Origin of the sequence: Nocardia iowensis (genome assembly GCF_019222765.1) — a bacterium.
GTDB lineage: Bacteria > Actinomycetota > Actinomycetes > Mycobacteriales > Mycobacteriaceae > Nocardia > Nocardia iowensis.
In genome coordinates this window covers 8423138-8538480 of record NZ_CP078145.1, presented here as the reverse complement: position 1 = coordinate 8538480, position 115343 = coordinate 8423138, and the positions used below count along the sequence as shown (strand labels likewise).

The window sequence follows — 115343 nt, the reverse complement described above, 5'->3', positions numbered from 1 at the left end:
AACTCCTGCAACAGTTCCAGGGCATCGGCCCCACCGGCAGCGATATCTACCTGCGCGAAGTCCAAGACATCTGGCCATGGGCCCGTCCGCATTTCGACGAACGCGCCCTGCGCGGCGCCAACCGCATCAAGCTCCCCGCCACCCCGGCCAAGCTCGCCGCCCTCGCCCCGAAAGACCACACCGCCGACCTGGCCGCCGCCCTGGTCCGAATCACCCTGGACGACAAGCTCGCCGAAGAAGTCCTCGACGCCGCCCACTGACCTCGGCTACGGGATGCGTGCGGTGCTGGCCGGGTCGATCAGAATTTTGGCGTGGTGTTCTGGGTTGGCGAGAGTGGTGAAGGCGGTTTCGATGCCGTCGAGGCCTACGGTGCCGGTGATCAAGGGGGTCGGGTCTACCTTGCCGTCGGCGAGCATGTGCAGGGTGTCGCGGAATTCGCCGGGGTCGTAGCCGAGGACGAAGCGGAGTTCGATTTCCTTGTTGATGGCCATGGCCGGATGGATGCGGTCGGCTTCCATGCAGACTCCGACGACGACCACTCGGGACAGTGGGGGCGCTGCGGCGAGGATGTGGTCGAGAATCCCTGGGACGCCGACACATTCGAAGATCACCGGGCCGGACGGGCCCGCGTTCAAGGTGTGCGCGAAGCGAAAGGCGTACCACCAGGGCACCTTCGGGACGCGGCGCAGCAGGTCCATGGTGTCGAAGCCGAGGCTGAGAATGTCGGTGACACCCTTGATCCGGCCGCGCTCGGGCGCGGCGGTCCATGGGGAGTCGATGGCCGGGTCGACCACGACGTCCGCGCCGCACGCGGTCGCGAGTTCCCGACGGCGCGGGGAGAAGTCGCTGGCCACCACGGTGCGCACGCCCGCTGCCTTCAGCATGCAGATCACCGCGAGGCCGATGGGTCCACAGCCGATCACGAATGCGGTCTGCCCCTTGCCGACCCGCCCCTTGCGGACCGCATGCCAGGCCACCGCCATGGGTTCGGTGAGCGCGGCGTGTTCGGCGGACAATCCGTTCGGCACCGGCATGGTCATCGATTCCTGGACCACGACCTGTTCGGCATAGGCGCCCGGCGCCTCGGCCGACAGCCCGGTCAGGTGCGGCTGCTTGCCGTGCCGCACGATCGGCAGCGCCACCACCGGCGTGCCCGGCCGCCAGCGCTTCCGGCACCCCGGCCCGTATTCGACTATCTCACCACTGAATTCGTGTCCGAGCACCACCCGCTGCTCTGCCCGCATGAACGCGTCGTAGCCGGTCGCCACGGCCAAATCCGCGATCTCGTCGGCATGGGTGCGGGCATGTAGATCGGAACCGCAGATGCCGCATCGCGATACGTTGAGCAGCACCTGCCCGCGCCCAGGTACCGGGGTCGGCAGGTCGGCGACCTCGAACTCGGCGTTGGTGACGACGGCAGCCCTCATGGCGAACTCCTCGAATCGACAGTGGTGCGATCAGACGGCCGCGAGTGCGTCTTCGGTGGCGCGGCGGTCGTAAGCGTTGCGGGCCGCGGCGATTTCGTTCTGATGGCCCTCGGTCCAGGTGACCAGTGCCTTGATCGTAGTGTGCAGGCTGGCGCCGAGCGGGGTGAGCGCGTAGTCCACCCGCGGCGGCACCGTCGGGTATACGGTGCGCTCGACCAGTCCGTCGCGTTCGAGGTGGCGCAGCGTGCGGGTGAGCATCCGCTGGCTCACGCCGTCGATCTTGCGTTTCAACTCGGTGAACCGCAGACTCTGCTGATCCAGCAGCGCGATCACCAGTAGCGACCACTTGTCGGCGACGCGATCGAGGATCTGGCGCACCTCGCAGTCGACCCTGGTGTCCCACTGGAGAACGTCGTAGTCAGCGGCGGTATCCCCGCAGTTCCCTGGTGACTTCGAAGTGCCTTCTTCCATGGTGGTCGATTCTGCCCCAGACTTGCCATCGGTATCAAGAGGTAACCGACCCCACTGTGGGGAACCTAGTCTGTTTGGGGAGTCGTGATGGTGAAAACCAGAGCCGCCGAGGTCTTTACGGAAATGTCCGGCCGTGCCTGGGGCGTGCTCGCGGTGTTGTGCGGTGCGATATTCCTGGAGGGCATCGATGTCGCGATGCTCAATGTGGCGCTGCCGTCGATCCGGGCCGAACTCGGCCTGTCAACCGGGATGCTCAGCGGTGTGGTGTCCGCCTATGTGCTCGGCTACGGCGGATTCGTGCTGCTCGGCGGCCGCGCCGCCGACCTGCTCGGCCGCAGGCGGATGTTCCTGTTCTGGCTGACTGTATTCCTTGTCTTCTCCGGCCTCGGCGGATTCGCCACCACCGGGTGGATGCTGTTGACCGCCCGCTTCGTGACCGGGGTGGCCGCGGCCTTCCTCGCGCCCGCCGGGCTCTCCCTGATCACCACGAACTTCGCCGAGGGCCGGGTGCGGGACAAGGCGCTGATGTTCTACGCGGGTGTCGCGGCGGGCGGTTTCTCGCTCGGCATGGTGGTCGGCGGATTGTTGACCGCGTTCGGCTGGCGCTGGGTGTTCTTCGTTCCGGTGCTGGTTTCGGCCGTGCTGTTGGTGGCGGCGTTCGCGCTGGTTCGGGATTCCGGTGTGCCGCAACGTGTTCGGGGCTGCTTCGATCTGCTCGGCGCGCTCGGGGTGACCGGTGCGATGCTGCTGCTCGTCTATGGCGTCGTCCGGCTGGAACATCCCGGTGACGGCCCGGCGCTGACTGTCGCGACCTTCCTCGCGGGTGCGGCGGTGCTCGCACTGTTCATCGCGAACGAGCGTCGCGCCACCGCACCGCTCGTCCGGCTCGGCATCCTGCGGTCGGCTTCGCTGGTGCGCACCAACCTGGTCGCGGTGCTGTTCATCGGCTCGTTCATGGGGTTCCAATTCCTGGCGACGCTGTACTTCCAGGAGTTGCGGGGCTGGAGCACGGTGCAGACCGGCTTGGCGATGGCGGTGCTCGGTCTGGACGCCGTGCTGGCGCCGCTGCTGACGCCATGGTTCGTGCGCAAGTTCGGCAATGTGCGGGTGATCCTCGGTGGCGCGGTGATCGCGGCGCTGGCCTACGCGCTGTTCTTGCCGACCGATCTCGACCGGGCCTACCTCGCGATGCTGCCGACGATGCTGCTGCTCGCGATTGCCTTCGCCCTCGTCTACGGCCCGTTGACGATCGCGGGGACCGACGATATCGCGGCCGAGGAGCACGGCTTGGCCGGTGGATTGCTCTACACCGCAATCCAATTCGGCGCGGCGCTGGGAATTTCGGTGGTGACCGCGGTGAATGTGGCTGCGGTCGATGCGGGCAAGGTCGGGATGGACGGGCTGCGCACCGCGCTGATCGTTCCGGTCGTCGCCGCGGTCCTGGCGGGCGTGATCGCCGCGACCGGCCTGCGCCGCAGTGCGGTTCGAGTCACCGAGGCGGCCCCCGAGCAACTCGTACACACCTGAAAGTCAGCTTGAGCCGAAGGTCGAGATCGAGTCGGGACTTCCCAGCGGAGTCTCCCGGCTCGATGTCGGCATGCACCCGAATCACGGGACAGGTTCGAGGTGAGCCCCGAATCAGAGCAGCACACCAGGATTCAGGATGCCTGCCGGGTCGAGGGCGGACTTGGCCGCCCGCAACGCGAGCGCGAACGGTTCCGGACGCTGCCGGTCGTACCACGGCCGATGGTCCCGGCCCACCGCGTGATGGTGCGTGATCGTGCCACCGGCGGCCGACAGCGCCTCCGAGACAGCAACTTTGATCTCATCCCACTGGGCAACCGTGCTGCCCCACCGCCCTGCGGCGTAGATGCCGAAATAGGGTGCGGGGCCGTCCGGGTAGACGTGGGTGAACCGGCAGGTGACCACGCCGGTCGCACCGACCGCGCGGATCGCCTCGTTCGCCGCGGCGGTCACGGCGGCTTTCAGCGCCTCGAATGTGTCCCAGGTGCAGGCGGTTTCGAAGGTTTCGGTAATCATCGACTGCGCCGCGAGGGCGTCGCGCTGGTAGGGCATGCGCAGGAAGGACGAGCGCCAGGTGTCGGCGGCGGCGCCGCCGGTGCGGGGGGCGGTGCTCGAATCCGAATAACGCACAGGTTCCGGCAGCGCGCCGCCGTGCGCCGCGGCGAGGTCGACGGCGCGCTCCATCCAGGGGCGGGTCGGGTGATCCGCGGATTCGAAGCCGATGACCAGCACCCCACCCGCGGTCGCCGCGCCCGCGTTGAGGAATGCCTCGGCGGGATCGAGCAGTCGGCAGTTGGTCGGGTACAGGCCGGACTGCGCGATGGCGCGGGTGGCGGCGACCGCGTGGCCGTAGTCGTCGAAGTGCACCGAAGCCGTTGCGCGCCAACGCGGCCGGTCTTGCAAGCGCACCCAGGCCTCGGTGATCACGCCGAGTGTTCCCTCGGAGCCGAGGAACATCCGATCGGGTGCGGGGCCGGCGCCGGAGCCGGGTAACCGGCGCGATTCGCTGATGCCCGCCGGGGTCACCACCCGCATCGACTCGACGAGATCGTCGATGTGGGTGTACAGCGTCGCGAAGTGCCCACCGGCCCGCGTGGCCAGCCAGCCGCCGAGTGTGGAGAACTCGAACGATTGCGGAAAATGCCGCAGGGTCAGCTTCGCTTCGCGCAGTTGGTCTTCCAGCGCCGGCCCGAACACGCCGGCCTGAATCCGGGCCGCGCGACTGGTGGTATCGATCTCCAGCACCCGATCGAGCGCCCCCAGATCGAGGCTCACCGCCCCGGCGAAGTCACGGTCGAACCGCGGCTCTATTCCGCCAACCACGGAAGTGCCGCCGCCGAACGGGATTACGGCGACATCGGCGCGACTCGCCCAGTCGAGCACATCGACGATATCGGCTTCGCGTCGTGGCCGGACGACGAGATCGGGCGGAGTGCCCACGTCGCCGAGCAGATTCCGCACCACATCGCGGAACGCTTGCCCGTGCGCGTGCGCCGCACGATCGGCGGGGTCCAGCGAAACCAGCCCGGTCAGCGCGTCCGGCACCGCGATGCGCGGTTCCGGCAGGGCGAGCGAGGCGATGGCAGGTGGCTCGTGCGCGGTCAGATCGGTGCCGGGCAGTATCGCCGCGACCCGCGCCGTCAGCGCCGCCCGCTCCGCCCCGACAACCGCATCCTCGACGTTCCCCCAACCCCACCATGACCGGGTCTTCGCAGACACTGGGCAACTCCTTTCCGTCGGGCTCACACCCGCCGCGCGTGCCATTGCACCACGAGTCGTCGGGCTCGGCCCGGTGCCGAAATCGCAACAGCGAAGATTTGTGCCGGGGTTCGGGAATGATCCGCGCCGGTCAGCCGTTGAGCTATTCGACGACGTTGAGTGTGTCGGACTCAAGTTTGAGTTGACCTCGGAGATAATCGAGGGCAGGATTGAGCCGACCACGCTCAGCGTTGCTGGGACCGTGCTCCGTCAGGTGCTTGGGGCGAGGTCCCGCGGCACAGGGAGACCTGGCCGCAGGGCGACACTCGCCCGGCACCGACACCGATAAGTACGTCAAATAGGAGGAACAACAATGGCTCGTGCGGTCGGAATCGACCTCGGGACCACGAACTCGGTCGTCGCCGTACTCGAAGGCGGAGAACCGGTCGTCGTCGCCAACTCGGAAGGATCGCGCACCACGCCGTCGATCGTCGCCTTCGCGAAGAACGGCGAGGTGCTGGTCGGCCAGCCGGCCAAGAACCAGGCCGTCACCAACGTCGACCGCACCATTCGCTCGGTCAAGCGCCACATCGGCACCGACTGGTCCGTCGAGATCGATGGCAAGAAGTACACCCCGCAGGAAATCAGCGCGCGCACTCTGATGAAGCTGAAGCGCGACGCGGAGGCCTACCTCGGTGAGGAGATCACCGACGCGGTCATCACCGTTCCCGCGTACTTCGAGGACGCCCAGCGGCAGGCAACCAAGGAAGCGGGCCAGATCGCGGGCCTGAACGTGCTGCGCATCGTCAACGAGCCCACCGCGGCCGCGCTGGCGTACGGCCTGGACAAGGGCGACAAGGAACAGACCATCCTGGTCTTCGACCTCGGTGGCGGCACCTTCGACGTCTCGCTGCTGGAAATCGGCGAGGGCGTCGTCGAGGTTCGCGCCACCTCCGGCGACAACCACCTCGGTGGTGACGACTGGGACGAGCGCGTCGTCGCCTGGCTGGTCGACAAGTTCAAGGCCAGTGCCGGCATCGACCTGACCAAGGACAAGATGGCGATGCAGCGGCTGCGTGAGGCCGCCGAGAAGGCGAAGATCGAGCTCAGCTCCTCGCAGAGCACCTCGATCAACCTGCCCTACATCACCGTCGACGCGGACAAGAACCCGTTGTTCCTCGACGAGCAGCTGACCCGCGCCGAGTTCCAGAAGATCACCTCGGACCTGCTCGACCGCACCCGTGCGCCGTTCCAGTCCGTGATCAAGGACGCGGGCATCAACGTCGCCGACATCGACCACGTCGTGCTCGTCGGTGGCTCCACCCGTATGCCCGCCGTTTCCGATCTGGTCAAGGAACTGACCGGTGGTCGTGAGCCGAACAAGGGCGTGAACCCGGACGAGGTCGTCGCCGTCGGCGCCGCGCTGCAGGCCGGTGTGCTCAAGGGTGAGGTCAAGGACGTCCTGCTGCTCGATGTGACCCCGCTGTCGCTGGGCATCGAGACCAAGGGTGGCGTGATGACCAAGCTCATCGAGCGCAACACCACCATCCCGACCAAGCGTTCGGAGACCTTCACCACGGCCGACGACAACCAGCCGTCGGTGCAGATCCAGGTGTTCCAGGGTGAGCGCGAGATCGCCTCGCACAACAAGCTGCTCGGCTCCTTCGAGCTGACCGGCATCCCGCCGGCCCCGCGCGGCGTGCCGCAGATCGAGGTCACCTTCGACATCGACGCCAACGGCATCGTGCACGTGACCGCGAAGGACAAGGGCACCGGCAAGGAGAACACGATCAAGATCCAGGACGGCTCCGGCCTGTCCAAGGAGGAGATCGACCGGATGGTCAAGGACGCCGAGGCGCACGCCGCCGAGGACAAGGCCCGCCGCGAGGAGGCCGAGACCCGCAACCAGGCCGAGTCGCTGGTGCACCAGACCGAGAAGTTCATCAAGGACAACGAGGACAAGGTCCCCTCGGACATCAAGTCCAAGGTCGAGGCGGCCATCGCCGAGGCGAACGAGGCGCTCAAGGGCACCGACATCGCCGCGGTCAAGGCGGCCGTCGAGAAGCTGGCGACCGAGTCGCAGGCGCTTGGCCAGGCCATCTACGAGGCGTCCGCCAACGATGCGGCCGCGTCGAGCAATGGCTCGTCGGCCGCCGACGCCGATGACCAGGTCGTGGATGCCGAAGTTGTGGACGAACCGGTCGACACGGAGAAGAAGTGACCAACGGCAACAATTCGGAGCAGCGCGACTCCGAGCAAGAGCCGATCACCTTCGTCGACAATCGCAGGATTGATCCGGAGGAACGGGACCCGCACAGCGACCAACCGGGTGACGTGCGTGAGCCCGCGGCGGCCGACGGTGCCGCCGCGGGGCCCGAGCCGGACGGCGGGAACGGTGCGGCCGGTGCGGACGTCCTGGCCGACACCATCAGCGGCGAGCTCGCCGAGCGCACCGCCGACCTGCAGCGGCTGACCGCGGAATACGCCAACTACCGGCGCCGGGTCGAACGCGACCGCAAGACCGCGATCGACACCGCCAAGGCGGCCGTGGTCACCGAATTGCTCGGCGTGCTCGACGATCTCGATCGGGCACGGGCGCACGGTGACCTGGACGCCGGACCGCTCAAGTCGGTGGCCGACAAGCTGGCCACCGCGCTGCACAAGCAGGGACTGGAGGAATTCGGTTCGGCGGGTGAGCCTTTCGACCCGACCCTGCACGAGGCCGTACAGCACGAGGGTTCCGGGCACGATCCGGTGATCGGCGTCGTCATGCGCAAGGGCTATCGGTTCGGCGAACGGGTGCTTCGGCACGCGCTCGTCGGGGTAACCGATGGCGTGGCAGATCAGGGTGCGGACGAGCAGCCCGCAGCCGATCAGGCAGAGGCATCGGACGCTGATGCCGACGCGAACAAACACTGAGGTAGCGGCGCGAGCGTCGGGGCCGGCGGTGGTAGCACAGCGTGACCACCAAGGGCCCCGCGAACGCCGCACATCCAACACTGCGAGAGGAGGAGATATCCGGTGAGTCAACGGGAGTGGATCGAAAAGGACTTCTACAAAGAGCTGGGTGTCTCCTCCACTGCCTCGCAGGACGAGATCAAGAAGGCGTACCGCAAGCTCGCTCGCGACCTGCATCCGGACGCCAATCCCGGTGATACCAAAGCCGAGGAGCGGTTCAAGACCGTCAGCGAAGCACACGCGGTGCTGTCGGATCCGGCCAAGCGCAAGGAGTATGACGACACCCGCAAGCTGTTCGCGGGTGGCGGGTATCCGCGCGGCGGGTTCACACCCGGTGCGGGCGGTGGCTTTTCGCAGGACTTCAACATCGGCGACATCTTCGGCGGCGCGAGCGCCGGCGACGGTGGTCTCGGTGACCTGCTCGGCGGCCTGTTCAATCGGGGCGGCACCCGCACCACGAGCCGGCCGCGCCGCGGCGCCGATGTGGAGACCGAGACGACACTCGGTTTCCGGGAAGCCGCGCAGGGCGTCACGGTTCCGCTGCGGATGACAAGTCCGTCGCCGTGTACCACCTGTCACGGCAGCGGCGCCAAGCCGGGCACCAGCCCGCGAGTGTGCCCGCACTGCAACGGAACCGGCGTGGTCAGCCGCAACCAGGGTGCGTTCGGCTTCAGCGAGCCGTGCGATGACTGCCGGGGCACCGGCTCGATCATCGACGACCCGTGCGTCGACTGCCACGGCAGCGGCATCCAGAACCGCACACGCACCATCACGGTGCGGATTCCGCCGGGAGTCAGTGACGGACAACGGATTCGGCTGGCCGGACAGGGCGAGGCGGGTCTGCGCGGGGCGCCTTCGGGTGACCTGTTCGTCAGCGTGCACGTCAGCCAGGACAAGGTCTTCGGCCGCAACGGCGACGATCTGACCCTGGTGCTGCCGGTCAGCTACAGCGAATTGGTGCTCGGCACAACGGTTTCCGTGCCGACACTGGAAGGGCGCGTTGGCGTCAAGGTGCCTCCGGGCACCGCGGACGGCCGTATCCTCCGGGTACGCGGCCGTGGCGTGCCCAAGCGCGGCGGCGGCGCCGGTGACCTGCTGGTCACCGTCAAGGTCGCGGTACCGCAGAAACTGGACGACAATGCGGCCGAGGCGCTCCGGCGCTATGCGGAGGCGGAGAAGGCCAGCGGATTCGATCCACGGGCAGGATGGGCAGGTGCTTGATGTCCAATGATCCGAAGCAGGCGTCCGGCGGGTCGCGTGCCGAGTTCTTCATGATTTCGGTGGCGGCCCAGCTGGCGGGCATGCACGCGCAGACCTTGCGCACCTATGACCGGCTGGGATTGGTTACCCCACAACGCACTTCGGGCGGCGGTCGACGCTACTCGGCCAGGGACGTCGAGCTGTTGCGCGAGGTGCAGCGGCTCTCCCAGGACGAGGGCGTCAATCTGGCGGGCATCAAGCGCATCATCGAACTCACCAACCAGGTCGAGGAATTGCAGCAGCGCGTCGCCGAACTATCGGCCGAGCTGGACCGGCTGCGAGCGGGTTATCGGCCCGATCTTTCGCCGCCGCAACGCAGTACCGCACTGGTGGTGTGGCAACCCCGTAATCGCCGTAATATTTGAGCGCTCAACCTTGGCGCAACAATACTGAATACGGCTGGCAAACAATCGGGCCCGTGGCCTCGGTGCACGCATAGTGAGCCGAGGTCACGGGCCCGAAGCTGGGTCCGGGCAGTGGTTTCCGCAGGGTAGCCGACGGTAAGCCGAGACGTGGTACGCGACAGCGCTACCGGGTGGCCGGTTTCGATGATCGGTGACCCGTCACATTTCACCGCGCCCCTGCGGCGGTGCGGGTGCCGGTTGCTCGGCCGAACCTGTTGGCCGCTCTGGAATGTTGCCGTGCGGTCGCTCCGAAGCTCTTATCGGAGCGAAACTTTCACAGCGAGCCTTGCATATTCAGTGTATCTATGACTGATTTCACCGTTTATTACGGTCTTTCAGTCTGTTTAGTCGGGGTTTTGCGCCGAGTGTCCTCGTTTAACCGGAATTACACGCTTGTTGTTTAAACAGAGGATTCCGTAGCTGGCTAACCTCGCCTACACTCCTTGGCAACGGCTGCTGACGAGTGTCCCGCAGCACCTCACTCGCCGGCTCAGTTTGTGTTCGAGCGCGAAATGGGGTTGTGACACAAATGGATTCGCGGACTGTCGCTTTGATCAGAACTACGTTCAAGGCGGTTGCTGCGGAGGAAGGGGGGCCGGAAAAATTAGCGCGATCGTTCTACGCGATCCTCTTCACCGACTACCCCCAAGTCCGCGATTTCTTCCCGGCAGCCATGGATGCCCAGCGAGATCGCCTTGTCAAGGCCATCGCCTACGCGTTGGATAGGCTCGAGGAGCCCAACAAGTTATTGCCGTTCCTCGCCCAGCTCGGGCGTGATCATCGCAAATACGGTGTGCAACCTGCGCATTACACGGCGGTCGCCGTCTCACTGAAGACCGCGATGCGGGTGTTCGCCGGTACCGAGATGTGGACCGACGAGGTCGACCGGGCGTGGGACGAGGGCCTGAAGATCATCGGCGACACCATGATCGGTGCCGCGGAGAAGGAAACCACCCCGCCGGTTTGGACCGGCACCGTCGTGGAACGCCGCGAAGTGTTGCGCAATCTGACCGTCGTGCGGTTGCAACTGGACCAGCCGATGCAATATGCCGCCGGTCAATACCTGAGCGTGCAGATTCCGTCCCGGCCGCGAATGTGGCGCTATATGTCGCCCGCCGTGCCCGCGAATGCCAACGGGGAGATCGAATTCCACGTGCGCGCCGTGCTCGGCGGCTGGGTCAGCTCCGCTATCGTCGGCCAGACCGCCCTCGGCGACCAGTGGCTGCTCGGCTCCCCGCTCGGCGGCCTCGGCATCCCGCGCAATACCAAGCGCAAGATGCTGATGGTCGGCTGCGGCACCGGCATCGCGCCGCTGCGAGCCCAACTGATGGCGATGGCGCAGCGGCGGACCAACCCGAAGGTGCACCTGTTCGTCGGCGGGCATCATCCGTGCGATCTCTACGACCTGGACACGCTCAACAGCCTGGCCGTCGCCAACCGCTGGCTGACCGTGACGCCGGTGACCGAACACGACGAAAACCCTTGGTGGTATACCGATTCCGGCGAATTGGCGCCCGCCTACGCGGGCTTGGAGCCGCGGCTGACCGGCCAGATCGGCAAGGTGGTCGCCAGCTTCGGCCCCTGGGCCGACCGGGACGTGCAGATCGTCGGCTCACCCTCGATGGTGCAGACCACCAAGTTCCGGATGATGGCCGCGGGGACGCTCACCAAGAACATCCGCCACGACCCCCTGTTCTGACCGGCCGTCCGGGATTTCGACCCCTCCCGTTATCCCGGACTCCGCCGGAATCCGGTCGCGCCCAGTATCGTGGCCGGATTCCGGCGAGTACGGCGGGCCTATAACCCTTCGAATTGGATTCGCTCCGGCGGAGTTCCGGTGGCGAGCAGCTGATCGACCGTGGCATTGACCATGGCGGGCGAGCCGCACACCAGCACCTGATGATTCTCGAACGCCCCGTGGGAGCCGACGACTTCGGCCAGGGTGCCGTAGAGCATCTCGTCCGGCGGGAAGCCGATGGCGACGCGGCTGCGCTCGTACCACTCGTCTTCCCAGCCGGGATCGTCCGGGCTCTCCACCACGGGAATGACGGTGAGCCAAGGCAATTCACCGGCTAGTAGGTACAGCATGTCCGAGGCGTACAGGTCGCGCGGGGTATGGCCACCGAAGAAGAGGTAGGTGCGCGGCGGTTCCGGCTCGCGCGCCAGGTCCAGAATCTGCGCCCGCATCGGGGCGAGTCCGGTGCCGCCAGCGATCATCACCACTTCGTCACCCGCCGGGTCGACCGCGAAGGTCCCGAGGGGTGCCCGGATCCGCCATTCGTCACCGGGCCGGGTGTCGGCCACGATGGAGCCGCTGCACCAGCCGCCGGGCACGGTGCGCACATGGAATTCGAGCTTGCCGTCCAGCGACGGCGGCAGGGCCGGGGACAATCTGCGTCGCATGCTCGGTTGCTGCGGCACGGTGACCTCGACGGACTGGCCCGCGATGAACGGGACGAATTCGCCGATCAGCCGGATCACCGCGAGATCGTGCCGGATTCGATGGTGCCCGACCACGGTTGCGGTCCACTCGGGCGGCTGATGTGCGCCGTTGCCGAGCGCACTCGGGTCCCGCGGCGTCCTACCCGCCCCACCGACTCCGTCGGCTGCCGTCCCCATCGGGGCCTCCTTCATCACACAGGGTCGGAGCTGATGATGTGCTCCGGAGTACCGACCGCGATCAACGCACGTCGGGTGTCCGCGATCATCTTCGCCGACCCGGCGATCTGGATCTGCCGGTCCGCCCACGCGCCGAAGCTCGCGACCACGGCGCCCAGGTTACCGATCAACCGCCGGTGCATGCCGTATGGCTCTTCCTGTGGTGGATGGGGATACCACCACGGATTGGTCTTTTGCTCGCAGACCGGGACGATGGTGAGCCACGGATTGCTCTGCGAGAGCTGCCACATGTTCTCCACGTCGTAGAGATCGCAGGGGTAGCGGCCGCCGATGAAGAAGTGCACCCGAGGGTTGATGCCGCGCTGGCCCATCTCGATCAACTGAGCGCGCAAGGGCGCGATGCCGGTGCCCGCACCGATCATCAGCACATCGCGACCGCTGTCCCGGTCTACGTGTAAGCCGCCGAGCGGTCCCGCGATCTGCCAGCGGTCACCGACCCTGGTTTCGTTCACGATGGCGGGGCTCACCCAGCCGCCGCGGATCTTGCGGATATGGAACTCGATCTCGCCGTACGGGTTCGCGGGGATGGCCGGGGAGAAGTAGCGCCACATCTTCGGGCGCTGCGGCACCGTGAGGGGCACGTACTGTCCGGCTTGGTAGGGGATCGGACTCTCGGATTGCAGCCGCACGATGGCCAGGTCCTCCAGCACCCGGCGATGGCCGACCACGGTCGCCTCCCAGTACGGCTGGGATTTGTCGGAATTCGCGCCGATCGCCATGGACGCGGAGATCAGGATGGTGATGTCGCGCCAGCCCTCCTCCAGGCCCCGGTGCCAGGCCGCACCGTTGTAGGCGCGGAACGCGGAGAGCAAGGCCCGACCGGCGGCATCGTAGTGCGCCGCGTCGACCCCGTATTTGCGGTGGTCGCGAGCCAGCTGCTCCAGGAACTTCTGCGCCCGTTCCCAGTCCTCCAGATGATCGAGCACGTACTGGATGGCGGTGCAGACCCGCTTGGCCTGCATATCCATCGCAGGCGGGAAGAGTTCACGCAGTTGAGGGTTCTCGGCGAACAAATGACCGTAGAACGCACTGACCAACCGCTCGGGTCCATTCGGTGCCTCGATCACCGAACGGAAGTTGGCGCGGACCAGCGCAGCCGAACGCGCATCCACGACGTGGAGCTTCCTTTCCCTCAGTTCTGCCGGGGACGTACCCGTAACCGGCGGTCCTCCGCCGACCAGTATCCCTGAAAATGCCATGGTCGTGTTGGTTAGGACCTGAAGACCGGGCCAAACGGTAATCGGTCGGCAAACGAGTGGTGTTGCGGCCCTGCCGTCGAGATCACACCTTGCTTCTCGGGTGCCGCGCCGGACACCGAGGCAGGTCGGGAACGGCCTCAGATGGCGAGCACGGTTTTGCCGCGGGCGCCGGTTGCGCCGATGACGGCCGCGCCGTCGGCCAGCGGGACCGTCGCGTCGATCGGGACCACCACGTCACCCTCGGCCACTCGTTCCAGCAGTCGCGCCAATTCCGGTGCGCCGCCGGTGGATTCGATATTGCCGCCGTGCAGCCCATGCTTGCGCAGCAGGTTCTCGTCGGTGGAAAAGATGGTGGAGTAGACGGTGCCGCCTGCGCGCACCAAGCCGGTCAGTTCGGCTAGTGCCGCGGGCGGGCTGACCAGGTCGTAGAGCAGGTCGATGCCCTCGGGATGGGCGGCGGCGACCTGGTCGCGCAGCGAGCCTGCGGTGTAGTCGACCGTCTCCGCGGCGCCGAGCCTGGTCATCTGGTCGGCGACCTCGCCGCGCGCGGTGGCGATGACATGCGCACCCGCGATGTTCGCCAGTTGGACGAGGAACGAGCCGACGCCGCCGGTCGCGCCGACGATCAGCACGGTCTGCCCCGGTTCGATCTTGGTGGCGTCCACGATGTCCTGCGCGGTGACGCCCGCGATGGGTAGCGCGGCGGCCGCGACGGTCGGAACGCCCTCCGGAACGCGCGCCAGGATGCCGGTCTCCGGGATCACCGCGTACTCGGCGAAGCTGCCGTGGCCGACGGGCGGAGTGAGGAACTTGCCGACCACCCGATCACCGACGGCGAACCGGCTGACGCCGGCGCCGACCGTGCCGATGGTGCCCGCGCCGTCCACCCCGAGGATCATCGGAAAGTCATGCGGCAGCTTGCCATCCAGTATTCCGCCGGCCATCTTCGCGTCGAACGGATTGACGCCTGCCGCCTCCATTTGCACCCGCACCATCCCGGGGCCGGGTTCGGGGACCGGCATGTCGGCCAACTCGGGCGTCGCTCCGAACTTCCGTACGACAATCGCGCGCATCCATTCGCTCCTTGATCGGGCTGAAGAGTGATGCATCAACTAACGGCCATGGTCATCGTATGCATCCATACCTCATGGACGCTGTGATTCACGGCATTGGACGGGTGTCGCGGCGTACCGTTCATGGCGCGGCAAAATAACCAAACTTGAGCGGAACAGACTCAACCTTTCCTACGTTGGAGATAAGGAACGGCACGAAGCCGTGCGAAGGTTCGCGCGGATCAGGCTCCGGCGCCGTGACATCGACTAATAGAAAGGTGACTTGTGGACTCGTTCAATCCCACCACCAAGACTCAGGCGGCCCTGACCGCCGCACTGCAGGCGGCCTCCGCCGCGGGCAATCCGGAGATCCGTCCGGCCCACTTGCTGGTGGCGTTGCTGGACCAGACCGACGGCATCGCCGCCCCGCTGCTCAAGGCCGTCGGCGTCGATCCGGCGACGGTGCGACGCGAGGCCCAGGACATCGTGGACCGGCTGCCGCGGGCGACCGGCGCCACCACCACCCCGCAGCTCGGCCGCGAGGCCCTGGCCGCGATCACCGCCGCCCAACACCTGGCCACCGAGCTTGGCGACGAGTACGTCTCCACCGAGCACATCATGGTCGGCCTGGCCAGTGGCGACTCGGACGTGACGATGCTGCTCATCAAGTACGGCGCGAGCGCCGACGCGCTGCGCGAGGCGTTCACCGCCGTGCGCGGCAGCGCCAAGGTCACCAGCCCGGACCCGGAGGGCAGCTATCAGGCGCTGGAGAAGTACTCGACCAACCTCACCGAGGCGGCCCGCGCGGGCAAGCTCGATCCGGTGATCGGCCGGGACACCGAAATCCGGCGCGTTGTCCAGGTTTTGAGCCGCCGCACCAAGAACAACCCGGTGCTCATCGGCGAACCTGGCGTCGGCAAGACCGCGATCGTCGAGGGCCTTGCCCAGCGCATCGTGGCGGGCGACGTGCCGGAATCGTTGCGCGGCAAGTCCGTTGTCGCGCTCGACCTCGGCGCGATGGTGGCCGGCGCCAAGTACCGCGGCGAGTTCGAGGAGCGGCTCAAGGCCGTGCTGGAAGACATCAAAAACAGTGCGGGACAGGTCATCACGTTCATCGATGAGCTGCACACCATCGTCGGCGCCGGGGCGACCGGGGAATCCGCGATGGACGCGGGCAACATGATCAAGCCGATGCTGGCGCGCGGTGAGCTGCGCATGGTCGGTGCCACCACGCTGGAGGAGTACCGCAAGCACATCGAGAAGGACGCCGCGTTGGAGCGCCGCTTCCAGCAGGTGTTCGTCGGCGAGCCGTCGGTGGAGGACACCATCGGCATCCTGCGCGGCATCAAGGAGCGCTACGAGGTGCACCACGGCGTGCGCATCACCGACTCCGCGCTGGTGGCCGCCGCCACCCTCAGCGACCGCTACATCACCTCCCGGTTCCTGCCGGACAAGGCGATCGACCTGGTCGACGAGTCGGCATCCCGGCTGCGGATGGAAATCGACTCGCGCCCAGTGGAAATCGACGAGGTCGAGCGCGCGGTGCGGCGGCTGGAAATCGAAGAGGTCGCGCTGAGCAAGGAGACCGACGAGGCCTCCAAGCAACGACTGGAGAAGCTGCGTCAGGAACTGGCGGACGACCGCGAGAAGCTGAACCAGCTGATGACCCGCTGGCAGAACGAGAAGAGCGCCATCGATCAGGTCCGAGTCCTCAAGGAGGAGTTGGAAACCCTGCGTGGCGAATCCGAGCGAGCCGAGCGCGACGGCGATCTCGGCAAGGCCGCCGAGCTGCGCTACGGCAAGATCCCGGCGCTGGAGAAGCAGCTCACCGAAGCCGAAAAGGTCTCCGGCGCGGCCGCCGACGGCGAAGTGATGCTCAAGGAGGAGGTCGGCCCCGACGATATCGCCGAGGTGGTGGCGTCGTGGACCGGTATCCAGGTGGGCAGGCTGCTCGAGGGCGAAACCCAGAAGCTGCTACGGATGGAACAGGAGCTCGGCAAGCGGGTGGTCGGCCAGACCGACGCGGTGCAGGCGGTGTCCGACGCGGTGCGCCGGGCGCGCGCCGGTGTCGCGGACCCGAACCGGCCGACCGGCTCGTTCATGTTCGTCGGGCCGACCGGTGTCGGTAAGACGGAGCTGGCAAAGGCGTTGGCGGACTTCCTGTTCGACGACGAACGCGCCATGGTCCGGATCGACATGAGCGAGTACAGCGAGAAGCACTCGGTGGCGCGCCTGGTCGGTGCCCCGCCCGGCTACGTCGGTTACGACCAGGGCGGTCAGCTGACCGAGGCGGTCCGGCGCAGGCCGTACACGGTGGTGCTGTTCGACGAGATCGAGAAGGCGCACCCGGATGTGTTCGACATCCTGCTCGCCGTGCTCGACGAGGGACGGCTCACCGACGGCCAGGGCCGCACGGTGGACTTCCGCAACACCATCCTCATCCTGACGTCCAACCTGGGTGCGGGCGGCGATCGCGACTTCGTGATGAACGCGGTGCGTTCGGCATTCAAGCCGGAGTTCCTCAACCGTCTCGACGACGTGGTGATGTTCCACCCGCTCGACGAGGAACAGCTGGAACACATCGTCGACATCCAGCTCGACCAGCTGCAGAAGCGGCTGTCGCAGCGCAGGCTGAAGCTGGACGTCAGCGACTCGGCCCGGTTCTGGCTCGCCGTGCGCGGCTACGACCCGGTCTACGGTGCGCGGCCGCTGCGCAGGCTGGTGCAGCAGTCGATCGGTGACACCCTCGCCAAGGAGCTACTGGCGGGTGAGATCGTCGACGGCGACACCGTGCGGGTGAGCACGAGCCCGGACGGCGACGGTCTGGTCGTCGGCAAGTAACCGGAACGGCCGGGAGTGTCCGTGGTGTGTCGACCTGACTGCCGGACGGACGCTCCCGGCCTACCCTGGAGGCCATGACCAACCCGAACGATCCGTGGGGGCAGCGGCCGGAGGACGCACCGACCGAGCAGCACCCGGCGGGCAAATCCGGGTTCGAGCAGCCACAGCACACCACGGAGTACACCGAGGCCTACGGGTCCGGCGCGCCCTCGGCGTATCCGGCGACCGAGCAGTTCGACCCTTGGTCAGCGCCGCCGCCGAACGCCACCCGCGCGTTCCCGCCGCACGACAATCAGTGGGGCGCCTACGAAAGCAGCTACGGTGACCAGTGGTCGGGGGTCGCACCGCCACCGGGCGGTCCGGTCCCGCCCGGCGCGGGCATGCCGCCGCCGGAACAGCCGCCGCGCCGCAATACCGGCTTGTGGATCGCGCTCGGCCTCGGGGTCGTCGCGCTGGTCGCGGTGGCCGGTGTGGTCGGGGGAGTGCTGTTGGGCGGCAAGGATTCCGCGTCGACCAGTGCAGGCAGTACCTCGACTTTCCCGACCGCCAACCGGCCGACCCCGGGGACGCCGCGCTCCGGCCAGCCCGGGCCGAGCGGGATGCCGAGCGTGCCCGGCCTCGGCGGCATCGACGATCTCGGCGCGACCATGGGCACCATCACCACCAACGACGGCGGCACACTCACCGTCAGCACCCTGCTCGGCTCCACGGTCACCGTGCACACCGACGCCAATACCCAGGTGATCTCGGTGTCCGGCAACAAGGTTTCCGATCTGCCCAGCGGAGACATCGTGTTGATCCAGGGGGAAAAGGCTCCGGACGGGTCCATCCAAGCCAAGGTCATCATCAGCACCGCCTTGCCGGGCGGCGTGCGATGAACGACCCGACAGCTCGAGCGGCCGCCGCTCGGCCCGGCGCGGGGCCAATGTCGGGCTCCGTTCGGCTGTGCCCATTAAGCTAGACAGCGATGACGGCAATGTGGTTCGGCTTGGCGGCGATCGCACTCGTGGGTGCGATCGTGCTGCTGTATTTCGATCGGATCCAGCGACAGCGGACCGGTCACGCGCGGCAGGTCTGGGCGAAATCCCAGGGCTACACGTATGTGTCGGTGGAACCCGCGCTGCCATCGACCTGGCGTCGTGGCGCGCTGGCCAAGCTCGGCTACCTCTCCGCGGTCGACGTGGTGTCCGGAATTCGCAAGGGCGAGAAGTTCGTGCTCTTCGACCTGGAAGACTCCGCGACCCTGATCGCGGTGCGCCGCCAGATCGGCTCGGACATCGACGTCGACATGCGGCTCAAGACCGCGTCGCCGCCGAAGGACGCCGATCTCGAACTCCTCGGCGCCATCGGCGACCGAGTGGTCTTCGCGACCAACCCGGAAATCGCCAGGCACGCTGTCGATCAGCGGATGGTCGCGTTCATCGAGACGCTGCCCGACACCGTGCAAATGCTCTGGAGTGAGGGCAACTGGACGCTGGGCATGTTGTCCGTCGGCACCGCATCGCGCGACTGGGAGACCGCGATCGACGCGGTGCTGCGCCTGTCCGGTCTGCTGCACGTGCTGCCGCCGGTCAGCGAGCCGCGCTTCGACAGCGGCGGTCACGATCCCGGCCGCCCGCGCCCACGCGGCCGCCAGCGTCCGGAGGAGCCGGACGACGAGGACCTCGACGGACCCGTCGGCGCCGCCCGGGTCCAGCCGCCGCGGCTGCGCAAGGACGAGGAGTTCGACGAGCCACCGTTCGTCGAGCAGGGCTACGACGAGGAGTTCGACGACGACCGCGCTCCGCTGTCCGCGCCGGACGAACCCGAAGCGCCGCGCCGCCCGTCGCTGGCGGTGGTGCCGGACGCCCGGGCCAGGGTCCGCGACGATCGCAGGACGGCCGGCGAGTGGGCCCCCGAGCAGCGGGACGGCCGGTCGCAGGAACAACGTGACAAGTGGGCGCCGGAGCAGCGCGAAGAATGGTCCCCGGCGCCGCGTAGCGAGCGATCCCCCGCGCCGCGTGCTGAGCGGTCCGCCGACGAGTGGGCAGACGAGCAGCCCGATCACCGCCCGGCGCCGCACGAGGACGACCAGGCGGCCGAGCCGCCCGGTGGCCCGTTCCACCCCGGCTTCCGTCCGTATCAGGGACCTGTGCCGCAGTGATCGGCCGCGTCGGCCCCGTCGCACCCGTCCGATCGATCGAGCGCAGATGACCGAACACCCCGCGGTCGCACGCCTACCCGGCGCGACCCGGCCCGTGGCGTTGATCACCGGGCCCACCTCCGGCATCGGCCACGGCTACGCGATGCGACTCGCCTCGCTCGGCTACGACCTGGTGCTGGTCGCCAGGGACGAGGAGCGGCTCGCCACCATCGCCAGCGTGCTCGAGCACCGCTTCGGCACCCGCTCCGAGCTGCTCGTCGCCGATCTGGCCAGGCGGGAGGCCAGACAGCGGGTGGCGGCCCGGCTGGCCGAAGGCGTCGAATTCCTGGTCAACAACGCGGGATTCGCGCACGGGGCGCAGTTCTGGACGCTCTCGCCCGAGCAGTTGCAGGAACAGGTGGACGTCAACATCACCGCCGTGGTGCAGTTCACCCGCGCCGCTGTGCCGTCTATGATCGCCGCGGCCAAGGGATCGATCGTCAACCTCGCCAGCGTGGCCGGGGTGATCCCTGGCCGTGGATCGACGTATTCGGCGTCCAAGGCCTACGTCGTATCCTTCACGGAAGGGTTGGCTGGTGGACTGGCCGGAACAGGTGTCCGGGTCCAGGCCCTGTGCCCGGGATTCGTGCACACCGAATTCCATGAACGAGCCGGTATCGATACGTCGTCGCTGCCGACAGCGTTATGGCTGAGTGTCGACCAGGTAGTTGCCGGTTCCCTGCGTGATCTGGAGAAGGGCCGGGTGCTCAGTGTGCCCGGTGTGCAGTACAAAGCGCTCACTACCGTCGCCGGAATGATCCCGCGAACCCTGGCGGCCCGACTGAATCGCGGCTTGTTCAACGCACGCGGAAGGACTTAGGAATGATCGACGAGGCAACCAATAATCAAGCGGTCCTCGGTACCGGTTCCGGTGCCGACCGAGACAGATTGGCCGCGCTGGTGCGCGAGCTCGCCGTGGTGCACGGCAGAGTCACCTTGTCCTCGGGCAAGGAGGCCGACTACTACGTAGACCTGCGCCGCGCGACGCTGCACCACAGCGCGGGACCACTGATCGGCAAGCTGCTGCGCGAGCTGGTCGCGGACTGGGACTTCGACGCCGTCGGCGGGCTCACCATGGGTGCGGACCCGGTGGCGCTCGCCGTGATGCACGCGCCGGGCCGGCCGATCGACGCCTTCGTGGTGCGCAAGGCGGCCAAGACCCACGGCATGCAGCGGCAGATCGAGGGACCGAACATCGTCGGCAAGCGGGTGCTCGTCGTCGAGGACACCACGACCACCGGAAACTCGCCGCTCACCGCCGTGCGCGCGCTGCGCGACGCGGGGGCGATCGTGGTCGGAGTGGCCACCGTCGTGGACCGGGAAACCGGTGCCGACCAGGTGATCGCCGCCGAGGGACTGGAGTACCGCTCCATCCTCGGATTGAAGGATTTGGCCCTGGGATAGCCTGGACAGCGGTCTAGTTCTTCAAAGGCGAAGGGTCGTCTCCAGTGGTGAGCATTGCAATCAACAAGAATCGTGACAACGTTGCGATGCTCGGTATCGGTGCGTATCGGCCGCAGCGCGTCGTCAGCAACGACGAGGTGTGCAAGGTCCTCGACTCCACGCCGCAGTGGATTTACGAGCGCACCGGTATCCGCAACCGGCGCTGGATCAGCGGCGACGAGACGCTGCAGTCGATCGCGGCTGCGGCGGGGGAGCGCGCGCTGGTCAACAGCGGCATCGACCGGTCCAAGATCGGCGCGCTGATCCTGGCCACGTCGAGCTGGCTGATGCTGACCCCGCACGGCGCCCCCTCCATCGCCCATGACCTCGGGATCAACGGGATCCCCGCCTTCGACCTGACCTCAGGGTGCGGCGGCTTCGGGTACGGCCTCGGCGTGGCGGCCGATCTGATCCGGGCGGGCTCGGCCGAGTATGTGCTGCTGATCGGCGCCGAGACGATGACCGTCGGACTCGATCCGACCGACCGCGGCACCGCGATGATCTTCGGTGACGGTGCGGGCGCGGTGGTGGTCGGGCCGAGCGAGGAGAACGGCATCTCGCCGACGGTGTGGGGCAGCGACGGCGAGAACGCGGCCGCGATCGCACAGGACGTCAACTTCCTCGACTACATGGAGAAGGCACAGGCGATGCAGGGCACCGACCCGGCCGTCGAGCCGATCGGCCGGATGTCGCTGCGGATGGAAGGCCCCCGCGTCTTCCGGTGGGCCGCGGTCACGCTGCCGCGCGCGCTGTCCACCGCGTTGGAGATGTCCGGGGTGGCGAAGGAGGACATCGAGGTTTTCGTCCCGCACCAGGCCAACGCGCGGATCAACGAGCTGATGAAGAAGAACCTCGGCCTCGCCGACGACATCCCGATGGCCAACGACATCGAGCAGACCGGCAACACCTCCGCCGCGTCCATTCCGCTGGCGATGGAGGAGATGCTGGTGACCGGCAAGGCCAAGGGCGGCCAGCTGGCGCTGCTGCTCGGCTTCGGCGCGGGGCTGAGCTATGCGGGGCAGGTCGTCACGTTGCCGCCCAAGCCGATCGAGCCGAGCTTCTGAACAATGCGGTTGTTCCGAGCCGGGTTCCTCGCCGCGGCCGCTGCCACCGTCTATGCCGCCGTCACGGGCCGCGAGAAGGTGCAGTGGATCGCGAAACCACTGATGATGCCGTTGCTGGCCGCCGACGTGGCCACCGACGAAACCGCCATTGCCCCCACCGATCGCACGTTGCTGCTCGGCTCGCTGGGTGCCGCGACCCTCGGTGACATCCTGCTCATCGACCCCGACGACGACCGCAGACTGATCGCGGGCGCGTCGGCGTTCGCGGTGATGCAGACCGGCTACTCCGCGCTGTGGTTGCGGCAGGGCGCCCGGCCGCGCGCCGCGGTGGCGGTGCCGCGAGTGGCCGCCTGGCTCGGCGCGGCGGGGCTGATGCGGGTGCAGGCGCCGACGGTCGCCGCACCGCTCACCGCCTATGGGGCGACGCTCGGCACGGCGGCGGTACTGGCATCGGACCCGGGACTCGCGCCCGGCGCGAAAAACATTGCGGGCGTTAATGTTCCCAATCGCGATCCGCGTAGTCGGCTCGGCGCCGGTGCGTTGCTGTTCACGGTGTCCGATGGACTCATCGTGCTACGCCGTATCTCCGTGCGCGGGCAGCGAGCCAGGCGGCTGACCGAAGGTGTCATCCTGGCGACCTACGCCGCCGCCCAATTCCTCCTCGCCGACCCGAGGGCGCACGTGAAAGCTGTTGTCCCGGTGGCGGAATAACACGGCATCCAGTTCGTGCCGGTCACAGAACGACAATGATTCGATCGCGATTCGCCGGATCGACGCGGATCGAAATCGTCTCGCCCACCGCGAGCCTCGGCTTGTCCGCCGGGGCGACATCGAAAACGATTGTGCCCCGGTAGCTTTCGGACCCCGGGACGGTCAGCTCCAGATCCAGCTCGGTCAGCTCGGTCTGATGATCGGTTCGCTCCAGTGGATGCACCCCGTGCACCGTCGCCCACCCCTCCAGCCCGTCCCGCCACAACCGCCGATCCGCCTTCGACGGCCGCGATGCCACCATCATCCCGATCCCGAGACATGATCCGAACAGGCCGACCAACGCCAGGATCTGATAGGGCAGCGTCCCAGGCGGCGTGTGCTGGACCACCCACCCCAACCACAGGCCGAGCACAATCAGATACCCGGCGGTCACTCCGACCACCGTGCGCAGGACTCGCCCGTGATCCATTCCAGCCTCCACCCCGACTGTCAGACCTCCAGAATAGGCCCGACGCGGCACTGACGTGCCCGGATCAGAGTGCTACAGCGGCGGGATGGTCGCGGCAGGTCTACCAGGCGTCGGTCAGGTCCGCGTGCTGCCGAATCCATGCGTGCATGGCGATTCCGGCGGCGACACCGGCGTTGATGCTGCGGGTCGAACCGAACTGGGCGATCGAAATGGTCATGGCCGCCGCGTCTTTCGCGTGTGCGGTGACACCGGGGCCCTCCTGCCCGAACAGCAGCAGGCAGCGGCGCGGCAGTTCGGCCGTTTCGAGCGGGATCGAGCCGGGCACATTGTCCACCGCGACGATGGTGAGCTGCTCGCGGGCGGCGAAGTCCAGCAGCTCATCGATGCTCGCGTGATGCTCGATGTGCTGGTAGCGGTCGGTCACCATGGCGCCGCGACGATTCCACCGCTTCCTGCCGACGATGTGCACGGCCGCCGCGGCGAAGGCGTTGGCCGTGCGGACCACGGTGCCGATGTTCGCGTCGTGCCCGAAGTTCTCGATGGCGACGTGGAACGGATGCCTGCGCCGGTCGATGTCGGCGACGATCGCCTCGCGAGTCCAGTACCGATAGGCGTCGACCACGTTGCGGCGGTCACCGTCGGCCAGTAGTTCGGGGTCGAGCCTGGGGTCGTCCGGCGGTGGTTCGTCGTGCTCGGTGGCCCATGGGCCGACGCCGAACGGGTGCTCGCCCCACTCGGTGGGCCCCGGTGGGTCCTGCTCCGCCGCGTCCGGCACTGGGTGATTCACTCCGACGATGCTAATTCCGGCCGCGGCCGCGTCGTCGGGTGGCCGATCAGTAGGTGCTGGTGCTGTCCCAGACCCCGGCGATGCCGAGCACGATGAACAGCCCGACGAACAGGATGCCGAGGATGACCAGCACCGAGGCGATGATCCCGCAGACGTAGCCGACCATCACATTCGACCGGCCGCCGAGTGCGCCGCCGGACGCGTCGATCTCATTGAGCGCCTTCCTGCCCATCACCCAGGCGACCGGACCGATGATCTGGCAGAAGACCAAGCTCAGGATGCCGAGGACCAGGATCATGGTGGCCTGGGGGTGCTCCTGCGGCGGTCCGTAAGCTCCGTAACCTGGATAACCGTACGGCGGCGGCTGCGGCGGGTAGCTCATCAGCAGGATGGTAGTTGGTGTAGCTGGCTACACCACACATCCGGCGGACAGCTCCATCGAAGACCGCCGCCGCCCCGACAACCATGGAAGCCATGACCGAGACACACGCCGAACCCACCCTCGTGCTCGACCCGACGCCCGGAAAAGCCGGACGGTCCGCCGATCAGGTGGCCCGGGCGGTGCTACGCGCTCCGTTCCAGGCGCGCTTCTGGAAAGAGCTCGTCTATGTCTTCACGGTGTTCGTCCTCGGCTGCGTTGCCCTCGCGTACATGTACCTGGGCTGGGGTGGCGGGCTGGCGATCTCCCTCACCATCATCGGACTGCCGATCCTGGCCCTGATCCTGCTCGGCGGACGGACCTGGGCTCGGATCTACCGGGCGCTGGCCAAGGATCTGCTCGGTGCGCGGTTGACGCCGCCGCCGCCGTTCGCGCCCGCGCCGGGCTTGATCGGCTTCCTCAAGAGCGCGTTCACCGATCGGGCCAGTTGGCGGGCGGCGCTGTTCCTGCTCGCGCAGGCGGTGCTCGGTGTCGTGGTCGGCTATTTCGTGCTCGTGTTCACCGCGATGACGGTGTTCACCGCGATCTCGCCGATCCCGTGGCTGGTCTTCCATCCGACCAATGTCGATGCCGAAGGCGTGGAACATCATTCGCTGGCCCAGTTCGGTGACTTCTACATCGAAACCTGGCCGCGGGTGCTCGGTCTCGCCGCGATCGGGGTGATCGGCTGCTTCCTGCTGCCCTGGCTGCTGCGCGCGGTCTGCTGGCTGCACCGGCTGCTGAGCATGGCGTTGCTCACCGCGACCGAGGGTGACCGGCGGATCATCGAACTGCAGCAGGGCAGGCAGGCGGCGGTCGACGACTCGACGGCCACGCTGCGGCGGGTGGAGCGGGATCTGCACGACGGTACCCAGGCCCGGCTGGTCACCATCGCGATGGCGCTCGGCCGGGCGGAGGATCGGCTGGCCGCGGGCGGTGATCCGCGTGATCTGATCGCGGACGCGCACGCCAGCTCCAAGGAGGCGCTGACCGAATTGCGCGAGCTGGTGCGTGGAATCCACCCGCCCGCTCTGGAACTCGGGCTCGGCCCGGCACTGGAGACGCTGGCCGCGCGCAGCTCGGTTCCGGTGGAACTGCGGGTGCATCTGCCCGAGCGCCCGAGTCCGGCGATCGAGGCGATCGCCTACTTTTCGGTCGCCGAGCTGCTCACCAACGTGGTCAAGCATGCCAACGCCACGCGGGCCTGGATCTCGGTGCTGCCGACCGATGCTAGGACCATCTCGGTCACCGTGCGGGACAACGGAATCGGCGGCGTACTGCAACCGGCTGCGGGGGAACTCGCGGTAGGCAGCGGACTTTCGGGTCTGGCGGCCCGGGCCCGCACCGTCGACGGCACGCTCACCGTGCAGAGCCCGACCGGCGGGCCCACCGTGGTCACCATCCTGTTGCCGAAGGACGGCTCGCGGTGAACGAGTCACTGCGGATCGTGATCGCCGAGGACAGCGCGATCCTGCGGGACGGCCTCGCGAGCCTGCTCATCGAGCGCGGCCACGAGGTGGTCGCCATGGTCGGCGACGCGACAACATTGAGCGATGTGGTCGGCGCGCACAATCCCGACGTCGCCGTCGTGGACGTGCGCATGCCGCCCAGCTTCACCGACGAAGGCCTGCTCGCCGCGATCGAGCTGCGTCGCAAATATCCGATGACCGGTGTGCTCGTCTTCTCCCAGTGGGTCGAAACCCGTTATGCCACTGAGCTTCTCGCCGGTGGCGCGAGCGGTGTCGGCTACCTGCTCAAGGATCGGGTTGCCGATGTCCGCGATTTCGTCGACGCACTCCAACGGGTCGCCACCGGCGGCACCGCCCTAGACCCGGAGGTGGTGAGCCAATTGATGGGCGCATCCCGCCAACAGGATTCCCTGGCCCGGCTCACCCCGCGCGAACGCGAGGTGCTCGAACTGATGGCACAGGGCCTGTCCAACAACGCCATCGCCACCGCCCTCACCGTCACCGAACGTGCCGTGGAAAAACACATCGGCAACATCTTCACCAAACTCGATCTTCCCCCGTCCGACGCTCATCATCGCCGCGTGCTGGCGGTACTGCGTCTGAAAGCTTCATGAGGCTGGAAAGCTTCCTGAGCGCAGCCGCGCGGGCAAAAACGAATACACATCGCTTGTGTAACAAATCGGGCGCGTAAAAGCGGGCCGGACTGGCACCATTGACGCATGACCACGCGGAGGGCCGAGGACCCGCAGCACGCGAGACCGCGGTCGCTGGGCGGCCGTTCGCAGGCAGGCAGGGAGGCCGCTGTGACGCCCGCGCTCTGGTCCGAACGTGCCGATATGGCGGAGTCCGCCATCGTTTCCCGGCACCTGCGTGCGTTATGGGCATTGCCAGGAACGGAATTGGCGGTGGTCGGCTGGCCGGCCACCAAGCGGGAACGCGCGTTCGCCTCGTGGCATTACTGGTGGCAGGCTCATCTGATCGACTGTGCGGTCGACGCGGCCAATCGGGTGCCGACTCCGGTGCGCCGCAAGCGGATCGGCGCGATCGCGCGCTCTCACCGCATCCGCAATATCAGCGGTTGGACCAACAAGTACTACGACGACATGGCCTGGCTGGCCATCGCGCTGGAACGCGCGGAGCGGATCGCGGGTGTCACCGAGGCACGCAGCGGGCTGATTGCCTTGGAGAAGCCGCTGTACGACGGCTGGAACCCGGCGGTCGGCGGCGGCCTGCCGTGGCGGATCGGCGCCGACTATTACAACGCGCCCGCCAATGGCCCCGCCGCCATCGCGCTGCTGCGGCTCGGCCGACAAGCGCGCGCCGAGGAAATGGCCGACTGGCTGGACGCGACGCTGCGCGATCCGGAGACCGGCCTGATTCTCGACGGCATTCACCTGCCGTCCGGGGAGATCGAGCGGCCGGTGTACAGCTATTGCCAGGGTGTGGTCCTCGGCGTGGAAACCGAGCTCGCGGTGCACACCGGTGCGCCGAAGCACGTGGAGCGCGTCCATCGACTACTCGGCGCCGTCGAAGAGCATCTGACCACCCGCGGCGTCGTCAACGGTGGTAGTGGCGGCGACGGCGGACTGTTCAACGGCATCCTGGCGCGCTACCTGGCGTTGGTCGCGCTGATGCTGCCCGGCGACGACGCCGCGCGGGAGGCCGACCGGCGGGCCGCGGCCGCGATCGTGCGCGCCTCCGCGACCGCCGCCTGGGCGAACCGGCTCGACGTGGAGGGCGAGCCGCTGTTCGGGCACAACTGGGGCAAACCGGCGACGCTGCCGGGCGGCATCGCCGGTGCGGGCCGGTTCACGCCCGGTGGTTCGGTGACCTCGTCGCGGGTGCCGGAACGCGATCTGTCGGTGCAGCTGTCCGGCTGGATGCTGATGGAGGCCGCATATCAGGTCAGCGCCGCCGGCCTGTGATCAGGACGCCGACTTCGCTTTTCCCGATGTCAACGGCGGCAGGTACTCGCCGACCAGGCTGCGTTGCCACCATGCTCGGTCGCGCAGCAATTCTCGGCGGGTACTGAAGCGGTACTCGTAGAGCCGCGCGCGCACATACTTCGGCGGGGCATCGGGGAACGGATTGCCGCGCAGCAAACGCAGCGTCGCCCGGTCGTTCACCAGCAGTCGCTCGACGAACGGCAGCAGCCAGGGCCGCGCGTAGTAGGGCGAGATGGCCGCGAACCACATCAACCAGTCCAGCCGCAGATGGTAGGGCGCCCACTGGCGCGGTCGCCGCCGCGGATCGCCCGGCTTGCCCTTGAATTCGTACTCCCGCCACACCGTGCGTTCGGAGATGGTCGTGTCGTCGGTGCCTTCGATCACCACTTCCTCGCGGGTCCGGCCGATATTGCCGAACGCTCCGTAGGTGTTGCCCAGGTGAAACGCGTTGAAGGACATGTTCATTCGCTGATCGCGGGAGAGCATGTTGCGCACCGGCCAGTAACTCAGCGCGACCATCAGCACCGTGCAGGCAATAACCGCGCCCGCGAACCACATCGGCGGCCCCGGCACCGCGGGCGCATCGGGCACCGGCAGGATCTTCGCCACCAACGATCCGTCGATCACGGTGAGCGCCAACAGGATTGTCACCCAGTTCAACCAGGCGAAGTTGCCGGAAAGCACCAACCACAGCTGGGTGACGACCACGATCCCGGCGGCCACGCTCGCCACCGGCTGCGGCGCGAAAAGCCCGAAGGGCACGACCAATTGGACAAAGTGATTGGCCGCCACCTCGACTCGGTGCAGCGGTTTGGGTAACCGGTGGAAGAACCAGCTCAGTGGTCCAGGCATCGGTTGGGTCTCGTGGTGGTAGTACAGGCAGGTCAGGTCGCGCCAGCAGGGATCGCCGCGCCACTTGATCAATCCGGCGCCGAATTCCACTCGGAACAGCAGCCACCGGGTCAGCCACAGCACCAGTACCGGCGGCGCCGTCTGGTCGTTACCGAGGAAGATCGCCAGGAACCCGGCCTCCAGCAGCAACGACTCCCAGCCGAACGAGTACCACCGCTGCCCGACATTGACGATCGACAGATACAGCACCCACAGCGCCAGCCACATCGACATCGCCGCCCACAGCGGCACCAAGTCCGCGGCCCCGACGATCATCGCCGCCGACAAGCCGACCCCTGTCCAGGCCACCACGGCGAAGAACCGATCGGAGTAGTGCACCTGGAAAATGCTCGGCGCCGAACGGAACGGCGTCCGTCGCACGAATCGCGGCACCGGCAGCATGCCGCGCTCGCCGATGAGCGCCCGGAACTGCAGGGCCGCGCCGAGGAAGGCGATCAGGTAGATGACCGCCAGCCCGCGCTGGAAGATCAGCCTGCTCAGCCAGTATTCGGGTGCCGTGAACCAGTCCATGCCCGCAGCTCCTCGGACGGCGGGAGTTCGCTCGCATCAGCTGCGTACCCGAGCCCGTTTGCGGGAAACCCAGAGGTCAGTGGTCGGCTTCGGCCACGCCGCTGCTCGCGGTCTCCAGCTCGAACTCCTCCGGCGGCTTCGCCATCTCCTGCCGGTAGTGCCGGATTCCCAGCACGGTTCCCAGGATCAGGCCGACCACCAGCGTGCCGATCACGATGGGCATCAACCACGGCACTCGGTCCAGGAAGTTCCCCGCGTAGTACCCGATGAGCAGCAGCACCGGCGCCCAGATGATCGCGCCGATCGTGCTGGCCACGGTGAACTTGCGGTGATCCATTCCGGCCGCGCCTGCGACCGTCGGGCACAGCGTGCGCACCCACGGAATCCACCTGGCGATCAGCACCGCGACGAACCCGTGCCGCTCCAGCAGCTCGGTGACCCGCTGCAGGTTGCGGGTGTTGATGTAGCGGCCGTTCTTGCGCGCCACCAGCCGATGCCCGGTCCGGTTCCCGATGACGTAGCCGACCTGATTGCCCGCGATGGCCGCGAGCATCGTCCCGAGCGACAGCGCCCACACCTGCGCCTCGCCCGAGGCGTTGGACGCCATCACGATGCCCGCGGTGATCAGCATGGAGTCGCCGGGCAGGAAGAGTCCGAGAATGATCGCGCACTCGATGAAGACAAAGGCCAGCACCACTGTCCAGACGAGCGCCGGACCCGCCGACATCAGCGGATCGAAAGTGCCCACTGCCAGGGGCGAGGACGCCGCGAACACGCGCTTAGCGGGTCGGCTCGTTCGTCGAGGCGGCCAGCTCGGCGTCCGGCCGGGCTACCGGCTCCGCACCACGATTGAGCAGCCGCTTCGCTACCGCGATGATGCCGGGCAGCACCGAGACGAACACGATCAGCAGGAAGATCGCCTCGACGTTGTCCCTGATGAAGGCGACATTGCCGAGGAAGTAGCCGAGTACCGTGACGCCGCCGCCCCACAGGATCGCGCCGACGATGTCGAACGCGACGAACTTGCGGTAGTTCATCTTGGACACACCGGCCAGCACCGGCATGAAGGTGCGCACGATCGGCACGAACCGGGCCAGGATGATGGTCTTGGGACCGTGCTTCTCGAAGAACTCGTGCGTCTCGGTGACGTAGTGCTTCTTGAAGAAGCGGGTGTCTTCCTTGTGGAACAGTGCGGGCCCGATGGCCCGGCCGATCCAATACCCGCTCTGGTCGCCGAGAAAGGCGATGAACGTGACGGCGGGCACCAACACCCAGATCGACACCGGCGGATTCGGCTGCGCGGCCAGCAGGCCACCGGTGAACAGCAGCGAGTCGCCGGGCAGGATCGGGAAGAGCAGGCCGGTCTCGATGAAGACGATCACCAGGATGGCCGGGAGCACCGCATTCTTCAGCCACGTCTCCGTGAGCAGGTGCATCGGGTCGAGCAACTCCGTGAGGGCGATGTTGCTCGTCACCGATTCTGTCGCTGCCAGCAGAATCACGCGGTCTCCTGTTCTGGATACGGCTGGCCTGATCGCTTGCCACCCCATCGGAAGCTGCCAGCGCAATTACCGGCCCCACAGTACCGGGTTCGGCTGAGAAACCCCGTGCTGAGCGCGAAACTACCGGCTGGTCACTCGCCGGTTCCGTGTGGACCACCGGCCGGTAACTTTTCCGGCCTCCCTGGATACCAGGCGAAACACTGCTGTCCTAGGGTGGTGGCTGACAAAATAGGTCTTTGCCGCAACAACACGGAGGTCTTACTGTGCCCATCGCGACTCCGGAGGTCTACGCCGAGATGCTCGGTCGGGCCAAAGCGAACTCCTTTGCCTTTCCCGCCATCAACTGCACGTCGTCGGAGACGATCAACGCGGCCATCAAGGGCTTCGCGGAAGCGGGCAGCGACGGCATCATCCAGTTCTCCACCGGTGGCGCCGAATTCGGCTCCGGCCAGGGCGTGAAGGACATGGTGACCGGTGCGGTCGCGCTGGCCGAGTTCGCGCATGTGATCGCCGCGAAGTACGACGTCACCATCGCGTTGCACACCGACCACTGCCCGAAGGACAAGCTGGACGGTTTCGTCCGGCCGCTGATCGCCATCTCCCAGGAGCGGGTGAAGAACGGGCAGCACCCACTGTTCCAGTCGCACATGTGGGACGGCTCCGCGATCCCGATCGACGAGAACCTGGAAATCGCCAAGGAACTGCTGAAGTCCTGCGCGCAAGCCAACATCATCCTGGAGGTCGAGATCGGCGTCGTCGGCGGTGAAGAGGACGGCGTCGAGGCCGAGATCAACGACAAGCTCTACACCTCGCCCGAGGACTTCCAGAAGACCATCGACGCGCTCGGCGCGGGCGAGAACGGGAAGTACCTGCTCGCCGCGACCTTCGGCAACGTGCACGGCGTCTACAAGCCGGGCAACGTGAAGCTCCGGCCCGAGGTGCTGGCCGAGGGCCAGAAGGTGGCCGCGGCCAAGCTCGGGCTCGGCCAGGACGCGCAGCCGTTCGACTTCGTCTTCCACGGTGGTTCCGGCTCGCTGAAGTCGGAGATCGAGGATTCGCTGCGCTACGGCGTCGTCAAGATGAACGTCGACACCGACACCCAGTACGCCTTCACCCGGCCGATCGTCACCCACATGTTCACCAACTACGACGGTGTGCTGAAGATCGACGGTGAGGTCGGTAACAAGAAGGTCTACGACCCGCGCAGCTACCTCAAGAAGGCCGAAACCTCGATGGCGGCGCGGGTCACCGAGGCATGCAATGATCTGAAGTCCGCGGGAAGGTCGATCAGCGCCTGACCCACCATCAACCCACCGGGGGGCTCGACAGCTCATGTGTCTGGATGTGCGCGTGCTCGGGCCCGTCCGGTTGCTCGTCGGCGGTGAGCCGGTGGCGGTCGGCGGGCCCAAGCCGCGGGCGCTGCTCGCCGCGCTCACCGTGAATCGGCGGCGCGCGGTGTCTTCGGCCGCGCTGGCGGACATGGTGTGGAACGAGGATCCACCCGATTCCTACGCCGCGAGTCTGCAGGTGTTCGTCTCGAACATCCGTAAGGCGCTGCGTAATTCGGGCGTGGATCCGGCGCAGGTGTTGCGCACCGAATCCTCCGGCTATCGGCTCGAGGTGGCCGAGAACGCCTGCGATCTCGGCCGTTTCGAGTCGAGCCGGGAGGCGGGCAACCGGGCGGCCGCGCTCGGCGATCATGCCGGTGCCGCACAGCTTTTCGGTGCCGCGCTGCGCGAATGGAGCGGCCGGGCGCTGGCCGATCTGGCCGGGCTGCAATTCGCCGACGGTTTCGCCACCGCCATGGACGAGGAGCGGCTGGCTGTCGCCTCCGCCCGGATCGATGCCGAAATCGCCTGCGGGCGGGCCTCATCGGTGATCGGCGAGCTGGTCGCGATGACCACCGAGCATCCGCTGCGCGAACCGCTGTGGGGACAGCTGATCACCGCGCTGTACCTGTCCGGCCGCCAGGCCGACGCGCTCGACGCGTGCCGCCGGGTGCGTACCGTGCTCGCCGAGGAACTCGGCATCGATCCGGGGCCAGCGCTGATCGAGCTGGAACAGCGCGTGCTGCGCCAGGAACCGCTCAGCACCGTCGAACTCAGGCAGGTCGAGCGGATGGCCGCGGCGATGACCGAGACCGTCACCGAGGCGCCGAGTACGGTGCGCAGCGGGCAGCTGCGACTACCCGATGGCCGGGTGGTGCCGATCGCGCAGGGCGGCTTGCGAATCGGCCGGATGACCGACAACGATCTGGTGCTCGACGACCCGAAGGCCAGCAGGTACCACGCGCACATCATGCCGAGCCGGGCCGGTCTGCTGATCAAGGACCTGCACTCGGCCAATGGCGTCTACGTCAACGACGAACCGATCGAGAACGGCGCGCTGCTCGCCGACGGTGACGAGATCCGCATCGGCGCAACGATGTTGGTCTTCCAGGCGGCGCAGTGAATCACCACTCGTTGCAGGCGATGCCGTCGCCGTCCTCGTCGAGCAACGGGTTGTACTGCGGCAGCCCGCGGTAAATCGGTCCCGCGTGTTCGGCTTGCGCCTGAATGCAGTTGGTGTACATCTTTCGCTTCTTCTCGCCCTTGCCGTCCCGGTCCGGCTTCTCATGCGATTCTGGACGTGCGATGAAGGCGGCGGTGGAAGTCTCGGCGATGGCGGTCGGCGGCACCAGGGTGAGGGCGCCGACCATGAGACACGCGGCACCGATCGCGGGTGTCACGCGACGGATTACTGAATAACTCACGCCATCCATCGTGCGCCGAAACAGCGCCATCGTGGGGTGCGATTTTCCTGCGCCGCAAATTGTCCGGCGGACCCAGCTCGACCTGCGGTGACTGCGCTCGCGCGGAGCCACGCGTCGCGCAGCCTAGGCCAGCCGAACCTCGGCGATGGCTCGGCCGAACAGCTTTCGGCCCGCCGAGGTGCCGCCGAGCACAACGGTCGCGGTGCGGGTGCTCGGGTCGAGCGCCTTGATCCGGCCGGTGAAATCCACCGTGCTCGCCGCGTCCGCGGCCACCGGGACGAAGCCGGAGAACCGCACGCTGAACTTCTCGATGGCGGTCGGATCGCCGAGCCAGGAGGTCAGATAGCCACCGGCCAAGCCCATGGTCAGCATGCCGTGCGCGACCACCGTGGGCAGGCCGACCAACTGTGCGGCGTGGTCGCTGAAGTGGATCGGGTTGGCATCGCCGGACACCCCCGCGTAGTTGGCCAGGTCGCCGCGGGCCAGCCGGAAGGACCCGGCCGGGAGCTGCTCGCCGACGGACAGTTGGTCGAAGTCGGGCAGGGTGTGCACCGGCGCGATCTCGCGGTCGGCCGCCGGGGCGGGCAGTTCGCCGACGCCAAGCGGGATCAGCGCGGAGTTGTCGTCGGATCCTTTGTCCCCCGTGGGGAATTCGACGACCTGTCCGTGCATCATGATGTTGTCGACCACGTCGGCGAGGTTCGGATCCACCTCAGCGCCGCGCCGTGCCACGATCGTCGTCGAGCCGATCAGCGCGAGCTCGTTGTGCTGGTTGACCAGGGCGGACCGGACGACGACGAAATCGTTGTCGCCGAACTGGCGGATCGACTCGATCAAGATCTCGCTGGTGAGCCGGTCGCCGGCCAGGATGGGCCGGTAGGCCTGGAACACCTGATCGGTCTGCAGGATCTGCGAGAGGTCGTATTCGGTGAGCACCGATTCGAGCAGCGAACGGGTGCCTGACGAGCCGATCACCGAGGCGAAGGTCGGTGGCGCGATGACGCCGTCGTGGCCGAGCTTGTGTGCGTCGGCTTCCTGCTGATGCGCGCCGTGGTGGTTCTGCACCGCCCGCGCGAATTCGCGGATCTTTTCCCGGCCCACTTCATAGTGGTCCCGAACGCGGAACCGCTGCCCGGCCAGCGTCGGAGTCTGCGGTAAGTCATCGGTTTCGAGCGCCATCGTCTGTTCCCTGCCCATGATGCGGCCACGCTACTAATGAACCGGACCCATGACCAGCTGAGTGTGAGCAGGACTACCGCCGATCGATATGGAATTGCTATCGAGTTTGCCTGTTCGTCATTTTCGGGGCTCGTGACGAGGTTTACGGCGCAAGAATCAGCGATGTCCCTTGGCTATCAGACGTATCAGTGGTGCTCGGCTGCCCATGTGGCGGACAGCCGATGCACCGGTTCGAAGCGTGGCGGTGTCGCGAGCTAGGGCGTGCTGGTGGGCGGGTCGCAGACCTTCCAGCCGTTGTCCGTGCGCTGGAGGTCGAAGGTGCGCGCGGAGCGTTTGCTCGGATCGGCCTCGGTATACACGGTGGCCTGGGCGATCGCGGTGTCGTCGGTGATCCGGATGGCATCGACGCCGTCCACTACCGGAATGTTCCTGCGGTCCATCGACAACTGGTGCACGCCGGCGAACTGATCCGCCGGAATGCCCTGATAGAAGTCGTGCAGCGGACCGCAGGTGGTGCCGCGCAGCGCGGTCAGGTCACCGGACTGCAGCGCCTGGGTGTAGTCGGTGATGGCGGCACGGACCTTGGCCTCCGGCGAATTGTTCTTCGAGTTGGCGACCAACGCGACCGTCACCCCGATCAGCACGACCACCAGTACCGCGGCACCGGCCAGGGCGAGCAGCCACTTCTTGGAACGACCTGCTCCGCTCGCCGCGGGTCCGGCGGCCGGTGCCTGCGCGGGCGTAATGCGCTGTGGCTGCGCGATCGGCCGCGGCTGGGGCGGCCGCGGGCCGCCGAGCGTCTGCGCGGGCAGGGTCGGCTGCACATCCGCCGGGGAGGGCGCCGAGGCCATCTGGCGCGGCATGGGCGGACGCGGCGGCGCGGGACGGGTCTCCTCGACCGGTGCGGGCCCGCTCTGCGGCGGGGCCGAAGGGCCTTGCTGGCCAGGCTGTTTGGGTCCGGGAGCGGGGCGCGGCGTGCTCGGCGGCTTGGTGATCGGCACCCGCCCGGCACCCGGCACGACCCGGTCGGTCCCGGCGGGCTTGGGCGCATCGGCGGGTCGCTGGATCGGCAGCGCCACGGTTTGCGCATCGTCCGGCTTGATCACCGGCATCGCCACGGTGACGTCCTCGGAGCCCGGTGGCGGCTGGCGATCGGCGTCCGGCGCGGTCCCGGGAGCCTTCGTCTGCATTTTGACCGTGTCGGCTTCGGGGCCGGTGTTCTCGACCGGCGGTGCGGGCTGCTGTACCCGCATCACCGTGGTGGGCGCGTCACCGTCCACGTCCGCGTCTGTCGGCGGTGTTGGCTTTTCGGACGGTGTCGACACGCCCGGCGCGCTCTTGGCGGTTGCCGCGGCTCCGGGCTGGTGCCGATCGCCTCGTTTGATCGCCTCTGTCGCCGCCTCGGACGCCGCTTGGCCACTGGGAATCGCACCTTCGGCGGCACGCTTCGCCCGAGTGTCGTCGGTCGACGCGTCGGTTTCGGCTTTGGATCCCCCAGTTGGAGCGGCCGCCCCATCCCGGGCAATGTCGGCGGCCGCACCACCGGGAGCGGGCCTACTTTGTTGGGCTGCTGCGGTTTTCGAGCCCGGCTCGACCCGGGATATCCCGGAGTCGGCTGCGCCGGAACGCGATTCGGTGGCCGCGCCGGACCGACCCTCGGTCGGTGCCGGTGCGCTGACCTGGGGGATTGCCCTGGGGTCGGCCGAATCGGGCTGCTGGCCTGTCGCGCGCTCGGCGGCTGTGGGCCGATCAGCAGGCGAGTCGGCTGACACCGAGGGAGACGCCGTACCGGGAGCCGAATTCGCCGGTGTCGCGGTTGCGGACGTAGCGGCTGGCGTCCGACCGGAGGGCGAGTCGGTGGCTGCCGAGGGAGGCGTCGTGTCGGGCGTCTGGCCGGTCGGGGTCGTGGCCCCCGCCGCGGAAGGTGTTGCCACTGCGGCGTTGTCAGGTGTTGCGCCGGAGTCGGGTGCGGTGGAGTCCGGCTGCTGCGAAGCAGATGCGCGTGCGGCGCCCGCAGGAACCGCGTCGCTCGCAGTGCTCTTGGTCGACGCTGTATCGGAAATTGGCGCAGAGTTCTCGGCGCGCGACGCGGCCGAGTCCGTGTGCTGCGAACCGGCGGATGCGGCGGGCGCCGAGGAGGAACTGGCCGGAGTCGCATCGCTCGCGGTGCCGGCCGTCGACGCAGCGGGGTTGTCGCGCGTCGTGCCCGAGTCCTCAGCATTTGATGCGGTCGAGTCCGGGGCAGCCGAAGAGCCGGGTGCGGCGGAGGGTCGGTTCGGCGACGCGTCCGGTGCGGTCGAGCCCGAGTTCGCCGAGGTGCCCGGCGCGGTCGAGTCCGGGTTCGCCGAGGTCGAGTCTGGGTTCGCCGAAGCACGCGGCGGGGTTGAGTCCGGGTTCGCCGAGGTACCCGGCGCGGTAGAGCCAGGTTTTGCCGAACTGTCGGCAGCGGCGGCGGACGGGGACGACGAGTTCGGCGCAGTGCCTGCGCCACCGGACGCGTTCGAGCCCGGCGCTGGGATGGGGCGGGTGGGGGCAGCGGCCAGCGGTTCATCCGGACGGGCACCGCCGCCCGCGACCGTGGTGCGTTCCGTGGTGGCGTCGGGGCGTGCGGTCGCTCCGGCCGGGGTTGCCGGGTCGGCGCTCTCCCGTGCCGGGTTCTTGTCGTCGTTCGGGTCGGACACGCACTACCCCTCGCTCAGGCGGAACATGGAACTCGACGGCCAGCTTAACGGGACCAGTGGGACCAAGCCTGTCTTCAGACCGCGCACGGCGGGAGCGAATGCGGAGGTACGCATCACTGGCAAATCCGCCACCGGTGCAACAATGAACCGCATGACCTCGTTCGGTGATCTGCTCGGCCCGCAACCGGTACTCCTCCCCGAAATCTCCGACGCCGAAGAGGCGTTGCTCGACAAGACCGATCCGGTCCGTGTCGCGGCCGACCATCCGGCGGCCTCGATCGCGTGGGCGTATCTGGCCGAGGCCGCGCTGACCCGGGGCGAAGCCAACGATGAACCGATCAACCACGACATCGTCGCCGCGTACGCGTTCGCCCGCACCGGCTACCACCGTGGCCTCGACCTGCTGCGCCGCAATGGGTGGAAGGGCTTCGGGCCGGTGCCGTGGAGCCACGAACCCAACCGCGGTTTTCTGCGCAGTGTGGGCGCGCTGGCCCGCGCGGCGAAGGTGATCGGCGAGACCGAAGAGTACGCGCGCTGTCTGGATCTGCTGGAGGACTGCGATCCGAGGGCCGCAGCCGAGCTCGGCCTCGACTGAGTCGTAGGGATGCAGGATCGCGAAGCGATTCGATGGTGGGTGGCGGTCGGGTGACAGGTGGGCTTGCTCTGAAGCCCCGCGTGGGAGTTGCCCGGGCGAGCACCATGGATCGGCTGCGCGCCTCGTGGGCGCGGCTGCGCCTGTCCGCGCTGCCGATCATCCAGTGCGCGGTCGGCGCGGCACTGGCCTGGTTCATCGCGCGCGAGATCGTCGGGCACCCGCAGCCGTTCTTCGCACCGACCGCCGCCGTGGTGTCCATCGGCATCTCGTTCGGCGCCCGGCTGCGGCGTTCGGTGGAGTTGGTCGTCGGCGTCGCGGTCGGCATCGGCATCGGTGACCTGTTCATCACCCGCGCGGGCACCGGCGTCTGGCAGATCGCGCTGGTGGTCGCCGTCGCCATGGCCGCGGCGGTGTTCCTCGACGGCGGGTCGATCATCACCATGCAGGCGGCCGGTTCCGCCGTGCTCGTCGCGACGCTGCTGCCGCCCTCGGTGGGCGGCGGCTTCTCCCGGATGATCGACGCACTGGTCGGCGGTCTGGTGGGAGTGGTTGTGGTGGCGTCGATTCCGCTGCACCCGGTGCGCCGCGCCCGGGAGCAGGCCGCGGAAATCCTTGCGGTGATGAGCAAGTCGCTCACCGAATGCGCCGACGGCTTGCTCGAGCAGAACCCGGACAAGGTGCGGACGGCGCTCACCGCGGTGCGCGCGACGCAACCGCAGCTCGACACGTTGCGTGCGACGCTGGAGGGCGGCAAGGAGATCAGCCGGATCTCCCCGCTGTACTGGAATTCTCGCGCCCGCCTCGAACGCATCAAGGCCACCGCCGACCCGCTCGACAACGCGGTCCGCAATACCAGGGTGCTGCTGCGCCGCTCGCTCACCCTGGTCCAGGACGACGAAATTCTCGACCCGCGCCTGATCGATGAGGTCGAAAAGCTCGGCCAGGCAATCGATGTGGTGCGCCGGATGATGCTGGCCGATCCGGGCGAGCAGCCGGATCAGGCCGAGGCCGCGCGGGTGCTGCGCACGGTGGCCAAGGAGGCGCGGCCCGAACTCGTCGAGGGCGCAGGGCTTTCGGCGCATGTCGTGTTCGCCCAGGTGCGGTCGATCGTGGTCGACCTGATGCAGGTGTGTGGCATGAAACGCATCTCCGCGATCGCCCTGCTCCCGCCCACGGTGCCCAAGCCCTTCGTGACCCCCGAAGAATGATCCGACTACTCAGCGAAGTGCCCGGCACTTCTTTCGACTGCGTGTGCGCGGCCGCCGCCTGCGGCCGACCGGAATGATCTTCGGGTAGTCCGCTACTCGTGTTCCGGCAGGCCCGACGCCATAACTTGAGCAAGTGACCGCGATTGAACGAGGGGTGTCGCGGTCGATCACTTCGCAGCCACAGCGACTGCCCCACCGGCCATGTGGTGTGGTGGCCGGGCGGGTAGGGGCAGGTTTCGCGCTGCGGAGGGCGGAGCCGCCCGGCCGGGATGGCCGGGCGGCTCAGCCGCCACTCGCCTACTTGCTGAGCGGGAACATCCTGGCCTGGCCGGGACGCAGCGTGAACCGCCGTCGCTCGAAGTCCCAGAACCGGTAGATCGGCCACTGCACGGTGTGCGTCAGCCAGGCGCCGACGATGACGGCGCGGTGAAACGGCAGCACCTGATATCCCTGGCCGGTGATGGTGCGCAGGCCGCCAAGCTGGAATTGCCACCAGCGGCGGGGATCGGTCCTTCGCCGCCGGGCCGACGTCTGGACCCGCATGTTCTTCAGTTGATCGATGCGCAGCCCGCGTTTGGTCAGGCACAGTGCCAGATCGAGGTCGTCGATCACGTCCGGCCGGGTGACGGTGTCGTCGCGGACGTCGAGCCATGCCGTTCGGCGGATGGCCATGTTCGGGCCGTGCATGTTGCCGACCTGGCCGCCGAGTTGGCCGCGCCGATCCTGAAGGTAGTAACCGAATTTCAGGAAGAAGCCGACCGGCGAGTCGTAGTAGGTGGTGATGCCGGTGACCGCGGCGACCTCGGGGTGTTCGGTGAAGTGCCGCCGGATGGTGGCACCCCAGTCGGGGTCGACCAGGGTGTCGGCGTCGGTCCGGCCGATGAGATCGCCACGCGCCTTGTCGAATCCGGTATTGCGGGCCCGCGCGACGCCGCGCTGTGGTTCCTCGACCAGCTCGATTTTCGGATGCTCGAGCGCGTAGTCGCTGACGATTTCCCGGGTGCCGTCCTGGCTACCGTTGTCGACCACGAGGATTTCATCGATGGTGTCCTGGGCGACGAGGCGGTCCAGGGTTTGCGCGATGCAAGACGCTTCGTTCAGCACGGGGATGACGACGGACAGCACCGTCGCCGCGTCGGGATTGCTCATTCTGTTGTACTGCTCCAAATTCTCGGCCGGGCACGAGAAATCGACAGAAAGGTCTGTTCTCTGCCCGAACAGACACGCGTCAGCGCGTGGCGTGGGTGTGGATCGAGGGGGAACCCACCCGCCGGCGCGGGCGTGAGTTCAGCACACGATCGGTGTGCACGCCGACCGTGATTGCCACCGACGTCGGGTGTCGGTAGCGGCAATGATCATTGGAGTCGACCCTAGTTGCCACGGTCCGAACGCAGAATCCCCAATGCTTGGGGGCAGCAAGTGTATTGGCCGAGCCGGTGGGGGCGCGGCCGTGTTGGTCAGTCGCCGGTCGGGGCGATCCGAGGCGGGGCCGGACGCAGCGTGAACCGCCGTCGATCGAAATCCCAGAAGCGGTAGATCGGCCACTGCACGGTGTGCGTCAGCCAGGCGCCGACAATGACGGCGCGGTGAAACGGCAGCACCTGGTATCCCTGTTCGGTGATGGTGCGCAAGCCTGTCAGCTGGAAACGCCACCAGTCGCGTGGGTTGGTCCTGCGCCGCCGGGCCGAGGTCTGCGCCCGCATATTCTTCAGCTGGTCGATGCGCAGCCCGCGCTTGGTCAGGCACAACGCCAGGTCGAGATCCTCGGCGACGTCCGCTCTGGTGGTGGCGTCCTCGCGGACCGCCAGCCACGCGGACCGGCGAATGGCCATGTTCGGGCCGTGCATGTTGCCGACCGGACCGCCGAGCTTGCCGCGCCGATCCTGAAGGTAGTAGCCGAATTTCAAGAAGAAGCCGACCGGCGAATCGTGATAGGTGGTAATTCCGGTGACGGCGGCGGTGTCGGGATGCTCGGTCAGATGATCGCGGATGACCTCGCCCCAGTCCGGCTCGACCAGGGTGTCGGCATCGGTCCTGGCGAGGAGATCGCCTTGGGCCTTGTCGAATCCGGTCTTCCGTGCGGCCGGGATACCGCGGGTCGATTCCTCGACGAGGGCGACCTTCGGATGGGCGAGCGAATAATCGCTCACGACGCGGCGGGTGTCGTCCTCGCTGCCGTTGTCTACCACGATGATCTCGTCGATCGCGTCCTGGACGACCAGGCGGTCCAGGGTGCGCTCGATGCGAGTCGCTTCGTTCAGTGCGGGGATCACGACGGAGAGCACCGTCGCAGAAGATGTGTTGGTCATGCTGGTGTGGCTCCAACTTGTGCTGAGGTGCAGCGAAAGTGCCGACCGGTAGGCCGGTTTCCGCTGATGCGGGCGCGCGTGGGCGCGGTGTGTGATGGTAGTTGGCCGTCGACGGTGACGCTGGGTACGAAGATGGCAGGCTTGCCACTATCGGGGTGTGCACCAATCGATCTGTGGAGCTACCGATCTCGGGCGTTGACTACCCGATTCCCGCGGAAGTGATCATCGAATTCTGCTCTAAGTCCAGAACCTGGTCAGGTAGCTGCCGTAGCGCGACCAATCGGCCGCGACGCCGGACAGTTCGAACAGCGAGTACACCGCGTCGAAGAAGGCCTGATTGATGGCTGGAGTGAACAGCAGCGCGAACAGGATCAGCATGCCGAACGGCTTGAACTGATCGAGCGAACGCCGAGTCTGGTAACTGAGCGACGGTTCGAGAATCCCGTAGCCGTCGAGTCCCGGCAGCGGGATCAGGTTCAGCAGCGTCGCGGTGATCTGCAGGAAGGCAAGGAAGCTCAGCCCGAACCAGAACGCGGGATGCGAACTCGCACTGCCGAACAGCCGCACGATCAGCAACAGCAGCACCGCGCAGACCGCGTTCACCGCCGGTCCCGCGCCGCTGATGATCCGCTGGGTGCGCGGCGAGAAGTTGTGCGAGTGCACGTATACCGCGCCGCCGGGCAGGCCGATGCCGCCCAGTGCGATGAACACCATCGGCAGCACGATCGACAACAGTGGATGGCTGTACTTCAACGGATTCAGCGTGAGATACCCGCGCAGTTCGACCTCGTGGTCACCGGCCCGCCACGCCGTGAACGCGTGCGCGAATTCGTGCAGGCACAGCGTGATGATCCAGCCGAACACCACCAGCACGAACACGCCGATCTTGGCGCGGGTGGAATCCACTTCGGCATCCCAGGCCAGCACGCCGCCGACGATCGTGATGATGACGACGAGCAGGAAGATCGGACTCGGTCGTATCGCGCGCGAGCGCCGCTCGGTGGGGAACTGGGCGGTCATCGGACCAGCAACCACGGCTCGTGATGCCGATAGAAACTCGATCGCGGCACCGTCCGTTCGGTGTGGATACCGTCCCGGGTCACCTCCGCGCCCGGCGTGCCGAGCTGGGCGGCGCGTCCTTCGAGCCAGCGGCGCTTGCGCATGCCCTTCTGCACGGTGGCCCGCACGCCGGGCTGATGCAGCATCGGCGAAACGAGCATGGCGGTGACCTTGCCGGAGAACAATTGAACGTCGTCCACGTAGGCCTCGCCCTCCAGCTTCTCCGCACCGGCCCCGGTGATCTTGGCGCGGCCGATCAGCACCTGGCCGGTGTCGTCGCGGATCAGCGGTACCTCGGTGGCGCGGCCGTCGATGGCCCGTTTGGCGGCGGCATTGCCGGTCCCCGTCTGATAGGCGCGGGAGCCGTAGGTCTTCTCGACCGGCACGTAGCCGATCTCCACGTGCAGCCGTTCGGTGCGCATCAGGTGGGTCAGCACGGCGGCGAGCGCGGCGTCGTCACCGAGCACGATGAGTCTGGGCAGGCTGTCGGCCGCCAGTACCGGAAGTAGTTCATCGATCTCGGCGGTGTCGGGAATGGCGGCCGTCGAACTGCTCGGCAGCGCCGCGAGGGCGATAGGTACCGGTGCGCCGTCGCAACGGAGAACATGGGTACTCAAACTGCCGTACACCCTCCTCGGTTCGAGCCGACACGAGTCGGACCCTTCGCCAGTTCCGCCGAACCCTGCCCGGTTCCGACGGCTGCAACCATAGCCCTGCCCGGCCATGGCCACATGGTTGTCGAGCCCCGCGGGGTGAGCGTCAAGCCCGGAGGCGGCAGCGCAGCATAACCACGGAGGGCTCGCGAACGCCGCCAATCAGACTACGACGAGATCCGGTCCGACGCCGCCGCCGACGCGTCGACTAGACTGTGCTCCCGGCCACCGCCTCGATACGGCAGGTAGCTGCAACACTGGTGTTTACTCGCCCCGCCGGCTCCGCCGGCTGCCATCTCCCGGGTGTTGCACGTCGAACCGTAGGAGATACGACCATGCCGGCAATCGTCCTGATCGGCGCCCAGTGGGGCGACGAGGGTAAGGGCAAAGCAACCGATCTACTCGGTGGCCGGGTGCAATGGGTGGTCCGATACCAAGGTGGCAACAACGCGGGCCACACCGTGGTGCTGCCCAACGGCGACAATTTCGCGCTGCACCTCATCCCCTCCGGCATTCTCACTCCCGGCGTGACGAACGTCATCGGCAACGGCGTCGTCATCGATCCCGGTGTGCTGCTCGACGAGCTGGCCGGCTTGGAGGAGCGCGGGGTGGACACCTCGGGGCTGCTGCTTTCCGCCGACGCGCACCTGATCATGCCGTACCACGTGGCCATCGATAAGGTCACCGAACGCTTCCTCGGCAACAACAAGATCGGCACCACCGGCCGCGGCATCGGCCCCTGCTACCAGGACAAGGTCGCCCGGGTCGGCGTGCGTGTCGCCGATGTGCTCGACGAGAAGATCCTCACCCAGAAGGTCGAGGCCGCGCTGGAGTTCAAGAACCAGGTGCTGGTGAAGATCTACAACCGCCGCGCGCTCGACCCGCAGCAGGTGGTCGACGAGGTGCTGGCGCAGGCGGAGGGCTTCAAGCACCGCATCGCCGACACCAGGCTGAAGCTGAACGTGGCCCTGGAGAACGGCGAGACCGTGTTGCTCGAGGGTTCACAGGGCACCTTGCTCGACGTGGACCACGGCACCTACCCGTACGTGACGTCGTCCAATCCGACCTCGGGTGGCGCGGCGGTCGGCGCGGGCGTCGGGCCGAACAAGATCAACACGGTGCTCGGCATCCTGAAGTGCTACACCACCCGGGTCGGCTCCGGTCCGTTCCCGACCGAGCTGTTCGACGAGTTCGGCACCTACCTGGCCAAGACCGGCGGCGAGGTCGGCGTCACCACCGGCCGGGCCCGGCGCTGCGGCTGGTTCGACGCGGTCATCGCCCGCTATGCGACCAGGGTCAACGGCATCACCGACTACTTCCTCACCAAGCTGGACGTGCTGTCCAGCCTGGAGACGGTGCCGATCTGCGTCGCCTACGACGTAGACGGCGAGCGGGTCGAGCAGATGCCGACCACGCAGACCGGATTCCATCACGCCAAGCCGATCTACGAAGAGATGCCGGGCTGGTGGGAGGACATCTCCGGGGCCCGCACCTTCGAGGAGCTGCCCGCCAACGCCCAGGCGTACGTGCTGCGGCTGGAGGAACTGTCCGGTGCCCGCATCTCCTGCATCGGCGTCGGGCCCGGTCGCGACCAGACCATCGTCCGGCACGACGTGCTGAGCTGACCGGCACGGTTGCACCCAGCGAAATGGCTTGGCGGCCTAGGCGAGTCTGTGGCGTGTCGACCCGATGGCGGGGCCGCGGGCCGCGCGCCAGGAACGGTGTACGCGGATCGCTTCGATCATGATCGGTGAAGAACTAGAGTAATAGTTATGGCTCGGAACTGGCCGATGATCGAGCGCGTGACCGAGTTCGAGGCGATCCGCGCGGCCCTCACCGGCACGGAACATGTCGGCGCGGTCCTCACCGGCGATGCCGGTGTCGGTAAAACAACGCTGGCCAGACAGGCTACGGCCGCCGTGGGCGGCAATATTCGCTGGGTCGCGGGCACCGAGTCGGCGCGCAGCATCCCGCTCGGGGTCTTCGCGCACATGGTCGGGGTCTATACGGCGCACGATCCGGTGACGTTCATGTCCGCGGCGCGCGAGGCGCTGCTCGCGGACGGGCACACCATCATCGGTGTCGACGACGCGCACCTGCTGGACCAGCTGTCGGCGACACTGCTGTTGCAGCTGGCCATCGACAAGGCGGCGCACATCGTGGCCACCGTGCGCAGCGGGGTACAGGTGCCCGACGCGGTGACCTCGCTGTGGAAAGACGGCCACCTGCTGCGGATCGACCTGAACCCGTTCACTCAGCGGCAGAGCGTCGACCTTGTCGAGTCGATGCTCGGCGGCCAGCTCGAGGGCTTCACCGCCAATCTGATGTGGGAGTCCTCCGGCGGAAACGCGCTGTTCCTACGGCATTTGGTCGAGGGAGCGCTGGAGGCGGGCTCGCTGCGTCAGGTGAACGGCGTCTGGCAGCTGCGCGGGCGGGCCGCGGTGACCTCGGAACTCGCCGCGCTGCTGGAAGATCGGGTCGAGCAGTTGCCCCAGGACGTGCTGCACGTGCTGGAGTTGCTCACCTTCTGCGAGCCGATCGACCTCGACGTGCTGTGCGAATTGGCCGGCGAGGAGGCGGTGGAGTCCGCCGAAACCCGTGGCGTGATCCGCGTTGTCGAGAATTCGCACCAGCTGATCGTGCGGTACAACCATCCGCTGTTCGGTGAGGTGATCCGGCGCAGGCTCGGCATCGCCTCGGCCCGGCGGTTGCGCGGCCGGTTGTACTCCTCGCTCAAGGAGCGGCCGATCAACTCCGCCGCCGACCGGATCCGACTGGCCGAATTGGCTTTGGACAGTGACAAATCCGCCGACCTCGAGTTGTTCGAGGCGGCCGCAGCGGACGCCATCGGGCTGGCGAATCTGCCGCTGGGTGAGCGCTTCGCCAGGGCAGCGGTGGAACGACGCGGTGGCCTGGAAGCCGCCGACCTGCTGGCCAGGGCGCTGCTGTGGCAGGGCCATCGGATCGAGGCCGAACGAACGCTGGCCACCTTCGACCCCGATCAGCTCACCGAGGTGCAACTGGCCCGCTGGGGCAGCACTCGGGTGGCGAACCTGTTGTGGGCCATGGGCGATGCCGATCATGCCGACGAGGTGCTGACGCTGGTCCGGAGCAAAGTCGAGCATCCCAAGATCGTGGCCATCCTGGACGGGCTCGCCTCCGCGACCGCGGTCAACGAGAATCGGATCGACGCCGCGATCACCGAGGCGGAGAAGGCGATGGCGGTGAAAGGCGCACCGCCGTGGGCGATCTGGTGGGCCTCCTTCGGCGGCGGACTCGCCTTGACGCTGATGGGGCGGGGGAATGCCGCCCTGGAGTACGCGGCGCGTGGGCATGAGGTGGAAAGCGAGATCGACGGACTCAACCGTTTCATGTCGACGCACGCCGAGGTGCTCGCGCTGGCCCTGACCGGTGATCTCGAAGAGGCCCGGCGTTGTGCCGCAGCCTATTTCGGATACTCCGCACCCGGCCAGTACCTGGCCTGGGGCATGTCGAAGATCTTGCAGGGCACCGTCGATGTGGCGCAGGGGCATTTCCCGGACGCCATCGAGAACCTGGAGCAGGCACTGGCCGCGCTGGCCGCCGAGGGCGCGGCCGCTTGGATGTTCCCGGCGAGAATCCGGCTGGCCGAGGCATATTCGGCGCTGGGGCGGCCCACCGAAGCGGCCGAGTCGATCGGTGAGGCGACCGCGCGTGGCGGCAGGCACAGCGCCGTCTACGAACCCCAGCTCGAAATCGCCCGCGCTTGGCACGCGGCCGCGGAAGGCACGGTCACCCCGGCCATTCGCCTCGCGATGAGCGCGGCCGACGCGGCCGCCCGGTCGAATCAGCATGCGATCGAGGCGATGGCGCTGCACGCCGCTGCCCGGTTCGGCGACCATTCCGCGGCGGGCAGGCTCGCCGACCTCGCGGCTCGGGTGGACGGCAGGCTCGTCCAGGTCCAAGCCAGGCACGCGGTCGCCCTGGCCGCCCACGACGGGCCCGGATTGGACGCCGCCGCAACCGAATTCGAGCGGATCGGCGCCCTGCTGTCGGCAGCCGACGCGGCCGCTCAAGCGGCTTCCGCGCACGAGCGCGCGGGTGACCGCCGCCGCCTGCTGGAATCGGCCGCCTCCGCCAATCGGCTCGCCGCGGCGTGCGGCGGGGCGAGCACGCCCGCGCTGCGGCAGGCCGCGCAACCGCTGCCGTTGACCGCCCGCGAACGGGAAATCGCCAATCTCGTTGCGGCGGGGCTGTCCAACCGGCAGATCGCCGACCGCCTCACTGTTTCGGTCCGGACCGTCGAGGGGCATCTCTATCGGGCCTGCATCAAGATGGATGTCACCGATCGCGAGTCGCTCGGCGCGCTCATGCGCGGCGAATCATCCTCGAGCTGAACCGAACCGGGTACCGGCGCACCGAGTGCGTGTGACCCGCTCCCGCGCCCTGATCACGGCCTCGACCGACTGGATAGTCACTTTTCAGCTAATGAATGAGTTGCCAGTATTCCGAGCAGAGTACGAAAGTATCCGCTGTAATTCGGACAAATCGTGAGCTACTGCTGCTGGCTGTTGACTATGGCGAAGCCCGCTCCCGACTTGACAGCATCCGATCAGCTACGGATAGGGTGCGAGCGCGCAGTACGCGGGGACGTGCTGGCTGACCCAACCTGATGGTGGTGCTTCGACGTGGCTCGTCGGTATCGAGAAGTGAACAATCCGGCGACCCGGCGCACCATGCGCCCGATCGTCGGCGCCCTCCCGCTGGCCATCGCGGTCGCCTGCGCGGGCGTGGCGGTCGCCGATCCCGGCACCCCCTCGCAGCCGGGCGTGACCACCCCGAGCGCGCCGACCGCTCCGGAGCGTTCGCCCAGTCAGCCCGGCGTCACCAGCCCGAACCAGCAGGGTGCCCTCGGTCCGAAGCCTGTCCCGGCCGACCCCGCCGACTCGCAGAGCCTCAACTACGCCCGCCCGGTGCCCGCGCCGGAACCGGCGCCCCCGATCCAACCCCAGCAATTGCATGCCCCGCAGCCGGTCGAGCCCGTCGCGCCGATCGCGCCGCCCCCGCGCACCCTCCGCATCGGTGACTTCACCGCGCCCGCCCCGGACGAGGTCCCCGACGACCTCCTCGACGGCGTCAACGGCACCGCCGCCGACGTCGAAGCCGCCATCGCCACCGGCGGCCGCTCCATCGGCATCAACCCCAGCCGCTCCGACAAGATCGCCGCGGCGACGGCGGCAGGCGCGGTCGGCGGCGCACTCGCCGGTGCCGCGATTGCGGGCATCCCGGCCGCCGTGGTCGGTGGGCTCGGTGGCGCCGCCATCGGTGCCGGTGTGGGCGCGGGCATCGGCTTCGCGGTCGGCGTCGGGGGTACCGCCGCCGCAGGTGCGATCGCGGCTGCCGCCGCGGGAATTCCGACCGCGGGCGCGGGCGCTCTTCCCGCGGTGGGCGCCGCCTTCGTCGCGGCCTGGCCGATCGCCGCCGCAAGCACCGGCGCGGGTGCCGCCATCGGTGCGGGCGTGGGTGCCGCGGCGGGTGCCGCGGTCCTCGGTCTCCCCGCCGCGGCGGTCGGTGGCGTCGCCGGTGGCATTCTCGGTGGCAGCGCGGGCGCGGGCTTCGGCGCCACGGCATAACTTCCGTCGTTGGTCCTCGCGTAACGGATGTCGTTGTGCGGAATCCAGATCGGCGGCCGTCGGAATGACGTCGGCGCGGTGGCGAGTGTCGCGGGGCCAGCTCGCCGACGGTACCGATTAATTGATGTTTTCCGTTGTGCCGGTGAGGAATTCGCCTGCCGCCGGAGCGAGAAGATCGACATTCGGATTGTGGCTGAGCTTCGGGATTTCCTGGAACTCGGCGTCGGGGAGGACAGCGGCGATCGCTCTGGCGCCCTTGCGGAGTAACGCGTCGCTCTTGGCGCCCGCGATCACCAGCGTTTGGGCTTTGACGCCTACCCAGTCTTCGGGGCGGAGTGGTTCGCCGCGCATGAACTCGTGCATGACGGCCCAGTCGTGCGGGGTCGAGTTCGCGGTCGCCAACAGGTGCTTCCAGAACGGCGTGAAGCGCATGACGGTGACCAGCGCGCGGGGGACGCCCATCGCCTTGGTCATGTAGAAGCGCACGGTTTCGGCCCGGCGATCGGCGGCGACCAGTTCGTGCAGCGTCGTCGCCAGATCGGCGGCCGGGACGAAGCCGTCCTGGTCCACCACGAACGGCGGCTCGAAGGCGACGACCTTGGTGACTCCAAGGATCCGGCCGGAACCGGCCGCCCGCAGCGCCAGTGCCGCACCGGAGGACCAGCCGAACAGCGTCGCCGACCCGCCCGCCGCCTCGACCAGCGCGGCGATGTCGTCGATCTCGCGTTCGACGTCATAGCCGGTCGAGTCCCCGCTGTCGCCGCGGCCGCGCCGGTCGTAGTTGAGGACAGTGAGGCCGTACTGCTCGTTGAGCGCCTCGGCCAGCTCGACCATCTTGCCGAATTTCCGGTAGCCGAAGGCGCCACCGATCAGGATCACTGTTCCGGCGTGGCCCTCGTAGTGGTCGTACGCGATCACGGTTCCGTCGGCGGAGGTCACGGTCTCCACAACTGTCTCACTTTCGAAGAGGGTGTCGGCCAACGCTCGCGTTGGTGCCGGTGCCTATTCAGACGGTGCTGGGTGAATGGATTCATCGACGGCTGTGGCGACCGACCCGAACCCCGCGAAGTCTGTGATGCTGCTCACTATGCCGTTCCGGCGGCGGGCAGGCCCGTGAACGTTATGTACGGAAGTCGGCTCGCTCAGAACAGGGTTGGTTCACCGAACCCCGGGGTGCGTTCGATCTCCAGCAGCCGCTGCTTGGTGGTGACGCCGCCGGGAGCGGAGAAACCGGTCAGGGCATTGTCGGCGGCGAGCACCCGGTGGCACGGGATGATGAGGGGAATCGGATTGCGGCCCAAGGCTTGTCCGACCGCCTGCGCTGCACCCGGCGCGCCGATGCGATCGGCCACCTGGCCGTAGGTAAGGGTGCGTCCGGGAGCGATGGCGCGGGTCACGTCGTAGACGGCGCGGTGGAATTCCGGAATCCCGCTGGTGTCCAGGGGGATCCAGCGCAGGTCGTCGAGTTCGCCGGCCAGGTGGGCGCGAATGCCGGTGATGGCCTCGGCGATCACGCCGGTGGGGGTCTCTTCGCGGACCTCGTCGTCCGGCAGGCCGGCGCGGCGGCGCGTGATGCGCGCACGGGTTGCGGCCGGGCTTGCCTCGGGGAGCTGGAACCGGATCACGGTCGCACCGCTCCACGCGATCGCGCAGATGCCGATCGTGGTGTCGAAGAGTGTTGCCTCGGCGGGCAGGCAACTGGGGTCGATCATGGTGTCAGTGTGCACCGACGGGCCGACAAATCCAGACATGTCAGTCCAGTTTTGCTCAACTGGCCTTACGGTGGATCGGCGTCATCGTCGGCCGTGCCGGGGCGGCCTTCGACTCGGTGTCGTCGGCTTCCCACATGCTCGACAGCGGCGCATCCGGCGCATCCCTGCGCCCGTAGATCGCGGTCAGATCCGCATAGCGCCGCTGCTCATCGTAATACGATGAGGGCCAGTCGGACATCGGCGAACGCGGGTGGAACCGTTCCAGGCGGAAGGCCCGTTCGGCGCCTTTCGGTATATAGCGATAGATCAGGTAGCCGAAGACGACCACGATGATCACGCTGACGAATGTGCTCATCTTGCTAGCGTGCGCGCGACTGGTCTTGCTTTAAATATCCACTCCCTCAATACTGGACCTTATGGCGACGCGAGTTATCGGAGCGGGCACCCTGGCTCGTGACCTGGGCCGGTGGCGGAATGTGAACGACGACGGCGAGATCGAATCGTCTCGGCGTCCCGCGCGCCCGGCGTATCTCGCGCTGGCCGAGGGCATTCGGCTGCTGATCCATGACGGACGGGCACCGCTCGGTGTCGCGCTGCCCAGCGAACGCGATCTCGCGGCCACCCTCGGGGTCAGTCGCACGACGATCACCTCCACCTACTCCCTGCTCCGCGAGAACGGCTACCTGATCAGCCGCCAGGGCTCGCGCAGCACCGTGGCCCTGCCGCGCGACGTGCAGCACGACGGCAGCAAACCGGCCAGGAGCATCCTGGCGATGATGGCGGCTTCCGAGCTGCCGACCATCGACATGACCTATGCCGCGATGGCCGCGCCGATGGAAATGCAGGAGGCGTATTCGGTTGCGCTGGAGGGTCTTCCGGCCTACCTCGGCACCCACGGCATGGACCCGGTCGGCGTGCTCGCGCTGCGTGAGGCGATCGCCCGTCGCTTCACCGAGCGCGGTCTGCCCACCGAGCCGGATCAGATCCTGGTCACCCTCGGCGCCCAGCACGGCCTGCGTTTGCTGCTCAATGTCCTCACCGCGCCCGCCGCCCGGGTGCTCATCGACCATCCCACCTACCCGAACGCCATCGAGGCGATCCGGGACGTCGGCGCCAGGCCGGTGCCGGTGCCGCTGCGCCCCGAGTTGCCGGAGCAGGGCTGGGATCTGGACGGAATCCGCAGTGCCGCAAGGCAGACCGCGGCGAGCCTGGCCTACCTGGTGCCGGACTTCAACAACCCGACCGGCCTGCTGCTCGACGCGGAGGGGCGCGCGGAACTGGCCGCCATCGCCAGGGAAACCAGGATGACCGTGGTGATCGACGAGTCGATGGCCGATCTACGCCTGGCCGGCCAGGCCCAGCAGCCGCCGGTCGCCGCCTTCGCCAAGGGCAACGAGATCGTCACCATCGGTTCGGCTTCGAAGTCGTTCTGGGGCGGCCTGCGGGTCGGCTGGATCCGCACCAATCAGCCGCTGATCACCAAACTGCTCGGCATCCGCTCCACGGTCGACCTCGGCACCCCGGTGATGGACCAGCTGGCCACCGTCCACCTGCTGGCTAACGCGGGCACCATCCTCGACCGCCGTCGCGATCAACTGCGTGCCCAGCGCGCCGCGCTGATCGACGCTGTCGCCGAAGAACTTCCGGACTGGCGCCTCAATTACGGCGCGGGCGGCATGTCCGTCTGGGCGCAGCTGCCCGCCCCCGTGTCCACCGCGCTGGCCGCCACCGCGCCCAACCATGGCGTATTGCTCGCTGCCGGGCCGCGATTCGGGGTCCAGGGCGCCTTCGAACGCTTTATCCGCCTGCCTTTCACGCACCAGGAACCCGAACTCCGGTTGGCGGTCAAGGCGATTGCCGCGGCCTATGACGCGCTGACACCGCGCGCCGCCGATCCGCTGCAGCCGCTCACCTGCTACTGATTCAGCGCTACTGATTCGGCCCTGCGCGAATGCTAAGGCATCCCAAGGACTTTCGGTTGGCAGCTGCCGAGCAGGCCGAGGGACAGTGCTGCCTACTGGCGTCGGCCGGTGCCCACGCCACCGAGGAGGGTGTCGATGACCCGCCCCGCCAGGGTATCCGGGTCGGTGGACCGGTCCAGTTCCGTGTTCCCGTGCACGGTCTCGGCGATCAGCGCGAGGTAGACCCGGCGCACCCAGACCGGGTCGGCATCGGCGGCGATCAGGCCGTCCGCGCGCGCCCTGGCCAGCACCGCATCGCATTTCGCGAAGACGGCCGTCTGTAGGGCGGCGACCTCGGAGTCGGTGCTGTCGACGCGGTCGAGTGCGTACGACGCCCCGTACTTGATCTCGATGACATTCGCGGTGGCCTGATGCAGCGCGACCAGTGGCGGTGCCGTCTGCGGCCGCGCGGCATCCACCGCCGCCTCGATCCGTCGCCACGCGGCGACGGCCATGGTGCGCACCAGGTCGTCGCGGTTGGCGAAGCGACGGTGCACGGTGGTCCTGGCGACTCCGGCGGCCTCGGCGATCTGTTCCAGTGTCGCGTTGGGGTTCTCGCTCAACACTCGCTCCGCCGCATCCAGGATGACGCGGACGGTGCGTTCGGCGTCGGCGCGCAATGGTCGGGCCGAGGTGGACGGCATCGGGGCTCCTCTTCGCTGAGATCTCCTCGACATAGTACATGTGAGCTGCCGTTTCTCTACTAACTGCAACATTGGAGTTGCAGTTAGTAGAAATTCAGCTACTCTCATGTTGCAATCAACGTGAGGAGTCAGACATGACAAGCTCAGGAAAAACCGCTCTCATCACCGGCGCATCGTCGGGTATCGGCGCGGAGTACGCTGCCGCCTTGGCCGCCCGCGGCGACGACCTCGTGCTGGTCGCCCGATCGCTGTCGCGGCTGGAAGCCCTTGCCGCACAACTGCGCCAGCGGCACGGCATCCGTGTCGAGGTGATCGGCCAAGACCTCACCGTGCCCGACGCCGCCGCCCGGGTGGTGAACGAGCTTGCCGCACGGCAACTTTCGATCGACGTGCTGATCAACAACGCGGGCTTCGGCAGCGCGGGCCGTTTCGAAGACCTCGACGCCGATCGCGAGCAGGCGCAACTGATGATCAATGTCGTTGCGCTGGCGGGGCTTACCCGTCGACTGCTGCCGGGCATGCTCGAGCGCGGCGGCGGCGAAATCATCAACGTCGCGTCGACCGCCGGTTTGCAGCCCGCCCCGTATTTCGCGACGTACGCCTCCGGAAAGGCATTCGTGCTGAACTTCAGCCTGGCGCTGTGGAGCGAATATCATGGCCGCGGCATCAAAGTCCTCGCGGTCTGCCCCGGCCCGACGGAGACTCCGTTCTTCGAAACCGTCGGTACCCGCGACGCGGCCCTCGGCCGCATGGGAACCGCCGCCCAGGTGGTCCGGACCTCGCTGCGCGCACTGGAACGCAACAAGGGCTACGTCGTTCCTGGCGCGGCGAACTTCGCTGCCGCACACTTGATGCCGCGGCGCCCACGAACCCTGGTCGCCCGGATCGCCAAGCTGGTTACTCGCGGCGTGGCCGACGGCGGCCGTCCGATCAGCGCGGAGCCCGCTTCGGTCGCCGCCTGATTCGACTCCGACGCGTTGATATGCAAAGGCCCCGGGTGTCGACCCGGGGCCCTCTACAGCCGAGAAATCAGCTCGCCCAAACGGATTCGATCGGCGTCGCCTCCGTGGGTGGCGGCGTGGGGATGCCGTTCGGGGTGCGCGAGAAGCGCGGGGCGGGCGCGTGCTGGGTGATGTTGTCGACCTCGATCAACGAGCCACGGGCCGCGATGTGTTCGTCCTTGGTGGCTTCCTCGAAGGTGAGAACCGGCGAGACGCACGCGTCGGTGCCGACGAAGATCGCCGCCCACTCGTCCCGGGTCTTGGACCGGAAGCGTTCCGCGAAAAGCTTTTTCAGCGTTTCCTGGCCCGCCGGATCGATCTGATAGGGCAGACCGTCGGGGTCGATTTCCAGGCCCGCCAGCAGCTGCGCGTAGAACTGCGGCTCGATGGCGCCGACCGCCATGTACTTGCCGTCGGCGGTTTCGTAGGTGTCGTAGAACGACATTCCGGTGTCGAGCAGGTTCACGCCGCGCTCGTCGGACCACGCGCCGTGCCCGCGCATGCCCCAGATCATGTGCGAAAGGGCAAGTGCGCCATCGACCATGGCGGCATCGACGACCTGTCCCTTACCCGAGCTCTGCCGCTCGACCAGCGCGGCGAGCAGGCCGAACACCAAGAACATCGAGCCGCCACCGAAGTCGCCGACCATGTTCAGCGGCGGCACCGGGCGCTCACCCTTGCGGCCGATGGCGTGCAGCACGCCGGTGATGGAGATGTAGTTGATGTCGTGTCCGGCGCGATCGGCGAGCGGGCCCTCCTGGCCCCACCCGGTCATCCGGCCATAGACCAGTCGTGGGTTGCGGGCGAGTGCGGCGTCCGGGCCGAGCCCCATGCGTTCGGTCACGCCAGGCCGGAAGCCCTCGATGAGCACGTCCGCCTTCTCGATCAGCCCGAGCACCCTCTCGATGTCGGCCGGGTCCTTCAGATTGGCCTCGACGATGGTCCGCCCGCGCAGTTGCGGGCGGTCGAATCCGCCGGGCAACTGGCCTGCGCGCTGGACCCGGACCACGTCGGCGCCCAGGTCGGCCAGCAGCAGAGCGGCGTGTGGACCTGGGCCGATGCCGGCCAGCTCGATGACCTTGATGCCCGCGAGCGGGCCCTTGACGGCGGTGGATGGAGTGCTCACGCGCTACCTCGGTTCGTCGTTGATCCAGCGCACCGGCGTCCCGGCGCTCCCGTCCGGAGCGGCCCGGCGGGTGTATTGACAGTATGACAATAACTTCGCACCGTCCTCTCGCACCCTTCGCTGTGCACCGGGCAACCCGGTACGTCACAATCCCAGCAGCGCGACAATCGCGGAGCGTCCGGTGAGCCAGCGCAGTGAGGTGGAGTCATGAGACAGCGCGCGCCGCGCACGACGGACCCGAGCGCGGGCGAGGTGCGGTCATGACGGTCGGGGGCGAGGTTCTCATCGGCCTGGTCATCCTCGTCGGCCTGCTCGGCGTCATCATCCCGGTCCTGCCCGGCGTCATCCTGATCCTCGCCGCCATCGGCGTCTGGGCCTTCCTGACCGGCGGCGCGACCGCATGGACCGTCTTTGCCGTCAGCGCCGCCCTGCTGGTCCTGTCCGGTGTCATCAAATACACCTGGCCCGGCCGCAAGATGAAGGACGCGGGCGTCGCCAACCGCTCCCTCGTACTCGGCGCGGTCCTCGGCATCATCGGCTTCTTCGTCATCCCCGTGCTAGGCCTGTTCGTCGGCTTCGTCCTCGGCGTGTACCTCGCCGAACTCCACCGCCTCCGCATCCCCCAACAGGCCTGGCAGGCAACCCTGCACGCCCTCAAAGGCGTAGGCCTGTCAATCCTGATAGAACTCTTCGGCGCCCTCCTCGCCACCGCCGTCTGGCTGATCGGCGCCATCGCCACCTAGGCCGCGCTCTCGACTGCGGTACAGCGTGCGTACGCCAACCGCGTTGCCTACCAGCGCTACTCGATGACGGGCAGCGGAATGGTGTCTGCCGCTTGGAGTTTGGGGAGGGTGTCGCGGCGGATGGGGAGGGTCGGCTGGTCGCTGTGGTGCAGCGGGCGGGTGGGGGCCGGGTCGGCGGGGAGGGGGCGGACCCGGGCGGGGAGGCGGTAGAAGGCGCGGGCGTTGTCCTCGAGGACGGCGAACATGTCGGTGCCGACGACGTCGCAGATGAGGTCGACGTCGGAGTCCCGGAAGGGGCGGCCCGCGCGGGTGCCCGGCAGGTCGGTGCCGAACATCAGGGCCTCGGGGTTGACCGCGTGGATGCGGCGCAGGGTGTCGGCGACGTTCATCGCAACCCGACCGAAGCCCGTTGCCTTCACCCGCGCGCCGCGGTCGACCAGATCGAGCAGGTAGGGCAGGCCCTCCTCGGACATGCCGAGGTGGTCGACGGCGAAGACGGGAAGTTTGGAGATGACCGGCTGCAGCGAGGCCAGCATCTGGCCGTCGATGTAGACCTCGACGTGCCAGCCGACGAGTTCGTGCGCGCGCAGCGCCTGCAGGGTCATGCCGGTGATGTCCGCGGCGGCCCGCTTCAGATTGAAGCGCAGGCCGCGGACGCCGATGCGGTCCAGTTCGATGATCTCGTCGTCGGTGGCGTCCAGGTCGAGCCTGGTGACACCGACCCAGCCCGCACCGAGTTCGGCGAGGGCCGCCTTCAGATAGGTCTGGTCGGTGCCCTGAAAGGAACCACTGACCACGGCACCGCCGCCGACATCGAAGCGCGACATGCGCTTTCGATAGTCGGCGATGGTGAACGGGTCGGGCAGGTAGCCCTCGTTCTCGAACCGCGGGAACCGCGGATCGAAGATGTGGAGATGGGCATCGAACACCTGTACAGAATGCCTCAGGAAAACTAATTCTGCTGTCGCGGAGGTAACAGATTCTTCCCGAGCAGGCTCAGACCTTGTGCGGCTCGCTGGCCCGCAGCATGTCTTCCCGCTCGACCACCTTGACGCGCTCGCGGCCCTCAGGCTCGCCGAGCGAACGCTCGTGCGCGTCGAGGCGGTACCAGCCCTGCCAGGTGGTGAACGGAATGCCCTTGCTCTCCAGGAACTCGGTGACGGCGTCCAGCTCCGGCCGCGCGGCCGGGGTGAAGTTCGCGCTGTCGTCGAGCAGGCAGGCCACCGTCTCGTTGGCGTCGCCCTTGGTGTGGCCGATGAGGCCGACCGGGCCGCGCTTGATCCAGCCGGTGACGTAGGTGGCCGGGATGTAGCGGTCCGCGCCGTCGGCGTTCTCGTCGGCGATGACGCGCCCCGCCTCGTTGGGCACGGTGCCCGCCTGGTCGTCGAACGGCAGGTTGGTCAGGTTCTGCGACAGGTAGCCGACGGCCCGGTAGACCGCCTGCACGTCCCATTCCTTGAACACGCCGGTGCCCTTGACGTTGCCGGTGCCGTCGAGCTGGGTGCGCTCGGTGCGCAGGCCGACCACCTTGCCGTTCTCGCCGAGGATCTCGGCGGGCGACTCGAAGAAGTGCAGGAACAGCTTGTGTGGCCGGTCGCCGACGTCGCGAATCGCCCACTGCTCCAGCGTGTTGGCGATCATGTCGACCTGCTTGGAGTGGCGGCGCGCGGCCTCGGAGCCCTCGTCGTATTCGATGTCCTCGGGATCGACGATGACCTCGATGGTCGGCGAGTGGTCCAGTTCGCGCAGCTCCAGTGGGGTGAACTTGGCCTGTGCCGGGCCACGGCGGCCGAACACGTGCACCTCGAGCGCCTTGTTGGCCTTGAGGCCCGCGTAGACGTTCGGCGGGATCTCGGTCGGCAGCAGCTCGTCACCGGTCTTGGCCAGCACCCGCGCCACATCGAGTGCGACGTTGCCGACGCCGAGCACGGCGACCTTCTCCGCGTCCAGCGGCCAGGTGCGCGGGACGTCCGGGTGACCGTCGTACCAGGACACGAAGTCCGCGGCGCCGTAGGAGCCGTCCAGGCCGATGCCAGGGATGCCAAGCGCGCGGTCGGCGTTGGCGCCGGTGGAGAAGATGACCGCGTCGTAGAACGTGCGCAGATCATCGAGGGTGATGTCGGTGCCGTAGTCGATGTTGCCGAGCAGGCGCACCTGCGGCTTGTCGAGGACCTTGTGCAGGGCGGTGATGATGCCCTTGATGCGCGGATGGTCCGGCGCGACGCCGTAGCGGATCAGCCCGAACGGCGCGGGCATGCGCTCGAACAGGTCGATGCTCACCTCGGCATCGGACTTCATCAAGGCGTCGGCGGCGTAGATCCCGGCCGGTCCGGCGCCAACGATCGCGATGCGGAGCGGGCGGCTCGCTGCATTCTGTTCGGTCATCTTTTACGCGCACCCTTATGGTCGAGAACAATTACGGCGTCTTCCTTAGCCTAGGCTAAGTTACGCGCTGGCTGGTTGCACCTGTCGATGCGGACACTGAGGGTGTCGGCTCGTGGCCACCCCAGTCGCGGCTATGACAGCAGGCCGCAGTCCCGCGATTCTATCGGTGACGACGCGGACGGCCCTCGGCGGTGCGCGAACTGAGTGGATGCCACCCGGCCCGTTCTGTCCGGGTTACCCGACCCGGCGAGGCTGATCCTCGCGTTGTCGAGCGCACTTCACCGCGTACTGCCGTGCGGGGCGGGGGCGATCGCCGGATAACCCTGCCGACCAGGGATCATCGTCGTATGAGCGATCAGCAGTCACCCGCGGAAGACGAAGTCATCGTGGTCGATCAGACCGACAAGCGTTCGGTGGCGCCGTTCGTCGCGGCCGCCGTGCTCGCGGTGATCGTGCTCGTCGCGATCACCATCGGCGGGGTGCTGTCGCCCGCTGAGAAAAATGTCACAGAATCGGACAAGATCGCCGCCGCGGTGCGCAACTTCGTCGACGGCTCCAACAGCACTGAGATGGTGCCTCCACCAGGCACGGGATGCCCGGGCTTCGATCCGAAACGATCCCCGCTGGCGGGTCGGTCCGGCGCCGGAAAGACCGTGGAAATCACGAAACTCGTCGATCCGATGGTCGATGGCGACCGGGCGAAGGCCACGGTCACTACCAAGGTCGACGGCGACGAGTCGACCGCGACCTGGAATCTGACCCGGTCCGGCGACAAATGGCTGGTCTGTAATTGAGCATTCTCATACCGTGAGCAGCCGTTTGACAGGGTGACCCTTGTCCAGGCAATCTCAGCAGAAGGTCATGAGAACCAGTGTCAAGCCCCGGCAATACTGGTCGGCAACCCTCCTCCGCGGTGGGGTGCTCCGGGTGACGACCTGGCCGTGCGTCAAACCCGAGCGCGGCAAGTGCGGATTCTAGGAGGGTCCATATGAGTTATGCCGGTGACATCACCCCGCAGCAGGCCTGGGAATTGTTGCGGGACAACCCGGAAGCCGTTCTGGTCGATGTGCGTACCGAGGCCGAGTGGAAGTTCGTCGGCGTGCCCGACACCAGTTCGATCGAGCGCCCCACGGTGCTGATCGAGTGGGTCGACACCACCGGGACGCGCAACAGCGAGTTCACCGAGCAGCTGGTCACGGCGCTCGACGGACACAATCCGGACGCCCCGGTGATCTTCCTGTGTCGGTCCGGGCAGCGCTCCATCGGCGCGGCGATCGCCGCGACGCAGGCCGGGTTCGCCACCTCCTACAACGTGCTCGAGGGCTTCGAAGGCCCGGTCGACGAGCACGGGCACCGCGGCGGCAGTGGCTGGCGTGCCCTCGGCTTGCCCTGGCGGCAGTCATGAACTGCTGTCTGATCAACGCGTTGTCGCGGAGCTCTGTCGTCGGGAGGCAGTCGTGATCACCGGTGGTGCGTTCGACAAGCCGCTGCCCGACGGCGTCGGTCCCGCGACGCTCGGCGTGCGAGGAGGGTTGCGGCGCTCCGGTTTCGAGGAAACCAGCGAGGCGCTGTACCTGACGTCCGGTTTCGTCTACGAGAGTGCGGAGGCCGCCGAGGCCGCGTTCACCGGCGACGTCGAGCATTTCGTCTACTCCCGCTACGGCAACCCGACGGTCGCCATGTTCGAGGAGCGGATGCGGCTGCTCGACGGTGCCGAAGCGTGTTTCGCGACCGCGAGCGGAATGTCCGCGGTATTCACCGCTTTGGGCGCGCTGCTCGGCGCCGGTGATCGACTTGTGGCCGCGCGCAGCCTGTTCGGGTCCTGCTTCGTGGTGTGCAACGAGATCCTGCCGCGCTGGGGAGTGGAGACCGTCTTCGTCGACGGCGAGGATCTGGGCCAGTGGGAGCAGGCACTGTCCGTGCCCACCAAGGCGGTGTTCTTCGAGACACCGGCCAATCCCATGCAGACCCTCGTCGACGTGCGCCGGGTCACCGAGCTCGCGCACGCCGCGGGCGCGAAAGTGGTGCTGGACAACGTCTTTGCCACACCGCTGCTGCAGCGGGGCTTCGAACTCGGCGCCGACGTGGTCGTCTACTCGGGCACCAAGCACATCGACGGCCAGGGTCGGGTGCTCGGCGGGGCCATCCTCGGCGAGAAGGACTACATCGAGGGTCCGGTGAAAACCCTGATGCGCCATACCGGTCCGGCGCTCAGCCCGTTCAATGCGTGGACCCTGCTCAAGGGCTTGGAGACAATGCCGCTGCGGGTGCGTCATTCGACCGAGTCCGCGCTGCGCATCGCCCGCTACCTGGAGACCAACAAGGCCGTCAGCTGGGTGAAATACCCCTTCCTGGAATCACATCCGCAACACGGCCTGGCCACCAGCCAGATGAGCGCGGGCGGCACCGTGGTCACCTTCGAACTGAACGCGCCCGCGCACGAAGCCAAGAAGCGCGCGTTCGAAGTCCTCAACCGCCTCCGCATCGTCGACATCTCCAACAACCTCGGCGATGCCAAGTCCCTGATCACCCACCCCGCCACCACAACCCACCGCGCGATGGGCCCGGAAGGCCGCGCCACCATCGGCCTCACCGACGGCGTAGTCCGCATCTCGGTAGGCCTGGAGGACGTCGAAGATCTCCTCGCCGACCTCGACCGCGCGCTGAGTTAGCACCCCACAGAAGACTCCACACGTTTCACAGCGGGTTGATGGTCCTGTGAAACGTGTGGACCGTCTGTGAAGTTCAGGCCAGGGCGCGCAGGCGGGGGGCGAGGTCGCGCTGGAACAGGTCGAGGAAGCGACGCTGGTCGTGGCCGGGGGCGTGGAAGACCAGGTGGTTGAGGCCGGCGTCGAGGTAGGGCTTGATGAGGTCGACGGCCTGGTCGGGGTCGCTGGCGACGATCCAGCGCTTGGCGATCTGTTCGATCGGCAGTGCGTCGGCGGCGGCTTCCATCTCGATCGGGTCGGTGATGCTGTGCTTCTGTTCCGGAGTCAGGCTCAGCGGTGCCCAGAAGCGCGTGTTCTCCAGGGCCAGTTCGGGATCGGTGTCGTAGGAGATCTTGATTTCGATCATCCGATCGATGTCGTCGACGGTGCGGCCTGCCTTGGCGGCGCCCTCGGCGACTGCGGGCATCAGTTTCTCGGTGTAGAGCTCCATGCCCTTGCCGGAGGTGCAGATGAAGCCGTCACCCGCACGTCCCGCGTAGCGTGCGACGAGCGGACCGCCTGCGGCCACGTAGACCGGGATGCCGCCCTTGGGCACGTCGTAGATGGACGCGCCGACGGTGTTGTAGTACTCGCCGCTGAAGTCGACGCGGTCACCGGTCCACAGGGCGCGCATCAGGTCGACCGCCTCGCGCAGACGCGCGAAACGTTCCTTGAATTCCGGCCATTCGCCCTTGTAGCCGGTGGCGATCTCGTTCAGCGCCTCGCCGGTGCCGACACCGAGCATGATCCGATCGGGGTACAGACAACCCATCGTGGCGAAGGCCTGTGCGATCACCGCCGGGTTGTAGCGGAAGGTGGGGGTGAGCACCGAGGTGCCGAGTTGAATCCGTTGGGTGCGTTCGCCGACCGCCGCCATCCAGGCCAGCGAGAACGGTGCGTGCCCGCCCTTGTGCCGCCACGGCTGGAAGTGGTCGCTCACGGTGGCGCTGTCGAGGCCGTGTTCCTCGGCCAGCACCGCGATTTCCACCAGTTCCCGCGGCCCGAACTGTTCCGCCGACGCCTTGTACCCGAGCTTGAGATCACCCATGCGCGCCACTCCTGTCGCTTCGCTGCACACCTGTGCGGGCATTCCCGCACACCGTTTTCGGCCGCAGACACGCCGCGGTCATGCCTCGCACAACCGCCGCGGGCCCGCGAACGTTCCCGTGCCTCGGCGGTCGCATGAACACTGTCCGCCGCTTTCGCGCACGCGCAATGCGGCCGTCTCCGACCATAGTCAGCCAGGCCGTGCGATGTGGGAAGGGCCGCACCCTCGGCCTTGCGCCAGGAACGTGTTCAATAGGCGTACCTCCGCATTCGCTCCGGTCATGCGCGATCTATGGACGGACTGACGTCCGGCTGCGCCTGTTCTGCGTACCTCCGCATTCACTCCGGCCATGCGCGATCTGCGGACGGACTGACGTCCGGCTGCGCCTGTTCTGCGTACCTCCGCATTCACTCCGGCCGTGCGCGGTCTACGGAGGGACTGACGTCCGGCTGCGCCTGTTCTGCGTACCTCCGCATTCGCTCCGGCCATGCGCGTCTACGGGCGGACTGACGTCCGGCTGCGTCCGTAGTGGGACAATTGTCTGGTGACCGATGACGAACCGATCCTGTCCTATCTGACCGACATGGATGGGGTGCTGGTGCATGAGGACCAACTGGTGCCCGGCGCCGATGAGTTCCTCGCCGAGCTGCGCGCCAACGAGACCCCGTTCCTGGTGCTGACCAACAATTCCATTCGCACCCCGCGTGACCTGCAGGCCAGGTTGCGGCACACCGGACTCGACATCCCGGAGGAGGCCATCTGGACCTCCGCCCTGGCCACCGCCACCTTCCTCGATGATCAGCGCCCCAACGGAACCGCCTATGTGGTCGGCGAATCCGGTCTCACCACGGCGTTGCACGAGATCGGCTACGTGCTCACCGACAGCAACCCCGACTACGTGGTGCTCGGCGAAACCCGCAACTATTCCTTCGAGGCGATCACCACCGCGATCCGCCTGATCGAGCGCGGCGCGAGCTTCATCGCCACCAATCCCGACCCGACCGGCCCGTCCCGCGACGGCTCGCTGCCCGCGACCGGTTCGGTCGCCGCGCTGATCACCCGCGCCACCGGCCGCGACCCGTACTACGTCGGCAAGCCGAACCCGCTGATGATGCGTTCGGCGCTGCGCCGGATCGGCGCACACTCCCAGTCCACGGTCATGATCGGCGACCGAATGGACACCGACGTCATCTCCGGCTTGGAGGCGGGCATGCGCACCATCCTGGTCACCACCGGCATCTCCACCCGCGCCTCCGTCGAGGCCTACCCCTACCGCCCCACCATGGTCCTCGACTCCGTAGCCGACCTCGTCGGCCGAACCAAAGACCCGTTCGCATGATCAACGGGACATGACCGAGGCATTCGCGAGTGCGGCCGCGGTCATGTCCCGTTGACCGTGCGGTGTCACGGCTCTTGGGTGGTGAGGGCATCGAGGGCCGTGGACAGGCGGGTGAGGGCGTCGACGGTCGCGGCGAGCTGTTCGTGCCCGAGTTCGGCCACCAGCCGCTTGGACACCACCGCGTGCTGCGGAGTGATGCGATGCACCGCTTCGCGGCCCGCGTCGGTGACCGCGACGAGCTTGGCGCGGCGATGCGCGGGGTTCGGACGGTACTCGGCAAGTCCCTTGTCCACCAACAGGTCCGCGATGCGTTGCACGCTTTGCCGGGTGATGCCCATTTCCCTGGCGATGCCCGCCACCGGCAGCGGGGCGGGCAGCACCGCGCCGAGCACCTGCCACCACGCCGCCGTGAGACCGGCCGGGCGCGCCAATTCCTCGGCGATCGCGAGGAACTGGCCGTTCAATCGAAACGATGTGATGGCGGCCGTAGCGAACAACTCCTGTTCGGTCCTGGTCACGTGCACCTCCCTGGCGATCCGGCCGCTCGACCGGATCGCCGTGTGATTCTTCCTCAACCGACGTGCGCACCCGACCGCTGCTCTTCGTACTCGGCGAGAACGGCCCAGCCCGCCGGGTCGGAGTGCCCGTACAACCGGTACCACCCATCGAGCACGTGCGGCTCGTATACGCCGAGCCTGCCGAGCGCTTCGCGGGCGAATTCGAACGGGGCGGTGCCGCTTGCCGTGATCAGATCGCCGTCGGTCACCGCGGCTTCCTCGACGTAGTTGTCGGCGCCCGCGTATCCGCTGTAGAGCAGGAACTCCCTGACGTTGCTGGTGTGCTTGCGCGTGTCGAGCAGACCCGCCCTGGCCAGCCCGAGGGTCGCACCGCAGATCGCCGCGACCGGAACGCCTGCCTCGAGGAACGCGCGCGCCTTACGTGCGAACGGCATCAGCTCCTCGGTATCCCACGTATCCGCGCCCGCCAGGATCAGCATCGCGCTCTCGGCCGGTGCGAGATCGGCCAGTGCCATGTCCGGCACGATCCGCATACCGCCGAGTGTGGTGATCGGGTCCCTGGTCAGCCCAACAGTTTTCGTCTGCCACGTGCCCGGTTCCCGCTGCCATGTCTCCCGGTTGACGTGCGCCGTCGTGGCGCCGATCTCCCAATCGGAGAAGGTGTCGTAGACGGCCACATGAACTGTTTTCTTGGTCATGACAGTATGCTGTCATAGTTGACAGCATACTGTCAAGAGTTGCGATGAACCTAGCGTTAAGCTGGGGGTATGCGGATCTCGGTTGCTGCGGACGAGCGCGTCGGAGTGGCTCAGGAGTTGGTCGAAGAGCTGGCCCGGCGCGGGCACGAGACGGTGTTGCACGGAGCGCTCGTGGACGCCGAACGGGACGACTGGGCGTGGGCGAGCGAGGCGGCTGCCCGTGATGTCGCGGCGGGCCGCGCCGAACAGGGCATCGTGTGCTGCTGGACCGGAACCGGCGCCTCGATCGCCGCCAACAAGGTCGCGGGCATCCGCGCGGCACTCTGTGGCGATGCGGCGACGGCCAAGGGTGCTCGTCAGTGGAACGATGCGAATGTTCTTGCGCTGAGCCTGCGTTCGACGTCAAGTGCGGAACTTCAGGAAATACTCGACGCCTGGTTTACGGCGGAGCCGAGCGTCGAAGTCGACGACCGGGCGAATATCGCCCATTTGTCCAAGATCGAGCGCACCCGCGAACACTGAATCTCAGGTATTCGCCCTTGTCCGACCGCTATCTGACTCGAGAATGTTTGGTAATGAGCGGTTACTGCGGCCCGATGTAGTGATGTGAGTCACCCAGCCGTTGGCTGGCTATCAATCATCGGAGTATCAGTGCAATACCGCCTCAGCGGTCTCGGTTTTCTCGTCGGCGCGAGCGCGTTCGTCGTACTCGTCAGTGGCTGCTCGGGGCAGGCTGCTTCACCGTCCCGGACATCCCAAACTCTCACCGCCACAACATCAGTCAGCTCTACGAGCCACCCCCCGACCACTACGACCGGTCTGCCGACCACGACAAGTGCGCCGACATCGACCACGGCCATTCCGCCCGCCACGAGCATCGGCCCGGTGCCGACCACGGCGTTCGTGCCGAGGACCACGGCGGCGCTGCGCCCGCCGCCCGCTCCGGCACCGTTGGTCGCTCCGCCCCCAGCAAGCAATCCCGACCCGGTCTGCGGGCCGGACTCCTACATCAACTCCCGCGGCAACTGCGTCCGCAGACCGGTAGAGGCGCCCTCCGCACCGGCCGGGGCCACCGCGAAGTGCAACGACGGCACCTATTCCTTCAGCCAGAGCCGCCGCGGTACCTGCTCAGGCCATGGCGGAGTCGCCAGCTGGCTGTGAGTCTGCGCGGCTACGCCCGGTGGAGGGCGAAGATGCGGAGGTCGCGGGTGGTGCGGTCGCGGTAGGCGGCGTAGGCGCCGGTGATGTCGACGAAGCGGGCGAAGATCGCGTCCTTGTCTTCGGGCTCGACGAGGGTGGCGCGGACCGGGATGCGGTGGCCCGCGATGGCGACGGTCGCGTCCGGGTTGGCCAGGAGATTCGCGGTCCAGGCGGGGTGGCGTTGCTGACCGAAGTTGCTGCCGATCACGTAGAGCACGTCGCCGTCGTGCACGTAGAGCAGCGGCTGGGTGCGCGGCTGACCGGATTTGCGGCCGATGGTGGTGAGCAGGATCACCGGAGCGCCGATCGGGCCGAGCACGGTGTATTTGGCATCGGTGCGCTCGAGCAGGGCGCGGTCCAGCGGGGTGATCTTGCGAATGCACCAGGAACCGGGCTTGGTAGCGGCGAATTTGTTCGCTACCCGGGACAGTACGTTGGTGCGCGAACCCCACTGCCGGTTCGGAAACTGCTCAGCCATGCCCGGACTATAGCGGTGCCGCGATGGGCCTGTCGCAGGCCGACTTTCCCCGGTGAGCGCGTGGATAACGCAGCGAGGATCGGTCGCGCACCCACCCGGTCGGCGCCGACGCCAGGTCTGCCCGGAATACGCGGAGGGGCGGACGAGCCAGCCCGGTAGCCGCTTGTTCACTAAGCTCTCGGGCATGGCCGATCATGCTCCCTCCACCGTGTATATCGCCTCGCCCGAGGGTGACACCGGGAAGTCGACGGTGGCGCTGGGGGCGCTGCAGATGCTGTGTGCGACCACCGCGCGGGTCGGTGTGTTCCGGCCGATCACCAGGTCGACCACCGAACCCGACTACATCCTCGAGCTGCTGCTCGAGCACAGCACCGCCGACATCGACTACGCGCAGGCCACCGGTGTCACCTACGAGCAGGTGCACGCCGATCCTGACGCGGCGATCAGCGAGATCGTGATGCGTTTCCATGAGGTCGCGAAGGTATGCGACGCGGTGGTGGTGGTCGGCAGTGATTACACCGATGTCGCCAGCCCCAGCGAACTCCGCTTCAACGCCAGGATCGCGGTGAACCTTGGAGCGCCGGTGCTGCTGGTGGTTCGCGGCTCGGGTCGCACCGCGGCCGAGGTGAAGCATCTGGCCGAACTGTGTGCGAGCGAACTCGCCCTCGAGCACGCGCAACTGGTCGCGATCATCGCCAACCGTTGCGATCCGGGCAAGCTCGACGAGATCGGTTCCGCGTTGCGGAAATTCCCGGTGCCCTCGTGGACGCTGCCCGAGGTACCGCTGCTGATCTCGCCCACCATGGCCGAGCTGTGTAGCGCCATCGACGGCGAAATGTACAGCGGCGACCCGGAATTGCTGCAGCGCGAGGCGCTGAAGATCATGGTCGGCGGCATGACGGCCGAGCACATTCTGGAGCGGCTGGTCGACGGCGTCGTGGTGATCGCGCCGGGCGACCGCTCCGACGTATTGCTCAGCGTCGTGAACGCCCATGAGGCCGAAGGCTTTCCGTCGTTGTCCGGCATCATCATGAACGGCGGCATGAAGCCGCATCCCGCGGTGGCGCGGCTGATGACCGGCCTGAAGCCGAAGCTGCCCATTCTCACCACCGAACTCGGTACCTACGACACCGCCAGTGCCGCATACCGCACCCGTGGCCGGATGTCGGCGGGCAGCCCGCGCAAGGTCGATACGGCACTCGCGCTGATGGAGGAGCACGTCGACGCCGCGGAGTTGTTGCGGCGCATCGAAGTTCCGCTCACCACCGTGGTGACCCCGCAGATGTTCGAATACCAGCTCATCGAACGCGCCAGGGCCGACCGCAAACGCATCGTGCTGCCCGAGGGCGACGACGACCGCATCCTGCGCGCGGCGGGCCGGGTGCTGCAACGCAAGATCGCCGACCTGGTGATCCTCGGTGACGAGCAGTCGGTCCGGGCTCGCGCCGCCGAACTCGGCGTCGACATCTCCGCCGCGCAGGTGCTCGATCCGCGCACCTCCGGCCACCTGGACGAGTTCGCCAAGGAGTACACCGAGCTGCGCAAGCACAAGGGCATGACCGTCGAGCGTGCCCGCGAAACCATGTCCGACATCTCGTATTTCGGCACAATGATGGTCTACAAGGGGATTGCCGACGGCATGGTGTCGGGTGCAGCGCACACCACGGCGCACACCATCCGGCCCTCGTTCGAGATCATCAAGACGGTGCCGGGGGTGTCCACCGTTTCCAGCGTGTTCCTCATGTGTCTGGCCGACCGGGTGCTCGCCTACGGCGACTGTGCGGTGGTCCCCGACCCGACGTCGGAGCAACTGGCCGATATCGCGATCTCCTCGGCGGGCACGGCCGCCCGGTTCGGCATCGAGCCGCGGATCGCCATGCTGTCCTACTCGACCGGCGAATCCGGCACCGGCGCGGACGTGGACAAGGTGCGGGTGGCGACCAAGCTGGTTCGCGAGCGGGCGCCGAAGCTGCCGGTGGAGGGCCCGATTCAATACGACGCGGCGATCGAGCCGACCGTGGCCACCACCAAGCTGCCGGATTCCGAAGTGGCCGGTCGCGCAACGGTATTCGTGTTTCCGGACCTCAATACCGGTAACAACACCTACAAGGCGGTGCAGCGCAGCGCGGGGGCGATCGCGATCGGTCCGGTGTTGCAGGGCTTGCGCAAGCCGGTCAACGATCTTTCCCGTGGGGCGTTGGTCGCCGACATCGTCAATACTGTGGCGATCACGGCGATCCAGGCGCAGGGCGAGTGACGGTGTCTTTCGGGACACAGCTGGGGCTCGACGCGGAACAGGCGACCCGCGACCGTGGTTGCTGAGGGAGTGCGGGTGTCCCGGAAGACACAGGAGGCGTGATGCGTGAAACTGCCGACGACCTGGTGCTGGTGATCAATTCCGGCTCGTCGTCCATCAAGTACCAACTCCTGGACCCCGAGTCGGGCGCGGTGACCGCCTCCGGCATGGTGGAGCGGATCGGTGAGGAGAACGGCGGGATCGAGCATCGCGCCGACGGCAAGACCACCGAGCATCGCGCCGCCATCGCCGATCACACGGCCGGGCTGCGGCTGGTCTTCGATACGTTCGCCGAGACCGGACACGATCTGGCCGACGCCGGCGTCCGTGCGGTCGGGCACCGTGTGGTGCACGGCGGTGAGGTGTTCTATCGGCCCACCCTGATCGATGACGACGTCGTCGCCGCGATCGCCGACCTGTCATCCCTTGCCCCCCTGCATAATCCGGCGAATGTGGCGGGCATCGAAAGCGCCCGCGAACTGCTGCCCGACGTCCCGCAGGTAGCGGTGTTCGACACCGCCTTCTTCCACGGCCTGCCCGACGCCGCCAAGACCTACGCCATCGATGCGAAAGTCGCCGCCGCCCATGGGATTCGGAAATACGGCTTCCACGGCACCTCGCACGAATACGTGTCCGGCCAGGTCGCCGAACTGCTCGGCCGCGACCCGGCGGACCTGAATCAGATCATCTTCCACCTGGGTAACGGCGCCTCGGCCTCGGCGATCCGCGGCGGTCAGCCGATCGACACCACCATGGGACTGACCCCATTGGAGGGCTTGGTGATGGGCACCAGGTCCGGCGATCTCGACCCCGGCATCATCGCGCACCTGATGCGCTCGGCGCACCTGAGCATCGACCAGGTCGACACCCTGCTGAACCGGGACTCCGGCATCAAGGGCCTCTCCGGCGTGAACGATTTCCGCGAACTCCAGCGCCTCATCGAAACCGGCGACGCCGCAGCCGAACTCGCCTACAACGTCTACATCCACCGCCTGCGCCGCTACCTCGGCGCCTACCTGATCGACCTGGGCGGCGTCGACGCCATCACCTTCACCGCAGGCGTCGGCGAAAACAGCCCCCAGGTCAGAGCCGACGCCCTGGCCAACCTGTCCCCCTTCGGCATCGAGGTCGACCCCACCACCAACACCGCCAAAGACCGCACCGCCCGCCGCATTTCGCCACCAGATGCCGAGGTAGCCGTCCTGGTCGTGCCGACCAACGAAGAACTCGCCATCGCCCGCGCCGCCCACCAGGTCGCGGAAACCGCCTGAACCCTCACACCCAGGTTTTGGCGCGGATGGAGTTGGCGAGGTCTACCAGGGCGTAGCGGTGGTTGCGGCCGGGGGCGCTGCGGGCGAGGGCGCGTAGGCCCGCTTCGGTGCCCTCGCGGAGGCAGCGTTCGGTGAAGGGGGCGCCGAAAAGGGTGGCGTCGGGGCGCTTCGGGGTGTTGCCCGCTTGCAGCCAGGCCAGGGCCGCGCCGAGGACGAGGACGCGCATCTGGACGGCGCGGCCCTCGCCGGTGGGCAGGCTCATTACCCGGGAGGCCGAGATGTGCAGGGTGGATTCGTCGAGTTCGGCCACCGGGGCGGCGGTGAGCAGCAGCAGTACCGCGGTCATTCGGGCGGTGGTGTAATGCCGCGAGGCGGCGGGCACTTCGTCGAGGGCGTGTACCGCGTCGACCACCCGGTCGGCCGCGGCCAACTGCCTGGCCAGGCCGAAGGCGGCACTCACCACCGCCCGATCGGTGCGCCACACGGTGTTGTAGAACTTCTCGGCGTAGGCCCGCCACTGCTCGGGGTCCGGCGAATCCCAGTGCTGCAGTACGAGTTCCGCGGTGGCCGCCAGCGCCAACTTGGGCCCGATTTCACCGGGGAGCACCTGGAGCACGCCGTCGAAGCTGGCGAACGACTGCTCGTATTCCAAATCGAGCAACTGGGCCAAGCCGCGGTACCAGCTGACCCGCCAATCGTTTTCGGGCAGCCGGGACAGTAGGTGCAGCACCGCGGCCGACTCGCCGAGGTCTAATCGCACGCGTGCCTCGGCCAGCGCGAGCTCCAGATCCAGTGTCTCCGGGGCGTTACCGGGGTCGGCCTCGGCTCGCTCTCTGGCGCTGCGCAGTGCCTCCAAGGACTGCGCGGGCTCGGGATGGACCGCCGCGGCCAGTAGCGGTGCCGACGGGTCCGCGGAGTCGATCAGCGGAACCGGCAGCGCGGCAACCACATCGCGCGCGTCGAGTTGCTTGCTGCGGGCGCGGCCGTCGGCGTAGGCATCGGTCTGCCTGATCAGTTCCTCGGTGCCGAAGCTGGCCCGCTGCGGGCTGAACACCGTCGACAACTGCGGGTGTTCGGTGGCGGTCTCCAGCGCGAGGATTTCCCGCAGCACCCCCGACAGCTGAGCGGACATGGCTCGGGCGGAGGGGAATCGGCGCTCGGGGTCCGGATCGGTCGCACACAGCAGCAGTCGATGGAAGAACTCGTAGCGCGCCAGCACGGGATGGTCGGCCGGATCGGGGATGCCGTCGAGATACCGCCCCTGCTCCATCGGCATCTCGAGGGTGAGCACGGCCAGCGTGCGGCCGACGGTATAGATGTCCGAGGCAACGGTCGGCCCGGTCTTCGCGATCTCCGGTGCTTGAAACCCCCTGGTGCCGTACAGGTTTCCGTACGACTCGATGGTGGCGACGGCACCGAGGTCGATCAGCTTCACCTGGTCTTCGGTGACCATGATGTTGTCCGGCTTGAGATCGTTGTAGGTCAGCCCGATCGAATGCAGGTAGTCCAGCGCGGGCAGGATTTCCAGCAGGTAGGCGATCGCCTCGGTGACCGGCATCCGGTGCGGACGCTCGTAGGAGTTGAGGATTTCGCGCAGCGATCGGCCGCCGACGTACTCCATCACGATGTAGCCGATCGGCGTACCGCTCTGGTCGGTGTGCTCGACGAAGTTGTGGATCTTGACGATGCTGGCGTGCGCCACCTCGGCGAGGAATTGCCGCTCGGCGACGGCAACGGCCTGCGCTTCGGCGTCACCCGTGTGCAGCAGGCCCTTGAGCACCACCCAGCGATCGCTGACATTGCGGTCGATCGCCAGATAGATCCAGCCGAGCCCGCCGTGCGCGATGCAGCCCTGCACCTCGTACTGGCCGGACACGATGTCGCCTTCGTGCAACGACGGGCGGAAATCGTAAGGGGCACCGCAGGTGTCGCAGGTACCGGCGGTGACGGCGGGCCGGGTGGCGGACGACCGGCCGACCGGATTGCCGCACCGCCAGCAGAAGCGTTTGCCTTCCGAGACAACGGGATCGGTCAGCACAGCGGCTCGCGGATCGGCGGTTTCGACCGTCGGTATCGGCACCAGCCCACCGCCGAGCCTGCGCATGGTCGGCCGGGACCGCGCCGTGCGGACACTGCGCCCCGAGGTCCGCATCGTCGCCGCGGAATCCGGTTCCGAGTCGGTACGCCACGGACCGAGGACGGTTTCCGCCGAGGCCGCCTCGGGCGGTGCGGCCCGCTGACCCCTGGCCAGCTCCGTATGCACCGACTCCGGACTCCCGTCGGTGGCAGCCGCAGGCATCGCGGCGGATTCGTTCGCGTCGGGAGTGGGATCGCCAGTCGTGTTCATCGGCCGTCAGTCCAGATAATTCGGTGCGGGCGGGCCGGGTGACGGGCCGAGAACAGTCAGCCACTGGCGGTGAATGCGGTCCCAGGTGCCGTCGTTGCGGATGCGTTCCAGGGTGCCGTTCACGAACCGCACCATGTCGTCGTCGCCCTTGGGGATGCCGATGCCATACGGCTCGACGCTGATGCTCTCGCCGACCACCTGGGTGTAGGGGTCCTGCGCGGCCAGCCCGGCCAGGATGGAGTCGTCGGTACTCACCGCGTCGACCTGCCGCTGCTGCAGCACGACGAGGCAGTCGGCCCAGGTCGGCACGGTGAGCACGGTCGCGGCGGGCTGGTCGTGCCGGATGTGGTCCAGCGAGGTGGTGCCACGCACCACGCACACCCGCTTGCCCGCCAGGTCGGCGATGCCGTTGATGCCGGAGTTCTTCATCGCGAGCACCCGCTGGTTGGACCGCAGGTACACGGTGGAGAAGGTCACCTTCTGCCGCCGTTCGCAGGTGATGGTCATGGTCTTCGCGACGATGTCCACGATGCGGTTCTGCAGCGCGTGTTCCCGGTCGGCCGAGCCGAGACTGCGATATTCGATCAGGTCCGGACTGCCGAGCAGGTCGCGGGCGATCTCCCTGGCGATATCGGCATCGAAGCCGACAATGGCGCCGCTGACCGGGTCACGGAAGCTGAACAGGTTGCTGCCTGCGTCCAACCCGACCAGCAGCCGGCCGCGGGCGCGGATGGCGTCGATGGTCGGACCGTGTGCCGAGGCGCCAGCGCCGGTCGGGCGCAGGCTGGCCGTTGGGTCGCCGCACGGCTGGGGGCCGGGTGCCGGAATTGGTGAATCCGTCAGCACAGGAACGGCTTTGGCGGGCAGCGGCGGTTCGGTATACTTCGCCGTCTTGGTCGGCATCGGCGGCGGCGCTTCGTGCGTACAGCCACCGACGAGTGCGGCAGCGGTGAGCATCACCGCCACGACGCCACGCCTGGATCTCATCGGTACTCCCGCAGTCGGGGCCATAGCCCGAGCCCGATGCAGGCCGCGGCGACGATGCCGAGCACCAGCGCGCCGGGCCCCATGAAGTCGAGCACCTGGGTGGCCCGGGAAATGTTGTCCCGCAAGGTATGCCGCGTCTCGTTGATCCCCTGCTCGAGCGCCTTGTCCAGCGCGTCCACCTGTGCCGCGACGTCCGCGGGCCCCGGCCCGGTCGCCACCGTCGCCGCACCGTTGAAATCGCCACTGGCCAGCGTGTCGTTCATCCGCTGATGCGCGACCCGCCAACGGGCAAGTGCCGGAACGGCATTGCGCACCTCGTCGGCGGCGGGCGCGGCACTCGGATAGCCGCCGAGCAGATCGGCGAGGCGGGCGATGTTCGCGTCGTAGGTCCGGTCGTAGTCGCCGGTCGCGTCCCGGCTGACCAGCTTCAGGGTTTCCGCCGAACGTGCCTGCTGCGCCAAGATCCGGCTCTCGGTCAACCGGGAGGCGGGCACCGCGCCGTCGTCGCGGCCGCGCGTCATCGAGGTGGCCGACACCGAACCCGCGACCACGGTCCACGCCAACAGGATCAGCACGGCCGCCGAGGCGAGCAGCAGCCCGGGATTGAGTACCCGGCGCCAGCGCCGCGCCAGGTCGAGCTGTGCCCACACCAGTGCGGTCAGCGTGAGAATCAGCAGCACGATGGCGGTCCACGGCGGTCGGACGTGGTTGCGCTGCGCCGCGGTCACTGCCTCGGACCGGCGGTTCTGCAGTTCCTCGGCCATCGGCAGCACGGTGGTCTGCATCTGGTTGGACGCTTCACTCAAGTACGCGGCGCCCACCGGATATCCGATCCGGTTGTTCGCGCGCGCGGTCTCCACCACCCCTGTGTACACGGGCAAACTTGTGGCAATTCCGGTGCGCAGTTGGGTGTCCGTGTTGTCGGCCCCGCTGGGTGCGGTTCCGGAGGCGCGTCCGGTCTGCGCCACCAGCTCCGCGGCGGCCTCGCCGACGGCCTGGCTGTAGCGATCGCGCACCGCCTGCGGCTCCAGCCCGCCCGCGATGAACGCGGTACTCGCCGCGGCGTCCGCGATGGACAGCGAGGTATAGAGGCGATGCGCGGAGTACGCGTCCGGCTCGGTGTCGTCGAGCAGCACATCCAAGGTCTGCTGCCGATCGCTCACCGTCGCACCGGTCACCCAGCCCGCGGCCACGCACAACCCGATGAGCAGCAGCCCGATCGCGATCAACCGGCCAGGCGAGGACCTGGCGAACAAGCGCACCCGGGCCGGGTCGAACTGCTCCCGCAGGGTCGCGACCCGTAGCGCTCCCGGGCTGTCCCGGCTGGCCGGCCCGGCGCTGGACGACGGCCGAAGTACTGCCGTCGCCTGCTCGATCCGAGCCATGTCCACCTCCCCAGTCTGGGCCGCATTCGCGGATTTCTCGACGTGCCGACCGGACAATTGATCGCTCGGCGTCTGCTGTCGCGGAGTTTATTGTGGTCGTAGCGGTGCCGCGGCGTGTGAAATACCCCTGCTTGGCAGCAGGGTGGGGCACCCAGACGGCTGGATGAGGATTGGGTATCAGATGCGTGGTGACGGTGACGGGTGGTCGCGCGATCCCGACGGAATGCGGCATTGGGGCCGCTTCGGCGCGGCCGGACTGCTGCTGCGCGCCCCACTCGCGGGCGGCGGATCGGCGGTGCTCATGCAGCATCGCGCGGCGTGGAGTCATCAGGGCGGCACCTGGGCGCTGCCCGGTGGCGCCCGCGACAGCCACGAGACCCCGGTGCACGCCGCGGTGCGCGAGGCGTGGGAGGAGGCGGGCATCAATCCCGCCGATGTGCGGGTACGCAGCGAGCGCGTGACCGCGTCCGCGTCCAGCGGCTGGACCTACACCACGGTGATCGCCGATGCCGTGACGGCGCTGCCGACCAATCGGAACCGGGAGAGCGCCGAGCTCGCCTGGATTCCGGAGGACGAGGTCGACGCCCGGCTGCTGCACCCCGGCTTCGCCGTCGCCTGGCCCGCATTGCGTGCCGCCCCTGCCCGGATCTGCCTCGACGGACTCGCGGCGGATCAGGCTGTCGCCGCCGCGCTCCCACGCACCGTAGACCTTGCCGACCAGGGTTTCTTCTGGCTGCATGCCGATCCCAACGGTCCGGGCGCCTACGCCGAAATCATCGATTCCGTGGCGAACCAGGAGGCGATGCCGCAAGCCGCGCGACCGGACACCGTGACAGAGGTCGGCACCGTGCTCTCGCTTACCCGCGGCCAAGTCCTCTCCTGACGCCCCTGCACCCAGGGACCTAGGCGTTCTCCAGCAGCGCCGTCTTGAGCTGCCGTGCGGCAGCTTCCGGGTCGCGTGCCTCGGTGATCGCCCGCACCACGACGATGCGGTCCGCACCCGCCGCGAGCACCTCCGGCAGGTTGTCCGCGTCGATCCCGCCGATCGCGAACCACGGCCGGGTCGGATGTGCGTCGGAGGTGGAGCGCACCAGCTCGATTCCCGCGGCTTGGCGTCCCGGCTTGGTCGGGGTCGCGTACACCGGGCCGGTGCAGAAGTAGTCGATGTGTTCGTCGATCGCCGCGAGTCCGGCTTGCGCGCGGTTGTGCGTGGACCGTCCGATCACCACGTCGGGTCCGAGAATGCGGCGCGCGTACCAGGGCGGCAGATCGCCCTGGCCGAGGTGCAGCATGTCGGCGCCCGCGGCGAGCGCGATATCGGCGCGGTCGTTCACCGCGAACAGCGCACCATGCCTGCGGGCCGCCGCCTTCAACTCGGCGAGGGCGCCGAGCTCGGCGCGCGCTTCGAGCGGGCCGAATTTCGCCTCACCGGGCGAACCCTTGTCCCTGAGCTGGATGATGTCGACCCCACCCGCGAGTGCCGCTTCGGCGAACTTGGCGAGATCGCCCTTTTCCCGTCGGGCGTCGGTGCAGAGATAGAGCCGAGCGGTGGCCAAGCGTTCCCGGGGTGATGCGGGGCGATTGGGGTGGGAGGGTTGCACGCCTTCGACCGTAGCCGCGCTACCGTGGGGATGCGAACGGCGGTGCGAACGCCGGACCCGACAGGCGGTCGCGCTGGGTCACCACGAAGGGACCCCGAACGCCATTGATCGAACACAGCGGTGTGCGCGACGGGTCGGTAGACGGGTAATACGGGACCCGCGAACGCCGCCGGACCCGGCGGCGGGCGCGACGCCCCGGCGGTAGCGAAACGTGGACCACGAAGGGCCCGTGAGCGCCGCCGATCGGACACAGAGGCAGGTGGAACAGGATGCGGACGCTGGCCGTCGTAGGTGGCGGCGTCATCGGGCTCGGCGTGGCCTGGCGGGCCGCCGAGGCGGGCTGGTCGGTCACTCTCTACGACCCGGCCGACGGCTCCGGCGCATCCTGGGTGGCCGGTGGCATGCTCGCCCCGTTCTCCGAGGGCTGGCCGGGGGAGGACCGGGTGCTCGAGTTCGGCGCCGCCTCGCTGGCCCGCTGGCCGGAGTTCGCCGCGCGGATCGACACCGCCACCGGGGTATCGGTCTTCGTGGCGGACGCGACGCTCACCGTCGCGCTGGACTCGGCCGACGTGGCCGACCTGCGCACGGTCGCCGAATGGGCCGGTGGCCGCGGTCATGAGCTCCAAGTCCTGGATCGTGCCGGTGTCCGCGCGTTGGAACCGAACCTCGCGCGCACCGTGCGGGCCGGACTGCACGCGCCCGGCGAGCCCGCCATCGACAACCGGCGTTTGGTCACCGCCCTGCGCCAGGCAGCCGAGGCGGCCGGAGTGCGAATCCGCGCCGAATCCGTCGACGCGCTGGACACCCTCCCGCACGATCAGATCGTCCTCGCCGCGGGTGCGGCCTCCGCTCGGCTGTGGCCCGAATTGCCGGTTCGTCCGATCAAGGGCGAGATCCTGCGCCTGCGCCACCGCCCTGGCGTGGCCCCCGCGCCACACCGTGTCATTCGGGCCCGGGTGCACGGCCGGGCGGTCTACCTGGTGCCGCGCGCCGACGGAATCGTGGTCGGCGCAACACAATACGAGGCGGGTTTCGACACCGCGGTGACCGTCGCCGGTGTTCGTGACCTGATCGCCGACGCCGAGGCGATATTCCCCGGCATCGGCGAATACGAGCTGGCCGAGGCGAGCGCGGGCGCGCGCCCAGGCACCCCGGACAACCTGCCCTTGCTCGGCAGGCTGAGCGACCGGGTCGTCGCGGCCACCGGCCACGGCCGCAACGGCATGCTGACCATGCCGCTCACCGTGGACGCGGTGCTCGCCCAGCTCGCCGGTACCCCGTTGCCCGAGGCGGAACTCGCCGACCCGCAACGTTTTTCGACGGCGCACCCGCCGTCGCCTTTGTCATCCGCAGGAGGAGTTCGATGACTTCGACATCCGTACCCATCGGCGTCACCGTGAACGGCACAGATCACGAGTTCGCCGAAACCCTCACCGTCCGTGAGCTGCTCAGCCGTCTCGAACTGCCGTGTCAGGGCATCGCGCTCGCGGTGGACGGCGCGGTGTTCCCCAAGTCTCGCTGGGACGAGCCGGTCGGGCGGGGCTGGCAGATCGAGGTGCTGACGGCGGTCCAAGGTGGCTGAGGCAACCGCAAAGCTGCGAATCGCGGACCGCGAGTTCGGTTCCCGCCTCATCATGGGCACCGGCGGCGCGGACAACCTCGCCGTGCTGGAGGAGGCGCTGATCGCCTCCGGCACCGAACTCACCACGGTCGCCATGCGCCGGGTGGACGCCGCGGGCGGCACGGGCGTGCTGGATCTGTTGAAGCGCTTGAACATCGCGCCCCTGCCCAACACCGCGGGCTGTCGCACCGCGGCGGAGGCGGTGCTCACCGCCCAGCTGGCCCGCGAGGCGCTGGACACCAACTGGGTCAAGCTGGAGGTCGTCGCCGACGAACGCACCCTGCTGCCCGACCCGATCGAATTGGTCACCGCCGCCGAACAACTCGTCGATGACGGTTTCGTCGTGCTGCCCTACACCACCGACGACCCGATCCTGGCCCGCCGCCTGGAGGACGCGGGCTGCGTCGCGGTGATGCCGCTCGGCTCCCCGATCGGCACCGGCCTCGGCATCGGCAACCCGCACAACATCGAGATGATCGTCGCGGAGGCGAAGGTCCCGGTCATCCTGGACGCGGGCATCGGCACCGCCAGCGACGCCGCCCTCGCCATGGAACTCGGCTGCTCGGCAGTCCTATTGGCCACGGCGGTGACCAGGGCTCGTCAACCGGAATTGATGGCCGAGGCGATGGCCGCCGCGGTGCGCGCGGGCTATCTGGCCCGCCAGGCCGGACGCATCCCCAAGCGGTTCTGGGCCCAAGCGTCGTCCCCCGCGCTCTGATCCGCACGCGTGCCTCCACCGGTCAGCCCTGCTGGAGGCACGCTTCGGCCGGTCCGGTCGTCCCGGATGTAAGTTGTCCTTCAGTCCCTCCGGCTGGTCCGAACACGCCTTCGTTCGCAGCGTCCTCGCGGGTCAGGGTGTCCGTCGGGGCTAGTAGGGGATGTGTCATACCTGAGGATGATCGAACACGACACTTAGTAGTGACGCGCGCCGCCGAGTTTTCCGGAATGCTGGTGACCATGATCGAGCTGAGAGGGCTGACCAAGCACTACGGGCAGACCGTCGCGGTTCAGGATCTTTCCTTCACCGTTCGACCCGGACAGGTGACGGGGTTCCTGGGCCCGAACGGAGCCGGTAAGTCGACGACGATGCGGATGATCCTGGGGCTGGACAAGCCCACGGCGGGTACCGCACTCATCAAGGGCAAGCCATACCGCGAACTGGACCATCCGCTACGCCAGGTCGGCGCGCTGCTCGACGCCAAGTGGGTGCATCCGAATCGCTCGGCGCGCGCTCACCTGGAGTGGATGGCCGCCTCCAACGACATCCCCAAGTCGCGGGTGGAGGAGGTGCTGCGGCTGGTCGGCCTGTCCGAGGTGGCGGGCAAGACCGCGGGCGGCTTCTCCCTCGGCATGTCCCAGCGGCTCGGCCTGGCCGGTGCCCTGCTCGGCGACCCTCAGGTGCTGCTGTTCGACGAGCCGGTCAACGGCCTCGACCCGGAGGGCATCCTGTGGATCCGCCGGTTCATGCAGCGGCTGGCCGCCGAGGGCCGCACCGTCCTGGTCTCCAGCCACCTGCTCTCCGAGATGGCGCAGACCGCCGAACACCTCGTGGTGATCGGCCGCGGCCAGCTCATCTCCGACTCGACCACCCAGGAATTCATCGAGCGCGCCTCCGAGCAGTCGGTACGGGTGCGCAGCCCGCAGCTCGACCAATTGCGCAGCGTGCTCACCTCGACCGGCATGACGGTCCGCGAAGACGGCACCGGCCAGGACGGCCCCGCGCTCGTCGTGGCGGGCGTGACCAGTGACGCGGTCGGCAAACTGGCGGGCGCGAACGACATCACGCTGTTCGAGCTGGCCCCGCAACGCGCCTCGCTGGAGGAAGCGTTCATGCGGATGACCGGCGGCGCCGTGCAGTACCACGGCGAAGGCTTCGATCAGGTGATGGGAGGTGCGCTCTGATGGGCGTGCTGGCAGCAGAACGAATCAAGCTCACCTCGACCAGGTCGCCCTGGTGGTGTTCGGCCATCGTTGTCGTGCTCGCCCTCGGGCTTGCCGCGCTGTTCGCGCTGGTCACCAAGTCCGCGGGGGACGATCCCGCGGAGGGAACACCCACACTGGACGTGAGCACCGCGACGGCGGGCGTCGTCGGCTTCGGCGTGATGGTCCTGATGATCATGGCGGCGTTGACGGTGACCAGCGAATACCGCTTCGGGGTCATCCGCACGACGTTCCAGGCGGTGCCCGATCGCACCAAGGTGCTGGTGACCAAGACTTTCTTGGTCGGCGTCTTCAGCGCCGTGCTCACCACGATCCTCGCCTTCCTCGCCATCGGGGTGGCCAAGGCCATCGGCGGGTCAGCCCCCGCGGCGAACCTGACCTTGGACGGGCAATGGCGTGCCGTCTACGGCATCCCGATCTACGCCTTCCTGATGATCGCGGTCGCCATCGGCGTCGGCGTCCTGGTCCGCCAGTCGGCGGCCGCCATCTCGCTGATCGTGTTGTGGTCCTTGCTGATCGAGCCGCTGCTCGGCGCCTTCGGCAGCTTCGGCCGCAATGTGACACCGTTCCTGCCCTTCCAGAACGCGAGCCACTTCCTCAGCGTTCAGGAATCCGGTGCCAATTGGCACTGGGGCCCGTGGGGCAGCCTGCTCTACTTCGTCGCCTTCACGGCGATCGTCTACGGCGCCGCGCTGATCATGATCAACCAGCGCGACGCGTAACTCCACAAGCCACCCGAGTCGCCTTCCCTCGCCACTCGGGTCTGGGGCGCCGACCTTGTCGGGAGGTCCGCGCGCCCCGTCACCGCCCCGCCACTGCCCGGCGGACGGTGTAACCCATCGGCCCGGTGCGATCCCCTTCGCACCGGGCCGATGGTGTTGAGTGGGCGGGGCATTATTGCCGGTCGATGGCCCATGTGAACATCGCGGAAACTGTGAAACACGTCGCTTCATCGCCGTCGAATCCGCGAGTAGAGTTCGAGCCAGCAACCAGCTCGTTATCCATCGGCGGCCCCAATGTTGTGCCCGCTTCGTCCGTCGGGAGGTAGCAGGTGGCGATGATCAGTGATCCGCCGACGACAGGTCGGCTGAGATACCCTCTGGGCGTGAGCGAAACACCTTCCGGCGGTGCCGCGCCCGGGCCGGAGCCGGAGGACGACAACGGCATCCCGCCCGAGGTGGTCATCCCGCTGGTGCCCGCGGACGGGGACGGTCCCCTCCGTCGTCCCGGGGCCGGCCTGCGCAAGGGCCAGCTTTCCGCGCTGATGAACGCGGCGAACAATCGGACCGATTTCATCGGTGTGCTCCGCAAGGCGCGCGAGCAGCTCCCAGGTGACCCGTCCTTCGGTGACCCGCTGTCGGTCACCGGCCCCGGCGGTGCGCGTGCCGTCGCACGCGCCGCGGACAAGCTGGTCGGTGGCACTCCGAGCGCGGCCAGGGAGATCGGTTTCGGCGCTTTGCAGGTCTGGCAGGCGATGCTGGAACGAGTCGGCCGCGGCAAAGGTAGCGCAGAAGTAACTGTCATGTTCACCGACCTGGTGGCGTTCTCCAGCTGGTCCCTCTCGGCAGGCGACGAGGCGACCCTGGAACTGCTGCGCCGCGTCGCGAAGGCCATCGAGCCGCCGATCGCCGAACGCGGTGGTCAGGTGGTCAAGCGGATGGGCGACGGCGTGATGGCGGTGTTCCCGTCGGCCGAACGGGCGGTCCGCGCCGCGATCAATGCCAAGCGCAACCTGGCCGAGGTGAAGGTGCGCGATTACCGCCCCCAGATGCGGATCGGCCTGCATACCGGCTCACCGCGCGAGATCGGCGGCGACTGGCTCGGCGTGGACGTCACCATCGCGGCCCGCGTCATGGAGGCGGGCGGCAACGGCAACACCATGCTGTCCGAGGCGACGCTGCAATCGCTGCGGCCGGAGATCCTCGAGGAACTGGGCTACGTGGTCAAGCCGTACCGCCGCAGCTTCTTCGCCGCGCCGCTGAGCGGCGTCCCGGAGGACCTGCGCATCTTCAAACTCGCCGAGAACTGAGTCAGCTCCCCACCCACCAGGCGATGCCGCCCGCAGCGGCGAGCACGGCCAGCACCGCGAGCGCGATCGCCAACTTGCGCGCGGTTTTCCAGGTCGAGTAGGCCCCGCCGAGCAGAAACCCAGCGAGTGCGAACAGCAGAATCACACTGACGTCGGTAGACACCGTGTTGATTGTGCAGCGTTTGCCGCGCTGAATGTTCGCGCCCCCACCCGAGCACCACAGCGCGAGGCCCACCCGTCGCCCGACCACCGCCCCTCATCGAATCGCTACGCGATGCTGACATTCAGGGGCCGCGAACACGCTGCGGCCACGCGGCCAAAAACTCTGACCCATCCGTGATTAACAAGCACGCGCGCTTGCTTTTTTCTGGCGGGGGTGTGATGCTGGTCTCCGGAACGCGGACTTCACGGGTGCGGCACGCGGCTGTGCCCTGACGGTTCGCCGTTTACAGGAGGCATTCCCGCTGATGAGTGTGCTGGCCGCCAACACGGACGTGCTCCGGATCGGCAACTGTTCCGGCTTCTATGGTGATCGCCTGAGCGCCATGCGCGAGATGCTCGAAGGCGGGCAGCTCGACGTGCTCACCGGCGACTATCTGGCCGAGCTCACCATGTTGATCCTCGGCCGCGATCGGATGAAGGATCCGGGCCTCGGCTACGCCAAGACCTTCGTCAAGCAGATCGAGGACTGCCTCGGGCTGGCGCTGGAACGCAACGTGCAGATCGTCACGAACGCGGGCGGCCTCAATCCCGCTGGCCTGGCGCAGCGATTGCGCAAGGTGGCCGCCGATCTGGGTCTCGACGCGAAGATCGCGCACGTCGAAGGCGACGACTTGGTCGCGCGCGCAGGCGAACTCGGCCTCGGCGCCCCGCTCACCGCCAACGCCTACCTCGGTGCGTGGGGCATCGTCGAATGCCTGAACGCGGGCGCGGACATCGTGGTCACCGGCCGGGTCACCGACGCATCGGTGATCGTCGGCCCGGCGGCGGCCCACTTCGGCTGGGGCCGCACCGATTACGACCAGCTGGCGGGCGCGGTGGTGGCCGGGCACGTCATCGAATGCAGCACCCAGGCCACCGGCGGCAACTACGCGTTCTTCACCGAACTCGCCGACCTCGGCAGGCCAGGCTTCCCGATCGCCGAAATCCGGAGCGACGGCAGCAGTGTCATCACCAAGCACGACGGCACCGGCGGTGCGGTCACCGTCGACACCGTCGCAGCGCAACTCATGTACGAGATCCAGGGCGCGAGGTACGCCGGTCCCGATGTGACGGCACGGCTGGACGCCATCCGGCTCAGCGCCGACGGCCGCGATCGGGTGCTGATCAGCGGGGTCGTCGGCGAGGCGCCGCCGGAGCAGCTGAAGGTTTCCCTGAATACCCTCGGTGGTTTCCGCAACGAGATGGAGTTCATCCTCACCGGCCTCGACATCGAGGCGAAAGCCGCACTGGCACAACGACAGCTGGAATCCTGGCTGCCCGCCAAGCCCGCCGAACTGGATTGGACGCTCGCGCGGCTCGACCGGCCGGACGCGGACACCGAGGAGCAGGCCAGCGCGCTGCTGCGCTGCGTGGTGCGTGATCCGGACCCGAACAAGGTCGGCCGCGCCTTCTCCAGCGTGGCGGTCGAATTGGCCCTGGCCAGCTATCCAGGGTGCAGCTTTACGACGTTGCCCGGCAACGGTTCTCCGTACGGCGTGTACACGCCCGGTTTCGTCGATGCCACCGAGGTGCCGCATGTCGCGGTGCTGCCGGACGGGTCCCGCGTCGATATCGCACCGGCAGTGGACACGCTGTCACTTGCCGATGTCGCCGAGCCCGCACTGCCGGAGCCGTTGCCTGCCAGCGAAACTCGCCGGGCACCGCTGGGCACGATCGCGCTGGCCCGTAGCGGTGACAAAGGCGGCAACGCCAATGTCGGCGTCTGGGTGCGCACCGACGAGCAGTGGCGCTGGCTGGTGCACACACTCACCGTCGAGCGCGTCAAAGAACTGCTCCCCGAAACCGCCCCGCTGACGGTCACCCGGCATGTGCTGCCCAACCTGCGGGCGGTGAACTTCATCATCGAAGGCCTACTCGGTCAGGGCGTCGCCTATCAGGCGCGATTCGACCCCCAGGCCAAGGGACTCGGCGAATGGCTGCGGTCCCGTCATCTCGATATCCCATTGGAGCTGTTATGAATTCAGTATCGCGAAGCGATTCGACCAGGGGTGGCGGTCGGGCGACGGGTGGGCACGTGGTCAGTCCTTGGAACACCCCGGAGCGCCGCGAATTGCGGGCCACCGTACGGGGTTTCGCCGAGCGGGAAGTCCTGCCCTACCTGGACGAGTGGGAGCGCGACGGGGAGATCCCGCGCGAGCTACACAAGAAAGCCGGTGCCCTCGGCCTGCTCGGCATCCAGTTTCCGGAATCGGTGGGCGGTTCCGGCGGCGACGGCATCGACGCGATGATCGTCTGCGAGGAAATGCATCAGGCCGGTGCCTCCGGTGGGCTGTTCGCGTCGCTGTTCACCTGCGGCATCGCGGTGCCGCACATGATCGCCTCGGGCAATACCGAGCAGATCGAGCGTTGGGCGCGACCGACCTTGGCCGGGGAGAAGATCGGCTCGCTCGCCGTCACCGAACCCGGCGGCGGCTCCGACGTCGGCCACCTCACCACCACCGCGCGCCGCGACGGCGACCACTACATCGTCAACGGCGCGAAGACCTACATCACCTCAGGCTGTCGCGCCGACTACGTGGTCACCGCGGTACGCACGGGCGGCCCCGGCTCCGGCGGGATTTCGCTGCTCGTGGTGGAGAAGGGCACACCGGGTTTCACGGTCAGCCGCAAGCTGGACAAGATGGGCTGGCGTGCCTCCGACACCGCGGAGCTGTCCTATGTGGATGTCCGGGTGCCGGTGGAGAACCTGATCGGGCCGGAGAACTCCGGATTCTTCCAGATCGCGGGCGCGTTCGTCAGTGAACGCGTCGGCCTTGCGGTGCAGGCGTATTCGAGCGCGCAGCGCTGCCTCGATCTCACCCTGGACTGGGTCCGCACCCGGGAAACCTTCGGCCGCCCGCTGATCAGCAGGCAGGCCGTGCAGAACACGGTCACCGAGATGGCCCGCCGGATCGACGTCGCCCGCGTCTACACCCGAGATGTGGCGCAGCGCAGCGCGAATGGTGAGACGGACCTGATCGCCGAGGTGTGCTTCGCCAAGAACACCGCCGTCGAAGCGGGCGAGTGGGTGGCCAACCAGGCCGTCCAGCTGTTCGGCGGTCTCGGCTACATGCGCGAATCCGAGGTGGAACGCCAGTACCGCGACATGCGCATCCTCGGCATCGGCGGTGGCACCACCGAAATCCTCACCGGCCTTGCCGCCAAACGATTGGGGTACCAGTCATGACGACACTGCGGAGCACGCTGGATACCGCGTCACCGGACTACGCCGCGGCGGCGGAAGCCATGGCGGCCAAGCTCGCCGAAGTCGAGGGCGAATTCGCCAAGGCGATCGCCGGTGGCGGCCCGGACAAGCTGGCTCGGCACCGGAAGCGCGGCAAAATGACCGCGCGTGAGCGGGTCGAACTGCTCATCGACGAGGACTCGCCGTTCCTGGAGCTGTGCCCGCTGGCCGGCTGGGGCAGCGAATTCCACGTCGGCGCGAGCACTATCGCGGGCATCGGCATCGTGGAGGGCGTCGAATGCATGATCGTCGCGCCCGACCCGACCGTGCGCGGCGGCACCTCGAATCCGTGGACACTGCGAAAGACGTTGCGCATCAATGACATCGTCCGCGAGAACCGGCTGCCGGTGATCTCCCTGGTGGAGTCCGGCGGCGCGGATCTGCCGACGCAGAAGGAAGTGTTCGTCCCCGGTGGGCGCATGTTCCGCGATCTCACCCAGGCATCGGCCGCCGGTATTCCGACCATCGCGCTCGTCTTCGGCAACTCGACGGCGGGCGGTGCCTACATTCCCGGCATGTCCGATCACGTGGTGATGATCAAGGAACGCTCCAAGGTGTTCCTCGGTGGCCCGCCGCTGGTCAAGATGGCCACCGGCGAGGAATCCGACGACGAATCGCTCGGCGGCGCCGACATGCACGCCCGCGTCTCCGGCCTGGCCGACTATTACGCGGTGGACGAGCAGGACGCGATTCGCCTCGGTCGCGCCATCGTCCGGCGGCTCAACTGGCGCAAGCAGGGGCCCGCGCCGCGTGCCGAGGTGATCGAGCCGCTGTACAACCCCGAGGATCTGCTCGGCATCGTCCCGTCCGATCTGAAGATCCCGTTCGATCCGCGCGAGGTGATCGCGCGCATTGTCGACGGCTCCGATTTCGACGAGTTCAAGCCGTTGTACGGCAGCAGCCTGGTCACCGGATGGGCTGAGCTGCACGGGTATCCGGTCGGCATCCTCGCCAACGCGCGGGGCGTGCTGTTCTCCGAGGAGTCGCAGAAGGCGACCCAGTTCATCCAGTTGGCGAACAAGTCCGACACGCCACTGCTGTTCCTGCACAACACCACCGGCTACATGGTCGGCAAGGAGTACGAGCAGAAGGGCATCATCAAGCACGGCGCGATGATGATCAACGCGGTCGCCAACTCCAAGGTGCCGCACATCTCGGTGCTGATGGGCGCCTCCTACGGCGCCGGGCACTACGGCATGTGCGGGCGCGCCTACGATCCGCGCTTCGTCTACGCCTGGCCCAGTGCGAAATCCGCCGTCATGGGCGGTGCGCAGCTGGCGGGCGTCATCTCGATCGTCGGCAGGGCGGCCGCCGAAGCCAAGGGCCAGCCCTTCAACGAGGAGGCCGACGCCGGGATGCGCGCCATGATCGAGGCGCAGATCGAGGCGGAGTCGCTGGCGATGTTCATGTCCGGGCGGCTGTACGACGACGGCGTCATCGATCCGCGCGATACCCGCACCGTATTGGGAATGTCCTTGTCGGCCATTCACAATGCCCCGATCAAGGGCGCCGATGGCTTCGGCGTCTTCCGAATGTGAGGCGAACCATGACAGCATCGCGCAGCGATTCGATGGGGGGCGGTGGCCGGGTGACGGGCGGGCATATCACGAATGTCCTGGTTGCCAACCGTGGTGAGATCGCCCGCCGCGTCTTCGCCACCTGCCGCCGGATGGGTCTCGGCACGGTGGCGGTCTACTCCGAGGCGGATGCCGCGGCCCCGCATGTGGCCGAGGCTGATGCGGCAGTGCTCCTGCCGGGTAATACACCGGGAGAGACCTACCTCCGCGGTGAACTGATCATCGATGCCGCGCTGGCCACCGGCGCCGATGCGATCCACCCCGGCTACGGATTCCTTTCCGAGAACGCCGATTTCGCCAGGGCGGTGCTCGCGGCCGGGCTGGTGTGGATCGGCCCACCGGTCGAGGCCATCGAGCAGATGGGCTCCAAGGTCGCCTCGAAGAAGATGATGGACGCCGCCGGTGTCCCGGTGCTCGCCGAACTCGATCCGGCCGAGGTCACCGAGGCGCAGCTACCGGTCCTGATCAAGGCATCCGCCGGTGGCGGCGGTCGCGGCATGCGTGTGGTGCGCAGCCTCGGCGAGCTGGAACCACAGATCGAAGCGGCTCGGCGCGAGGCGCAATCGGCCTTCGGCGATCCCACGGTGTTCTGTGAGCGGTACCTGGAAACCGGCCGTCACATCGAGGTCCAGGTCATGGCCGATACGCACGGCACCATCTGGGCGGTCGGCGAGCGCGAGTGCTCCATCCAGCGCCGCCACCAGAAGGTGATCGAGGAAGCGCCCTCGCCGCTGGTCGAGCGCACCGACGGGATGCGGGCGCGGCTGTTCGAGGCGGCCAGGCTCGCCGCTGGTGCGATCGGTTACACCGGCGCGGGCACGGTGGAGTTCCTCGCCGACGAACGCGGTGACTTCTTCTTCCTGGAGATGAACACCCGCCTCCAGGTGGAGCATCCGGTCACCGAATGCACCACCGGCCTGGATCTGGTTCGCCTGCAACTCGAGGTGGCTTCCGGCGATGCGCTGCCCACCGAACCGCCTGCGATGCACGGGCATTCGATCGAGGTCCGGCTGTACGCCGAAGACCCCGCGCACGACTGGCAACCGCAGAGCGGCACCGTGCACCGCATCGACATTCCCTTGGTAGCGACGGAATTCGACCTGCTGGACCGCCCGGGTGTGCGCCTGGACACCGGCGTGGTGGACGGCTCGATCGTCGGCGTGCATTACGACCCGATGCTGGCCAAGGTCATCTCCTACGCCGAAACACGGAGCGAGGCAGCGCGATTGCTGGCCACCGCGTTGCATCGAGCGAAGATTCACGGCCTGGTCACCAATCGCGACCTGCTGGTCCGGGTGCTGCGCCACCCGGCCTTCCTGGCGGGCGACACCGACACCGCCTTCTTCGACACGCACGGACTGGACACGCTCGCAGCACCTTTGGTGTCCGCGGCGGACGAGGCACTGTCCATCGTGGCCGCCGCACTGGCCGACGCCGCGGCGAATCGGACAGCTGCCCGGGTCGGCGGCGGGCTGCCGAGCGGCTGGCGGAACCTGCCGTCGCAATCGACGCACAAGCTGTTCGAGAGTCGCACCAGCGGAACGCACGATGTCGGTTACCGCTACACCCGCGGCGTCGTCTCGGTGGACGGCTACGACGGACTCGAGCTCGTCGAGGCCGCCACGGATCGGGTGGTTCTCGCCGTTCCCGGCGAACGCGGCCCGGTCCGAAGGCATTTCGCCGTCGCCCGGTACGGCGAGCTGGTGTGCGTCGACTCGCCGCTCGGTCCGGTCAGCGTGCGCAGACTGCCTCGCTTCAGTGATCCCGCCGACCAGGTGGCCACCGGCTCACTGCTGGCGCCCATGCCCGGCAGCGTGATCCGGCTCGGCGCCGAGGTCGGCAGCCGGGTCGAACAGGGCCAACCCATTCTGTGGTTGGAGGCGATGAAGATGGAGCACACCATCGCCGCGCCCGCCGCCGGTGTGCTCAGTGCCGTCAACGTCACCGTCGGCCAGCAGGTCGATGTCGGTGCCGTCCTCGCCGTCGTCGACCCCGCCGAGGGCAACGAAACCCAGGAGTCTAAATGAGTTTCATCGAAACCGAAGAGCAGCAGGCGCTGCGGGCCGCGGTGGCCGCGCTGGCCGCGAAGTACAACTACCGCGACTATGTGCTGCCCAAGGCGCGCGCCAACGAACCGCTGAGCGAATTGTGGGATGAGGCAGGCAAACTCGGCTTCCTCGGCGTGAACCTGCCCGAGGAGTACGGCGGCGGTGGTGCGGGCCTGTACGAGCTGGCGCTGGTCATGGAGGAGCTCTCCGCCCAGGGCGCGGGCCTGCTGCTCATGGTCGTCTCCCCGGCTATCTGCGGCACCATCATCACCAAGTACGGCACCGACGAGCAGAAGCAGCAGTGGCTGCCCAAGCTCGGTGACGGCACCGCCAAGATGGTCTTCGGCATCACCGAGCCGGACGCGGGCTCCAACTCGCACCAGATCACCACCACCGCGCGCCGCGACGGTGACGACTGGATCCTCAACGGCCGCAAGATCTTCATCTCCGGCGTGGACCAGGCCGAGGCCGTGCTCATCGTGTCGCGTACCGAAGACCACAAGACCGGCAAGCTCAAGCCGGCCCTGTTCATCGTGCCGACCGACGCCGAGGGCTTCCACAAGACGCCACAGGAAATGGACATCATCGAGCCGGACCACCAGTTCACGCTGTTCCTCGACGACGTCCGCCTGCCCGCCAACGCACTGGTCGGCAAGGAGGACGCCGCACTCATGCAGCTGTTCGCGGGCCTCAATCCGGAGCGGGTCATGGGCGCCGCGATGGCGATCGGCCTCGGCCGCTACGCCATCGACCGGGCGGTGGAATACGCTAAGGAACGCACCGTATGGAAGACGCCGATCGGTGCGCACCAAGGCATTTCGCATCCGCTGGCCCAGGTGAAGATCGAGCTGGAACTCGCGAAATTGATGATGCGCAAGGCCGCGACGCTCTACGACACCGGTGACGAGATGGGTGCCGCCGAGGCCGCCAACATGGCGAAATACGCTGCGGCGGAGGCCAGTATCAAGGCGCTCGACCAGGCGATTCAGACGCACGGCGGCGCGGGTCTGACCAAGGAATACGGTCTCGCCGCCATGCTCGCCGCCGCCCGGATCGGCCGGATCGCCCCGGTCAGCCGCGAAATGGTGCTGAACTTCGTCGCCCAGTACTCGCTCGGCCTGCCCAAGTCCTACTAGCAGGAGGCTCGATGACCGAGACATCCACCGCGCCCTACGTCCGCTACGACGTCGCGGACGGCTTCGCGACGCTCACCCTCGATTCACCGCACAACCGCAATGCGTTGTCGGCCAAACTCGTCGCCGAGCTCCTCCAGGGACTCGACGACGCCGCCGCCGACGACAAGGTGCGCGGCATCGTGCTCGCGCACACCGGCAACACCTTCTGCGCGGGCGCCGACCTCAGCGAGGCCAGCAATGCCGACCCGGCGGTGGCCGCCGACGAACGCACCCGCGTCATGATCGGCGTGCTGCGTCGGCTCATCGCCACGCCCAAGCCGGTGATCGCGCAGATCGACGGCAATGTGCGGGCAGGTGGCATGGGCATCGTCGCGGCCTGCGATATCGCGGTGGCGGGCCCGGCGAGCAGTTTCGCGCTCACCGAGGTGCGCATCGGGCTGGCGCCGTTCATGATTTCGCTGACCCTGCTGCCGCGGCTCACCTCGCGCGCGGCGAGCAGGTACTACTTGACCGGCGAGAAGTTCGGCGCCGACGTCGCCGAGCGGATCGGGCTGATCACCTTCAGCGCCGCCGACCCGGTGGCGGAGGTGGCGCGGCTGCGTGGGGAGCTGCGCAAGGGCTCCCCGCAGGGCCTGGCCGAGAGCAAGCGACTGGTCAACGCGGCCATGCTCGCCGAGTTCGACGTCTCGGCCGACGAGCTGGCCGCGCGGTCGGCGAGCTTCTTCGGTACCGCCGAGGTGCACGAGGGCATGCTGGCCTTCCTGCAGCGGCGTCCGGCGAGCTGGGCAGAATAGCCTCCATGGCCACTCCCCACGAACCCAAGCAGGACCGCAGCCGAGCCACCCGGCAGCGCCTGCTGGAGGCGACCATCGACTGTCTTGCCGAAACCGGCTGGGCGGCAGCGACGGTCGCGGTCGTCGCCGAGCGGGCCGGGGTGTCCAGGGGCGCGGCGCAGCATCATTTCCCGACCAGGGAAGACCTGATCACCGCCGCGCTCGAGTACATGTTCGACAGCCGAACCCAACAGGCCAAGGACGAGGCCATCGCGGTCGCGGCCTTGGCCGACGGGGTCGGCCGCACCGAGGCCGTGGTGGCCGGCCTGGTCGAGTCCTACACCAGTCCGCTGTTCAAGGCGGCGTTGCAGGTGTGGACGCACGCGGCCGCCGATGCGGCGCTGCGGGAACGCATCGTTCCGCTGGAAGCCAAGTTCGGCCGGGTCTCGCATCGGCGGGCGGTGGAGGCGCTCGGCGTCGACGACTCCGACCCGGTCACCCACCACTTGGTGCAGGCCACCCTCGACTTGGCGCGTGGGCTCGGCCTGGCCGACGTGCTCACCGACGACTCGGCGCGGCGCAAGGAGATCGTCCAGCAGTGGGCGGCGACGCTGCACGCCGCGTTGAACGCGCCGCGCTGAGGTTTGCCCGGCGCGAACAGGTTGGCCTGGCGCGATCAGGCTTCGGCTGTGTCGGCCGGTGCGACATGGGTGAACCAGGCCGCGGTCTCCTCCGCGGTCAGCACCCGTTCCAGCACCAAATCGGCGGGTACGAAGGGGAAGTACCGCCCGGCGGGCCAATTACGTTGGTACGGCGGCGGATCGAGGACCAGTAGCCGAGCGCCCTCGACGACCGGAATATCGGCCGGCGTGCCCTCGTTCCAGATCCAAGTCCCGTCGGGGGCAACAAGATTGAAGGAGCCGACGGTGAGTACCTGGCCTTCGACGTCTCGGCACATCGCCACCGCCTCTGCGGAGGGTGGCTCGCCGGGCAGGTGCTGTCCGCCGATCAACGCATCGGCGAGCAGGGTGTGCAGCTGGAAGTTGTCCCCGATCCCGGACATTCGCAGCCGATAGCCGGTGCCGGTCTCCCGATGTAGGGCGACGAGGGGTTCGTCGTCCAAGATGAGCAGCATGTAGGCGAGTTCTTTGTGCCATCTGCCGGAGACTTCGGCCAGCGCGTTGTGCCGCTCGGACAGCATCTCGCATCCCCTGCGGCCGAACAGCTTTCGAACCTCCCGATGCTGGAGCACGGCCAGTGCGGGCGAAATCCAGTTGGCCAGCGTCCACCAGGCCATGAGGGGCCGCAGGCCGAACTGATCGAGCATGGCCTCATCCACGTCCGTCGTTTCCGGATCGGGCAGATCGTCGTCGGTGGTGGCCTTCCACCGCTCGGCGAACTCCCGGGCGTGGTCGAGGGTTTTGGCGAGGTTGGCGAGTATTCGAGGAGCGCACGCCACCGCATCCGCGCTGGTCTGCGCGTACGCGCCGATCACGTTCGCGATATTCGCCCGTACTCCCGGCGGCACCTCGTCGAGCAGGTCGGCCAGTCGACGGCAGCCCTGCGCAAGCACTTCCGGGCTCGCCCCGTCGAGTGATTCGATCAACTCCGCGTGCGCCCGCTGCGTTTCCTCGGGGTCGCTCTTGCGCACCGCAACTTCGAAAGCCGCGCCGGCAGCACGGAATCGGTCATCGCCCAAACCCATGAAAGCACGGTATTGATCGCCCCTGGTCTTGTCGACCCCAATTGCTGGGGACCCCGCCGCGCCGCTGATCGGCGCGCGGGAGGCCGCGCTTGCCTTAGGGTCTGCCGTATGGACAGTGCGGAGTACGGCGGGCTCGAGCAGACCCTCGGCCAGCCGATTGCCGGTAGCGCGCCCGCCGAATGGGGTTTCCAGAACCGCACCGACCTACTCACCCTCGCCGACGGCGACCGGATGGTCCTGCAGCGCTACCGCGACCCCGACGACGCCGAACGCCGCCTCCGGATCATGCACACCCTGCTGGAACCGGCCGCCAAACGCGGCATCACCATTCCGCGGATCCGGCGATTCGACCTCGACGCCGACCCGGCCTGGATCGTCTTCGACGCCCTGCCCGGCGTCCCCATCCCCGCCAGCGACGAAATCGGCCTGGCCAGCCCACGATTCCCCGCCATCGCCCGCGAGATGGGCACCCTGCTCGCCGCGTTCCGTCGGCTGCCGACGGCGGGTCTGCAACTCGACGACCTCTGGGCGACCCCCACCCGCCTGGTAGAAAGCGCGACCGTCTGGGCCGCGCAGGTGGAGCTCTCCGTTGCGCAACGCGCCACCCTGGACCGAACCCTGCGTTCCCTGCCCACGCTGTTCGCCGACCGCCCCGTTGTCCTCGCGCACGGCGACTTCACCCCGGTGAACATCCTGCACGATGGTGAAACCATCACCGGCCTCCTCGATTTCGAATCCGTCTGCCTGGCCGATCCGCTGTTCGACCCCGCCTGGTGGTCCTGGTCGGTCGGTGCCGCCGGACAAGACGCCCTCACTCCGGCCTGGCCCGCGTTCCTCGAAGGGGCGGGCTTCGACCCCGACGAACCCGATCTGACGCAGCGCATCGAAGCCCTCCAGCTCCTCCGCACGCTCGAACTGCTCGCCGAGAAAACAGATCTCAGCCCCGCGGTGCGCACCGTCGCGCAGGAGCGGCTGACCGGCATACTCGGTCGATCAGCGTGACTGTCACACTCCGTCGTGCTGCGTCGTCCTCTCAGTGAACGCGGAACAACGCACCGACACCGAGGAGCAGCAATCATGACGACGACCAAGAAGATCGCGGTGGCCGGGGCGACCGGACGGCTGGGCAAGCACGTGGTGGATGTGCTGACCGAGCAGGGCCACGAGGTGGTGGCGTTCTCACGGAAGAACGGCGTGGACATCGAGACCGGCGCCGGTCTGGTCGAGGCACTCGATGGCGTACAGGTCGTCATCGACGCGTCGAGCACCCCGTCCGCCGACAAGGACATCGCGACCGAATTCTTCACCGCCGCCGCCCGCAATCTGCACGAGGCCGGACAAAAGGCAGGTGTCGAGCGCCTGGTGGTGGTGTCCATCATCGGCATCGACAACGCCACCGCGGGCTACAACGCCGCCAAACTCGCTCATGAGCGCGCCCTGCTGGCAGGCCCGCTCCCGGTGCAGATCCTGCGCGCCGCCCAGTTCCACGAACTGGTCGAGGTGATGACCCAGTGGGGCACCCAGGGCGACGTGGCCTACCTCGCCGAGATGCGCACTCAGCTCGTCGCCGCCCGCACGGTCGCCGAGGCCCTGGTCGACCTGGCGGTCAACCCTGCTCCGGCAGCCACCGACGGCCCCTTCCCGGAAATCGCGGGACCGCAGCCGGAAACCATGGCAGGCGCGGCAACCCTGCTCGCCGCCCGCCGCGGCGCGCCCGCTCGCGTCGTCGAGGTCAGCGACCCGGCGAACCCGGACCGCGAAAGCTTCGAGAACGGCACCCTGCTCGCCAGCCCGCACGCCACCCTCGCGGGCCCCAGCTACGCGGACTGGCTCGAAGCCACCTACCCGCCCGCCAAGTAGCCCGCGCGCCGAAATCCGCATCGCTTCGAATCACGAAGCGATGCGGATCGCGGGTGTCAGTTGGTGGCGGTCAGGTCGTAGAGGGTGACGCCGTCCACCTCGGTGGCGGTGAAGTTCGCCTTCACCCACTGGGTGATTTCGGAGCTGGTGGACTTGCCGGAAGACCCGGGACCTCCTCGGCCGCCACCTTCGCCGCCGATGAAGTAGTGGATCTTCCCTTGCGCCACATACTCTTTGAACTGCGCGAGGGTAGGGGATGGGTCGCTGCCGTTGAAGCCGCCGATGGGCATGACGGGGAGTTCGGTGGCCAGTTGGAAGCCTGCGGCGCTGTTGGAGCCGACCGCCGCGCCCGCCCAGGTGTAGGTGCCGCTGTTCTGTTCCAGTAGTGCGACGACTTTGTCACTGGGTTTGCTCGTGCCGAGTAGGCCACCGGCGACCATCATTTCCGAGCCATGTCCGCGGGTAACCATGCCCGGCACCGCACCCCGCGGGCCGGGGCCGTTTCCGGGTTGACCGTCGCCCGGGCCATCCGGCATCCCGTTCATTTCCTCGGCCCACGGTGGGCGGCCGAACATGCCCCATCCGCCGACATTGGGTCCCGCCGACGGGATCGCGCCCACATGCGGAGTCGCGATGGTGTCGATGGCGTAGGCGGTCGGTCCGGCCAGGCCGGTGAACGCGATGGCCAGTGCGGAGACAATGGCCAGCTTCCTCGGGGCGGAGATGAGCACGGCCACCGTCGCGAGTACGCCGACAATCAGGATGGTCCACCGCAGCCACGGCACCCAATGCACGCTGCGGGACAACAGCAGCCACGCCGTCGCGGTGGTGAGACCGACGGCGAGCGCGAGCATCGACCGGACCCAGAGTCGCTGCCGTTCCCGCCACAACAGCACCGCGCCCGCACCGACCAGTGCGGCGACAGCCGGAGCCAGTGCCACCGTGTAGTACTGGTGGAAGATCCCGGCCATGAAGCTGAAGGTCAATCCGGTCACCAACAGCCAACCGCCCCAAAGAATCAACGAAGCACGCTGGCGGTCGGTGCGGGCCGCCCTGCCGCGCAACAGGATTCCGGCCACCAGCGCCACCAGTGCGGCAGGGATCAACCAGGCGATCTGACCGCCCTGTGCCGGTTCGAACATGCGGGTGATGCCGGTGCTGCCCCACATGCCGTTCCCGCCGGGTGGTAGATCTCCACCACCGGGTCCGACACTGCCTCGCTCGTTGCCGCTGAGGCGGCCGAGCCCGTTGTAGCCGAGCGTGAGCTCGAGGATCGAATTCTCGTGCGAGCCACCGATCCACGGCCGCGACGCGGCGGGCCACAGTTCCACGGCCAACAGCCACCAGCCTGCCGCCGCAATCATGGCGGCTGCGGCGGCGAACAATTGAAGGATGCGTTTGCCGAGCGCGGGCGGACCGGCGAGCAAATACGCCAGTGCCAGCGGGGGAACAACCAGGAGTACCTGTAGCTGCTTGGTGAGGAAGCCGAATCCGATGAACACACCGGTCAGCACCAGCCACCGCCACCGGCCGTCCTCGACCGCCCGCGTCATCGCCCATGCCGCGGCGACCATCAGGAACACCAGTAGCGCATCCGGATTGTTGAACCGAAACATCAGCGCCGCAACCGGAGTCACCGCGAGCACCAGCCCGGCGAGCAGTCCTGCGGCGGGCCCGAACGGCCTGCGCACCGTCGCCCACACCAGCGCCACACTCGCCACTCCGAGCAGTACCTCGGGTACCAGCATGCTCCAGCTGTTCAACCCGAACACCCGCACCGACAACTCCATCAACCACAGCGCGGCGGGCGGCTTGTCCACGGTGATCGAGTTCGCCGCATCCGACGATCCGAAGAAGAAGGCTTTCCAGGACACCGAACCCGCTTGTACCGCAGCGGAATAGAACGAGTTGGCCCACCCGTTCGAACTCAGATTGCACAGGTACGCGATTCCCGTGCCGATCAGCAGTGCCGCCAATGCCGGGTATTCCCAACGCATCTTGGGCTCGGGCGTCGGCTGCGGCAATGCCTCGGTCGGCGGCGCAAGGGTCGCGGTCATCGCGGATCCGCCTCGTTGGTCATGGCGTCGCGCACCACCGGGCTCGCCGGTGCCGCTGAGTCCGCGGGCCCGGCGGTGCTCGAATCACTGTGCTCGGTTGCCGTCCGCCGAGCTGGGCTCGGCGTATTGCGGAACACCCACCGCAAGCCGACGAACCGCAGGATGGTGGCGAGCAGGTTGGCGAGCACCAGCACGAACAACTCCAGATGCACCGGCGCGTTCGGCGCCCAGTGATGCAGCGTGAACAGCGATCCACTGGTCAACGCCAGCCCGATGCCGAAGATCAGCAGCCCTTGGAACTGATGCGACACCGCACCGGTCGACCCACGCACACCGAAGGTGAAGGCCCGGTTGGCCGCCGTATTGGCGACCGCGGTGATCAACAGCGCCAGGAAGTTCGCCACCTGCGCACCGGTAAACGATTGCAGCACAACGTAAAGCAGCAGGTAGGCCAGCGTGCTCAACACGCCGACGATCGCGAACCGCACCAGCTGACCGACCATCCCGAGCGGCACCCCCGGCACCAATGGTTCGCGCCCCACCGCTCGGCGCAGTTCTTCCAGTGGCAGTGCGCCGGTGGCCAGCGCGCGGGTCAGTCGCCCGATGCCGAGCAGATCCTTGCGCGCGGTGTCGACGATGTCGACGCGGCTGTCCGGATCGTCGATCCAGTCCACCGGCACCTCGTGAATGCGCAGCCCGGCCCGCTCGGCGAGCACGAGCAGCTCGGTGTCGAAGAACCACTCGCCGTCGCGCACCAGCGGCAGCAATTGCCGCGCCACCTCGGTGCGGATGGCCTTGAATCCACATTGCGCGTCCGAAAAATGCGCCTGTAGTGAGGCTTTCAGCAATAGGTTGTAGCAGCGGGAAATGATCTCCCGCTTTGGCCCGCGCACCACCCGCGAGGACGCGCTGAGCCGGGTGCCGATCGCGAGGTCCGAATGCCCGGTGATCAGCGGCGCCACCAGCGGCAGCAGCGCGTTCAGATCGGTGGACAGGTCCACGTCCATGTAGGCGACCACTTGTGCGTCGGAGTGCTCCCATACCGCGCGCAGCGCTCGTCCGCGCCCCTTGGCGTCCAGGTGCACCACCCGCACGCCGTCGAGCTCCGCCGCGAGCAGCTGGGCCACCTGCAACGTGGCGTCGGTGCTGGCATTGTCGGCTACGGTGATCCGCGCGGGGAAGGGGAATCCTGCCCGCAAGTACGCGTGCAACCTGCGCACACAGATGCCGAGGTCGTTCTCTTCGTTGTAGACGGGTATCACCACGTCCAGCACGGGCACACCCGGTGTCTCGGCTAATTCCGCCGCCGCGACGGTCACAGTCTCGGTCATACAGACCACCCTCGACGGCCACGCTGCCACGGGGCTGGGCCTCAGCTGTGAGGTTCCTGGGGGCTCGAGACCGGCGCGGATCGGTCCCGGGGTCGGCGCCCGTAGCGTACGGTCTCCAGTATCGGGACCGTTCAGGTCCTCCGAGCAAAGGACCACGTTTGTCCGACAAGTCTCCGCGCAGCTCGATGTCGAAGAAATCCGGGAAGTCTCTGAAGGAGAAGCGAGCGGACAAGAAGACCAAGTCCGCCCCCGAGCAAAGCATCCTCGATCCGAAGAAGCGCTGACTGCCGCCGCTGAGCGAGGCGCTCGGCCCCTCGCTCAGCGGATTTGTCCAGCCGACCTGGCAACTCACCCAGGCCGCCCGGAACCCGGGGCGATCAGGCGCGCACCTCTTGCGCCTCCTCGACAATTTGCACCACCGGTTTGTCCCGACGCCGCAGCAGCGCCAGCACGAGGGCACTGCCGAGCAGCCCGACGACGCCGCTGACCGCGAGTGTGGCCTGCACGCCCGCCGCCGCCGCGGTACGCACCGCCGCCTCGAGTGCGGCTCGTGCTTCGGCCGGAACCTGCTGCGCGATCGCCGCCGCCTGACCGCCTCCGACAGCACGCGCCGTGACCGCCGCGTCCGGCACCGCATGCGCGGCGAGCACATCCCGTGCGCGCACGGTGAATACGCTGCCCAGCGTGGCGATCCCGAGCGCGAAGCTCAACTGCTGCGCGGTATTCACTGCTCCCGTTGCCATTCCGGCCCGCTGCCACGGAACCGCGGCCATGGCAGCCGAACTCAGCGTCGCGGTGGCGAGGCCGACACCGAGACCGATCACCAGGAATCCGGGAACCAGTGCCAGCCAACCGGCTTCGCCGTGCACGAGCACCGCGCCCAGTATCCCGCCGACGCCGACCGCGAAGAGCCCGCCGCCGATGATCCGGCCGCGATGCTCGCCGTGCAGGTACCTGCCGATGGCACCCGAAACCAGAAAAGCCATGACGGACAACGGGAGTCCCACGGCCCCGGCCTGGATGGCGCTCAGGCCGAGCACCGACTGCATCCAGATCTGGCTGTACATCAGCGCGCAGAAAGCCGCGAAAAACAGGGCGGCGGCCGCTATGAGCACGCCGACGAACGATCGGTCGCGCAACAGCGCGAGATCGAGCATCGGCTGTTCGGAAATGCGTTCGACGAGAAAGAACGCGACGAACGCGATGGCCGCGACCAGCAGCAACCACCAGGTGACCTGGTTCGACCACCCGTGTTCGTTGGCCCGGATCAGCGCGTAGGTCACCGCTGCCGCGGCAACGGCGAAGGTGGCCATGCCGCCAAGATCGATCCGGCCGCGGTGCGGTCGCTCGCCTTCCGCGAGCACCGCAAGGCACAGCGCGATGCCGACGGCACCGATCGGCAGGTTGACGAAGAAGATCCACCGCCACGACGCGAGATCGGTGAGCACGCCGCCGATGATCGGTCCGACGGCACTGGACGCACCCGCGACAGCGCCCCACACCCCGTACGCCGCGCCGCGGTCGCGCCCGTCGTAGCTGTTGTTCAACAGGGCGAAGGTGGTGCACGACATGGTGGCCGCGCCGACGCCCTGCGCCACCCGCGCGATGATCAGTACGGCGGGATTCGGCGCGAACCCGCAGGCCAGCGAGGAAATCGCGAACAAGACCAGCCCGGCCAGGTAGGTGCGGCGATGCCCCGCCAGGTCGGCGATCGAGCCCGCGCCGAGCATGAGCGCCGCCATCGCGAGGGCGTAGCCGTCGACGACCCATTGCAGCGAGCTGAACGACGCGTCCAAGTCGTTGCGCATATCCGGTAGTGCGACGTTCACGATGGTGACGTCGATCAGCAGCATGAAGGTGCCGAGACACACCGTCAGCAGCGGCAGCCATTTCCGCAAAGCCGTTGTCCTCTCTCGAAATCGGTCGTTTGAGACGGCGTCGAGTATCCGAAGAAACGGCGAGGCCGGTCGTGCGACGACCTTTTCGGCGTAGATTTCCTCCCTATGGCGCGCGCTGCGATAGGCAAAAATTCCATATTGGACGAAGTCGATACGCGGATCGTGTATGCGCTGCAACTCGACCCCCGCGTCTCGTTCGCGCGCGTCGCCGCCGAACTGGGTGTCGCCGAGCAGACCGTCGCCCGCCGCTACCGGCGGTTACGCCGCGACGGGGTGGTCCGGGTGATCGGCGCGGTCGATCCCCGCGCGGTCGGCGAGAACGACTGGATCATTCGGGTGCGCTGCCGCCCGGACGGCGCTATGCAGGTGGCCGAGGCGCTGGCCCGGCGCGACGACGCCGCGTGGGTCAGCATCGCGGCGGCGGGTGCCGAGGTGATGTTCTCCCTGCACCCGCGCACTCAGCAGGACCGCGACGACCTACTGGTGCAGCGGTTGCAACGCACCGCACCGGTGCACGACATCGCGGCGGCCATGGTCCTGCATCGCTTCGTCGGACCCGATGTCACCGACTGGCGGGGCAGGCAATTCATCGGCCGGGAAAAGGGCGCGACAGCAACGGTTCACGCCGAGTCGGATCTACAGCTGCGGGATGAGGACGACGCCCTGCTCGAGCTGCTGGCCCGGGACGGCCGCGCCAGTTACTCGGTATTGGCACGGGCCACCGGCATGAGCATCGGCCGCGTGGCGCGCCGGATCTCGGCCTTGCAAGCGGCGGGCATCCTGTACTTCGATCTCGACATCGCTCCTGCCGCTTGGGGTTCGAGCCTTTCGGCGTTCCTTTGGCTGCGCGTCGCGCCGGCACAGTTGGCTGCGGTGGGCCGTGCCATCGCCGAACACGACGAAACCACCTACGCCGCAGCGGTTACCGGGCCGTTCAACCTTTTCGCCGTGCTGACCGCGGGCACCGCCGACGACCTGTACCACTACGTGACCACCGAGATGGCCACCCTCGACGGCGTGCACAGCTTCGAACTCACACCCGTGCTCGAGCGCCTCAAGCAGGCGGGCACCCGTACCGTCGGCGGGCGACTCATCCATCCCACCCCGTCGCCGCCCCGCGCGCGCACGTCCCGCCGACGGTGAATCGCTCGAACCGGTGAAACATCCTCGGGGTTACGGGTTGGCGGGGGCCGAGCGGCCGTTGCTGCCCGCGGTGGGAAATGTTTGTGCCGGTAGACCTTCCAGTACGGTCATCGGCTTGGTCGGCGAACTCGGTGCGGGACCGAAGAATTCGTACTCCGCGGGGTCAAGGCGTCTGGTCCGCAACCAGTACTGCCAGGTGAATCCGGACCACAGCGTGCGGTTGTTTCCGTGCTCGTCCAGATACCAGCTCCGGCAGCCGCCGGTGTTCCACACCGACCGCGACAGCCCACGCTGCAGCCGGGCATTGAACCGATCCTGGGCGGCTCGTCGCGGCGCAAGGGCGACCGCGCCCTGCGCGCGTACCTGCCGAATCGCTTGCAGCACATAGTGGATCTGCGCCTCGATCATGAAGATCATCGAGTTGTGGCCGAGGCCGGTATTCGGTCCGACCAGGAAGAACGCGTTCGGCATGTCGGCGACGGTGATACCGAGGTGCGCCTGCACCCCTTCCCGGTCCCACCGTTCGGTCAGGTCGACACCGCCGAGGCCGACGATCGGCAGGTTCTTGTACGACTCGATCACGTGGAAGCCGGTGCCGTAGATGATCACATCGGCCGGGCGCTCGACGCCGTCGGCGGTGACGATGCCGTCCGCGGTGATCCGGTCGATGCGGTCGGTGACCAGCTCGGTCTTGGGATCGGCGAGCGCGGGATAGTAGGTGTCGGAGCCGAGCAACCGCTTGCAGCCTGCTCGGTAGTCCGGCGTAACCTTCGCTCGCAGTACCGGATCGGCGATCTGCCGTTCGATATGCCGCCTGCCGAGCCGCTCGATCACCTTCAGCAGACCCGGTCGCCAGTTCATCGCGTAGCCACCGACCTCGAGGCCCCAGTAGATGCCATTGCGCAATGCGAAGCGCAAACCGGGAATCCTTCGCAGCGCGCGCCGAAACCCGTCCGAGAACTCCGTATCCCCCCGCGGCAGTACCCACGGCGGGGTGCGCTGATATACCGTCAACTCTGCTACCTGGCCGACGATCTCCGGCACGAATTGAATTGCGCTGGCGCCTGTCCCGATCACCGCGACCCGTTTGCCCGCGAGTTCGACTGCGTGGTCCCACTGCGCCGAATGGAAGGTCGGACCGGTGAAGTCCGCGCTACCCGGGAACTGCGGAATGCTCGGAATGTGCAGCGCCCCAACGGCGGACACCAGGAATTGCGCGACATACTCCTGACCGTCGGCGCTGAACGCGTGCCAGCGCCGCTCGGCCTCGTCCCAATACCCGTGCGCCATGTGCTGACGGAAGCGAATGTGCGGGCGCAGCCGATACTTGTCGGCGACTTCCCGCAGATACTCGAAGATCTCCTGCTGCCCCGAGAAGAGCTGCCGCCAATCGGTGCGTGGCTCAAAGGAATACGAATACAGGTGGGACGGCACATCGCAGGCGCAGCCCGGATAGGTGTTGTCCCGCCAGGTCCCGCCGATCTCCTCGGCCTTTTCGACGATGAGGTAGTCGTCGATGCCCGCTTCATCGAGCGCGATGCCCATGCCGAGGCCGGAGAATCCGCTGCCGACGATCAGGATTCGGGTGTGGATCGCGGACGTCATCGTCCCCACCGGCTCTCTGTGCTGCACATAGAAACCCGGAAGTATGCATTACCACCGGTTCCGTCTACTTTCCGAGTGTGTCCCACGCCTCATCCGATGTCAACGCCGCGACCGCGCCATCGGTACCGCTGGTAGCGGGTAGCATCCGGAATTGTGATGCGCAGCGGGCGAAATGTAGACGAGGTACCGCGCAAGCGCGTCGACGCACGCACGGAGCGGTGGCGTGAGCACCGGCTCAAGGTGCGGGAGGAGTTCGTCGACGCGGCGTTCCGCGCGCTGGACAAGTTCGGGCCGGATGTCAGCATGGGCGATATCGCCAAGCAGGCCGGCGCGGCAAAACCCAAGCTGTACCGGCATTTCGAGGACAAGACCGACCTCTACAACGCCATAGTCGACCGGGTCCGCGACATGCTGTGGGAGCAGATCATCGCCAGCTTCGACCTGACCAACGACTCGGCGCGTGAACTGGTGCGCCGTGGGGCGGCGGAGTACGTGCTGGTGGTGTCGGAACACCCGAACGTCTTCCGATTCATGCTGCACAGTCATTTCGCGCAGCAGTCCGACGATTCCGAACGTGCCCTGCAATCCGCCCGCCAGTCGGCGCGGCGGGCCGCCGACCTGTTCGCCGAGCTACTTGCCGACGAGTCGGTCGAAGTGGACGGCGTCGAACTCGTCATCTATTCGATCTTCGGCGCGGTCGCCTCGGCCACCGATTGGTGGCTCGGCGCGAACCGGCTGAAGACGCCGGCGATGCCGATCGAGAAGTTCGTCGCCTACCTCGCGGAAACCATTTCCGCGCTCACCGAGGCCAATGCCCGGCTCAACGGCATCACCATCGATGCTGATCTGCCACTGCACCTAGCCTTTTCCGGCGAGTAAGTCGTGTTCGGACGGCCGCGGCGTCGCCCCGGGTCGACGCTGGCGGCGGTGGTCGCATTCGCTGGAACGACGCTGTTCTCGTTCGGCCGCTGCATCGAGGCCGACCGCGTTTGCGACATCCTTATTGTCTCAGGACCCACCGACAAGAATTAGCCCCCGAATGCCGGGTCGGGCACCTGGTTACTGCTCGAGTCCCTGCGGCTTCCCCGCCGATTACCGCGGTCAGTCCTTGTGCAACCGCCAGAGCGGCGAAACCGGGCCGTGGCCCGCGCCGAGGTCATACGAGGCGGCAAGGCAGCGGTAGGTCCAGTCCTTGGCAAATTCCACCGCCTCCGGTACCGAATACCCGTTCGCCAATGCGCACGCGATCGCCGCCGCGAGAGTGTCGCCGCCGCCGTGGTCGTTGCCGGTGCTGATCCGCGGCGCGGTGAACTCCAGGAATTCCGCACCGTCGAAGAGCAGGTCGGTGCTGTACTCCGAGGACCGCAGATGCCCGCCCTTGACGATGGCCCACTGCGGTCCGAGTTTGTGCAGTTCCATCGCGGCACGGCGGGCCGACGCGTCGTCGGTGACGTCGATTCCGGTGATCAGCCGGACCTCGTCGAGGTTCGGCGTCACCACCGTGGCCAGCGGAATCAGCGTGTGCCGCACCGCGTCCAGCGCTTCCTCGTGCAGCAGCGGGTCGCCGTGCATGGAGGCGGCGACCGGATCGACGACCAGCGGAACCCGCCCGTCCCGGCCGATGCCCACCTCGCGGCAGACCTCAGCGACGGCCTCGATGATGGCGGTCGAGGCCAGCATGCCGGTCTTGACGGCGCCGATGCCGATATCGGTGGCAACGGCGCGCACCTGGCCCGCCACGATGTGCGGCGGGATCTCGTGGAAGTCGCTGACTCCCACCGAGTTCTGCACCGTCACCGCCGCGACCGCCACGCAGGCATGCACCCCGCACAGGGCCATGGTGCGCGAATCGGCCTGGATTCCGGCGCCGCCGCCGGAGTCGGTCCCGGCAATGGTGAGCACCCGAACGGGGGTCTGCCCGTCGGGGGGCAATGGCAACAACTTCACGGGACAAACCCTACGACCGTTCGCCCACGCAGCGGCGCGCAACCGGCGACCCCGGACAGCGACAGTAAATGAAAACCATTATCATTAAGAAATGACCACGTCACCGACCTCCGATCTGCTCCCCGTCACCGTGCTGTCCGGCTTCCTCGGTGCGGGCAAGACGACGCTGCTCAACCACATCCTCGCCAACCGGGAGGGCCGCCGGGTCGCGGTCATCGTCAACGACATGAGCGAGGTCAATATCGACGCCGCGCTCGTCGCGGGGCAGGGCCATCTGGACCGCACCGAGGAGAAGTTGGTCGAGCTGACCAACGGCTGCATCTGCTGCACGCTGCGCGAGGACCTGATCGAGGCGGTGGGCCGCCTCGCGCGGGAGGGCCGGTTCGATCAGCTGGTCATCGAGTCGACCGGCATCTCCGAGCCGATGCCGGTGGCGGCGACCTTCGACTGGGAGTTCGAGGACGGCTTCAAGCTCGGCGATATCGCGCGGCTGGACACCATGGTGACGGTGGTCGACGCGTCCACGTTCCTCGCCGAAGTGGCCCGCGGCCAGGCATTGGCCGAGCGGAATCTGCAAGCGGGCGAGGGTGATGCGCGTACCATCGCCGACTTGCTGGTCGACCAGGTGGAATTCGCCGACGTACTGCTGGTGAACAAGACCGACCTGGTCGGCGCGGCGGCCGCCGGTGCCGTGGAAGCGACGGTGCGCAAGCTCAATCCGCGGGCCCATGTGCTGCGTACGACCAATGGTGTCGTCGACTTGGCCGACGTGCTCGGCACCGGTCGGTACAACCCCATTGTCGCCGCCGAGGCCGAGGGCTGGGAGGACGAATTGGCGGGCGGGCACACGCCGGAGACCGAGGAGTACGGCATCCGCAGCCTCACCTACACCGCGGACCGTCCGTTCCATCCGCTGCGCCTGTCCGAAGCGCTCGGCGAACTGCGAGGGTTGTTGCGTAGCAAGGGTTTCTGCTGGATCGCCAGCCGGGCCACGCTGGCGGCCGTCTGGTCGCAGGCCGGACCCAACCTCGTCTTCGAGCCCGCCGCGTGGTGGTCGGCGCTGGAAGTGCCTGCCGGGCAGGAGATCGTCTTCATCGGCATCAAGCTGGACCGGGTCCGGGTCCGCGCCTTGCTCGATGCCGCCCTGCTCACCGATGCGGAATTCGCGGCTGGGCCCGCGGAATGGGCCACCTACCGTGACCCGTTCCCGGCCTGGGGCGACCTACACGAGCACGCCTGATCGCGTAGGTCTCGCACTGCTCGCACCCTGGCCTCAGTGGGAGATGCCCGGGGCCTGGTGCAGGTAGGTCGTGTCGGTCAGCTGCTCGAGCATGAAGTCCGCGATATCGGCACGGGCGATCTTCAGCGTGAGTCCGGGTTCGTCGCCGGGGAAGCCGCGGCGGAAGTTGCCGGTACGCGGGCCGTCGGTGAACGCGCTCGGGCGGACGATGGTCCAGTCCAAATCGCTGGCGCGGACGTACGCTTCCTGCGCCACGTGGTCGGCGTAGGCCCGGCGCAGCAGCATCCCGAACAGCAGGTGCTTCCACAGGAAGTTCAGGTTGGGGCGGCTGTCGCCGACGCCGAGCGTGCTCTGGCAGATCAGCCGCTTCACCCCGGTCCGGTTCATCGCCTCGATGATCGCGCGGGTACCCGCGGCGCGGACGATGCCCTTGCGGCCGTCGCCGAGGGCGACCAGCACGGCATCCTGGTCGGTCACGGCCCGCTCCACCGAGCCGGTGTCGAGCACGTCGCCCTCGACGATGCGCAGGCGGTCGTGCCGCTGGGTGATCCCCGACGCGTTGCGGGTGAAGGCGGTAACCTCGTGGCCCGCTTCGAGGGCCTGCTCGACGACCAGACGACCGACCGTGCCGGTGGCTCCGAAGACTACGAGTTTCATGGTGTTTCTCTCCTGGTTTTGAAAGCTGTTGAGCTGTTGTTGAATCCAGTACAACAGTGCGGAGTGAGACGAACCATGGCCGTGAGTCTCGATGACATAAGAGACTGTCTCGAGCGTGCCGAACATGCGACGGCCCGCACCCGGTGAGGCGGGTACGGGCCGTGCGGTAGGGCCTCAGCGATACTGGGCGAAGAACTCGGTGATCTCGCCGGACATCAACTCGGGCGCGACGTGGTGCAGGTAGTGCGTGTACACGTCGTGGGTCCGCCACGAGACGATGTTGCTGTGGTCCCGCTCGGCGAAGCGGCGGATGCCGTGGAAGTCGCCCTTCGAACCGGACAGTGACAGCGGGACGGCGATCGGCTCGGCCGGCTTCTCGGCCTTGGCCTTCTCGAAGTAGTGCCGGATCGCGGAACCCGCTGTGCCGGTGAGCCAATGGATCGCGATGTTGGTCAGCACGAAGTCGTCGTCGAGGTCCGGCCCGAGCAGCTGGCTGTTCCAGCCGACGAGCCCGGCAGGCGAATCCATCAGCGCGTGCGCCAACGTCTGCGGTTGCTGCGACTGCAGGATGTTGAAGCCCATCTTGTTCTTGACGAACCAATCGAGGGTCGCCAAGGACTGCGCCTCGTCCTCGGTCAGGTCGGCCATTTCCGCCGGATCGCCGGACGGGAACGAGTACACCTGCGAAACCTGGACGGCAACAACATGTTCCGGGTCTACGCGGCCGAGCTCGGGGGAGATCTGCGCGCCACCGTCATTGCCAACCGCGCCGTACTTGTCATACCCGAGCCGGCGCATCAGCTCGGCCAACGCCTTGGCGATCCTGGTGTCGTTCCACCCGGCTTCCGTTGTCGGGCCGGAGAATCCGTAACCCGGCACCGAGGGGATCACCAGGTCGTATCCGGCAGCGGTGAGCGGCTCGATGACGCTGAGGAATTCGATGAAGGTGCCCGGCCAGCCGTGGGTGAGGATCAACGGGAAGGCGTTGTCCTGCTTCGACTGCACGTGCAGGAAGTGAATGTTCTGCCCGTCGATCTCGGTGGTGAACTGCGGGTAGGCGTTGAGCTCCTGCTCGACCTTGCGCCAGTCGAACCCGTCGCGCCAGTAGTCCACCAGGTGGCGGACCCGATCAACGCTGACGCCGTAGGTGTCACCCGAGCCGGGGATCTGGTCGGCCCAGCGGGTGCGGGCCAGCCGCGCCTGCAGATCGTCGAGATCGGCCTGGTCGACGGCGATGCGGAAGGGGGTGATGGTGGTCATCTGAGCTCCTTGTGAAACGGAATGCTTCGTTCTGTTTGAACAGTAGCAGAACGGATCATTCCGTTTCAAGTGCTACCCTGAAATCATGTCGAAAACATCAGCTGCCCCAGCTCAGAAGGGGTTGCCCGGCCGTAAGGCGCAGGCGGCCCGCAACGACGGCCTCATCCTGACCGCCGCGCGCGCCGTTTTCCTGGCCGACGCCAATGCTCCGATCGCCGCCGTGGCCGAACGCGCGGGGGTGGGCATCAGCGCGCTCTATCGCCGCTACCCGAGCAAAGAAGTCCTGCTGCGCACCCTCTGCTACGACGGGTTGCGTCGCTACAACGCCGAAGCCGATGCGGCGCTGGCGGATTCGGATGGCTGGCAGGGCCTGGTCGGATTCCTGGAGCGGGTCGTCGACGCCGACGTGCACTCGCTGACGGTCCACCTCGCGGGGACGTTCACCCCGGATGATTCGTTCCTGCCCGAGGTGATGCACTCGGCCGAGGTGACCGAGGAGATCGTGCGCCGCGCCCACGCCACCGGTCGTCTCCGTCCGGGCGTCACCCCGCAGGACCTCGGCCTCATCTTGGAATCGTGCGCGGCCATCTCGATGCCCGATCCGACCCGCACCGCGCAACTACGCCGCCGCGTCCTCGCCATGTTGCTGGCAGGTCTGACCGCCGACGGCGACCTCCCCGGCCCACCACCCCAGCCGGGCGAGTTCGCCTGGCGCTGGGAGCGGCGGACCTGACTCGCGCGAGCGGGACGTGGTTGCGGTCGACATCCAGGTACTAGACCCGGCCGAATGCCAACGCGACATTGTGTCCGCCGAAGCCGAACGAGTTGTTCAGGGCGTAGTCGATGCGCTGTTCGCGTGCTGCACCCGCGACGATATCGAGCTCGATCTCCGGGTCCTGGTTGTCGAGATTCAATGTGGGCGGAACGATTTGGTCGCGCAGCGTGAGCATGGTGACGAGTGATTCGAGTGCGCCCACCGCGCCGATCGAGTGGCCGAGTGCGGATTTCGGGGCATAGACCGAGGCGTGCGGAGCGACGGCAGCGATCGCGTTGGCCTCCGACGCATCACCGATCGAGGTGGAGGTCGCATGTGCGTTGATGTGCTGGATATCCGAAACCTGCAGGCCCGCAGTCTGTATCGCCTTTCGCATGGCCCGTGCCGCGCCGACGCCCTCGGGCTCCGAGGCCACGATGTGGTAGGCGTCGGAGGTGATGCCAGCGCCGAGCACCCGGCCGTGGATCTCGGCGCCGCGGGCCCGCGCGTGCCGCTCCGATTCGAGCACCAGCAGCGCGCCCGCCTCGCCGAAGACGAATCCGTCCCGGTCCCGATCGAACGGCCGGGACGCCCGCTGCGGCTCGTTGTTGCGGGTGCTCATCGCCCGCATCATGGCGAAGCTGGCGATGGGCACGGCGTGGATGTGGCCTTCGACGCCGCCGGTCACCACGACATCGGCCTCGCCGGTGCTGATCAACCGCCAAGCCTGCGCGATCGCCTCGGAGCCGGACGAGCACGCCGACACCGGTGCGAAAACCCCTGCCTTGGCGCCGATTTCGAGCCCGACGGTGGCGGCGGGTCCGTTCGGCATCACCATCGGCACCGACATCGGCGACACCTTGCGGTAGCCGCCGGCCCGCATCGCGTCGACCGCGTTGATCAGCGCGTCCCCGCCGCCGAGCCCGGTGCCGATGGCGACGGCGAGCCGCTCACCGTCCAGCTCCGGGGCGCCCGCCTTGCGCCAGGCCACGCGGCCGAGCACCAGTGCCAGCTGTTCGACATAGGACAGTCGCCGCTGCTCGACCCTGGTCAGCTGCGCGCCGGGCGGTGACTTCAGCTTCCCGCCGATCCGCACCGGCAGGTCGTACTCGGCGACGAAGTCCTCGTCGAGCACGCCGATGCCGCTGTGCCCGAGCAGCAGCTCGGACCAGGTCGTATCCATGTCCTCGGCCAGTGCTGTGGTGGCCGCGTAACCGGTGACGACGACGGCATCCCGAGTTTCTGAAGCGATTGTTACAGTCACGATGTCATGGATACCTGTACCAATCGCTACAGTCAACTCATGGCCCGTCCCCTCGACCACGCGAAACGCGCCGAATTGCTGGCTGCCGTCGTGCGCTACATCGCCGACCACGGCCTCGTGGACCTGTCGCTGCGTCCGCTCGCCGCCGAGCTCGGTACCAGCTCGCGCATGCTGATCTACTACTTCACGACCAAGGAAGAACTCCTGGTCCAGGCGCTGGCCACGCAGCGCCCGGACGTCGCGGCGCTGTTCGCGGAGGTCGACGATGTCGCGACGCTGCGGGCCCGCCTGTGGGAATTCTGGACAACCAACACCTCCGGCGCCGGCCGCACCAGCGTCAGGGTGATGCTGCAGGTGCTCGGCGCGGCCTGTACCGCGCACAGTCCGTACACCGACTACGCGAAGACGGCCATCGCGACCTTTATTGATTCCCTTGCTGTGGGCTTGCGCGGCCTCGGCTCCGTTGCGGATCCGGAATTGGTAGCGACACTGCTGGTTTCGGGCCTACGTGGGATCCTGCAGGACCGCCTGATCACCGGTGATGCCGCCCGCACCGACCGCGCCGCTCGCCTTTTGATCGATCAAGTCCTCCCCTGACACCCGCTCGTCGGCCTTTCGTGGGGCCACTTTCGCGCGCCCAGCCTCGAATGATCAGGGCTGAGCCGGTGTGCGAGGAAGGCGGCGCGGTTACTTGGTGTTTGCTGAAGCGCGGTGAATGCTGGGTGCGGGCGAGCGAGGAGGCGGGATGGCTGCGAGCGGACCGGAGCCGGTCGGCGCGGCGCCGACGGTCGGCGGCGTGCGATGGGTGATGCTCGCCGTGCTGTGCGCCAGCCTGCTGCTGGTGGCGATGGATGCCACGATCCTGAATGTCGCATTGCCGTCGCTGATCGGCGACCTGCAGGTGGGGCAGCTGGAGCAGCTGTGGATCATCGACGTCTACGGGCTGGTGCTCGGCGGCCTGCTGATCACCACGGGGGCCGTCGGTGACCGGGTCGGCCGCAAGCTGCTGTTCCTGGTTGGTTTCGTGCTCTTCGGTCTGGCATCGGTGGTGGCGGCGACCTCGCAAAGCTCGTGGCAATTGATAGCGGGCCGGGTGCTGCTCGCCGTCGGTGGGGCGATGGTGATGCCGTCGACGCTGTCGCTGATCAGGAACATCTTCACCGACGCGAAGGAACGCACCCTCGCCATCGGCATCTGGGCCGCGGTGGCGGGTGCGGGGGCAACCATCGGCCCGATCGTCGGCGGCGTGATGGTGGAGCATTTCGGCTGGGCGTCGGCATTCTGGTTGAACGTGCCGGTGGTCCTGCTCACCGTGGCGGTCGGCGCCTGGTTGTTGCCGGAATACCGTGCGCCACAATCAGGTTCGCTGGACTGGCTGGCGGCCGTGCTGTCCATCGCCGGCATCGTCGGATTGGCATGGGGCATCAAACATATCGCCAAGGGCACGCCCGACCCGGTGGACTGGATCATCCTGCTGCTCGGTGTGCTGCTGCTCGCCTGGTTCGCCCGCCGCCAACTCGCGGCCGCCGATCCGCTGCTCGACGTGCGGTTGTTCCGCAACGGCGCGTTCGCCGCGGCCGCCATCGCAACGCTGCTGGCCATGCTCGCCATCGGCGCCGCGCTGTTCCTGATCTCGCTGTGGTTGCAGTACGTGCACGGCTACTCGCCGTTCGAGGCGGGTCTGCGCACCCTGCCCTCGGCATTGACCCTGCTGGTCGCGTCGCTGGCGACCCCGTGGTTGATGCAGCACATCGGCGTTCGTGCCGTGCTGGCCATCGGCCTCGGCGCGCTTGCCGTCGGCTTCCTCGGTTTGGCGCTGAGCCCGGAACCGACGACGTATCCCGTTGTCGCACTGGTGCTCGTGTCCTTCGGTCTCGGCGACGGCCTGGCGATCACCGCGGCCGCCGCCGTCCTGGTCTCCGCGGTGCCGCCCGAACGTGCCGGGCAGGCAGGCGCGGTCTCGGAAACCAATTACGAACTGGGCATGGGCCTCGGCGTCGCCCTGCTCGGCAGCATCCATGCCCGCGTCTTCACCGACAACATGGTCGACCTCCCGCTGCGCGGCGAAAACCTCGGCACCGCAAAGGAATCCGTCGGTGGCGCCGTGGAAGTAGCGAGCCGCCTGGACAATGCGTCCCGCGAACAGGTCCTCGCCGCCGCCCGTCACGCCTTCGACGCGGCCCTCACCACCACCGCCTACCTCTCCGCCGCCATAGTCACCGCCGTTGCTGTAGTCGCAGTCCGGTTGGTCCCCAAAGGTTTCCGGGTCACCGGTTCCCACTAACCGCCGTGTTCACCGCGAGTGGCACACCGTGGCGAGGGCTTCTCGCTTCGTCGGAGCCATGTGCCACTCATCGCCGACCGGGGGCTAGGTCCAGGTGGCTGATTCGGGGGCGATGCCGTTGGCACGGGCATTGGCGTCGATGATTTCGCGGAGCCAGGTGGCCAGGCCGGGGGAGACGGTGTTGTAGAAGGCGGTGAAGCCAGGGTCGGTGGCGTACATCCGGCCCAGGCAGACGTGCATCGAGTGGGTGCAGTCGAAATAGGTGCTGATCGATGCGCGGTGCCGCTCGGCCAGTGCGTTGGCCTGGTCGCTACCGGGGGCAACTTCAGTGCGATGTGCCGCGGCCAGATCCGCATTGAGTGCCTCGACGCTCTCGGCGATCTGCTGCCATTCCTCGGCGGTCCTGCCTGCGGCGCGTTCGGCATACTGCGCCCACTGGGTGGTGTCGCCCCAACGATCGCGCGCTTCGTGCACCCAGGATGGTTGCCAGTGCTGACCGAAGATGGCCACCTGCTCCTCGGCGGGCAACAGAATGCCGGACTCCCTGGCTTCGATCAGCCGATCCAGCGCGTCGCCCATCTGTTGCAGCCGGGCAACGCGCTCGCGAAGCTGGTCGCGCTGTCGGCGCAGCGATGCCGTCGCATCGGTTGCCGGTGCGTCCAGCAAGGCGCCGACGTCGTTGAGGGGGACACCCAACTCGCGGTAGACCAGCACCCGATGGATACGGGCCAGGTCCGCGGCCGTGTAGAGCCGGTAGCCACCGTTGGTGCGCTCGGACGGCCGGACGAGTCCGATCGCATCCCAATGATGCAGCGCCCGAACCGTGACGCCCACGAGCGACGCGACGGCACCGACGGTGAGACCAGCGCCTACCTCGGTGTCATCGAAGGCTCGATCAGTCACGCCGTCCAGTCTGTCAGCCGGGCCGGTGAGCCCCGACGACCTCGCCTCTGATGAGTGCGAGTAATCCGTCACTTTCGAACGTATGTTCGATACACTGTCTGTAGTGGAACCGGCGAAGAGCGGGGGATCATGCGCGAGTCGTCGTCAGGTCTGTTGAAGTTGCTGGTGAACGAGGTGGCGTTGGGGCACGGGTATGCGTGTGGGGAATCCGCCGGCGAGTTCGTGCTCACCGGGCGAGGATCCCGGCGGATCGTTCTTCCGTTCACCCGATTGGAGCGTCGGGTCGCTCGCGCGCCACGGCAGCTGTGGTCGACGCTGGTGCGGGATCGCTTGGAGATGCAGATCGCCGATCTGGCCGCTGGCCACCTCGATACGTCACGGCTTGCCTCCGTGCGACCACTGTTGCGGACCCGGCTCTGCTCGGCGCGCACCAAGGGACTGATCAACGATGTGCGGCGGTTGGTCGCGCCGGGCCTGCTGCAGCGGGTGCTCATCGACTTCGGCGACATCATGACCCCGGTGACTTACAGCAACGCGCAAGGCTGGGGCGCAACGGAATCCGACCTGTTCGACATCGCCGAGCACAACACCCGCGCGGCGAGCAGGCTCGACCTGACGGCCGCCGACATCGACGGCATGGACGACGTGGATATCCAAATGCTCTACGGCGCCACGGATTTCGTCACCGCACACGTGCGCTGGCTGGACGACTATCCGGTGGTCGGCCCGTGGGGCGCGCTGCTGGTCATCCCCGGCCACACCCACCTGCTGATCCATCCGATCACTGGCCCCACCGTCTTCGCCGGAACCAGCCTGCTGGCCCAACTGCTCGTCGCGGGCGAAGCCGAGTCGAGGCCGGTCAGCCGCGCGATCTACTGGTGGCGCAACCGGATCACCGTCGACATTGCCGCCACCATCCGCGGCACCGGCGACTGGATGGAAGTCGTCCCCGCCGACCACCTCGAGTCATTGCTCGAGATCATGCGCAGGGATTGAAACGACCGGTTCCCGCACACCGAGGGATGCGCGGGAACCGGATACGTTGATCGACAAGCGAACCCGTCGCCGAACTACGAGACGACGGGCAGGTAGACCGCGTTACCCTTGTCGACGAACTCGGCGGACTTGGCCGCCATCCCGGCCTCGATCGCCTCGACGTCGGTGAGCTGGTTGCGCGCGGCGTACTCGCGGACATCGGCGGAGATGCGCATCGAGCAGAACTTCGGACCGCACATGGAGCAGAAGTGCGCGGTCTTGGCGGGCTCGGCGGGCAGCGTTTCGTCGTGATATTCCCGGGCCGTGTCCGGATCCAGCGACAGCGCGAACTGGTCGCGCCAGCGGAATTCGAACCGCGCCTTGGACAATTCGTCGTCCCGCTGCTGCGCGTGCGGGTGCCCCTTGGCCAGGTCGGCGGCGTGCGCGGCGATCTTGTAGGTGATCACACCGACCTTGACGTCGTCCCGATTTGGCAGCCCGAGGTGTTCCTTCGGGGTGACGTAGCAGAGCATGGCCGTGCCCGCCTGCGCGATGATCGCGGCGCCGATGGCCGAGGTGATGTGGTCGTAGGCGGGCGCGATATCGGTGGCGAGTGGGCCGAGAGTATAGAACGGCGCCTCTTCGCAGAGTTCCTCCTCGAGCCGCACGTTCTCCACGATCTTGTGCATCGGCACGTGACCCGGCCCCTCGATCATCACCTGCACGCCATGGGATTTCGCGATCTTCGTCAGCTCACCGAGGGTGCGCAACTCGGCGAACTGCGCCTCGTCGTTGGCGTCGGCGATGGAGCCGGGACGAAGGCCGTCACCGAGGGAGAAGGTCACGTCGTACTTCGCCAGGATCTCGCACAGTTCCGCGAAGTTGGTGTACAGGAACGATTCCTGATGATGCGCCAAACACCAAGCGGCCATGATGGATCCGCCGCGGGAGACGATGCCGGTGACCCGCTTGGCCGTCAACGGCACGTAGCGCAGCAGCACGCCCGCGTGCACGGTCATGTAGTCCACGCCCTGCTCGCACTGCTCGATCACGGTGTCGCGGTAGATCTCCCAGGTGAGTTTGGTCGGATCGCCGTTCACCTTTTCCAGTGCCTGATAGATCGGCACGGTGCCGACCGGGACGGGCGAGTTGCGCAGAATCCACTCGCGGGTCTCGTGGATGTTCTTGCCGGTGGACAGGTCCATGATGGTGTCCGCGCCCCAGCGGGTGGCCCACACCATCTTCTCGACCTCCTCGGCGATGGAGGAAGAGACGGCCGAGTTGCCGATGTTCGCGTTGATCTTCACCAGGAACTTCTTGCCGATGATGGTCGGCTCCAGTTCCGGATGCTTGTGATTGGCGGGGATCACCGCGCGACCGAGCGCGACCTCGTCCCGCACCATTTCCGGCGACACACCCTCGCGAGCGGCGATGAAGCGCATCTCGGGCGTGATGATGCCCTGCCGCG

At 67.7% G+C, this 115343-nt stretch carries 105 protein-coding genes and 1 riboswitch (2 of these 106 running past the window's edge); of the genes, 59 read left to right on the top strand and 46 right to left on the bottom strand.

Annotated elements, in window-relative coordinates; genetic code table 11:
• A protein-coding gene (locus KV110_RS39435) for an HhH-GDP family DNA glycosylase (RefSeq protein WP_218472177.1) crosses the window boundary here: on the top strand, window positions 1–260 show its end. Its footprint begins 385 nt before the window's first position; 260 of the gene's 645 nt are visible here — the last part of the coding sequence; the start codon falls outside the window, past its left edge; it ends in the stop codon at window positions 258–260.
• 6 nt (window positions 261–266) lie between these two features.
• Here the strand turns inward: KV110_RS39435 and KV110_RS39430 are convergent, their stop codons facing one another.
• Together KV110_RS39430 and KV110_RS39425 are read right to left on the bottom strand one after the other, a co-directional pair.
• Complete coding sequence (locus tag KV110_RS39430; protein WP_218472176.1) at window positions 267–1427, bottom strand: zinc-binding dehydrogenase; 1161 nt, start codon at window positions 1425–1427, stop codon at window positions 267–269.
• A 30-nt stretch (window positions 1428–1457) separates the two neighbouring features.
• On the bottom strand, window positions 1458–1898 hold the full coding sequence (locus KV110_RS39425) for a winged helix-turn-helix transcriptional regulator (protein WP_218472175.1): 441 nt from the start codon (window positions 1896–1898) through the stop codon (window positions 1458–1460).
• Between the two features lie 87 nt (window positions 1899–1985).
• Here KV110_RS39425 and KV110_RS39420 point away from each other — a divergent pair, with 87 nt between their 5' ends.
• Complete coding sequence (locus KV110_RS39420; protein ID WP_246634242.1) at window positions 1986–3425, top strand: MFS transporter; 1440 nt, start codon at window positions 1986–1988, stop codon at window positions 3423–3425.
• Between the two features lie 111 nt (window positions 3426–3536).
• Here the strand turns inward: KV110_RS39420 and KV110_RS39415 are convergent, their stop codons facing one another.
• On the bottom strand, window positions 3537–5186 hold the full coding sequence (locus KV110_RS39415; protein ID WP_218472174.1) for an FAD-binding oxidoreductase: 1650 nt from the start codon (window positions 5184–5186) through the stop codon (window positions 3537–3539).
• 307 nt (window positions 5187–5493) lie between these two features.
• On the opposite strand from KV110_RS39415, the gene dnaK reads away from it, so the two are divergent.
• The 5 genes from dnaK (at window position 5494) to KV110_RS39390 (ending at window position 11441) form a co-directional block, all read left to right on the top strand.
• The gene (dnaK, locus tag KV110_RS39410) at window positions 5494–7341 is read left to right on the top strand and encodes a molecular chaperone DnaK (RefSeq protein WP_218472173.1); all 1848 of its coding nucleotides are present in this window, start codon (window positions 5494–5496) and stop codon (window positions 7339–7341) included.
• Window positions 7338–8039 carry a nucleotide exchange factor GrpE gene (gene grpE / locus KV110_RS39405; RefSeq protein ID WP_218472172.1) on the top strand — a complete coding sequence of 234 codons (702 nt, stop codon included), beginning with the start codon at window positions 7338–7340 and terminating at the stop codon, window positions 8037–8039. Before dnaK ends, grpE begins: the two co-directional genes overlap by 4 nt.
• A gap of 102 nt (window positions 8040–8141) precedes the next feature.
• Window positions 8142–9299, top strand: a complete 1158-nt coding sequence (dnaJ, locus tag KV110_RS39400; protein WP_218472171.1) for a molecular chaperone DnaJ — start codon at window positions 8142–8144, stop codon at window positions 9297–9299.
• Window positions 9299–9703, top strand: coding sequence for a heat shock protein transcriptional repressor HspR (locus KV110_RS39395; protein WP_218472170.1), 405 nt, complete (start codon window positions 9299–9301; stop codon window positions 9701–9703). Before dnaJ ends, KV110_RS39395 begins: the two co-directional genes overlap by 1 nt.
• Window positions 9704–10271: 568 nt before the next feature.
• On the top strand, window positions 10272–11441 hold the full coding sequence (locus KV110_RS39390) for an FAD-binding oxidoreductase (protein WP_218472169.1): 1170 nt from the start codon (window positions 10272–10274) through the stop codon (window positions 11439–11441).
• Window positions 11442–11539: 98 nt separating this feature from the next.
• Here KV110_RS39390 and KV110_RS39385 read toward each other — a convergent pair whose 3' ends face one another.
• The 3 genes from KV110_RS39385 to KV110_RS39375 form a co-directional block, all read right to left on the bottom strand.
• Window positions 11540–12361 carry an FAD-binding oxidoreductase gene (locus tag KV110_RS39385; protein ID WP_246634241.1) on the bottom strand — a complete coding sequence of 274 codons (822 nt, stop codon included), beginning with the start codon at window positions 12359–12361 and terminating at the stop codon, window positions 11540–11542.
• Window positions 12362–12375: 14 nt separating this feature from the next.
• Entirely contained in the window at window positions 12376–13533 is a 1158-nt protein-coding gene (locus tag KV110_RS39380; RefSeq protein ID WP_218472168.1) for an FAD-binding oxidoreductase, read from the bottom strand.
• 224 nt (window positions 13534–13757) lie between these two features.
• Window positions 13758–14693, bottom strand: coding sequence for an NADP-dependent oxidoreductase (locus KV110_RS39375; RefSeq protein WP_218472167.1), 936 nt, complete (start codon window positions 14691–14693; stop codon window positions 13758–13760).
• Window positions 14694–14957: 264 nt separating this feature from the next.
• Between KV110_RS39375 and clpB the strand changes: the two genes are divergently transcribed.
• The 7 genes from clpB (at window position 14958) to KV110_RS39340 (ending at window position 22913) form a co-directional block, all read left to right on the top strand.
• A complete protein-coding gene (clpB, locus tag KV110_RS39370; protein ID WP_218472166.1) occupies window positions 14958–17513 on the top strand; it encodes an ATP-dependent chaperone ClpB in 2556 nt (851 codons plus the stop codon).
• A 74-nt stretch (window positions 17514–17587) separates the two neighbouring features.
• Window positions 17588–18391 (top strand): DUF5666 domain-containing protein, encoded by an 804-nt coding sequence (locus tag KV110_RS39365; RefSeq protein ID WP_218472165.1) that lies wholly within the window; start codon window positions 17588–17590, stop codon window positions 18389–18391.
• Between the two features lie 89 nt (window positions 18392–18480).
• Window positions 18481–19656, top strand: coding sequence for a type III secretion system chaperone family protein (locus KV110_RS39360; protein WP_246634240.1), 1176 nt, complete (start codon window positions 18481–18483; stop codon window positions 19654–19656).
• Window positions 19657–19702: 46 nt separating this feature from the next.
• Window positions 19703–20515 (top strand): SDR family NAD(P)-dependent oxidoreductase, encoded by an 813-nt coding sequence (locus tag KV110_RS39355; protein WP_218472164.1) that lies wholly within the window; start codon window positions 19703–19705, stop codon window positions 20513–20515.
• A gap of 2 nt (window positions 20516–20517) precedes the next feature.
• On the top strand, window positions 20518–21099 hold the full coding sequence (gene pyrE, locus KV110_RS39350) for an orotate phosphoribosyltransferase (protein WP_218472163.1): 582 nt from the start codon (window positions 20518–20520) through the stop codon (window positions 21097–21099).
• Window positions 21100–21143: 44 nt separating this feature from the next.
• Window positions 21144–22202 carry a beta-ketoacyl-ACP synthase 3 gene (locus KV110_RS39345; protein WP_218472162.1) on the top strand — a complete coding sequence of 353 codons (1059 nt, stop codon included), beginning with the start codon at window positions 21144–21146 and terminating at the stop codon, window positions 22200–22202.
• A gap of 3 nt (window positions 22203–22205) precedes the next feature.
• Window positions 22206–22913 (top strand): lysoplasmalogenase family protein, encoded by a 708-nt coding sequence (locus KV110_RS39340; RefSeq protein ID WP_218472161.1) that lies wholly within the window; start codon window positions 22206–22208, stop codon window positions 22911–22913.
• A gap of 22 nt (window positions 22914–22935) precedes the next feature.
• Here the strand turns inward: KV110_RS39340 and KV110_RS39335 are convergent, their stop codons facing one another.
• From KV110_RS39335 to KV110_RS39325, 3 genes are all read right to left on the bottom strand, one after another.
• Window positions 22936–23382 carry a hypothetical protein gene (locus KV110_RS39335; RefSeq protein ID WP_218472160.1) on the bottom strand — a complete coding sequence of 149 codons (447 nt, stop codon included), beginning with the start codon at window positions 23380–23382 and terminating at the stop codon, window positions 22936–22938.
• 100 nt (window positions 23383–23482) lie between these two features.
• On the bottom strand, window positions 23483–24169 hold the full coding sequence (locus tag KV110_RS39330; RefSeq protein ID WP_218472159.1) for a TrmH family RNA methyltransferase: 687 nt from the start codon (window positions 24167–24169) through the stop codon (window positions 23483–23485).
• A 46-nt stretch (window positions 24170–24215) separates the two neighbouring features.
• Complete coding sequence (locus KV110_RS39325) at window positions 24216–24551, bottom strand: DUF4190 domain-containing protein (RefSeq protein ID WP_218472158.1); 336 nt, start codon at window positions 24549–24551, stop codon at window positions 24216–24218.
• A gap of 92 nt (window positions 24552–24643) precedes the next feature.
• On the opposite strand from KV110_RS39325, the gene KV110_RS39320 reads away from it, so the two are divergent.
• The 3 genes from KV110_RS39320 (at window position 24644) to KV110_RS39310 (ending at window position 27981) form a co-directional block, all read left to right on the top strand.
• Window positions 24644–26017 (top strand): sensor histidine kinase, encoded by a 1374-nt coding sequence (locus KV110_RS39320; RefSeq protein ID WP_218472157.1) that lies wholly within the window; start codon window positions 24644–24646, stop codon window positions 26015–26017.
• Window positions 26014–26670, top strand: a complete 657-nt coding sequence (locus KV110_RS39315; RefSeq protein WP_218472156.1) for a LuxR C-terminal-related transcriptional regulator — start codon at window positions 26014–26016, stop codon at window positions 26668–26670. Before KV110_RS39320 ends, KV110_RS39315 begins: the two co-directional genes overlap by 4 nt.
• 222 nt (window positions 26671–26892) lie before the next feature.
• Complete coding sequence (locus KV110_RS39310; RefSeq protein ID WP_246634847.1) at window positions 26893–27981, top strand: glycoside hydrolase family 76 protein; 1089 nt, start codon at window positions 26893–26895, stop codon at window positions 27979–27981.
• Here the strand turns inward: KV110_RS39310 and KV110_RS39305 are convergent, their stop codons facing one another.
• The 3 genes from KV110_RS39305 to KV110_RS39295 form a co-directional block, all read right to left on the bottom strand.
• Window positions 27982–29424: a lipase maturation factor family protein gene (locus tag KV110_RS39305; protein ID WP_218472154.1), complete on the bottom strand. Its 1443-nt coding sequence runs from the start codon at window positions 29422–29424 to the stop codon at window positions 27982–27984.
• Between the two features lie 76 nt (window positions 29425–29500).
• A complete protein-coding gene (locus tag KV110_RS39300) occupies window positions 29501–30151 on the bottom strand; it encodes a DedA family protein (protein WP_218472153.1) in 651 nt (216 codons plus the stop codon).
• A 52-nt stretch (window positions 30152–30203) separates the two neighbouring features.
• The gene (locus tag KV110_RS39295; RefSeq protein WP_246634846.1) at window positions 30204–30860 is read right to left on the bottom strand and encodes a VTT domain-containing protein; all 657 of its coding nucleotides are present in this window, start codon (window positions 30858–30860) and stop codon (window positions 30204–30206) included.
• 329 nt (window positions 30861–31189) lie between these two features.
• Between KV110_RS39295 and fbaA the strand changes: the two genes are divergently transcribed.
• A complete protein-coding gene (fbaA, locus tag KV110_RS39290) occupies window positions 31190–32224 on the top strand; it encodes a class II fructose-bisphosphate aldolase (RefSeq protein ID WP_218472151.1) in 1035 nt (344 codons plus the stop codon).
• 34 nt (window positions 32225–32258) lie between these two features.
• Window positions 32259–33377, top strand: coding sequence for a BTAD domain-containing putative transcriptional regulator (locus KV110_RS39285; RefSeq protein WP_218472150.1), 1119 nt, complete (start codon window positions 32259–32261; stop codon window positions 33375–33377).
• A 1-nt stretch (window position 33378) separates the two neighbouring features.
• On the opposite strand, the gene KV110_RS39280 is transcribed toward KV110_RS39285, so the two are convergent.
• The 3 genes from KV110_RS39280 to KV110_RS39270 form a co-directional block, all read right to left on the bottom strand.
• Entirely contained in the window at window positions 33379–33678 is a 300-nt protein-coding gene (locus tag KV110_RS39280; RefSeq protein WP_246634239.1) for an excalibur calcium-binding domain-containing protein, read from the bottom strand.
• Window positions 33679–33801: 123 nt separating this feature from the next.
• A complete protein-coding gene (locus tag KV110_RS39275) occupies window positions 33802–34875 on the bottom strand; it encodes a fused (3R)-hydroxyacyl-ACP dehydratase subunits HadA/HadB (protein WP_218472148.1) in 1074 nt (357 codons plus the stop codon).
• Window positions 34876–35111: 236 nt separating this feature from the next.
• Window positions 35112–36182: an Rv0361 family membrane protein gene (locus tag KV110_RS39270; RefSeq protein WP_246634238.1), complete on the bottom strand. Its 1071-nt coding sequence runs from the start codon at window positions 36180–36182 to the stop codon at window positions 35112–35114.
• A gap of 1498 nt (window positions 36183–37680) precedes the next feature.
• Between KV110_RS39270 and KV110_RS39265 the strand changes: the two genes are divergently transcribed.
• A complete protein-coding gene (locus KV110_RS39265) occupies window positions 37681–38133 on the top strand; it encodes a DUF3151 domain-containing protein (protein ID WP_218479450.1) in 453 nt (150 codons plus the stop codon).
• A gap of 104 nt (window positions 38134–38237) precedes the next feature.
• Window positions 38238–39341 carry an FUSC family protein gene (locus KV110_RS39260; protein WP_218479448.1) on the top strand — a complete coding sequence of 368 codons (1104 nt, stop codon included), beginning with the start codon at window positions 38238–38240 and terminating at the stop codon, window positions 39339–39341.
• 297 nt (window positions 39342–39638) lie between these two features.
• On the opposite strand, the gene KV110_RS39255 is transcribed toward KV110_RS39260, so the two are convergent.
• From KV110_RS39255 to KV110_RS39240, 4 genes are all read right to left on the bottom strand, one after another.
• Window positions 39639–40490, bottom strand: a complete 852-nt coding sequence (locus tag KV110_RS39255; RefSeq protein ID WP_218472147.1) for a glycosyltransferase family 2 protein — start codon at window positions 40488–40490, stop codon at window positions 39639–39641.
• A gap of 308 nt (window positions 40491–40798) precedes the next feature.
• Window positions 40799–41650, bottom strand: coding sequence for a glycosyltransferase family 2 protein (locus KV110_RS39250; RefSeq protein ID WP_218472146.1), 852 nt, complete (start codon window positions 41648–41650; stop codon window positions 40799–40801).
• 237 nt (window positions 41651–41887) lie between these two features.
• On the bottom strand, window positions 41888–42670 hold the full coding sequence (locus tag KV110_RS39245; protein ID WP_218472145.1) for a site-2 protease family protein: 783 nt from the start codon (window positions 42668–42670) through the stop codon (window positions 41888–41890).
• Window positions 42667–43326: a hypothetical protein gene (locus KV110_RS39240; protein ID WP_246634237.1), complete on the bottom strand. Its 660-nt coding sequence runs from the start codon at window positions 43324–43326 to the stop codon at window positions 42667–42669. The genes KV110_RS39245 and KV110_RS39240 overlap by 4 nt, the downstream gene beginning before the upstream one ends.
• A 371-nt stretch (window positions 43327–43697) precedes the next feature.
• On the opposite strand from KV110_RS39240, the gene KV110_RS39235 reads away from it, so the two are divergent.
• From KV110_RS39235 to KV110_RS39225, 3 genes are all read left to right on the top strand, one after another.
• Entirely contained in the window at window positions 43698–44987 is a 1290-nt protein-coding gene (locus tag KV110_RS39235; protein ID WP_218472143.1) for an adenylosuccinate synthase, read from the top strand.
• Window positions 44988–45134: 147 nt separating this feature from the next.
• Window positions 45135–47738 carry a helix-turn-helix transcriptional regulator gene (locus KV110_RS39230; RefSeq protein ID WP_218472142.1) on the top strand — a complete coding sequence of 868 codons (2604 nt, stop codon included), beginning with the start codon at window positions 45135–45137 and terminating at the stop codon, window positions 47736–47738.
• 291 nt (window positions 47739–48029) lie between these two features.
• On the top strand, window positions 48030–48974 hold the full coding sequence (locus KV110_RS39225) for a hypothetical protein (RefSeq protein WP_218472141.1): 945 nt from the start codon (window positions 48030–48032) through the stop codon (window positions 48972–48974).
• Between the two features lie 117 nt (window positions 48975–49091).
• On the opposite strand, the gene KV110_RS39220 is transcribed toward KV110_RS39225, so the two are convergent.
• From KV110_RS39220 to KV110_RS39210, 3 genes are all read right to left on the bottom strand, one after another.
• Window positions 49092–49922, bottom strand: coding sequence for an alpha/beta fold hydrolase (locus KV110_RS39220; protein ID WP_218472140.1), 831 nt, complete (start codon window positions 49920–49922; stop codon window positions 49092–49094).
• A gap of 194 nt (window positions 49923–50116) precedes the next feature.
• Entirely contained in the window at window positions 50117–50683 is a 567-nt protein-coding gene (locus KV110_RS39215) for a methylated-DNA--[protein]-cysteine S-methyltransferase (RefSeq protein ID WP_218479447.1), read from the bottom strand.
• 58 nt (window positions 50684–50741) lie between these two features.
• The gene (locus tag KV110_RS39210; protein ID WP_218472139.1) at window positions 50742–51041 is read right to left on the bottom strand and encodes a hypothetical protein; all 300 of its coding nucleotides are present in this window, start codon (window positions 51039–51041) and stop codon (window positions 50742–50744) included.
• Window positions 51042–51102: 61 nt separating this feature from the next.
• Between KV110_RS39210 and yczR the strand changes: the two genes are divergently transcribed.
• Window positions 51103–52608 (top strand): MocR-like transcription factor YczR, encoded by a 1506-nt coding sequence (gene yczR, locus KV110_RS39205; RefSeq protein WP_218472138.1) that lies wholly within the window; start codon window positions 51103–51105, stop codon window positions 52606–52608.
• A gap of 92 nt (window positions 52609–52700) precedes the next feature.
• On the opposite strand, the gene KV110_RS39200 is transcribed toward yczR, so the two are convergent.
• Window positions 52701–53291, bottom strand: a complete 591-nt coding sequence (locus tag KV110_RS39200) for a TetR/AcrR family transcriptional regulator (RefSeq protein WP_218472137.1) — start codon at window positions 53289–53291, stop codon at window positions 52701–52703.
• A gap of 134 nt (window positions 53292–53425) precedes the next feature.
• On the opposite strand from KV110_RS39200, the gene KV110_RS39195 reads away from it, so the two are divergent.
• Entirely contained in the window at window positions 53426–54253 is an 828-nt protein-coding gene (locus tag KV110_RS39195; RefSeq protein WP_218472136.1) for an SDR family NAD(P)-dependent oxidoreductase, read from the top strand.
• Window positions 54254–54320: 67 nt separating this feature from the next.
• Here KV110_RS39195 and KV110_RS39190 read toward each other — a convergent pair whose 3' ends face one another.
• Window positions 54321–55418 (bottom strand): CaiB/BaiF CoA transferase family protein, encoded by a 1098-nt coding sequence (locus KV110_RS39190; protein ID WP_218472135.1) that lies wholly within the window; start codon window positions 55416–55418, stop codon window positions 54321–54323.
• Between the two features lie 260 nt (window positions 55419–55678).
• Here KV110_RS39190 and KV110_RS39185 point away from each other — a divergent pair, with 260 nt between their 5' ends.
• Entirely contained in the window at window positions 55679–56161 is a 483-nt protein-coding gene (locus tag KV110_RS39185; protein WP_218472134.1) for a DUF456 domain-containing protein, read from the top strand.
• Between the two features lie 56 nt (window positions 56162–56217).
• Here the strand turns inward: KV110_RS39185 and KV110_RS39180 are convergent, their stop codons facing one another.
• Together KV110_RS39180 and KV110_RS39175 are read right to left on the bottom strand one after the other, a co-directional pair.
• A complete protein-coding gene (locus KV110_RS39180; RefSeq protein ID WP_218472133.1) occupies window positions 56218–57090 on the bottom strand; it encodes an amidohydrolase family protein in 873 nt (290 codons plus the stop codon).
• Window positions 57091–57157: 67 nt separating this feature from the next.
• The gene (locus KV110_RS39175; protein WP_218472132.1) at window positions 57158–58546 is read right to left on the bottom strand and encodes an FAD-dependent oxidoreductase; all 1389 of its coding nucleotides are present in this window, start codon (window positions 58544–58546) and stop codon (window positions 57158–57160) included.
• Between the two features lie 347 nt (window positions 58547–58893).
• On the opposite strand from KV110_RS39175, the gene KV110_RS39170 reads away from it, so the two are divergent.
• The 3 genes from KV110_RS39170 (at window position 58894) to KV110_RS39160 (ending at window position 61218) form a co-directional block, all read left to right on the top strand.
• Window positions 58894–59340, top strand: coding sequence for an Rv0361 family membrane protein (locus KV110_RS39170; protein ID WP_218472131.1), 447 nt, complete (start codon window positions 58894–58896; stop codon window positions 59338–59340).
• A gap of 63 nt (window positions 59341–59403) precedes the next feature.
• A riboswitch (SAM riboswitch) is annotated at window positions 59404–59520 on the top strand.
• Window positions 59521–59534: 14 nt separating this feature from the next.
• Window positions 59535–59951 carry a rhodanese-like domain-containing protein gene (locus tag KV110_RS39165; RefSeq protein WP_218472130.1) on the top strand — a complete coding sequence of 139 codons (417 nt, stop codon included), beginning with the start codon at window positions 59535–59537 and terminating at the stop codon, window positions 59949–59951.
• Between the two features lie 52 nt (window positions 59952–60003).
• Window positions 60004–61218 (top strand): O-succinylhomoserine sulfhydrylase, encoded by a 1215-nt coding sequence (locus tag KV110_RS39160; protein WP_218472129.1) that lies wholly within the window; start codon window positions 60004–60006, stop codon window positions 61216–61218.
• A gap of 73 nt (window positions 61219–61291) precedes the next feature.
• On the opposite strand, the gene fgd is transcribed toward KV110_RS39160, so the two are convergent.
• Window positions 61292–62302 carry a glucose-6-phosphate dehydrogenase (coenzyme-F420) gene (gene fgd, locus KV110_RS39155; RefSeq protein ID WP_218472128.1) on the bottom strand — a complete coding sequence of 337 codons (1011 nt, stop codon included), beginning with the start codon at window positions 62300–62302 and terminating at the stop codon, window positions 61292–61294.
• Window positions 62303–62885: 583 nt separating this feature from the next.
• Between fgd and KV110_RS39150 the strand changes: the two genes are divergently transcribed.
• Window positions 62886–63641, top strand: coding sequence for an HAD-IIA family hydrolase (locus KV110_RS39150; protein WP_218479445.1), 756 nt, complete (start codon window positions 62886–62888; stop codon window positions 63639–63641).
• 65 nt (window positions 63642–63706) lie between these two features.
• On the opposite strand, the gene KV110_RS39145 is transcribed toward KV110_RS39150, so the two are convergent.
• Together KV110_RS39145 and KV110_RS39140 are read right to left on the bottom strand one after the other, a co-directional pair.
• Window positions 63707–64159 (bottom strand): MarR family winged helix-turn-helix transcriptional regulator, encoded by a 453-nt coding sequence (locus tag KV110_RS39145; protein ID WP_218472127.1) that lies wholly within the window; start codon window positions 64157–64159, stop codon window positions 63707–63709.
• A 53-nt stretch (window positions 64160–64212) separates the two neighbouring features.
• Complete coding sequence (locus KV110_RS39140) at window positions 64213–64857, bottom strand: type 1 glutamine amidotransferase family protein (RefSeq protein WP_218472126.1); 645 nt, start codon at window positions 64855–64857, stop codon at window positions 64213–64215.
• A gap of 69 nt (window positions 64858–64926) precedes the next feature.
• Between KV110_RS39140 and KV110_RS39135 the strand changes: the two genes are divergently transcribed.
• Window positions 64927–65379: an RpiB/LacA/LacB family sugar-phosphate isomerase gene (locus tag KV110_RS39135; protein ID WP_218472125.1), complete on the top strand. Its 453-nt coding sequence runs from the start codon at window positions 64927–64929 to the stop codon at window positions 65377–65379.
• Between the two features lie 363 nt (window positions 65380–65742).
• Entirely contained in the window at window positions 65743–66018 is a 276-nt protein-coding gene (locus tag KV110_RS39130) for a DUF3761 domain-containing protein (RefSeq protein WP_281427722.1), read from the top strand.
• Window positions 66019–66028: 10 nt separating this feature from the next.
• Here the strand turns inward: KV110_RS39130 and KV110_RS39125 are convergent, their stop codons facing one another.
• The gene (locus KV110_RS39125) at window positions 66029–66535 is read right to left on the bottom strand and encodes a nitroreductase family deazaflavin-dependent oxidoreductase (RefSeq protein WP_218472124.1); all 507 of its coding nucleotides are present in this window, start codon (window positions 66533–66535) and stop codon (window positions 66029–66031) included.
• Window positions 66536–66719: 184 nt separating this feature from the next.
• Here KV110_RS39125 and pta point away from each other — a divergent pair, with 184 nt between their 5' ends.
• Window positions 66720–68792 carry a phosphate acetyltransferase gene (pta, locus tag KV110_RS39120; protein WP_218472123.1) on the top strand — a complete coding sequence of 691 codons (2073 nt, stop codon included), beginning with the start codon at window positions 66720–66722 and terminating at the stop codon, window positions 68790–68792.
• Window positions 68793–68893: 101 nt separating this feature from the next.
• Window positions 68894–70102, top strand: coding sequence for an acetate kinase (locus KV110_RS39115; protein ID WP_218472122.1), 1209 nt, complete (start codon window positions 68894–68896; stop codon window positions 70100–70102).
• 4 nt (window positions 70103–70106) lie between these two features.
• Here KV110_RS39115 and KV110_RS39110 read toward each other — a convergent pair whose 3' ends face one another.
• The 3 genes from KV110_RS39110 to KV110_RS39100 are packed head-to-tail and all read right to left on the bottom strand — an operon-like array spanning window position 70107 to window position 74821.
• Window positions 70107–72401, bottom strand: a complete 2295-nt coding sequence (locus KV110_RS39110; RefSeq protein ID WP_218479441.1) for a serine/threonine-protein kinase PknG — start codon at window positions 72399–72401, stop codon at window positions 70107–70109.
• A 54-nt stretch (window positions 72402–72455) separates the two neighbouring features.
• Window positions 72456–73436, bottom strand: coding sequence for a glutamate ABC transporter substrate-binding protein (locus KV110_RS39105; RefSeq protein ID WP_218472121.1), 981 nt, complete (start codon window positions 73434–73436; stop codon window positions 72456–72458).
• Window positions 73433–74821 (bottom strand): hypothetical protein, encoded by a 1389-nt coding sequence (locus KV110_RS39100; RefSeq protein WP_218472120.1) that lies wholly within the window; start codon window positions 74819–74821, stop codon window positions 73433–73435. The genes KV110_RS39105 and KV110_RS39100 overlap by 4 nt, the downstream gene beginning before the upstream one ends.
• A 181-nt stretch (window positions 74822–75002) precedes the next feature.
• Between KV110_RS39100 and KV110_RS39095 the strand changes: the two genes are divergently transcribed.
• Window positions 75003–75704: an NUDIX hydrolase gene (locus KV110_RS39095; RefSeq protein ID WP_218472119.1), complete on the top strand. Its 702-nt coding sequence runs from the start codon at window positions 75003–75005 to the stop codon at window positions 75702–75704.
• 19 nt (window positions 75705–75723) lie between these two features.
• Here the strand turns inward: KV110_RS39095 and thiE are convergent, their stop codons facing one another.
• A complete protein-coding gene (gene thiE, locus KV110_RS39090; protein ID WP_218472118.1) occupies window positions 75724–76422 on the bottom strand; it encodes a thiamine phosphate synthase in 699 nt (232 codons plus the stop codon).
• A gap of 269 nt (window positions 76423–76691) precedes the next feature.
• Between thiE and thiO the strand changes: the two genes are divergently transcribed.
• The 6 genes from thiO to KV110_RS39060 all read left to right on the top strand — a co-directional run bounded on the left by thiO (window position 76692) and on the right by KV110_RS39060 (window position 82013).
• Complete coding sequence (gene thiO, locus KV110_RS39085; protein WP_218472117.1) at window positions 76692–77789, top strand: glycine oxidase ThiO; 1098 nt, start codon at window positions 76692–76694, stop codon at window positions 77787–77789.
• Window positions 77786–78004: a sulfur carrier protein ThiS gene (gene thiS / locus KV110_RS39080; protein WP_043670615.1), complete on the top strand. Its 219-nt coding sequence runs from the start codon at window positions 77786–77788 to the stop codon at window positions 78002–78004. Before thiO ends, thiS begins: the two co-directional genes overlap by 4 nt.
• Window positions 77997–78761, top strand: a complete 765-nt coding sequence (thiG, locus tag KV110_RS39075) for a thiazole synthase (protein WP_218472116.1) — start codon at window positions 77997–77999, stop codon at window positions 78759–78761. The genes thiS and thiG overlap by 8 nt, the downstream gene beginning before the upstream one ends.
• Window positions 78762–79000: 239 nt before the next feature.
• Window positions 79001–79945, top strand: coding sequence for an ABC transporter ATP-binding protein (locus KV110_RS39070; protein WP_218472115.1), 945 nt, complete (start codon window positions 79001–79003; stop codon window positions 79943–79945).
• Window positions 79945–80706, top strand: a complete 762-nt coding sequence (locus tag KV110_RS39065; protein ID WP_218472114.1) for an ABC transporter permease — start codon at window positions 79945–79947, stop codon at window positions 80704–80706. Before KV110_RS39070 ends, KV110_RS39065 begins: the two co-directional genes overlap by 1 nt.
• 383 nt (window positions 80707–81089) lie before the next feature.
• Window positions 81090–82013, top strand: coding sequence for an adenylate/guanylate cyclase domain-containing protein (locus KV110_RS39060; protein WP_218472113.1), 924 nt, complete (start codon window positions 81090–81092; stop codon window positions 82011–82013).
• Window position 82014: 1 nt separating this feature from the next.
• Here the strand turns inward: KV110_RS39060 and KV110_RS39055 are convergent, their stop codons facing one another.
• Window positions 82015–82176 carry a hypothetical protein gene (locus KV110_RS39055; protein WP_218479557.1) on the bottom strand — a complete coding sequence of 54 codons (162 nt, stop codon included), beginning with the start codon at window positions 82174–82176 and terminating at the stop codon, window positions 82015–82017.
• Between the two features lie 304 nt (window positions 82177–82480).
• Here KV110_RS39055 and KV110_RS39050 point away from each other — a divergent pair, with 304 nt between their 5' ends.
• From KV110_RS39050 to KV110_RS39020, 7 genes are read left to right on the top strand one after another with little or no spacing between them, the layout of a single operon-like run.
• On the top strand, window positions 82481–84193 hold the full coding sequence (locus tag KV110_RS39050) for an acyclic terpene utilization AtuA family protein (RefSeq protein ID WP_218472112.1): 1713 nt from the start codon (window positions 82481–82483) through the stop codon (window positions 84191–84193).
• A gap of 56 nt (window positions 84194–84249) precedes the next feature.
• Window positions 84250–85401 carry an acyl-CoA dehydrogenase family protein gene (locus KV110_RS39045; RefSeq protein WP_218472111.1) on the top strand — a complete coding sequence of 384 codons (1152 nt, stop codon included), beginning with the start codon at window positions 84250–84252 and terminating at the stop codon, window positions 85399–85401.
• Complete coding sequence (locus tag KV110_RS39040; RefSeq protein ID WP_218472110.1) at window positions 85398–86996, top strand: acyl-CoA carboxylase subunit beta; 1599 nt, start codon at window positions 85398–85400, stop codon at window positions 86994–86996. Before KV110_RS39045 ends, KV110_RS39040 begins: the two co-directional genes overlap by 4 nt.
• An 8-nt stretch (window positions 86997–87004) precedes the next feature.
• Window positions 87005–89062: an acetyl/propionyl/methylcrotonyl-CoA carboxylase subunit alpha gene (locus tag KV110_RS39035; protein ID WP_246634235.1), complete on the top strand. Its 2058-nt coding sequence runs from the start codon at window positions 87005–87007 to the stop codon at window positions 89060–89062.
• Complete coding sequence (locus KV110_RS39030; protein ID WP_218472109.1) at window positions 89059–90219, top strand: acyl-CoA dehydrogenase family protein; 1161 nt, start codon at window positions 89059–89061, stop codon at window positions 90217–90219. The genes KV110_RS39035 and KV110_RS39030 overlap by 4 nt, the downstream gene beginning before the upstream one ends.
• Window positions 90220–90230: 11 nt before the next feature.
• Window positions 90231–91013 (top strand): enoyl-CoA hydratase family protein, encoded by a 783-nt coding sequence (locus KV110_RS39025; RefSeq protein ID WP_218472108.1) that lies wholly within the window; start codon window positions 90231–90233, stop codon window positions 91011–91013.
• A gap of 5 nt (window positions 91014–91018) precedes the next feature.
• Complete coding sequence (locus tag KV110_RS39020) at window positions 91019–91633, top strand: TetR/AcrR family transcriptional regulator (RefSeq protein ID WP_218472107.1); 615 nt, start codon at window positions 91019–91021, stop codon at window positions 91631–91633.
• Between the two features lie 35 nt (window positions 91634–91668).
• Here KV110_RS39020 and KV110_RS39015 read toward each other — a convergent pair whose 3' ends face one another.
• Window positions 91669–92697, bottom strand: coding sequence for a hypothetical protein (locus KV110_RS39015; protein WP_218472106.1), 1029 nt, complete (start codon window positions 92695–92697; stop codon window positions 91669–91671).
• Between the two features lie 108 nt (window positions 92698–92805).
• Between KV110_RS39015 and KV110_RS39010 the strand changes: the two genes are divergently transcribed.
• Together KV110_RS39010 and KV110_RS39005 are read left to right on the top strand one after the other, a co-directional pair.
• Entirely contained in the window at window positions 92806–93699 is an 894-nt protein-coding gene (locus KV110_RS39010) for a phosphotransferase family protein (RefSeq protein WP_218472105.1), read from the top strand.
• Window positions 93700–93774: 75 nt separating this feature from the next.
• Window positions 93775–94557, top strand: a complete 783-nt coding sequence (locus KV110_RS39005; protein WP_218472104.1) for an SDR family oxidoreductase — start codon at window positions 93775–93777, stop codon at window positions 94555–94557.
• A 56-nt stretch (window positions 94558–94613) separates the two neighbouring features.
• Here KV110_RS39005 and KV110_RS39000 read toward each other — a convergent pair whose 3' ends face one another.
• The gene (locus KV110_RS39000; protein ID WP_218472103.1) at window positions 94614–96614 is read right to left on the bottom strand and encodes a glycosyltransferase family 39 protein; all 2001 of its coding nucleotides are present in this window, start codon (window positions 96612–96614) and stop codon (window positions 94614–94616) included.
• Window positions 96611–97945 (bottom strand): bifunctional glycosyltransferase family 2/GtrA family protein, encoded by a 1335-nt coding sequence (locus KV110_RS38995; protein WP_246634234.1) that lies wholly within the window; start codon window positions 97943–97945, stop codon window positions 96611–96613. Before KV110_RS38995 ends, KV110_RS39000 begins: the two co-directional genes overlap by 4 nt.
• Before the next feature lie 158 nt (window positions 97946–98103).
• On the opposite strand from KV110_RS38995, the gene KV110_RS41895 reads away from it, so the two are divergent.
• Window positions 98104–98229: a hypothetical protein gene (locus KV110_RS41895; RefSeq protein WP_281427718.1), complete on the top strand. Its 126-nt coding sequence runs from the start codon at window positions 98104–98106 to the stop codon at window positions 98227–98229.
• 93 nt (window positions 98230–98322) lie between these two features.
• Here KV110_RS41895 and KV110_RS38990 read toward each other — a convergent pair whose 3' ends face one another.
• A complete protein-coding gene (locus KV110_RS38990) occupies window positions 98323–99843 on the bottom strand; it encodes an MFS transporter (protein ID WP_218472102.1) in 1521 nt (506 codons plus the stop codon).
• Window positions 99844–99981: 138 nt separating this feature from the next.
• On the opposite strand from KV110_RS38990, the gene KV110_RS38985 reads away from it, so the two are divergent.
• On the top strand, window positions 99982–100986 hold the full coding sequence (locus KV110_RS38985) for an Lrp/AsnC family transcriptional regulator (protein ID WP_218472101.1): 1005 nt from the start codon (window positions 99982–99984) through the stop codon (window positions 100984–100986).
• Window positions 100987–101016: 30 nt separating this feature from the next.
• Here the strand turns inward: KV110_RS38985 and KV110_RS38980 are convergent, their stop codons facing one another.
• Window positions 101017–102591 carry a flavin-containing monooxygenase gene (locus KV110_RS38980; RefSeq protein WP_218472100.1) on the bottom strand — a complete coding sequence of 525 codons (1575 nt, stop codon included), beginning with the start codon at window positions 102589–102591 and terminating at the stop codon, window positions 101017–101019.
• 156 nt (window positions 102592–102747) lie between these two features.
• Here KV110_RS38980 and KV110_RS38975 point away from each other — a divergent pair, with 156 nt between their 5' ends.
• A complete protein-coding gene (locus KV110_RS38975; RefSeq protein ID WP_218472099.1) occupies window positions 102748–103470 on the top strand; it encodes a TetR/AcrR family transcriptional regulator in 723 nt (240 codons plus the stop codon).
• A gap of 222 nt (window positions 103471–103692) precedes the next feature.
• Here the strand turns inward: KV110_RS38975 and thiD are convergent, their stop codons facing one another.
• Window positions 103693–104538 (bottom strand): bifunctional hydroxymethylpyrimidine kinase/phosphomethylpyrimidine kinase, encoded by an 846-nt coding sequence (thiD, locus tag KV110_RS38970; protein ID WP_218472098.1) that lies wholly within the window; start codon window positions 104536–104538, stop codon window positions 103693–103695.
• 91 nt (window positions 104539–104629) lie between these two features.
• On the opposite strand from thiD, the gene KV110_RS38965 reads away from it, so the two are divergent.
• The gene (locus tag KV110_RS38965; protein WP_218472097.1) at window positions 104630–105778 is read left to right on the top strand and encodes a GTP-binding protein; all 1149 of its coding nucleotides are present in this window, start codon (window positions 104630–104632) and stop codon (window positions 105776–105778) included.
• A 33-nt stretch (window positions 105779–105811) separates the two neighbouring features.
• Here KV110_RS38965 and KV110_RS38960 read toward each other — a convergent pair whose 3' ends face one another.
• A complete protein-coding gene (locus tag KV110_RS38960; RefSeq protein ID WP_218472096.1) occupies window positions 105812–106435 on the bottom strand; it encodes an NAD(P)-dependent oxidoreductase in 624 nt (207 codons plus the stop codon).
• Window positions 106436–106609: 174 nt separating this feature from the next.
• A complete protein-coding gene (locus KV110_RS38955; RefSeq protein ID WP_218472095.1) occupies window positions 106610–107695 on the bottom strand; it encodes an epoxide hydrolase family protein in 1086 nt (361 codons plus the stop codon).
• Window positions 107696–107780: 85 nt separating this feature from the next.
• On the opposite strand from KV110_RS38955, the gene KV110_RS38950 reads away from it, so the two are divergent.
• Window positions 107781–108428, top strand: a complete 648-nt coding sequence (locus KV110_RS38950) for a TetR/AcrR family transcriptional regulator (RefSeq protein ID WP_246634233.1) — start codon at window positions 107781–107783, stop codon at window positions 108426–108428.
• A 40-nt stretch (window positions 108429–108468) separates the two neighbouring features.
• Here the strand turns inward: KV110_RS38950 and KV110_RS38945 are convergent, their stop codons facing one another.
• Window positions 108469–109713, bottom strand: coding sequence for a KasA/KasB family beta-ketoacyl-ACP synthase (locus KV110_RS38945; protein WP_218472094.1), 1245 nt, complete (start codon window positions 109711–109713; stop codon window positions 108469–108471).
• A gap of 39 nt (window positions 109714–109752) precedes the next feature.
• On the opposite strand from KV110_RS38945, the gene KV110_RS38940 reads away from it, so the two are divergent.
• Both KV110_RS38940 and KV110_RS38935 read left to right on the top strand, forming a co-directional pair.
• Complete coding sequence (locus tag KV110_RS38940; RefSeq protein ID WP_218472093.1) at window positions 109753–110310, top strand: TetR/AcrR family transcriptional regulator; 558 nt, start codon at window positions 109753–109755, stop codon at window positions 110308–110310.
• A gap of 148 nt (window positions 110311–110458) precedes the next feature.
• Window positions 110459–111997, top strand: coding sequence for an MFS transporter (locus tag KV110_RS38935; RefSeq protein ID WP_218472092.1), 1539 nt, complete (start codon window positions 110459–110461; stop codon window positions 111995–111997).
• An 84-nt stretch (window positions 111998–112081) separates the two neighbouring features.
• On the opposite strand, the gene KV110_RS38930 is transcribed toward KV110_RS38935, so the two are convergent.
• Window positions 112082–112900, bottom strand: coding sequence for a MerR family transcriptional regulator (locus KV110_RS38930; RefSeq protein WP_218472091.1), 819 nt, complete (start codon window positions 112898–112900; stop codon window positions 112082–112084).
• Window positions 112901–113029: 129 nt separating this feature from the next.
• Between KV110_RS38930 and KV110_RS38925 the strand changes: the two genes are divergently transcribed.
• Window positions 113030–113896: a hypothetical protein gene (locus KV110_RS38925; RefSeq protein ID WP_218472090.1), complete on the top strand. Its 867-nt coding sequence runs from the start codon at window positions 113030–113032 to the stop codon at window positions 113894–113896.
• Between the two features lie 74 nt (window positions 113897–113970).
• Here KV110_RS38925 and thiC read toward each other — a convergent pair whose 3' ends face one another.
• Window positions 113971–115343: the 3' portion of a phosphomethylpyrimidine synthase ThiC gene (thiC, locus tag KV110_RS38920; protein WP_218472089.1), read on the bottom strand. 277 nt of this gene lie beyond the right edge of the window; 1373 of the gene's 1650 nt are visible here — the last part of the coding sequence; its start codon lies off the right edge, out of view; its stop codon occupies window positions 113971–113973.

Excerpts from the sequence above, each read along its gene's own strand:
- KV110_RS39430 (WP_218472176.1), bottom strand. The coding sequence starts at position 1,427 with ATGAGGGCTGCCGTCGTCACCAACGCCGAGTTCGAGGTCGCCGACCTG.
- KV110_RS39425 (WP_218472175.1), bottom strand. The coding sequence starts at position 1,898 with ATGGAAGAAGGCACTTCGAAGTCACCAGGGAACTGCGGGGATACCGCC.
- KV110_RS39420 (WP_246634242.1), top strand. The coding sequence starts at position 1,986 with ATGGTGAAAACCAGAGCCGCCGAGGTCTTTACGGAAATGTCCGGCCGT.
- KV110_RS39415 (WP_218472174.1), bottom strand. The coding sequence starts at position 5,186 with ATGGCACGCGCGGCGGGTGTGAGCCCGACGGAAAGGAGTTGCCCAGTG.
- dnaK (WP_218472173.1), top strand. The coding sequence starts at position 5,494 with ATGGCTCGTGCGGTCGGAATCGACCTCGGGACCACGAACTCGGTCGTC.
- KV110_RS39395 (WP_218472170.1), top strand. The coding sequence starts at position 9,299 with ATGTCCAATGATCCGAAGCAGGCGTCCGGCGGGTCGCGTGCCGAGTTC.
- KV110_RS39390 (WP_218472169.1), top strand. The coding sequence starts at position 10,272 with ATGGATTCGCGGACTGTCGCTTTGATCAGAACTACGTTCAAGGCGGTT.
- KV110_RS39385 (WP_246634241.1), bottom strand. The coding sequence starts at position 12,361 with ATGGGGACGGCAGCCGACGGAGTCGGTGGGGCGGGTAGGACGCCGCGG.
- KV110_RS39375 (WP_218472167.1), bottom strand. The coding sequence starts at position 14,693 with ATGCGCGCGATTGTCGTACGGAAGTTCGGAGCGACGCCCGAGTTGGCC.
- KV110_RS39365 (WP_218472165.1), top strand. The coding sequence starts at position 17,588 with ATGACCAACCCGAACGATCCGTGGGGGCAGCGGCCGGAGGACGCACCG.
- KV110_RS39360 (WP_246634240.1), top strand. The coding sequence starts at position 18,481 with ATGACGGCAATGTGGTTCGGCTTGGCGGCGATCGCACTCGTGGGTGCG.
- KV110_RS39355 (WP_218472164.1), top strand. The coding sequence starts at position 19,703 with ATGACCGAACACCCCGCGGTCGCACGCCTACCCGGCGCGACCCGGCCC.
- pyrE (WP_218472163.1), top strand. The coding sequence starts at position 20,518 with ATGATCGACGAGGCAACCAATAATCAAGCGGTCCTCGGTACCGGTTCC.
- KV110_RS39340 (WP_218472161.1), top strand. The coding sequence starts at position 22,206 with ATGCGGTTGTTCCGAGCCGGGTTCCTCGCCGCGGCCGCTGCCACCGTC.
- KV110_RS39335 (WP_218472160.1), bottom strand. The coding sequence starts at position 23,382 with ATGGATCACGGGCGAGTCCTGCGCACGGTGGTCGGAGTGACCGCCGGG.
- KV110_RS39325 (WP_218472158.1), bottom strand. The coding sequence starts at position 24,551 with ATGAGCTACCCGCCGCAGCCGCCGCCGTACGGTTATCCAGGTTACGGA.
- KV110_RS39320 (WP_218472157.1), top strand. The coding sequence starts at position 24,644 with ATGACCGAGACACACGCCGAACCCACCCTCGTGCTCGACCCGACGCCC.
- KV110_RS39310 (WP_246634847.1), top strand. The coding sequence starts at position 26,893 with ATGGCGGAGTCCGCCATCGTTTCCCGGCACCTGCGTGCGTTATGGGCA.
- KV110_RS39305 (WP_218472154.1), bottom strand. The coding sequence starts at position 29,424 with ATGGACTGGTTCACGGCACCCGAATACTGGCTGAGCAGGCTGATCTTC.
- KV110_RS39300 (WP_218472153.1), bottom strand. The coding sequence starts at position 30,151 with ATGTCGGCGGGTCCGGCGCTCGTCTGGACAGTGGTGCTGGCCTTTGTC.
- KV110_RS39295 (WP_246634846.1), bottom strand. The coding sequence starts at position 30,860 with ATGCACCTGCTCACGGAGACGTGGCTGAAGAATGCGGTGCTCCCGGCC.
- KV110_RS39285 (WP_218472150.1), top strand. The coding sequence starts at position 32,259 with ATGTGTCTGGATGTGCGCGTGCTCGGGCCCGTCCGGTTGCTCGTCGGC.
- KV110_RS39275 (WP_218472148.1), bottom strand. The coding sequence starts at position 34,875 with ATGGGCAGGGAACAGACGATGGCGCTCGAAACCGATGACTTACCGCAG.
- KV110_RS39265 (WP_218479450.1), top strand. The coding sequence starts at position 37,681 with ATGAACCGCATGACCTCGTTCGGTGATCTGCTCGGCCCGCAACCGGTA.
- KV110_RS39260 (WP_218479448.1), top strand. The coding sequence starts at position 38,238 with ATGGATCGGCTGCGCGCCTCGTGGGCGCGGCTGCGCCTGTCCGCGCTG.
- KV110_RS39255 (WP_218472147.1), bottom strand. The coding sequence starts at position 40,490 with ATGAGCAATCCCGACGCGGCGACGGTGCTGTCCGTCGTCATCCCCGTG.
- KV110_RS39250 (WP_218472146.1), bottom strand. The coding sequence starts at position 41,650 with ATGACCAACACATCTTCTGCGACGGTGCTCTCCGTCGTGATCCCCGCA.
- KV110_RS39245 (WP_218472145.1), bottom strand. The coding sequence starts at position 42,670 with ATGACCGCCCAGTTCCCCACCGAGCGGCGCTCGCGCGCGATACGACCG.
- KV110_RS39235 (WP_218472143.1), top strand. The coding sequence starts at position 43,698 with ATGCCGGCAATCGTCCTGATCGGCGCCCAGTGGGGCGACGAGGGTAAG.
- KV110_RS39230 (WP_218472142.1), top strand. The coding sequence starts at position 45,135 with ATGGCTCGGAACTGGCCGATGATCGAGCGCGTGACCGAGTTCGAGGCG.
- KV110_RS39210 (WP_218472139.1), bottom strand. The coding sequence starts at position 51,041 with ATGAGCACATTCGTCAGCGTGATCATCGTGGTCGTCTTCGGCTACCTG.
- yczR (WP_218472138.1), top strand. The coding sequence starts at position 51,103 with ATGGCGACGCGAGTTATCGGAGCGGGCACCCTGGCTCGTGACCTGGGC.
- KV110_RS39200 (WP_218472137.1), bottom strand. The coding sequence starts at position 53,291 with ATGCCGTCCACCTCGGCCCGACCATTGCGCGCCGACGCCGAACGCACC.
- KV110_RS39195 (WP_218472136.1), top strand. The coding sequence starts at position 53,426 with ATGACAAGCTCAGGAAAAACCGCTCTCATCACCGGCGCATCGTCGGGT.
- KV110_RS39185 (WP_218472134.1), top strand. The coding sequence starts at position 55,679 with ATGACGGTCGGGGGCGAGGTTCTCATCGGCCTGGTCATCCTCGTCGGC.
- KV110_RS39175 (WP_218472132.1), bottom strand. The coding sequence starts at position 58,546 with ATGACCGAACAGAATGCAGCGAGCCGCCCGCTCCGCATCGCGATCGTT.
- KV110_RS39170 (WP_218472131.1), top strand. The coding sequence starts at position 58,894 with ATGAGCGATCAGCAGTCACCCGCGGAAGACGAAGTCATCGTGGTCGAT.
- KV110_RS39165 (WP_218472130.1), top strand. The coding sequence starts at position 59,535 with ATGAGTTATGCCGGTGACATCACCCCGCAGCAGGCCTGGGAATTGTTG.
- fgd (WP_218472128.1), bottom strand. The coding sequence starts at position 62,302 with ATGGGTGATCTCAAGCTCGGGTACAAGGCGTCGGCGGAACAGTTCGGG.
- KV110_RS39150 (WP_218479445.1), top strand. The coding sequence starts at position 62,886 with ATGGATGGGGTGCTGGTGCATGAGGACCAACTGGTGCCCGGCGCCGAT.
- KV110_RS39140 (WP_218472126.1), bottom strand. The coding sequence starts at position 64,857 with ATGACCAAGAAAACAGTTCATGTGGCCGTCTACGACACCTTCTCCGAT.
- KV110_RS39135 (WP_218472125.1), top strand. The coding sequence starts at position 64,927 with ATGCGGATCTCGGTTGCTGCGGACGAGCGCGTCGGAGTGGCTCAGGAG.
- KV110_RS39125 (WP_218472124.1), bottom strand. The coding sequence starts at position 66,535 with ATGGCTGAGCAGTTTCCGAACCGGCAGTGGGGTTCGCGCACCAACGTA.
- pta (WP_218472123.1), top strand. The coding sequence starts at position 66,720 with ATGGCCGATCATGCTCCCTCCACCGTGTATATCGCCTCGCCCGAGGGT.
- KV110_RS39115 (WP_218472122.1), top strand. The coding sequence starts at position 68,894 with ATGCGTGAAACTGCCGACGACCTGGTGCTGGTGATCAATTCCGGCTCG.
- KV110_RS39110 (WP_218479441.1), bottom strand. The coding sequence starts at position 72,401 with ATGCCTGCGGCTGCCACCGACGGGAGTCCGGAGTCGGTGCATACGGAG.
- KV110_RS39105 (WP_218472121.1), bottom strand. The coding sequence starts at position 73,436 with ATGAGATCCAGGCGTGGCGTCGTGGCGGTGATGCTCACCGCTGCCGCA.
- KV110_RS39100 (WP_218472120.1), bottom strand. The coding sequence starts at position 74,821 with ATGGCTCGGATCGAGCAGGCGACGGCAGTACTTCGGCCGTCGTCCAGC.
- KV110_RS39095 (WP_218472119.1), top strand. The coding sequence starts at position 75,003 with ATGCGTGGTGACGGTGACGGGTGGTCGCGCGATCCCGACGGAATGCGG.
- thiO (WP_218472117.1), top strand. The coding sequence starts at position 76,692 with ATGCGGACGCTGGCCGTCGTAGGTGGCGGCGTCATCGGGCTCGGCGTG.
- thiS (WP_043670615.1), top strand. The coding sequence starts at position 77,786 with ATGACTTCGACATCCGTACCCATCGGCGTCACCGTGAACGGCACAGAT.
- KV110_RS39070 (WP_218472115.1), top strand. The coding sequence starts at position 79,001 with ATGATCGAGCTGAGAGGGCTGACCAAGCACTACGGGCAGACCGTCGCG.
- KV110_RS39065 (WP_218472114.1), top strand. The coding sequence starts at position 79,945 with ATGGGCGTGCTGGCAGCAGAACGAATCAAGCTCACCTCGACCAGGTCG.
- KV110_RS39050 (WP_218472112.1), top strand. The coding sequence starts at position 82,481 with ATGAGTGTGCTGGCCGCCAACACGGACGTGCTCCGGATCGGCAACTGT.
- KV110_RS39040 (WP_218472110.1), top strand. The coding sequence starts at position 85,398 with ATGACGACACTGCGGAGCACGCTGGATACCGCGTCACCGGACTACGCC.
- KV110_RS39035 (WP_246634235.1), top strand. The coding sequence starts at position 87,005 with ATGACAGCATCGCGCAGCGATTCGATGGGGGGCGGTGGCCGGGTGACG.
- KV110_RS39030 (WP_218472109.1), top strand. The coding sequence starts at position 89,059 with ATGAGTTTCATCGAAACCGAAGAGCAGCAGGCGCTGCGGGCCGCGGTG.
- KV110_RS39025 (WP_218472108.1), top strand. The coding sequence starts at position 90,231 with ATGACCGAGACATCCACCGCGCCCTACGTCCGCTACGACGTCGCGGAC.
- KV110_RS39020 (WP_218472107.1), top strand. The coding sequence starts at position 91,019 with ATGGCCACTCCCCACGAACCCAAGCAGGACCGCAGCCGAGCCACCCGG.
- KV110_RS39015 (WP_218472106.1), bottom strand. The coding sequence starts at position 92,697 with ATGGGTTTGGGCGATGACCGATTCCGTGCTGCCGGCGCGGCTTTCGAA.
- KV110_RS39010 (WP_218472105.1), top strand. The coding sequence starts at position 92,806 with ATGGACAGTGCGGAGTACGGCGGGCTCGAGCAGACCCTCGGCCAGCCG.
- KV110_RS39005 (WP_218472104.1), top strand. The coding sequence starts at position 93,775 with ATGACGACGACCAAGAAGATCGCGGTGGCCGGGGCGACCGGACGGCTG.
- KV110_RS39000 (WP_218472103.1), bottom strand. The coding sequence starts at position 96,614 with ATGACCGCGACCCTTGCGCCGCCGACCGAGGCATTGCCGCAGCCGACG.
- KV110_RS38995 (WP_246634234.1), bottom strand. The coding sequence starts at position 97,945 with ATGACCGAGACTGTGACCGTCGCGGCGGCGGAATTAGCCGAGACACCG.
- KV110_RS38980 (WP_218472100.1), bottom strand. The coding sequence starts at position 102,591 with ATGACGTCCGCGATCCACACCCGAATCCTGATCGTCGGCAGCGGATTC.
- KV110_RS38975 (WP_218472099.1), top strand. The coding sequence starts at position 102,748 with ATGCGCAGCGGGCGAAATGTAGACGAGGTACCGCGCAAGCGCGTCGAC.
- KV110_RS38965 (WP_218472097.1), top strand. The coding sequence starts at position 104,630 with ATGACCACGTCACCGACCTCCGATCTGCTCCCCGTCACCGTGCTGTCC.
- KV110_RS38960 (WP_218472096.1), bottom strand. The coding sequence starts at position 106,435 with ATGAAACTCGTAGTCTTCGGAGCCACCGGCACGGTCGGTCGTCTGGTC.
- KV110_RS38955 (WP_218472095.1), bottom strand. The coding sequence starts at position 107,695 with ATGACCACCATCACCCCCTTCCGCATCGCCGTCGACCAGGCCGATCTC.
- KV110_RS38950 (WP_246634233.1), top strand. The coding sequence starts at position 107,781 with ATGTCGAAAACATCAGCTGCCCCAGCTCAGAAGGGGTTGCCCGGCCGT.
- KV110_RS38940 (WP_218472093.1), top strand. The coding sequence starts at position 109,753 with ATGGCCCGTCCCCTCGACCACGCGAAACGCGCCGAATTGCTGGCTGCC.
- KV110_RS38935 (WP_218472092.1), top strand. The coding sequence starts at position 110,459 with ATGGCTGCGAGCGGACCGGAGCCGGTCGGCGCGGCGCCGACGGTCGGC.
- KV110_RS38925 (WP_218472090.1), top strand. The coding sequence starts at position 113,030 with ATGCGCGAGTCGTCGTCAGGTCTGTTGAAGTTGCTGGTGAACGAGGTG.